This is a genomic window from Streptomyces echinoruber (genome assembly GCF_014651135.1).
In the GTDB taxonomy this organism is placed as follows: Bacteria; Actinomycetota; Actinomycetes; order Streptomycetales; family Streptomycetaceae; genus Streptomyces; species Streptomyces echinoruber.
The window spans coordinates 5,719-121,061 of sequence record NZ_BMWH01000011.1; the positions used below are offsets into that span (position 1 = coordinate 5,719).

General features: G+C 73.0%; 86 protein-coding genes and 1 pseudogene (1 of these 87 running past the window's edge). 35 read left to right on the forward strand and 52 right to left on the reverse strand.

The features are described 5' to 3' along the window. Positions 1–24 precede the first annotated feature (24 nt). The gene (purH, locus tag IE225_RS14860; protein WP_190057977.1) at positions 25–1,611 is read right to left on the reverse strand and encodes a bifunctional phosphoribosylaminoimidazolecarboxamide formyltransferase/IMP cyclohydrolase; all 1,587 of its coding nucleotides are present in this window, start codon (positions 1,609–1,611) and stop codon (positions 25–27) included. Next, positions 1,608–2,246, reverse strand: a complete 639-nt coding sequence (purN, locus tag IE225_RS14865; protein ID WP_190057978.1) for a phosphoribosylglycinamide formyltransferase — start codon at positions 2,244–2,246, stop codon at positions 1,608–1,610. The genes purH and purN overlap by 4 nt, the downstream gene beginning before the upstream one ends. Positions 2,247–2,599: 353 nt before the next feature. On the opposite strand from purN, the gene IE225_RS14870 reads away from it, so the two are divergent. After that, on the forward strand, positions 2,600–3,409 hold the full coding sequence (locus IE225_RS14870) for a hypothetical protein (RefSeq protein WP_190057979.1): 810 nt from the start codon (positions 2,600–2,602) through the stop codon (positions 3,407–3,409). 177 nt (positions 3,410–3,586) lie between these two features. On the opposite strand, the gene IE225_RS14875 is transcribed toward IE225_RS14870, so the two are convergent. After that, positions 3,587–5,449, reverse strand: coding sequence for a cell division protein PerM (locus IE225_RS14875; protein ID WP_229879570.1), 1,863 nt, complete (start codon positions 5,447–5,449; stop codon positions 3,587–3,589). 96 nt (positions 5,450–5,545) lie between these two features. Between IE225_RS14875 and IE225_RS14880 the strand changes: the two genes are divergently transcribed. Beyond that, positions 5,546–6,424, forward strand: coding sequence for a SigE family RNA polymerase sigma factor (locus IE225_RS14880; protein ID WP_373303192.1), 879 nt, complete (start codon positions 5,546–5,548; stop codon positions 6,422–6,424). A 328-nt stretch (positions 6,425–6,752) separates the two neighbouring features. Here the strand turns inward: IE225_RS14880 and sucD are convergent, their stop codons facing one another. From sucD to IE225_RS14915, 7 genes are all read right to left on the reverse strand, one after another. Continuing rightward, on the reverse strand, positions 6,753–7,640 hold the full coding sequence (gene sucD / locus IE225_RS14885) for a succinate--CoA ligase subunit alpha (RefSeq protein WP_190057980.1): 888 nt from the start codon (positions 7,638–7,640) through the stop codon (positions 6,753–6,755). 21 nt (positions 7,641–7,661) lie between these two features. Beyond that, complete coding sequence (gene sucC / locus IE225_RS14890) at positions 7,662–8,843, reverse strand: ADP-forming succinate--CoA ligase subunit beta (protein WP_190057981.1); 1,182 nt, start codon at positions 8,841–8,843, stop codon at positions 7,662–7,664. A gap of 558 nt (positions 8,844–9,401) precedes the next feature. Further along, positions 9,402–9,869: a hypothetical protein gene (locus tag IE225_RS14895; RefSeq protein ID WP_190057982.1), complete on the reverse strand. Its 468-nt coding sequence runs from the start codon at positions 9,867–9,869 to the stop codon at positions 9,402–9,404. A gap of 261 nt (positions 9,870–10,130) precedes the next feature. Continuing rightward, positions 10,131–11,456 carry a hypothetical protein gene (locus tag IE225_RS14900; protein WP_190057983.1) on the reverse strand — a complete coding sequence of 442 codons (1,326 nt, stop codon included), beginning with the start codon at positions 11,454–11,456 and terminating at the stop codon, positions 10,131–10,133. A 375-nt stretch (positions 11,457–11,831) separates the two neighbouring features. After that, positions 11,832–13,016 carry a VWA domain-containing protein gene (locus IE225_RS14905; protein ID WP_190057984.1) on the reverse strand — a complete coding sequence of 395 codons (1,185 nt, stop codon included), beginning with the start codon at positions 13,014–13,016 and terminating at the stop codon, positions 11,832–11,834. Further along, the gene (locus IE225_RS14910; protein ID WP_229879593.1) at positions 13,013–15,616 is read right to left on the reverse strand and encodes a DUF5682 family protein; all 2,604 of its coding nucleotides are present in this window, start codon (positions 15,614–15,616) and stop codon (positions 13,013–13,015) included. Before IE225_RS14910 ends, IE225_RS14905 begins: the two co-directional genes overlap by 4 nt. A gap of 258 nt (positions 15,617–15,874) precedes the next feature. Continuing rightward, entirely contained in the window at positions 15,875–17,023 is a 1,149-nt protein-coding gene (locus tag IE225_RS14915) for an ATP-binding protein (RefSeq protein ID WP_190058109.1), read from the reverse strand. A gap of 221 nt (positions 17,024–17,244) precedes the next feature. Between IE225_RS14915 and IE225_RS14920 the strand changes: the two genes are divergently transcribed. Next, positions 17,245–18,600 carry an SWIM zinc finger family protein gene (locus IE225_RS14920; RefSeq protein WP_190057985.1) on the forward strand — a complete coding sequence of 452 codons (1,356 nt, stop codon included), beginning with the start codon at positions 17,245–17,247 and terminating at the stop codon, positions 18,598–18,600. Positions 18,601–18,769: 169 nt separating this feature from the next. Next, the gene (locus tag IE225_RS14925) at positions 18,770–20,398 is read left to right on the forward strand and encodes a DUF5691 domain-containing protein (RefSeq protein ID WP_190057986.1); all 1,629 of its coding nucleotides are present in this window, start codon (positions 18,770–18,772) and stop codon (positions 20,396–20,398) included. Positions 20,399–20,733: 335 nt separating this feature from the next. On the opposite strand, the gene icmB is transcribed toward IE225_RS14925, so the two are convergent. Beyond that, positions 20,734–21,150, reverse strand: a complete 417-nt coding sequence (icmB, locus tag IE225_RS14930; RefSeq protein WP_190057987.1) for a coenzyme B12-dependent isobutyryl CoA mutase small subunit — start codon at positions 21,148–21,150, stop codon at positions 20,734–20,736. Positions 21,151–21,752: 602 nt separating this feature from the next. On the opposite strand from icmB, the gene IE225_RS14935 reads away from it, so the two are divergent. Together IE225_RS14935 and IE225_RS14940 are read left to right on the forward strand one after the other, a co-directional pair. Next, a complete protein-coding gene (locus IE225_RS14935; RefSeq protein WP_190057988.1) occupies positions 21,753–22,616 on the forward strand; it encodes an esterase/lipase family protein in 864 nt (287 codons plus the stop codon). A 247-nt stretch (positions 22,617–22,863) separates the two neighbouring features. After that, complete coding sequence (locus IE225_RS14940; protein ID WP_229879571.1) at positions 22,864–24,438, forward strand: M23 family metallopeptidase; 1,575 nt, start codon at positions 22,864–22,866, stop codon at positions 24,436–24,438. A gap of 132 nt (positions 24,439–24,570) precedes the next feature. Here IE225_RS14940 and pcrA read toward each other — a convergent pair whose 3' ends face one another. Next, complete coding sequence (gene pcrA / locus IE225_RS14945) at positions 24,571–27,066, reverse strand: DNA helicase PcrA (RefSeq protein WP_190057990.1); 2,496 nt, start codon at positions 27,064–27,066, stop codon at positions 24,571–24,573. Between the two features lie 466 nt (positions 27,067–27,532). Between pcrA and IE225_RS14950 the strand changes: the two genes are divergently transcribed. Then, positions 27,533–28,717: a C40 family peptidase gene (locus IE225_RS14950; protein WP_190057991.1), complete on the forward strand. Its 1,185-nt coding sequence runs from the start codon at positions 27,533–27,535 to the stop codon at positions 28,715–28,717. A 146-nt stretch (positions 28,718–28,863) separates the two neighbouring features. On the opposite strand, the gene IE225_RS14955 is transcribed toward IE225_RS14950, so the two are convergent. After that, positions 28,864–29,217, reverse strand: a complete 354-nt coding sequence (locus IE225_RS14955; protein WP_190057992.1) for a hypothetical protein — start codon at positions 29,215–29,217, stop codon at positions 28,864–28,866. A gap of 489 nt (positions 29,218–29,706) precedes the next feature. Between IE225_RS14955 and IE225_RS14960 the strand changes: the two genes are divergently transcribed. Beyond that, complete coding sequence (locus tag IE225_RS14960; protein WP_190057993.1) at positions 29,707–30,810, forward strand: C40 family peptidase; 1,104 nt, start codon at positions 29,707–29,709, stop codon at positions 30,808–30,810. 189 nt (positions 30,811–30,999) lie between these two features. Here the strand turns inward: IE225_RS14960 and IE225_RS14965 are convergent, their stop codons facing one another. Further along, positions 31,000–31,797 (reverse strand): LuxR C-terminal-related transcriptional regulator, encoded by a 798-nt coding sequence (locus tag IE225_RS14965; protein ID WP_190057994.1) that lies wholly within the window; start codon positions 31,795–31,797, stop codon positions 31,000–31,002. Beyond that, positions 31,794–33,086 (reverse strand): ATP-binding protein, encoded by a 1,293-nt coding sequence (locus IE225_RS14970; RefSeq protein ID WP_190057995.1) that lies wholly within the window; start codon positions 33,084–33,086, stop codon positions 31,794–31,796. Before IE225_RS14970 ends, IE225_RS14965 begins: the two co-directional genes overlap by 4 nt. 225 nt (positions 33,087–33,311) lie before the next feature. Here IE225_RS14970 and IE225_RS14975 point away from each other — a divergent pair, with 225 nt between their 5' ends. Next, positions 33,312–34,892, forward strand: coding sequence for a PspC domain-containing protein (locus tag IE225_RS14975; protein ID WP_190057996.1), 1,581 nt, complete (start codon positions 33,312–33,314; stop codon positions 34,890–34,892). Beyond that, positions 34,879–35,133: a hypothetical protein gene (locus tag IE225_RS14980; protein ID WP_190057997.1), complete on the forward strand. Its 255-nt coding sequence runs from the start codon at positions 34,879–34,881 to the stop codon at positions 35,131–35,133. Before IE225_RS14975 ends, IE225_RS14980 begins: the two co-directional genes overlap by 14 nt. A gap of 82 nt (positions 35,134–35,215) precedes the next feature. On the opposite strand, the gene IE225_RS14985 is transcribed toward IE225_RS14980, so the two are convergent. Further along, positions 35,216–35,743 (reverse strand): DoxX family membrane protein, encoded by a 528-nt coding sequence (locus tag IE225_RS14985; protein ID WP_190057998.1) that lies wholly within the window; start codon positions 35,741–35,743, stop codon positions 35,216–35,218. Positions 35,744–36,052: 309 nt separating this feature from the next. Then, entirely contained in the window at positions 36,053–37,330 is a 1,278-nt protein-coding gene (locus IE225_RS14990; protein ID WP_190057999.1) for a hypothetical protein, read from the reverse strand. Between the two features lie 161 nt (positions 37,331–37,491). Between IE225_RS14990 and IE225_RS14995 the strand changes: the two genes are divergently transcribed. Continuing rightward, on the forward strand, positions 37,492–38,376 hold the full coding sequence (locus IE225_RS14995; protein ID WP_190058000.1) for a DUF4429 domain-containing protein: 885 nt from the start codon (positions 37,492–37,494) through the stop codon (positions 38,374–38,376). Positions 38,377–38,642: 266 nt separating this feature from the next. Here IE225_RS14995 and IE225_RS15000 read toward each other — a convergent pair whose 3' ends face one another. Beyond that, positions 38,643–39,434 carry a class II aldolase/adducin family protein gene (locus tag IE225_RS15000; protein ID WP_190058001.1) on the reverse strand — a complete coding sequence of 264 codons (792 nt, stop codon included), beginning with the start codon at positions 39,432–39,434 and terminating at the stop codon, positions 38,643–38,645. Between the two features lie 151 nt (positions 39,435–39,585). On the opposite strand from IE225_RS15000, the gene IE225_RS15005 reads away from it, so the two are divergent. Further along, complete coding sequence (locus tag IE225_RS15005) at positions 39,586–40,065, forward strand: pyridoxamine 5'-phosphate oxidase family protein (protein WP_190058002.1); 480 nt, start codon at positions 39,586–39,588, stop codon at positions 40,063–40,065. Positions 40,066–40,245: 180 nt separating this feature from the next. On the opposite strand, the gene guaA is transcribed toward IE225_RS15005, so the two are convergent. Next, the gene (guaA, locus tag IE225_RS15010) at positions 40,246–41,832 is read right to left on the reverse strand and encodes a glutamine-hydrolyzing GMP synthase (RefSeq protein WP_190058003.1); all 1,587 of its coding nucleotides are present in this window, start codon (positions 41,830–41,832) and stop codon (positions 40,246–40,248) included. Between the two features lie 534 nt (positions 41,833–42,366). Here guaA and IE225_RS15015 point away from each other — a divergent pair. After that, entirely contained in the window at positions 42,367–42,696 is a 330-nt protein-coding gene (locus IE225_RS15015; RefSeq protein WP_268249997.1) for a chorismate mutase, read from the forward strand. 463 nt (positions 42,697–43,159) lie between these two features. Here IE225_RS15015 and IE225_RS15020 read toward each other — a convergent pair whose 3' ends face one another. Together IE225_RS15020 and IE225_RS15025 are read right to left on the reverse strand one after the other, a co-directional pair. Next, positions 43,160–43,777: an SMI1/KNR4 family protein gene (locus IE225_RS15020; protein ID WP_190058005.1), complete on the reverse strand. Its 618-nt coding sequence runs from the start codon at positions 43,775–43,777 to the stop codon at positions 43,160–43,162. Between the two features lie 46 nt (positions 43,778–43,823). Next, complete coding sequence (locus IE225_RS15025; protein WP_190058006.1) at positions 43,824–43,994, reverse strand: hypothetical protein; 171 nt, start codon at positions 43,992–43,994, stop codon at positions 43,824–43,826. 242 nt (positions 43,995–44,236) lie between these two features. On the opposite strand from IE225_RS15025, the gene IE225_RS15030 reads away from it, so the two are divergent. Continuing rightward, the gene (locus IE225_RS15030) at positions 44,237–45,256 is read left to right on the forward strand and encodes an LAETG motif-containing sortase-dependent surface protein (RefSeq protein WP_190058007.1); all 1,020 of its coding nucleotides are present in this window, start codon (positions 44,237–44,239) and stop codon (positions 45,254–45,256) included. Between the two features lie 190 nt (positions 45,257–45,446). Here the strand turns inward: IE225_RS15030 and IE225_RS15035 are convergent, their stop codons facing one another. The 3 genes from IE225_RS15035 to IE225_RS15045 form a co-directional block, all read right to left on the reverse strand. Next, the gene (locus tag IE225_RS15035; protein ID WP_190058008.1) at positions 45,447–47,267 is read right to left on the reverse strand and encodes a GMC family oxidoreductase; all 1,821 of its coding nucleotides are present in this window, start codon (positions 47,265–47,267) and stop codon (positions 45,447–45,449) included. Positions 47,268–47,426: 159 nt separating this feature from the next. After that, the gene (locus IE225_RS15040) at positions 47,427–49,040 is read right to left on the reverse strand and encodes a succinic semialdehyde dehydrogenase (RefSeq protein WP_190058009.1); all 1,614 of its coding nucleotides are present in this window, start codon (positions 49,038–49,040) and stop codon (positions 47,427–47,429) included. A 124-nt stretch (positions 49,041–49,164) separates the two neighbouring features. Further along, on the reverse strand, positions 49,165–50,262 hold the full coding sequence (locus IE225_RS15045) for a serine/threonine-protein kinase (protein WP_190058010.1): 1,098 nt from the start codon (positions 50,260–50,262) through the stop codon (positions 49,165–49,167). A 343-nt stretch (positions 50,263–50,605) separates the two neighbouring features. On the opposite strand from IE225_RS15045, the gene IE225_RS33750 reads away from it, so the two are divergent. Together IE225_RS33750 and IE225_RS15055 are read left to right on the forward strand one after the other, a co-directional pair. Next, on the forward strand, positions 50,606–52,642 hold the full coding sequence (locus tag IE225_RS33750; protein ID WP_268249998.1) for a glycosyltransferase family 2 protein: 2,037 nt from the start codon (positions 50,606–50,608) through the stop codon (positions 52,640–52,642). 48 nt (positions 52,643–52,690) lie between these two features. Continuing rightward, positions 52,691–52,873, forward strand: a pseudogene (locus IE225_RS15055) (site-specific integrase); the annotation flags it as partial. A gap of 640 nt (positions 52,874–53,513) precedes the next feature. Here the strand turns inward: IE225_RS15055 and IE225_RS15060 are convergent. The 3 genes from IE225_RS15060 to IE225_RS15070 all read right to left on the reverse strand — a co-directional run bounded on the left by IE225_RS15060 (position 53,514) and on the right by IE225_RS15070 (position 65,705). Further along, positions 53,514–60,494 (reverse strand): RHS repeat-associated core domain-containing protein, encoded by a 6,981-nt coding sequence (locus IE225_RS15060; RefSeq protein ID WP_190058011.1) that lies wholly within the window; start codon positions 60,492–60,494, stop codon positions 53,514–53,516. Positions 60,495–60,576: 82 nt separating this feature from the next. Continuing rightward, positions 60,577–64,119 carry a LamG-like jellyroll fold domain-containing protein gene (locus tag IE225_RS15065; RefSeq protein WP_229879575.1) on the reverse strand — a complete coding sequence of 1,181 codons (3,543 nt, stop codon included), beginning with the start codon at positions 64,117–64,119 and terminating at the stop codon, positions 60,577–60,579. A gap of 107 nt (positions 64,120–64,226) precedes the next feature. Then, the gene (locus tag IE225_RS15070) at positions 64,227–65,705 is read right to left on the reverse strand and encodes an integrin alpha (RefSeq protein ID WP_229879576.1); all 1,479 of its coding nucleotides are present in this window, start codon (positions 65,703–65,705) and stop codon (positions 64,227–64,229) included. 519 nt (positions 65,706–66,224) lie between these two features. On the opposite strand from IE225_RS15070, the gene IE225_RS15075 reads away from it, so the two are divergent. Beyond that, positions 66,225–68,228, forward strand: coding sequence for a glycosyltransferase family 2 protein (locus tag IE225_RS15075; protein WP_190058013.1), 2,004 nt, complete (start codon positions 66,225–66,227; stop codon positions 68,226–68,228). Positions 68,229–68,234: 6 nt separating this feature from the next. Here IE225_RS15075 and IE225_RS15080 read toward each other — a convergent pair whose 3' ends face one another. The 5 genes from IE225_RS15080 to IE225_RS15100 all read right to left on the reverse strand — a co-directional run bounded on the left by IE225_RS15080 (position 68,235) and on the right by IE225_RS15100 (position 78,269). Further along, positions 68,235–70,016 carry a serine/threonine-protein kinase gene (locus IE225_RS15080; protein WP_190058014.1) on the reverse strand — a complete coding sequence of 594 codons (1,782 nt, stop codon included), beginning with the start codon at positions 70,014–70,016 and terminating at the stop codon, positions 68,235–68,237. 54 nt (positions 70,017–70,070) lie between these two features. Continuing rightward, positions 70,071–71,276, reverse strand: coding sequence for a serine/threonine-protein kinase (locus tag IE225_RS15085; protein WP_190058015.1), 1,206 nt, complete (start codon positions 71,274–71,276; stop codon positions 70,071–70,073). A 124-nt stretch (positions 71,277–71,400) separates the two neighbouring features. After that, positions 71,401–73,161: a serine/threonine-protein kinase gene (locus tag IE225_RS15090; RefSeq protein ID WP_190058112.1), complete on the reverse strand. Its 1,761-nt coding sequence runs from the start codon at positions 73,159–73,161 to the stop codon at positions 71,401–71,403. A 153-nt stretch (positions 73,162–73,314) separates the two neighbouring features. Beyond that, the gene (locus IE225_RS15095) at positions 73,315–76,002 is read right to left on the reverse strand and encodes a serine/threonine kinase C-terminal domain-containing protein (RefSeq protein WP_190058016.1); all 2,688 of its coding nucleotides are present in this window, start codon (positions 76,000–76,002) and stop codon (positions 73,315–73,317) included. 221 nt (positions 76,003–76,223) lie between these two features. Continuing rightward, positions 76,224–78,269 (reverse strand): serine/threonine-protein kinase, encoded by a 2,046-nt coding sequence (locus IE225_RS15100; RefSeq protein WP_190058113.1) that lies wholly within the window; start codon positions 78,267–78,269, stop codon positions 76,224–76,226. Between the two features lie 167 nt (positions 78,270–78,436). Here IE225_RS15100 and IE225_RS15105 point away from each other — a divergent pair, with 167 nt between their 5' ends. Next, on the forward strand, positions 78,437–79,801 hold the full coding sequence (locus tag IE225_RS15105; protein ID WP_190058017.1) for a serine hydrolase domain-containing protein: 1,365 nt from the start codon (positions 78,437–78,439) through the stop codon (positions 79,799–79,801). A 279-nt stretch (positions 79,802–80,080) separates the two neighbouring features. On the opposite strand, the gene IE225_RS15110 is transcribed toward IE225_RS15105, so the two are convergent. After that, entirely contained in the window at positions 80,081–81,787 is a 1,707-nt protein-coding gene (locus tag IE225_RS15110) for a glycerol-3-phosphate dehydrogenase/oxidase (RefSeq protein ID WP_190058018.1), read from the reverse strand. Between the two features lie 358 nt (positions 81,788–82,145). Between IE225_RS15110 and IE225_RS15115 the strand changes: the two genes are divergently transcribed. After that, positions 82,146–83,354, forward strand: coding sequence for a nucleotide sugar dehydrogenase (locus tag IE225_RS15115; RefSeq protein ID WP_190058019.1), 1,209 nt, complete (start codon positions 82,146–82,148; stop codon positions 83,352–83,354). 661 nt (positions 83,355–84,015) lie between these two features. Here the strand turns inward: IE225_RS15115 and IE225_RS15120 are convergent. The 4 genes from IE225_RS15120 to IE225_RS15135 all read right to left on the reverse strand — a co-directional run bounded on the left by IE225_RS15120 (position 84,016) and on the right by IE225_RS15135 (position 89,111). Further along, entirely contained in the window at positions 84,016–85,140 is a 1,125-nt protein-coding gene (locus IE225_RS15120) for a GuaB3 family IMP dehydrogenase-related protein (RefSeq protein ID WP_190058020.1), read from the reverse strand. A gap of 358 nt (positions 85,141–85,498) precedes the next feature. After that, on the reverse strand, positions 85,499–87,007 hold the full coding sequence (gene guaB / locus IE225_RS15125) for an IMP dehydrogenase (protein ID WP_190058021.1): 1,509 nt from the start codon (positions 87,005–87,007) through the stop codon (positions 85,499–85,501). 213 nt (positions 87,008–87,220) lie between these two features. Further along, on the reverse strand, positions 87,221–87,808 hold the full coding sequence (locus IE225_RS15130; protein WP_190058022.1) for a sigma-70 family RNA polymerase sigma factor: 588 nt from the start codon (positions 87,806–87,808) through the stop codon (positions 87,221–87,223). Positions 87,809–88,499: 691 nt separating this feature from the next. Continuing rightward, positions 88,500–89,111 carry a response regulator transcription factor gene (locus IE225_RS15135; RefSeq protein WP_003948568.1) on the reverse strand — a complete coding sequence of 204 codons (612 nt, stop codon included), beginning with the start codon at positions 89,109–89,111 and terminating at the stop codon, positions 88,500–88,502. Between the two features lie 380 nt (positions 89,112–89,491). On the opposite strand from IE225_RS15135, the gene IE225_RS15140 reads away from it, so the two are divergent. Continuing rightward, positions 89,492–89,821, forward strand: coding sequence for a WhiB family transcriptional regulator (locus IE225_RS15140; protein ID WP_190058023.1), 330 nt, complete (start codon positions 89,492–89,494; stop codon positions 89,819–89,821). Between the two features lie 251 nt (positions 89,822–90,072). Here the strand turns inward: IE225_RS15140 and IE225_RS15145 are convergent, their stop codons facing one another. After that, entirely contained in the window at positions 90,073–91,035 is a 963-nt protein-coding gene (locus IE225_RS15145; RefSeq protein WP_229879577.1) for a LysR family transcriptional regulator, read from the reverse strand. 80 nt (positions 91,036–91,115) lie between these two features. Between IE225_RS15145 and IE225_RS15150 the strand changes: the two genes are divergently transcribed. The 7 genes from IE225_RS15150 to IE225_RS15180 all read left to right on the forward strand — a co-directional run bounded on the left by IE225_RS15150 (position 91,116) and on the right by IE225_RS15180 (position 96,433). Beyond that, a complete protein-coding gene (locus IE225_RS15150; protein WP_190058024.1) occupies positions 91,116–91,784 on the forward strand; it encodes an MOSC domain-containing protein in 669 nt (222 codons plus the stop codon). A 287-nt stretch (positions 91,785–92,071) separates the two neighbouring features. Continuing rightward, on the forward strand, positions 92,072–92,845 hold the full coding sequence (locus tag IE225_RS15155; RefSeq protein WP_190058025.1) for an SDR family NAD(P)-dependent oxidoreductase: 774 nt from the start codon (positions 92,072–92,074) through the stop codon (positions 92,843–92,845). A gap of 235 nt (positions 92,846–93,080) precedes the next feature. Continuing rightward, positions 93,081–93,776, forward strand: coding sequence for an ester cyclase (locus IE225_RS15160; RefSeq protein ID WP_190058026.1), 696 nt, complete (start codon positions 93,081–93,083; stop codon positions 93,774–93,776). A 638-nt stretch (positions 93,777–94,414) separates the two neighbouring features. Continuing rightward, positions 94,415–94,837, forward strand: coding sequence for a DUF2690 domain-containing protein (locus tag IE225_RS15165; protein ID WP_190058027.1), 423 nt, complete (start codon positions 94,415–94,417; stop codon positions 94,835–94,837). 95 nt (positions 94,838–94,932) lie between these two features. Next, entirely contained in the window at positions 94,933–95,334 is a 402-nt protein-coding gene (locus IE225_RS15170) for a peptidoglycan-binding domain-containing protein (RefSeq protein WP_190058028.1), read from the forward strand. Positions 95,335–95,798: 464 nt separating this feature from the next. Further along, positions 95,799–95,927 carry a hypothetical protein gene (locus IE225_RS34015; protein WP_373303194.1) on the forward strand — a complete coding sequence of 43 codons (129 nt, stop codon included), beginning with the start codon at positions 95,799–95,801 and terminating at the stop codon, positions 95,925–95,927. Then, a complete protein-coding gene (locus tag IE225_RS15180) occupies positions 95,927–96,433 on the forward strand; it encodes a hypothetical protein (protein WP_229879578.1) in 507 nt (168 codons plus the stop codon). Before IE225_RS34015 ends, IE225_RS15180 begins: the two co-directional genes overlap by 1 nt. A 38-nt stretch (positions 96,434–96,471) precedes the next feature. On the opposite strand, the gene IE225_RS15185 is transcribed toward IE225_RS15180, so the two are convergent. Next, positions 96,472–96,729 carry a DUF397 domain-containing protein gene (locus tag IE225_RS15185; RefSeq protein ID WP_190058029.1) on the reverse strand — a complete coding sequence of 86 codons (258 nt, stop codon included), beginning with the start codon at positions 96,727–96,729 and terminating at the stop codon, positions 96,472–96,474. Beyond that, positions 96,726–97,568 (reverse strand): helix-turn-helix domain-containing protein, encoded by an 843-nt coding sequence (locus tag IE225_RS15190; RefSeq protein ID WP_229879579.1) that lies wholly within the window; start codon positions 97,566–97,568, stop codon positions 96,726–96,728. Before IE225_RS15190 ends, IE225_RS15185 begins: the two co-directional genes overlap by 4 nt. A gap of 266 nt (positions 97,569–97,834) precedes the next feature. On the opposite strand from IE225_RS15190, the gene IE225_RS15195 reads away from it, so the two are divergent. Continuing rightward, entirely contained in the window at positions 97,835–98,896 is a 1,062-nt protein-coding gene (locus IE225_RS15195; protein WP_190058031.1) for a hypothetical protein, read from the forward strand. Between the two features lie 237 nt (positions 98,897–99,133). After that, positions 99,134–99,661 (forward strand): hypothetical protein, encoded by a 528-nt coding sequence (locus tag IE225_RS15200; protein WP_190058032.1) that lies wholly within the window; start codon positions 99,134–99,136, stop codon positions 99,659–99,661. A gap of 303 nt (positions 99,662–99,964) precedes the next feature. On the opposite strand, the gene IE225_RS15205 is transcribed toward IE225_RS15200, so the two are convergent. After that, entirely contained in the window at positions 99,965–100,132 is a 168-nt protein-coding gene (locus tag IE225_RS15205) for a hypothetical protein (protein ID WP_190058033.1), read from the reverse strand. After that, positions 100,129–100,569 (reverse strand): hypothetical protein, encoded by a 441-nt coding sequence (locus IE225_RS15210; protein WP_190058034.1) that lies wholly within the window; start codon positions 100,567–100,569, stop codon positions 100,129–100,131. The genes IE225_RS15205 and IE225_RS15210 overlap by 4 nt, the downstream gene beginning before the upstream one ends. A 319-nt stretch (positions 100,570–100,888) precedes the next feature. Between IE225_RS15210 and IE225_RS15215 the strand changes: the two genes are divergently transcribed. From IE225_RS15215 to IE225_RS15230, 4 genes are all read left to right on the forward strand, one after another. Further along, the gene (locus IE225_RS15215; protein WP_229879581.1) at positions 100,889–101,290 is read left to right on the forward strand and encodes a hypothetical protein; all 402 of its coding nucleotides are present in this window, start codon (positions 100,889–100,891) and stop codon (positions 101,288–101,290) included. Between the two features lie 368 nt (positions 101,291–101,658). Continuing rightward, a complete protein-coding gene (locus tag IE225_RS15220) occupies positions 101,659–102,063 on the forward strand; it encodes an ATP-binding protein (RefSeq protein ID WP_229879582.1) in 405 nt (134 codons plus the stop codon). Positions 102,064–102,245: 182 nt separating this feature from the next. Next, a complete protein-coding gene (locus IE225_RS15225) occupies positions 102,246–102,680 on the forward strand; it encodes a helix-turn-helix domain-containing protein (protein WP_190058035.1) in 435 nt (144 codons plus the stop codon). Positions 102,681–102,683: 3 nt separating this feature from the next. Further along, positions 102,684–103,241 carry a PIN domain-containing protein gene (locus IE225_RS15230; RefSeq protein ID WP_190058036.1) on the forward strand — a complete coding sequence of 186 codons (558 nt, stop codon included), beginning with the start codon at positions 102,684–102,686 and terminating at the stop codon, positions 103,239–103,241. Between the two features lie 328 nt (positions 103,242–103,569). On the opposite strand, the gene groL is transcribed toward IE225_RS15230, so the two are convergent. The 4 genes from groL to IE225_RS15250 form a co-directional block, all read right to left on the reverse strand. Continuing rightward, complete coding sequence (gene groL / locus IE225_RS15235) at positions 103,570–105,195, reverse strand: chaperonin GroEL (protein WP_190058037.1); 1,626 nt, start codon at positions 105,193–105,195, stop codon at positions 103,570–103,572. A 117-nt stretch (positions 105,196–105,312) separates the two neighbouring features. Further along, entirely contained in the window at positions 105,313–105,621 is a 309-nt protein-coding gene (gene groES / locus IE225_RS15240; RefSeq protein ID WP_009190181.1) for a co-chaperone GroES, read from the reverse strand. A gap of 483 nt (positions 105,622–106,104) precedes the next feature. Beyond that, positions 106,105–106,902 (reverse strand): polysaccharide deacetylase family protein, encoded by a 798-nt coding sequence (locus tag IE225_RS15245; RefSeq protein WP_190058115.1) that lies wholly within the window; start codon positions 106,900–106,902, stop codon positions 106,105–106,107. Positions 106,903–106,964: 62 nt separating this feature from the next. Next, complete coding sequence (locus tag IE225_RS15250) at positions 106,965–107,927, reverse strand: polysaccharide deacetylase family protein (protein ID WP_190058038.1); 963 nt, start codon at positions 107,925–107,927, stop codon at positions 106,965–106,967. 90 nt (positions 107,928–108,017) lie between these two features. Between IE225_RS15250 and IE225_RS15255 the strand changes: the two genes are divergently transcribed. Next, positions 108,018–109,199 carry a class I SAM-dependent methyltransferase gene (locus IE225_RS15255; protein WP_373303195.1) on the forward strand — a complete coding sequence of 394 codons (1,182 nt, stop codon included), beginning with the start codon at positions 108,018–108,020 and terminating at the stop codon, positions 109,197–109,199. A gap of 160 nt (positions 109,200–109,359) precedes the next feature. On the opposite strand, the gene IE225_RS15260 is transcribed toward IE225_RS15255, so the two are convergent. The 6 genes from IE225_RS15260 to tsaB all read right to left on the reverse strand — a co-directional run bounded on the left by IE225_RS15260 (position 109,360) and on the right by tsaB (position 114,766). After that, positions 109,360–110,757 (reverse strand): FG-GAP and VCBS repeat-containing protein, encoded by a 1,398-nt coding sequence (locus tag IE225_RS15260; protein ID WP_229879584.1) that lies wholly within the window; start codon positions 110,755–110,757, stop codon positions 109,360–109,362. A 267-nt stretch (positions 110,758–111,024) separates the two neighbouring features. Next, positions 111,025–112,074 carry a LacI family DNA-binding transcriptional regulator gene (locus IE225_RS15265; RefSeq protein WP_190058040.1) on the reverse strand — a complete coding sequence of 350 codons (1,050 nt, stop codon included), beginning with the start codon at positions 112,072–112,074 and terminating at the stop codon, positions 111,025–111,027. A gap of 91 nt (positions 112,075–112,165) precedes the next feature. Continuing rightward, positions 112,166–112,417, reverse strand: coding sequence for a hypothetical protein (locus IE225_RS15270; protein WP_190058041.1), 252 nt, complete (start codon positions 112,415–112,417; stop codon positions 112,166–112,168). Between the two features lie 48 nt (positions 112,418–112,465). Further along, positions 112,466–113,527, reverse strand: coding sequence for a tRNA (adenosine(37)-N6)-threonylcarbamoyltransferase complex transferase subunit TsaD (tsaD, locus tag IE225_RS15275; protein WP_190058042.1), 1,062 nt, complete (start codon positions 113,525–113,527; stop codon positions 112,466–112,468). After that, positions 113,520–114,083, reverse strand: a complete 564-nt coding sequence (rimI, locus tag IE225_RS15280; RefSeq protein WP_190058117.1) for a ribosomal protein S18-alanine N-acetyltransferase — start codon at positions 114,081–114,083, stop codon at positions 113,520–113,522. Before rimI ends, tsaD begins: the two co-directional genes overlap by 8 nt. A gap of 29 nt (positions 114,084–114,112) precedes the next feature. Further along, on the reverse strand, positions 114,113–114,766 hold the full coding sequence (gene tsaB / locus IE225_RS15285; RefSeq protein ID WP_190058043.1) for a tRNA (adenosine(37)-N6)-threonylcarbamoyltransferase complex dimerization subunit type 1 TsaB: 654 nt from the start codon (positions 114,764–114,766) through the stop codon (positions 114,113–114,115). 108 nt (positions 114,767–114,874) lie between these two features. Here tsaB and IE225_RS15290 point away from each other — a divergent pair, with 108 nt between their 5' ends. After that, on the forward strand, positions 114,875–115,343 hold the 5' portion of the coding sequence (locus tag IE225_RS15290; protein WP_190058044.1) for a hypothetical protein. It continues 95 nt past the right edge of the window; only the first 469 of its 564 coding nucleotides appear in the window; it begins with the start codon at positions 114,875–114,877; the stop codon falls past the right edge of the window.

The following is a 115,343-nucleotide window of genomic DNA, read 5'->3' on the forward strand; positions in this document are numbered from 1 at the left end:
AGACCGGTGGCGTCAGTCGTGGCGTCAGTGGAAGAAGTGCCGCGTCCCCGTGAAGTACATCGTCACACCCGCCTTGCCCACCGCCTCCACGACCTGCTCGTCGCGGATGGAGCCGCCGGGCTGGACGATGGCCCGCACCCCGGCCGCGATGAGGATCTCGGGGCCGTCGGGGAAGGGGAAGAAGGCGTCGGAGGCGGCGTAGGAGCCGCGGGCGCGCTCCGCGCCGGCCCGCTCGACGGCCAGGCGGCAGGAGTCGACGCGGTTGACCTGGCCCATGCCGACGCCGACGGAGGCGCCGTCCTTGGCGAGCAGGATGGCGTTGGACTTGACGGCGCGGCAGGCCTTCCAGGCGAAGGCGAGCTGGGCCAGCTCCTCGGGCGGCAGGGCCTCGCCGGCGGCCAGGGTCCAGGTCGCGGGGTCGTCACCGGCGGCCTGGAGGCGGTCGGCGACCTGCAGCAGGGCGCCGCCGTCGACGGGCTTCAGCTCGGTGGTGCCCGCGGGGGCTCCGGGGCAGCGCAGCACGCGGATGTTCTTCTTCTTGGTGAGGATCTCCAGCGCGCCGTCCTCGTAGCCGGGCGCGACGACGACCTCGGTGAAGATCTCGGCGACCTGCTCGGCCATCTCGCGGCTGACCGGGCGGTTGACGGCGATGACGCCGCCGTAGGCGGAGACGGGGTCGCAGGCGTGCGCCTTGCGGTGCGCCTCGGCGACGTCGGCGCCGATCGCGATGCCGCACGGGTTGGCGTGCTTGATGATCGCCACGCAGGGCTCGTCGTGGTCGTAGGCGGCGCGGCGGGCGGCGTCGGTGTCGACGTAGTTGTTGTACGACATCTCCTTGCCGTGCAGCTGCTCGGCCTCCGCCAGGCCGCCTCCCGCGGCGGAGCCGCCGATCGACGCCGTCGAGGTGTAGAGGGCGGCGGGCTGGTGGGGGTTCTCGCCGTAGCGCAGGGTGTGCTTGCGCTGCCAGGTGGCGCCGAGGAAGTCGGGGAACTGCGAGTCGTCGAGGGGGGCGTAGGAGGAGGCGAACCAGGAGGCGACCGCCACGTCGTAGGCCGCCGTGTGCTGGAAGGCCTCCGCGGCCAGGCGGCGGCGGGTGGCCAGGTCGAAGCCGCCGTCCTCGACCGCGGCGAGGACCTCCGGGTAGCGGGCGGGGTCGGTGACGACGGCGACGGAGGGGTGGTTCTTGGCGGCGGCGCGGACCATGGACGGGCCGCCGATGTCGATCTGCTCGACGCACTCGTCGGGCGTGGCGCCGGAGGCGACGGTCTCGCGGAACGGGTAGAGGTTGACCACCACCAGGTCGAACGGCTCCACGCCGAGGTCGGCGAGCTGCTGCCGGTGGGTGTCCAGGCGCAGGTCGGCGAGGATGCCGGCGTGGACGCGCGGGTGCAGGGTCTTCACCCGGCCGTCGAGGCACTCGGGGAAGCCGGTGAGGTCCTCGACCTTGGTGACGGGCACGCCGGCGGCGGCGATCCGCGCGGCGGTGGAGCCGGTGGAGACGAGGGCGACGCCCGCCTCGTGCAGGCCGCGGGCCAGCTCCTCCAGCCCGGTCTTGTCGTAGACGCTGACGAGCGCCCGGCGGATCGGCCGCTTGTTGCTCTCGGCGGTCACTGGATAACTACCTTTCGTCCCTCGATGCGGTAGCCGTGGCGGGCGAGCCGTCCCACGACGTCGACGAGCAGCCTTCGCTCGACTTCCTTGATGCGCTCGTGCAGCGAGCCTTCGTCGTCCTCGTCCCGGACCTCCACCACGCCCTGCGCGATGATCGGCCCGGTGTCGACGCCGTCGTCGACGAAGTGGACGGTGCAGCCGGTGACCTTGACGCCGTAGGCGAGGGCGTCGCGCACTCCGTGGGCGCCGGGGAAGCTGGGCAGCAGGGCGGGGTGGGTGTTGACGATCCGCCCGCCGAACCGGGCCAGGAACTCCTTGCCCAGGATCTTCATGAAACCGGCGGAGACGACGAGGTCCGGCTCGTGGGCGGCGACGGCCTCGGTGAGCGCCGCGTCCCACTCCTCACGGGTGGCGTAGTCCTTCACCCGGCGGACGAAGACCGGCAGTCCGGCGCGCTCGGCGCGCGCGAGCCCCTCGATGCCGTCGCGGTCGGCGCCGACGGCCACGATCTTCGCGCCGTAGGCGGCGGGTCCGGCCTCGGCGACGGCGTCGATGAGCGCCTGCAGGTTCGTGCCGGATCCGGAGACCAGCACCACGAGGCGCCTGACGCGCTCGGCCTCGGGCATGGCGGCCACGGTGGGGCCCTTTCTCGGGGTGGTGTGTGCGGTGGCCGGCCCCGACGGGACGGCCGGTTTGTGCGGTCGTACGAATGCTTCGTGCCCCGGGATACGGGGAAGCCTACGAAGCGGCCGACCGTCAGCAACGATACCGGCACATCGGACGGCCCTCTCGGGACGGGGGCCCGGCCGGAAGGTAGCGTCTGGCGGGAGAACGGCTCGGGAACGCGGTCGGGCGTCACCGGGAACCCGGTCGGCGTGCCGCACGTTCACGAGTCGTCACCAACCGATCGATCCGGCCACACCCGGCCGATCGATCCGGCCACCACCGCCCACTCGTTTCACGTCACCCAGGGGAAGACGCTCACTTGATGCCGGACCGCAGCCTGCGACTCCTCCCGCTCCCCCCGCAGCCGAGGCAGGGAGGGACGCGCGGCGCCGTGCTGCTGCGGGAGCGCCCCGCCCCTCCGCCCGAGGCGCCTCCGGGCCGGGAGGACGGACGGCGGGACGACGCTCCCCGGGAGGACAACCCGTTCGCGCCGCCCCCCGAGGGCGCCCCGGACCAGCCGTGGCGGCCGCGCCGCCCGGCCGGCGGCGGGCACGGCGGACACGGCGGCCCGCAGGACCCGGGGGACGGCTCCCCCGGCGCCGGAGGCCCCTCCCCCTGGAGCAACCGCTGGAGCGACCGTCAGCCCGGCCGCTCCCCCGGCGGCTTCGGCGAGCTGCCGCGGCGCCCCGAGCACCCGGGCGGCGGCGGTCCCGGCACCGGCCTGCGCTGGGACCCCACCGACCCCGCCCAGCGCCGCGCACACTACGCGCTGCTGGCCGGCATGTGGGCGTTCTTCCTCGTCCTGTTCGGCTGGACGTACGTCTCCCTGCTGCTCGGCGCCCTCGCCCTGTACTGGGGCGGCAGCTCCCTGCGCGCCAAGCCCCGCACCCCGGCGCCCTCCCCCGACGCCCCGGCCACCGCTCCGCCGCAGCGGCCCCAGACCACGGCCGCCGTGAGCGGCCTGGTGACCGCGTCGCTGGCGCTGCTCCTGGTCGGCGTGACCTTCGTCGCGCAGCTCGTCTACCGGGACTACTACACGTGCGTGCGGGACGCGCCGACCAACGAGGCGAAGCAGTCGTGCAGCCGGTACCTGCCGGAGGAGCTGCGCGGGTTCCTGCGCGTGGAGGGCTGACCGAGGGGCGGGCCTGCCGTCCGGCGTTGCGGGCGGCATTGCGGGACGTTGCGGGCCGCCTCGCGGTTCGGCGCTGCGGTGCGGCACTGCGGTGCGGCACTGCGGTGCGGCACTGCGGTGCGGCTCGGTACTGCGGTTCGGTGTTGCGGGCCGGTCCCGCGAGCAGCCGGGTCTCCTTCAGGCAGTGGTCGGCGGCTGCGGGGCCGGGTGCGGGTTCGGGTCCGTGTCTGGGGCCTGGGCCTGGGCCGGGCGCGGGTTCCGGCCCGGGGCCGGGCCGGGATCGGGGCCGGGGTCGGGGTCCGGGTCCGGGGGGAGCGCCTCGTACGGCTCGTCCGACGGGTCGGCGCGGCGGGCGGACGCCGGCGGGGACACGGCGGTGCGCCGCCTGCGCCGGCCCGCGAGGACGAGGGTGGCCGCGTCGGGCACGGGTTCGCCGGGCGCCCGCGGTGGGCGGCGCCCCAGGAACGGCAGCGGCAGGCGGCCGGGTCGCTGGCCCGTTCGGGCACCGTCGGCCGGGGACGGCCCGGCCGGATCCCGGGCGTCGGAGCGCGGTGCGCGGGCGAGGGACGGGTGGGCGTCGGACCACGGGCCGTCGGCGGGGCGGGCGCCCGCCCCATGGTTGGCGGGGCGGGTGCCGTCGGCCGTCCCCGCCCGGTGTCCCCGGCCCCGCCACGCGCGGACGGCCAGCGCCACCGGGACGGCCGTCGGAGTGAGCCAGACCAGTGCCGCCGCGCCCGTCTGCCACCACACCGGCCCGAACCGGGCCAGGGTCGCCACCCCCAGCGGACCGCCCGCCAGCGCGGCCAGCAGGGCGAGGGAGGCCGCGCACAGCGCCGCCGCCAGCAGGGCCGCGCCCGCCGTCCGCCCCGGTGACCAGGGCCGCGCCCCCGCGCGACCGGGCCGTCGTACGACCGCCGCCGCACCGCCCGCGTCCCCGCCGCACGGGCGTCCCCCGGCCGCCCCCGCCGCTCCCGTGTGCCAGCCCACGGTCATCCCCGCCGCCACCGGGACCACTCCGGCCGCCCAGTGCCACGACGTGCCCGGGCCGGCGTCCGGGACCGCCGCCAGCAGCGGGAACGGCGGCAGCAGGGGCGCCGGGTGGGAGGCGAACGTGGTCACGAGGTGGCCGCTGCCCAGCAGGAAGCCCGGGCCGGTCGCGTAGGAGACGGCCCACACCGCGGCGTTGGGCAGCAGGGCGAGGCACAGCAGCAGGACGGCGAAGCGGCCCGACCAGCCCTCGGTCAGCCGGGTGAGGGAGGCGTGGGCCGCGCCGCCGTGCCCGGCCAGGGACACCCCGACCAGCAGGGCCCCGCCGCCCAGCAGTACGGCCGTACCGGCGCCCGCCGCCCGCGCGGCGCACGCCGTCCGGGTGCGCGCCGCCGGGCCGAGCGGCAGCCGCCGCGGCCCGCCCGGCAGCCGGGCGAGCAGCCCGTCCAGGACGTCGCCCGGGCGGCCGTACGCCGTCCACACCCCCAGCGCCGCCGCCACCCCCACCACCGCCGGCAGGCGGCCGAGCACCCCCGCCCACGCGGGGCGCAGTGCGTCGCCGGAGGTGGAGAACGCGGCCGCGGCGCCGACGGCGAGGTAGCCGGCGACGACGCCCGTCCACGCCGTGCGGGCCCGCACCGGCGGCGGGGCGGCCGCCGGGTCGCCGCCGTGCCCGGCGTGGGCGTCGGTCGCGTCGCGGGCCGCCCGGTGCACCAGCCACAGCGGCAGCGCGAGCAGCAGCAGCGGGGTGACGCCGACGGGCGCGGGGACGCCGGTGAGCGTGTCGGTGCGCACCAGTTCCACGCCGTGCGCCAGCAGCCACAGCACGGCGGCGACGTGCAGGACCCCGGCGGGGCCGCTGTCGGGGTACGGGGAGCTGATCCACAGCAGGACCACGAGCACGGCGAGCGCGCCCAGGCCCAGCCCGGCGGCGACCGCGCCTCCGGCGAGGCCGGCGGCCAGCCCGGGCGAGCGGTCCCGAACCCGGGTGAGCAGGCGCGACAACAGCGACAGCGGGGTGCGGCGAGCGGTCATCGGGAGCACGCCCGCCATGCTCCCAACATCACACGCTTTTCCGTCGTAACAGGCGAAGTACCGCTGTGTCGCTCAAGATGCGCTTATGTGCTTTTTCTTGCGAAGGGGCGATCGGTGACGGGAAAGACGACGGCCGGTCAGGGGTCCGCGGGCGAGCCCGGCCTGACGCACCGGCAGCAGCATCCCGAGCCCCTGACGCCCGCTCAGGCGTTCGACGCCCTCTACGCCTTCTGCGCCCCCGCCCTCGTACGCCAGACCTACCTCCTCACCGGCCGGCGCGAGGCCGCCCTCAAGGCGGTGGAGCGGGCCTTCCAGCTCGCCTGGCAGCGCTGGCCGGAGGTGGCGCGCGACCCCGACCCGGCCGGCTGGGTGCGGGCGGCGACGCACGAGTACGCCCTGTCGCCCTGGCGGCGGTTCCGGTTCCGCCGCCCCGACGCGCCGGCCCGCGCCGAGGACCGCCGGCTGCTGACCAGCCTGCTCCGGCTGCCTCCGCCGTACCGCCGCACACTCCTGCTCCACGACGGCATCGGCCTCGGCCTGCCGGAGACCGCCGCCGAGACGGAGGCGAGCACCCCGGCGACCCTGCACCGGCTGCTGCACGCCCGGGAGGCTCTCGCCGCGCGCGTGCCGGACCTGGCGGACCCCGCTCTCCTCCAGCGGCGCCTGACCGCCCTGGCCTCCAACGCCCTGGCGGCCACCGCCCGGTCCGGCATCCCGCGGCCGCCCGCCGTACGGGCCCGCGGTGAGCACCGCGCGCGGGTGTGGACCCGGGCCGCCGTCGCCGGCACGGCCGCCGTCGTCGGCGCCACGGCCCTGACCCTGCGGACGGCCCCCACGCACTACGAACCGCCGGTCGCCCCCGGACGGGCGGTGTCCGGGGTGCCCGCGGAGGGGGCGGCCGGATCGCTGTCCCGCGAGCAGCTCCGGCTGCGGGACAAGCTGCGGGAGGAGGCGGCGAACGGGCCGGAACGGCTGATTCCGCAGGCGCGGTGAACGGCGACCGGGTGCGCCCGTACGGCGCGGTTTCCGGGGGCCGTGTACGGCGCGGCGCGGTTCCCGGAAGCCGCGTACGGCACCGGGGCGCCCGGAGGGTGCGACGGCCCAGGCCGCCCGGCGGCCGCGTACGGCACGGGCGGGCACCGCGGCCTCGGGGCGTGTGCGGAAGGGCCCGTCTCCGCCCGGGGCCGCACGCGGGAAGGGCCCGCCCCCGATCCGGGTCCGCACACGGAAGGGCCCGCCCGCGCCCCGGGTCCGCACACGGGAAGGGCCCGCCCCCCGGTCCGGGGACGGGCCCTTGCCGTGCTCGGCTCGGTGCCGTGGCTCACGCGCCGGCGAGGATCTCCCGCGCCAGCTTCGCCGTCTCGGTCGGCGTCTTGCCGACCTTGACGCCCGCGGCCTCCAGCGCCTCCTTCTTCGCCTGGGCGGTGCCCGACGAACCGGAGACGATGGCGCCCGCGTGACCCATGGTCTTGCCCTCGGGCGCGGTGAAGCCGGCGACGTAGCCGACGACCGGCTTGGTCACGTGCTCCTTGATGAAGGCCGCGGCCCGCTCCTCGGCGTCGCCGCCGATCTCACCGATCATCACGATGAGGTCGGTCTCCGGGTCCTCCTGGAAGGCCTTGAGGCAGTCGATGTGCGTGGTGCCGATGATCGGGTCGCCACCGATGCCGACGCAGGTGGAGAAGCCGATGTCGCGCAGCTCGTACATCATCTGGTACGTCAGCGTGCCGGACTTCGACACCAGGCCGATGCGGCCCGGCTTGGTGATGTCGGCCGGGATGATGCCCGCGTTGGACTGGCCCGGGGTGATCAGGCCGGGGCAGTTCGGGCCGATGATGCGGGTCTTGTTGCCCTTCTTGCCGGCGTACGCCCAGAAGGCGGCCGTGTCGTGCACGGCGATGCCCTCGGTGATGACGACGGCGAGCGGGATCTCGGCGTCGATGGCCTCGACGACCGCGTCCTTGGTGAACTTCTCCGGGACGAAGATGACCGTGACGTCCGCGCCGGTCTTCTCGATGGCCTCCTTGACGGTGCCGAAGACCGGTACCTCGGTGCCGTCGAAGTCGACGACCTGGCCCGCCTTGCGCGGGTTGACGCCGCCGACGATGTTCGTGCCGGACGCCAGCATGCGGCGGGTGTGCTTCTGGCCCTCCGAGCCGGTCATGCCCTGGACGATGACCTTGGATTCCTTGGTGAGGAAGATAGCCATGGGTGTGTGTGACCTCGTCCCTTACTTCGCGGCAGCAGCCAGCTCGGCGGCCTTGTCGGCCGCGCCGTCCATGGTGTCCACCTGCTGCACGAGCGGGTGGTTGGCGTCCGTCAGGATCTTGCGGCCCAGCTCGGCGTTGTTGCCGTCGAGGCGCACGACCAGCGGCTTGTCGACCTCTTCGCCCTTGCTCTTGAGGAGCTCCAGGGCCTGCACGATGCCGTTGGCGACGGCGTCGCACGCGGTGATGCCGCCGAAGACGTTGACGAAGACGGACTTGACGTCCGGGTCACCCAGGATGATCTCCAGGCCGTTCGCCATGACCTCGGCCGAGGCACCGCCGCCGATGTCGAGGAAGTTCGCGGGCTTGACACCCTTGTGCTTCTCACCGGCGTAGGCGACGACGTCCAGGGTCGACATGACCAGGCCGGCGCCGTTGCCGATGATGCCGACCTCGCCGTCGAGCTTGACGTAGTTGAGGTTCTTCTCCTTGGCCGCGGCCTCGAGGGGGTTGGCCGCCGCCTTGTCGTGGAGCGCCTCGAACTCGGGGTGGCGGAACTCGGCGTTGTCGTCCAGGGACACCTTGCCGTCGAGGGCGATGACGTCACCGGAGGCGACCTTGGCGAGCGGGTTCACCTCGACCAGGAGGGCGTCCTCCTCGACGAAGACCTCCCACAGCTTGACGAGGACGTCGGCGACCTTGTCGGCGACCTCGGCCGGGAACTTCGCCGCGGCCACGATCTCCTGCGCCTTGGCCTTGTCCACACCGTCGATGGCGTCGACCGGGATCTTGGCGACGGCCTCCGGACGGGTGGCGGCCACCTCCTCGATCTCCATGCCGCCCTCGACGGAGGCGATGGAGAGGAACGTGCGGTTGGCGCGGTCGAGGAGGAAGGAGACGTAGTACTCCTCGACGATCTCCGGAGCGGTCTCGGCGATCATCACCTTGTGGACCGTGTGGCCCTTGATGTCCATGCCGAGAATGTCCGTCGCGCGGGCGACGGCCTCGTCCGGGCTCGCGGCCAGCTTGACACCGCCGGCCTTGCCACGGCCACCGACCTTCACCTGCGCCTTGACGACCGACTTGCCGCCGAGCCGCTCGGTGATCTCGCGCGCCGCCTCAGGCGTGTCGATGACTTCACCGGCCAGCACCGGTACACCGTGCTTGGCGAAGAGGTCCCTCGCCTGGTATTCGAACAGGTCCACGCGCGTCCGTCCCTATCAGTGGTCTCGCGGTTCGTTGTCTGCGTCTGCGTGTTCTGCGTCTGCGTGGGCGTGCCGCGAAGGGCAACGTGACGACCGCATGTGTCACACGGGAAGCGCACACGGTGTCCGAGCGCGCGGCATGTCCGTCTCGCAGGTTATCTCCGCTCGCAGGGCCGCTCTAAATCGCAGATCACACCTGAGCGGTGATACCCGTCACATGATTCTGCCCCTTGCCGCGCAAGGGGGACCCCACCGGGTTGGGGTTGACCCGGCGGGGTCCCTGGAGCACCCCCTCGGGCCCGTGGTACGGGCCCGGCCCCTGGGGAGTGCCGGGCCGGGCGATCCCCACCCCATCGGGGAACTCCGGCCCTGTTCCGCGAGGTGTCCGCACGGGTGGGCCGACGGCTTTCGGCCACCCGCGCCGACCGCCCCGCGGAGTCCGTGCGGTGAGCTCCGGCACCCCGGCGGTGAGCTCCGGCGCCCGGGCGGTGAGCGCCGGGCGCGGCACGTGCGGGCGCCGGGCGGGGCGGGCGTCAGGCGCGGTACGGGCGGCGGGCGTCAGGCGCGGTACGGGTGGGCGGCAGGCGTGGTACGGGCGCCGGTGAGGGCCTGTTCCGCCTCCGGCGCGAAGGCGGCGGGCGAGCCGAAGAGGTGGCCGATCACGTCCCGGGGCGCGGGCGGGGCGGCGGCGAAGGCCGCGCGGGCCGCCCGGCCGACGGCGGCGGACTTCGTCCTGGCCAGCGCGGTGGCCAGACGGGCGGCCCGGGCGCCGTTGACGGCCTCGGCGGCACGGATCCTGCGGACCCGGGGGGTCTCCTGCCGTGCCGTGTCGCGCGCGGCCCGGGCGGTGCGGCCCGGCGTGGCACCGGCGGCGCCGACGGCGGTGCCCGCGGCCCTCGCGGTGGCGTAGGGGGCGATGACGTACGGAACGGTGGCGTACGGGGCGGTGGTGCCGGCCGTGGAGGTGGCGTACGGGGCGGTGGCGTCGACGGCTATGGCGGCGAAGCCGTGGGTGTTCTGGTTCATGCGTGCGTCAGGTCCCTCAGGAGGTTCGGGAAGGCTTGGGGTCGGGGCACGGTCCGGCGCCGCGTCCGCACGCGCTCCGGGAGGGCCGGCCGGTGCGTGACCGGCGGGCCCCGAGGGGGTGCGGAAGGGGATGCGACTCCGGCGGCGTCCGCCCGGCGGCTCCCGGGTGAAGGCGTGCGGGGAGCGCGGTCCGGACGGCGGACGGGCAGACCTGTGTCCGCCCCCGTGCGGCAGGTCTGCGGCGGGGAGGAGAGGCCGGACCTAGCCGGGGAAGACGGGGATGTCCCGGTGCCTGTCCCGGGTCCCGGCCGCGTCCACGGACGCGGTGGCGCCGGGCAGCAGTCGCAGCGGCAGCCGGTCGCTCGGGGTGACGGCCTGTGCGTCGCCGTGGCGCGAGGAACCGCCGTCCACGGCCGACCGGCCGTTCAGCGCACCGTCCGCGTCACCGGTGGGCGCGCGGTGGGCGGGGGACTGCGCGGCGTGCGGGGCATCGTGCACGCCGGTACGGGAGGACGGGGCGACCTCGGTGAAGACGCCGGCGGCGGGGCCGCGGCGGGTGGGGGCGGTCGCCTCGGTGGGGGTCTTGGTCTGCTGCGGGGCGGCGACCGCGGCGGAGGCGGGCGCCGTGGCCGGAAGATCCGGCCGGTCGGGCACCGGGGTGACCGGCGCGGGCAGCGTGCGGCCGGGCAGGACCGGCAGGCCGGGGAGGCCCGGCTGGTCGGGCACCGTCGGCAGCGGCAGGGTCGACGTGCCCGGGTCCGTCGGCAGCGAGGGCAGCGGCGGGAGGGACGGCTGCCCCTGGGTCAGCCCCGTGGTCACCGTCACGACCAGGTCTCCGACGGGCCGTACGACGGTGTCGGTCACCGTCCGCACCAGGCCGTCGGTGAGGCCGGTGAGCGAGTCGGTGAGCGAGTCGGTGAAGGGGGTGAGCGGGGACGCGGCGGAGCCGTCCGGGGAGGTGGTCCGGGTGCTGCCGTCCGGGGCCTGGCCCGGGGTCCGGCCCGGAGTCTGCGCGGACCGGGCCGGACGGGTCGGGAGGGCCGGGGCCGAGGCGGACGGGGCTGTCGCGGACGGGACCGAAGCCGACGGGGCCGAAGCCGACGGGGCCGGAGCCGACGGGGACGACGAGGCCGGGGCCGAGGCGGCCGGGCCGGTACGCGGCCGGCGCTCCGGGAGCACCGTCACCATGGCGTCCCCGCGCCGGCCGGCGGCACCGGCATGCCCGATCCGATCGACGCGCTTCGTGTGCCCGGTGTGTCCGGCGTGTCCGGCCCGACCGGCGTGTTCCGCCTGCCGCGCCGGGTGCTCGGACCCGGTCGGCCGGTCCACCGCGCAGTCGTACCGCGGCGGCAGCAGATGCCCCACCGCACACGCCGTCGACTCCCGTACGGCGTTCGCCGGAACGGGCGGGACCCGCTCGGCGGAAGCCGTCGGCGCCGTGTTCTCCGCCGCGTGCGCCCGCTCCCCGGTGAGGACACCGAGGACCATCAAACCGCCGACCAGCAAAGCCAGTTGGAGCACACGCCGCCCGGCCGCCGTGCGCATCGCGCGCAGTGCGGCACCGGGAAGAGCGGCTGGCCAGGTCAACGGACGGAGGGCCCTCCCGTGCGGCGGGACGAAGGACGAACCGGTGGAACCGGCACGGCCGGTGAGAACCGGCATCACGGACGCGGTACACGGTGCGCGCGATCGGAGCGTGGCGCACCGGAGGAGCCCGTCGATGGTCGCACGGGAAACCCGCGGTAGCGCAACCCCCGTGTTACCGATGGGTACTCATGTCCGATTTTCCGACCACCGCCTGTCGACAAGTCGTCAACAACGCGACCGATCCGTCCCGCCGCCACCGCCCTGTCTCGCCGCCGCCTCGTCGCCGCCGTCCCGCCTTGCCGCGACCGCCCCGTCCCGCCGCGACCACCCCGTCGCCGTGGCCGTCCCGCCGCGACCGCCTCGCCGCGGTGCCCGTCACGCCGTGTCCGGCAGGGGCAGCGGCCGCTTCTCGATCGCCGCCGCCATCACCTCCGGGAACAGGTCGGGCGTACAGGCGAACGCTGGTGCGCCGAGCGCGGCCAGCGCCGCCGCGTGCTCGCGGTCGTACGCCGGCGCCCCCTCGTCGGACAGCGCGAGCAGCGCGACGAACTGCACTCCCGACGCCTTCATCGCCGCCACCCGCCTGAGCATCTCGTTGCGGATGCCGCCCTCGTAGAGGTCGCTGATGAGCACGACCACCGTCTCCGTGGGGCGGGTGATCTGCGCCTGGCAGTAGGCGAGGGCCCGGTTGATGTCGGTGCCGCCGCCGAGCTGGGTGCCGAAGAGGACGTCGACCGGGTCGGTGAGCTGGTCGGTGAGGTCGACGACGGCCGTGTCGAAGACGACCAGCCGTGTGCTGATGGACCGCATCGACGCCAGCACCGCGCCGAAGACGGACGCGTACACCACGGACGCGGCCATCGACCCCGACTGGTCGATGCAGAGGATGACGTCCTTCTTCACGGACTGCGACGCGCGCCCGTAGCCGATGAGCCGCTCCGGCACGACCGTGCGGTACTCGGGCAGGTAGTGCTTGAGGTTGGCCGCGATCGTGCGGTTCCAGTCGATGTCGTGGTGGCGCGGCCGGGTGACGCGCGCGCTGCGGTCGAGGGCCCCGGTGAGGGTGGCCCGGGTGCGGGTGGCGAGCCGCTTCTCCAGGTCCTCGACGACCTTGCGCACGACGGCCCGCGCCGTCTCCTTCGTCGTCTCCGGCATCGCCTTGTTCAGCGACAGCAGGGTGCCCACCAGGTGCACGTCGGCCTCGACGGCCTCGAGCATCTCCGGTTCCAGCAGCAGCGTGGCCAGCCCGAGCCGGTCGATCGCGTCCCGCTGCATGACCTGGACGACGGAGGACGGGAAGTACGTCCGTATGTCGCCGAGCCAGCGGGCCACGGAGGGCGCGGAGGCCCCGAGCCCCGCCGCGCGCTCCTTCTTCCCCGACGGGCCGTCGCCCCCCTTCCCGTAGAGCGCGGCGAGCGCCGCGTCCATGGCGGCGTCCCGCCCGGCGAGCGCGCAGCCGGTGCCGTCGGCGGCGTCCCCGCCGAGCACCAGCCGCCAGCGGCGCAGCCGCTCCTGTGCCGCGTCCGTCGCGTCCGTCGCCTCCGGCGCCTCCGGCGTCATCGGCCCACCCCCGCAAGGTCCTTGTCGTGGTCGTCGTGGTGCTCGTGGTCGTCGTGGTCGTCGTGGTGGCGGTGGTCGTTGCGGTGACCGTGGTCGTCGTGGTGGCCGTGGTGGCCGTCGCTGGGCGCGGCGTGCTCGTCCAGTCCCAGCAGCAGCCGCACCACCGGCAGCACCGCGTCCGCGCGCGCGGTGTCGATCTCCGGCGCGAAACCGGGAAGGCCCGCGCCCGTCGCCGGGGCCGCGCGCCGCTCCGGCCCGCGCCGGACGAGTTCACCGAGCGTGCGGCGCACCCCCGGTTCGTACGCCGAGAAGGTGCGCCGCAGCAGCGGCAGCACGTCGGTGAACGCCTCCGCCGGCACCCCGGTCAGCCAGGAGTCGACCAGGGCCAGCAGCCGTTCGTCGTGGACGAGGAGCATGCCGCCGCTCCCACCGCCGACGAAACCCTCGATCCACGCGGCCGCGTCCGCCGGCGGCGTGCCCGGCGACAGCGCCAGCCCCATGAGCCGGGCGGCGTCCTCGTGCGCCAGTTCCCCGTCGTCCAGGAGGAGCCGTACCGACCGCCCGCGAATGACGCCGGGCACGGTGTCCCGGCCGCCGAGGGTGCGCAGCACCCCGTACCAGCGTCCGCGCAGGTGGGTGTGGCCGGGGGCCGGGGCGTCGCCGAGCAGGGCCACCGCCGTGTGCACCGCGTCCACGTGGCGCCGCATCTCCGCGGCGGCGTCCGCGTCGAGCGCGGCGCAGGCCGGGGGCAGGCCGACGAAGACGCGTTCGGCCAGGCCCGCGGCGACCTCGGCCAGGGCCTCGGTGTCGGTGCCGCGCACGTCTCCGTAGCGCAGGGAGCGCACCAGGGCGGGCAGCGCCTGGGCGAGGTGCCCGACGTCCGTGTCGAGCGCCGCGCGGTCGGCCAGGACCCGCATCACCGTCGGCAGCGCGTCCGGCAGGCCGGCGAGCAGGCAGTGCTCGGCGAGCGCGGTGACCTCGGCGAGGGCCTGTGCGGCGACGGCGTCGGCCTCGGCCCGGGCGGTGGCGGCGGCCGCCACGGTCGTCCCCCACACCCCGGCCTCGGCGACCCGCACGGACAGCTCCGGCTCCCAGCGCAGCCGCCACGTCTCCCGGAACGTGCCCGTGCTGCCCCGCGAGGCGGCCGGCTCGCCCCACGGCACGCGCAGCAGCCGCAGCCGGTGCAGCAGCCGGCTGCGCTCGGCGTCGGTCTCCTTGCGCAGGTCCAGCTCCAGCTCCCGCTCCGCCGCCTCCGGTTTCAGCCGCAGCCGCCGCTGGACGCGGGCCAGGTCGCGCTGCAGCGGCACCGCGGGCGCCGCCTCGGGCACCTCGCCCAGCACGTCCCCGACGACCAGCCGGTCCCGCACCAGCTCCAGCGGCACGTCCGATCCGTCGCACATCACCGCGCGCACGGCGTCGGTGGTCTCGCTCAGGCCGGCCAGGGGGCGGCCGCGCAGCGCCGCGAGCGTCCGCGCGAGCCGCACCGCCTCGATGACGTGCGCCGAGGAGACGATCCGGTCCTCCGCCCGCAGCAGCTCGGCCACCCGGGTCAGCCACCGCTCGACCGGCCGGTCCGGTGCCGTGAACAGGTGCGCGTACCACCCCGGGGACTCGATGCCCGCCCCGTATCCACCGGCCCGGGCCAGCCTGCGGTGCGTCCACGGCACCCAGGTCATGTCCGTCTTGACCTTGGGCAGTCCCTTCAGCAGCGCCCGGTCGGCGGAGACGGCGGCCTTCCGGCGCAGCGCGGGCACGTGCCACGCCCCGCACACCACGGCCACGTCCTTGCCGAACTCCCGCTGCGCCGCCCGGATCTGCAGCCGCATGTACGCCTCGCGCACCAGGTCCCGCGCGTGCCCGCCGTCCCCGTACGCCTCCCGCAGCGCTCCCATCGCCTCCTCGAGCGCCGCGAACGGGGCGAACGGGTCCCCCTCGCCGGCCCCCCGGTGCTCAACGACGTCCTCCCACCAGCGCTCCGGGTCGTCGTAGCCGGCCGTCTCGGCGAGCACGGCCAAGGGATCGAGGCGGACGTCGGGCAGGGCGCCGGGGTCCGCTTCGTCCGGACCGTCCGAGGCGCCCGGGCCGTCCGAGGCGCTTGGTGCGCCGGAGGCGCCTGGCGTGTCCGGCGCCACGCCGCCACCGGAACCGGGGCCGGGGCCGGGGCCGTCACCGCCGACGGCCACCTCTCCCCCCGTTCCGTCCCCTTCCTGTCGCTCCTCTCCCGCCCGTCGTTCCCTCCGTTCCCGTCGTTCTTGTCGTTCCTCTCGGGGCTGCTCCTCCGCACTGCTCTCCCACGCCAGCGTGTGTGCCGCCGGGAGATCGATGAAGCGGGCCGGGACACCGTGGTCGAGGGCCCAGCGGAGGGCGATCCACTCCGGGGAGAACCCGGCGAGCGGCCAGAACGCGGAGCGGCCGGGTTCGTCGACGGCGTGGGCGAGCAGGGCGACCGGGGGCCGCATGTCCGGGTCGGCGGCGAGCGGGATCAGCGGGTCGGCCTCGGGCGGGCCCTCGATGAGGACGGCGCGCGGCCGCGCCGCCTCCAGCGCGGCCCGCACCGCCCGCGCCGACCCCGGCCCGTGGTGGCGCACGCCGAGCAGCAGCGGCCCGGCGCCGGCCGCGCCGCCCGCCTTCCCGCCGGCGCCGGTCGCGCCACCACCGTGGTGTCCGCCGACGCCGGCCGCGCCGCCCCCGTTTCCGTTTCCGTCAGCGTCCGTCACGTGCTCCCCCTCCCTCGTCACCGGTGCGCCGGGGCCGCCGGCTGCCGCCGCCCCCGCCGTTCCGCCCGGCCGTGTGCCGCCGCGCACCAGGTGCCGCCGTCGCGCGCTTCCCGCCCCACATCGAGGTGTTGTCCGAGGTGCTCACGCGCTCACCTCCCGGCAGGCCCGGTAGAAGTCGGCCCAGCCGTCGCGCTCGCGCACCACCGTCTCCAGGTACTCCTGCCAGATGACGCGGTCGGCCGCCGGGTCGCGCACGACGGCGCCGACGATGCCGGCGGCGACGTCGCCCGGCCGCAGCACGCCGTCGCCGAAGTGGGCGGCCAGGGCGAGCCCGTTGGTGACGACGGAGATGGCCTCGGCGGTGGAGAGCGTGCCGCTGGGCGACTTGACCTTCGTGCGGCCGTCGGAGGTGACGCCGTCGCGCAGTTCCCGGAAGACGGTGACGACGCGGCGGATCTCGTCGATGCCGTCGGGCGCGGCGGGCAGGTCGAGGGAGCGGCCGAGCTGGTCGACGCGGCGCGTGACGATGTCGACCTCGGCGTCGGTGGACGCCGGCAGCGGCAGCACCACCGTGTTGAAGCGGCGGCGCAGGGCGCTGGAGAGGTCGTTGACGCCGCGGTCGCGGTCGTTGGCGGTGGCGATCAGGTTGAAGCCGCGGACCGCCTGCACCTCCTCGCCCAGCTCCGGTATCGGCAGGGTCTTCTCCGACAGGATCGTGATGAGCGTGTCCTGCACGTCGGCCGGGATGCGTGTGAGCTCCTCGACACGGGCGGTCATGCCCTCGGCCATGGCCCGCATGACGGGGCTGGGCACCAGGGCGTCGCGGCTGGGGCCGTGGGCGAGCAGCTGCGCGTAGTTCCAGCCGTAGCGGATCGCCTCCTCCGGGGTGCCGGCCGTGCCCTGCACCAGCAGCGTGGAGTCGCCGCTGACCGCGGCGGCCAGGTGTTCGGAGACCCAGGTCTTGGCGGTGCCGGGCACGCCGAGCAGGAGCAGGGCCCGGTCGGTGGCGAGCGTGGTGACGGCGACCTCGATGATGCGGCGCGGGCCCACGTACTTCGGGGTGATCACCGTGCCGTCGGGCAGGGTGCCGCCGAGCAGGTACGTGGCGACGGCCCACGGCGACAGCTTCCAGCGGGCCGGGCGCGGACGGTCGTCCTGCGCGGCCAGCGCCGCGAGCTCGTCCGCGAAGGCGTCCTCGGCGTGCGGCCGCAGCGCCTCCGGCCCGGAGCCCGCGCCCGCGCCCGCGGACCGCTCGCCGCTCGGGCCGGCGGACGTCGGATCGGCGGGCATCGAGTCGGTGGACGTCGAGTCGGTGGACGTCGAGTCGGTGGACGTCGGATCGGTGGACGTCGGGTCGATGGACACGGACGGCGCAGACATGGCTGACTCCCCCTCCAGCTCGGCCGGTTCGGATCTGCCACCAACCGTGCACCACACCACTGACAATCGTTCTGACCTGCAAAAACGCGCGCGCCGAGCTGATTGTCAGTGGCGGGACCTACCGTCGGGGCATGACTGATCAGGGGGTGCGCTGGACCGCCGACCAGGTGCTGGCACTGGCACCGGACGACGCGTCGCGCAAAGCGGGCGGCAGACTCGCCGCGGCCGGTCCGTGGTCGGAGACGGGCAGCTCCGGCGAGGGGGCCGTGTGGGGACGGTGCAAGGGCAGCGGCAGCAGGCCGTACCAGACGGTGGTGGACCTGGCGGGCGCCGGCGGGCCGGCGTACCGGTGCAGTTGCCCGAGCCGCAAGTTCCCGTGCAAGCACGCGCTCGGCCTGCTGCTGCTGTGGGCGGGCGGGGAGGCCGCGGTGCCGGAGGGCTCGCCGCCGGAGTGGGCCGGGCAGTGGCTCGCGGGCCGGCGCCGGCGCGCGGAGGAGAAGCGGACGGAAGCGGCGGCGGGCGCGCCGTCCAGGCCCGGTGACGCGGAGGCGGCCCGGCGCCGGGCGGAGCGCCGCGCCGAGCGGATCACCGCGGGCGCCACGGAGCTGGAGCAGCGCCTGGCCGACCTGCTGCGCGGCGGCCTGGCCGCGGCCGAGCAGGCCGGGTACGGGCTGTGGGAGGAGACGGCGGCCCGCATGGTCGACGCCCAGGCACCCGGGCTGGCCGCCCGGGTGCGGGAACTGGGGGCGGTGGCGGTGTCCGGCCCCGGCTGGCCGGCGCGCCTGCTGGAGGAGTGCGCCCTGCTGCACCTCCTCGACCAGGGCTGGCTGCGCCGCGAGCGGCTCCCGGAGGGCCTCGCTGCCACGGTCCGCTCCCGCGTCGGCCTGCCGGCCTCCCCGGACGGCCCGCCGGTGCGCGACCGGTGGCTGGTGCTGGCCCAGTACGACACGGTGGACCCGAAACTCACGACCCGCCGCATATGGCTGCACGGCACCGCCTCGGGCCGTACCGCGCTGCTCCTGTCCTACGGCGCCGCCGGCCGCGCCCCGGAGCTCGCCCTGCCGGTCGGCCTCGCCGTCGACGCCGAGGTGACGCCGTACCCGGGCGCCGGGCAGCCGCGCGCGGCCCTGGGCGAGCGGTTCGCGCCGCCCGCCCCCTCGGACGCGCGGCCGCCGGGCGTGACGACGGCGCAGGCCGCCGCCCGCTACGGCCGCGCGCTGCGGGACGACCCGTGGCTGGACACGGTGCCGGTCACCCTCGACCGGGTGGTGCCGGTCCCGGACGGCGACTCCTGGCAGCTGGCGGACGCCGACGGCGCCACGGCGCTGCCCCTCGCGCCGGCGGCCCGCTCCCGTCCGGGCCTGTGGCGCCTGGTCGCCCTGTCCGGCGGGCATCCCGTCACGGTCTTCGGCGAGTGCGGCCACCGCGGCTTCCACCCGCTGACGGCCTGGCCGGAGGGATCCGGGGAGGCGGTGGCGCTGTGCTGAGCGGTCACTCCACGTCACCGGATCGCCGCCACCGAACACGGAAAGTATCCGTTATGTCCCTTAATCGCATCCATCTCACCCGTTCCATGCATGTGATGCGCCTCACGGGTCACCCGGTGCGCGTGACCCTCCGACCACTCCCAGGCACGGCGCGACGGAAGGGGACCACATGAAGACGACCTCCGCTCCCGCGGACACGACCGCAGCCGGCGCCTGGGAAGAGCTGGTCACCGCGGCCCTGCTCGGCACGGACCGGCGGACACCCGCCGGCTGCCCGCCCGGTCCGAAGGCCCCGGCGGCGCTGCTGGACACGGCGGCCGTGCAGACCGTACGGCGACGGGCCGGCCTGCGCCCGGCCGCGGCCGCGCCGCGCCCCGAGCCGGCTCCCCCCGACCCGCGCCCGCCGCTGCCCGCCGCGGCCGCCCGCAGGCTCGCGACGCTCCTGTCCGACCGGCCGGGCACCACCGGTGGGCGCCGGGGCACCGCGCCGGACCTGATGGAGCTGCTGCCCCAGTGGCTGCAGGCCGCCAACGCGCGCGGTTACGCGGCGCCCCCGCACCTGCTGCCCGCCCTGTTGGACGCCGCCCGGGGCCGCACCGACCTGCGGCCCGCCGCGCTGGAGTTCGCCGGCCCCCGGGCGCTGTGGCTGGCCCGCCTCAACCCGGACTGGCGGTTCGCCCTGCGCGCGGTCCCCGGCGGCGGCGCGTCGCTGCCCGACCCGGACGACGCGGACCGGATACGGCGGCTGTGGCAGGAGGGCCTGTTCGCCGAGCGGGTGGCGCTGCTGGCCGCCCTGCGCGCCCGCCGTCCGGCGGCCGCGCGCGAGCTGCTGGGAACGACGTGGGCGACGGAGCGCGCCGAGGACCGGCTGATGTTCCTCGACACGCTGCGCACCGGCCTCGGCCCGGACGACGAGCCGTTCCTGGAGCAGGCGCTGGCCGACCGCAGCCGCACCGTGCGGGCCACCGCGGCCGAGCTGCTGTCGGCGCTGCCCGGCTCCGCGCTCGCCGCGCGCATGGCGGCGCGGGCCGCCGCCTGCGTCGCGCTGGACCGTACGCGCGAGACGCCCACGCTCGTCGTCGAGGCGCCGCACGAGTGCGACGCGGGCATGGAGCGCGACGGCGTCGTCCCGAAGGCCCCGGCCGGCCGGGGGGAGCGGTCGTGGTGGTTCGGTCAGCTGGTGGAGGCGGCGCCGCTCGCCACCTGGTCCGCGCGGCTGGGCGGGCTGGCACCGCGGGAGATCGTCGCGCTGCCGGTGGCGGACGACTGGCAGGGCGAACTGCACGCCGCCTGGTGCCGTGCGGCGGTACGGCAGCGGGACGCGGTCTGGGCGCGGGCGCTCCTCGGGGAGCCCGCGGCACCGGAGGCCGGCGGTCCGGGCGCGGTGTCCCTGGCCGAGCGCGCCCGGCTGCTCGGCACGCTGGACGCCGCCGAGCGGGCCGACTGGGTGGCCGGGTTCATCGCGGCGCACGGACTGTCCGAGGCGTTCCAGCTGCTCGGCGTGTGCGCCGTGCCGTGGACCGCCTCGCTCGGGCGGGCGGTGGTGGACGCGCTCAACATCGCGCGGGACGCGGGGAGCTACCCATGGAGTTTCAGTGGAGTGATGGGGCTGGCCGAGCGCTGTCTGGACCCTGCTCAGGCCCGGCGGCTGGACGCGCTGCTCGCGGTGCCCGACGAGTCGGAGGACGCGGCTCCGGGCGCCGGTGGGTACTGGGCGGAGGCGTTCCAGCGGCTGGTCACGACGTTGCGGCTGCGAGCGGCGATGCTGGAGGAACTGGGTCCGCCGCCGGCGGGCTGAGCCCGGCCCCGGGCCGGCATCCGGCTCGCCCGGAGCCGTGCTCCGGCGCGTCGCGCCGTCTCGCACGCCCCGGCGGTCACGCGCCGGGCGGGTCGCGTCCGGAGCCGGACGGACCGCGCCGGCCCGCCCGGCTCCGGGAAGGCGCCCCTGCCCCGGCTCACCCGGCACGAACGGCGGCCGCGTCACTGACGACACCGCCGGCACGGGCATCGGCCACGTCGCCGAGGACACCGCCGGCACGAACGGCGGCCGCGTCATCGAGGACACCGCCGGCACGAACGGCGGCCGCGTCGCCGAGGACACCGCCGGCACGGGCGGCGGCTTCGCCGACGGCGCTAGGCCTGCGCAGGCTGCCGCACGTTCTCCCGCACCCAGTCCACGATCGACTGCGTCGGCGTCCCGGGCGTGAAGATCTCCGCGACGCCCTTCTCCTTCAGGCCCGGAATGTCCGCCTCGGGGATGATGCCGCCGCCGAAGACGACGATGTCCTCGGCGTCGCGCTCCTTGAGCAGGTCGATGACCGCGGCGAACAGCGTGTTGTGGGCGCCGGAGAGGATGGACAGGCCGATCGCGTCGGCGTCCTCCTGGATCGCGGTGTCGACGATCTGCTCCGGCGTCTGGTGCAGCCCCGTGTAGATGACCTCCATACCGGCGTCGCGCAGCGCCCGCGCGATCACCTTGGCCCCGCGATCGTGGCCGTCGAGTCCCGGCTTGGCGACCACCACGCGGATCGGACCGGCTGCCACACCCATCACTGCCTCCATGAAGCGACTACATCCATCCGTACCGACAAGTACCGCACATTCCGTCGCCCACCGCACCGGGCGCGCGCCTGCGGCACGGACGCCCCGCGCCGCACCGCCCGGGGAAGTGAACGAACGTTATCGCCAGCATCCCGCAACCGGCGGTTTCACGGTGCGGACAGAGGGGGAAATCACACGGTGGGACACGTTCGCCGCGCATCGTTCCGCGTCCCTGCGACCCGACCGTCGTCCACCCCGGCGGCGCCGCAGCCGCAGGGGGAACGAGCACACCGGGAGCCGCAACGAGGTCGTCGCACCACCGCGCCACCCGCGCGACGCGATGAGGCGACACTTCGGCGGGGGTACGAAGAGCACACAGGTCAGGTACGGCACGACAGCGAGGAGCCTCGTCGCCACAGCCACACCGGCAGGGAGCCCCGCCGCGTCACCGGCGCCACAGCAGTCGCGGCTGCCACTCGAGCCGCAGGCGCCGCTCGCCGCACCCGGTCCACGCCGCTTCCTCTGCCGCCGTCGACCGTCCGCGTCGCGGTCTCCCACAAGGGCACACGGGGGCCGAGGCCGTCCTCCCGTGCGCCGCGAGGAGGTCGGCCATGAAGGTCATCGGGGCCCCGTTGCCCCTTCTCCCGTTCTGCCAGCGCCTGCTGCCGAGCAGGCTGGCGGGTCTCTCCCTGGCCCTGCTGAAGGCGACCGCCCTGGAACTCGCCATCCTCGCCGGCCACCTCCTGCTCTATCCCTACGGCATCACCCCGGAGCGCCGGGCCCCCGCCGACCCCCCGCCGCCCGGGGGCGGCGCCGCCCAACTGCCCACCGAGGCCAAACCCCCGGTGGTCCTGCTGCACGGCTTCATCGACAACCGCTCGGTCTTCGTGCTGCTGCGCCGCAATCTCGCCCAGCACGGCCGCCGGCGCATGGAGTCCCTCAACTACTCGCCGCTGACCTGCGACATCCGCACCGCGGCCGAGCTGCTCGGCCGGCACATCGAGGAGATCTGCGAACGCACCGGCAGCGAGCGGGTCGACGTCGTCGGGCACAGCCTCGGCGGGCTGATCGCGCGCTACTACGTGCAGCGGCTCGGCGGCGACGCCCGCGTGCGCACCCTGGTGACGCTGGGCACGCCGCACTCCGGCACGCGCGTCGCGCCGCTGGCCGACGCGCACCCCATCGTGCGCCAGATGCGCCCCGGCTCACCCGTGATCGAGGAGCTGGCCGCGCCCGCACCCGGCTGCCGCACCCATTTCGTCAGTTTCTGGAGCGATCTGGACCATTTGATGGTCCCGTTGGAGACGGCCCGCGTCGACCACCCCGACCTGAGCGCGGAGAACATCCAGGTGACCGGAATCGGCCACCTCGCCCTGCCCGTGCACCCGGCGGTCGCCGCCGGGATACGGCAGGCCCTCGACACGGCACTCCCCGGCGAACCGACGGCCCCGGCGGGCGGGCTGACCGTGGCGTGACGGCGAGTTGAGCCGGACCCGCTCAACGTCCGCCCCGCGCGCCCGATTTGCGGCGCCGCACCGCCGACCGGGTTCGAACGCCCGTCGAAAACAACGCCAAAGCGGCGCCCGTCGTCCCCCGAAACACGGCCGAATGCCCCTTTCCGGCGGGCGCGAAACCTGGAGAAGATTGTCGCGCCCGCGTACCGCCGGGTACAGTCGCCGCACTGCTCTGGCAGCCCCTGTTGTCGAGGCGAAAGAGAAGTTGGTGGACGATCGTCACCCGTCGGGGACCGCGACAACCCCGGCTCCGGCTTCCCAGGACGCCTCGGCGCACTACGCGCCGTACGGCGGCCAGGGCGCCGCGTACGGTGACTTCACCACGTACGGCGGCTACGACGCCACCGCTTTTCCCGCGCAGTCCACCGCCGCCGGCCACACCGGCACCGGCTACACCGCCGACCCTCTCTCCGCCGATCCCCTCTCCGGCGACCCGACGGGCACCGGCGCCGCCTCGTACGGCACCGGGCAGTGGTGCACCGACACCACCCACCACCCCCTCGCCCACGACGCGTACGCCGCCCACCACCACGCCGCCTACGACACCACGTCCTGGACGGCCACCGGCACCGGGCAATGGGACACGCAGGCCTGGCTCCAGCCCGAGCAGACCGGCGCCGACCACACCCAGCAGTGGGACTGGGGCACGGTCGCCTTCGACACCGGCGCGTACGACGCCACGCAGTGGAACACCGCCGGCGCGGGCGAGCATCCCGCCGGGCACCCGGCCGAACCGTTCGGCCAGCAGGCGACCGCGACCTTCGCCCAGGTGCCCGACCCGCACGCCACCGCCGCCTTCGAACCGGTCCCCGACGCCACCGCCGCCTTCGAGCAGGTCTCCTACGACGCGCAGGCAGCCACCGGCGAGGACGGGTACCAGGGCGAGGACGGGTACGGATACGGGGACGAGAACGGAGACGGGGACGAGGACGGCGGCGAGTCGGCCGCGACGGGTGAACTGCCCGCCGTCGCCCCGCTGCTGGACGACCAGGAGGAGGTCACCGTCCCGCCCGCCCCGGGTGCGCGGGCGGCCTCCCGCGCCGCGGGCCGCTCCCGGCGCCGTACGCCGCCCAAGCGGTCGGCGCTGCTGACGGTGGCCGTGCCCTCGGTCTGCGTGATGGGTGTCGCGGGGATCGCCGCCGCCTCGGTCGGCACGCTCTCCGACGACGGCAAGGAGACCTCGGCGGCCGCGTCGGACGCGCAGACCGTGCAGCCATCCACCGCCAACAACAAGCTGGACACCCAGCTCGCCAGTCTCTCCGCGGGCGCCGACGACTTCGCCGACCGGGCCAGCCGCACCCAGGAGCGCATCGACCTCAAGGCGCAGCAGGAGGCCGAGAAGAGGAAGGCGGCGGAGGAGGCGGCCCGCAGGGAGCGGCTGCGCCCCAAGTTCGCCCTCCCGGTCGCCCAGCACGGCCTGAGTGCCTACTTCGGCCAGGCCGGCATCAACTGGATGTCCGTGCACACCGGCATCGACTTCCCCGTCTCCTACGGCACGACGGTGATGGCCGCGACCGACGGCACGGTGCGCACCCAGTGGAACAGCGCCTACGGCAACATGATGATCGTGACGGCGAAGGACGGCACGGAGACGTGGTACTGCCACCTCTCCACCTACATCGTGCCCTCCGGTACGACCGTGAAGGCCGGCCAGCCGATCGCGCACTCCGGCAACTCCGGCAACTCCACCGGGCCGCACCTGCACTTCGAGGTGCGGCCGGGCGGCGGCGCGCCCATCGACCCGCTGCCGTGGCTGCGCAGCCACGACCTGGACCCGTCCTGAGCCGACGCGACGCCCGGGCCCGGACAACCCCAGGGGCCGGGACGGTCCGAGCCGCCGGGAACGCCGCCGAAGCCCCGGGCCCACGGCCCCGAACCGGGGCTTGATCCGACCGTCCCGAGCCGGGGCCGCCGTTCAGAGCTTCTCGACCGGCGCGTACCGCAGCAGCAGCCGCTTCGGCTTCTCGTCGCCGAAGTCGATCGTCGCCTCGGCGTTCGCGCCCGTGCCCTTCACCGCGACGACCGTGCCCAGCCCGAACTGGTCGTGCGTGACCCGGTCGCCGACGGCCAGGGACACCACCGGCTTCTCCGTCGCCCTGCGGGTGGCGAACCCGGACGCCCCGGAGGCCGAGGAGCGCGACCGCGACGACGACAGCGAGGCCGCCACCCCCGACATCGGGCCGGAGGCCGCGGGGGCCGAGGCGCCGGTGCGTTTCCAGTCGACGTGGACTGGCGGGATCTCCTCCAGGAAGCGGGAGGGCGGGTTGTACGACGGCTGTCCCCACGCGCTGCGCATCACCGACCGCGTCAGGTACAGCCGTTCCCGGGCGCGCGTGATGCCGACGTAGGCCAGGCGGCGCTCCTCCTCCAGCTCCTTGGTCTGGCCGAGGGCGCGCAGGTGCGGGAAGACGCCGTCCTCCATGCCGGTGAGGAACACCACCGGGAACTCCAGGCCCTTGGCGGTGTGCAGGGTCATCAGTGTGATGACGCCGTCGCCCTCCTCGTCGGGGATCTCGTCGGAGTCGGCGACCAGGGCGACCTGTTCGAGGAACTCGGCCAGCGTGCCTCCCGGGGCGGTGGCCCCTGATGTCGCCGCCTCCTCACCGCGGGCCTGCTCGAACTCCAGGGCGACGGCGGCGAGTTCCTGCAGGTTCTCGATGCGGGTCTCGTCCTGCGGGTCGGTGGAGTTCTGCAACTCGGCGAGATAGCCGGTGCGTTCGAGGACGGCCTCCAGGACCGTGGCCGGCCCGGCGCCGGACTCGACGATCGTGCGCAGCTCCTCCATCAGCGCGTTGAAGCGCTTGACGGCGTTGGCGGAGCGCGCGGCCATGCCGTACGCCTCGTCGACGCGCTTGAGCGCCTGGGCGAAGCTGATCCTCTCCCGCTGGGCGAGGGCGTCGATCATCGCCTCGGCGCGTTCGCCGATGCCGCGCTTGGGCACGTTGAGGATGCGGCGCAGCGGCACCGAGTCCTCCGGGTTGGCCAGCACCCGCAGGTAGGCCAGGATGTCCCGGACCTCCTTGCGCTCGTAGAAGCGGACGCCGCCGACGACCTTGTAGGGCAGGCCGACGCGGATGAAGACCTCTTCGAAGACGCGGGACTGGGCGTTGGTGCGGTAGAAGACGGCGACGTCGCCGGCCTTGGCCAGGCCCGCGTCGGTGAGGCGGTCTATCTCGTCGGCGACGAACTGCGCCTCGTCGTGCTCGGTGTCGGCGACGTAGCCGACGATCCGCTCGCCCGGGCCGGCGTTGGTCCACAGGTTCTTCGGGCGGCGGGACTCGTTGCGCTCGATGACCGCGTTGGCGGCGCTCAGGATCGTCTGCGTGGAGCGGTAGTTCTGCTCCAGCAGGATCGTCGTGGCGTCCGGGTAGTCCTCCTCGAACTGGAGGATGTTGCGGATGGTCGCGCCGCGGAAGGCGTAGATCGACTGGTCGGCGTCGCCCACCACGCACAGTTCGGCGGACGGCGGGCCGTCCCCGCCGGATGGGGTGTCCGCGCCGGGCGCGCCGGTGCCGACGAGTTCGCGGACGAGGGCGTACTGGGCGTGGTTGGTGTCCTGGTACTCGTCGACCAGGACGTGCCGGAAGCGGCGGCGGTAGTGCTCGGCGACGTCGGGGAACGCGCGCAGCAGGTTCACCGTCGTCATGATCAGGTCGTCGAAGTCGAGGGCGTTGGCCTCGCGCAGCCGCGACTGGTAGAGGGCGTAGGCCTGGGCGAGGGTCTTCTCGAAACCGTCGGCGGCCTGCGCGGCGAAGTCCTCCTCGTCGATCAGCTCGTTCTTGAGGTTGCTGACCTTGGCGCTGAAGGACTTGGGCGGAAAGCGCTTGGGGTCGAGGTCCAGGTCGCGGCAGACCAGGGCCATCAGGCGCCTGGAGTCGGCGGCGTCGTAGATCGAGAAGGACGAGGTCAGGCCGAGCCTCCTGGCCTCGCGGCGCAGGATGCGCACGCATGCGCTGTGGAACGTCATCACCCACATCGCGTTCACGCGCGGGCCGACGAGCTGCTCGACGCGCTCCTTCATCTCGGCGGCGGCCTTGTTGGTGAAGGTGATCGCGAGGATCTGACCGGGGTGCACGCCGCGCTCGGCGAGCAGGTAGGCGATGCGGTGGGTCAGCACGCGCGTCTTGCCGGAACCGGCGCCGGCGACGATGAGCAGCGGGGAGCCGGAGTGCACGACGGCGGCGCGCTGGTTGTCGTTCAGCCCCTGAAGCAGCGCGGCGGTGTCCACGACGGGGCGCGGGGCGCCGTCGCGGTAGTACGCCTCCCGGTCCGGCGGCACGTCGAACCGCCCGCCGAACAGGTCGTCCGGAAGCGGCTCCGGCGCCTGTTCGTCCTCGGGCGGCGGTTCCTCCTCGTGGGCCGGCGGGGCCTGGAGGCTGGCCAGGAAGCTGTCGTCAAAGAGGCTGCTCATCGCTCTCCGAGTCTAGGGCGCCGCACCGACAGCCCGCCGCCGCACCGGAAACTCGGCCCCCTCGCTCCGGGAACTCGGCCTCTTTGCTCTCTTCACTCCGGGAACTCGGCCCCTTTGCCCCAGGGAACGCCCGCTCGCCCCCGAGAGCGTCCACTCGCCCCCGGAAACGCCCGTACACTCCCAGGAAGCACCCGCCCACCCCGGGAACGCCTGCTCACGGAGGTCACCGCCCCGGTCACCCACCGCGCTGCGGCGCGGGCACGCACGGCCAACGTATCGGACATACCACCCAGCAACCTTCACACCCGCCACACAAGTTGGCTACCGTGCGTTCAGGGCCGCCCGACGCGCCGGCGAGGACCACCGGGCCGTGCGGCTCCGCCGCCCGAACCCTCCCCGGAGCGGGAATGACCCGGGAAACCCCCACCGCCGACCCGTAAGGCGCACAGGGAAGGAGTCGCCTCTTTTGGCGTCGCACCGCAAGTCGCCGACGGAAGCGCGCACCGCAGGGCCGCGCACCCCCGCCCTGGCCACGGCCGACCTCACGTCCGTGGCCCTGCTCTCCCAGCAGGCCGCGGCCGTTCCCGGCCCCGGAGAGCACAACCGTCCGGCGCCGCAGCCGAGTCAGGAGGAGGTCGAGCGCAAGCTCGACGACTTCTACCGCCGGGCCGAGTCGGCCGCCGAGGGCTCCACCGCCGTGAAGGAGCGCCCCGCCAAGCCGCGCCGCCGGATCGACACCCTCCTCGACGAGGTGGCCCGGCGCGCGCAGAAGTCCGACGCCGTGCCCGAGATCCCGCCGGGCTACTACGACCAGGCCCAGCTCATGCGTCGGCTGGCCGCCCGGCAGCGGAACGTGGTCGGCGATCCGGCCGCGCGGCGGGCGGCCCTGAGACGGCGGCAGACGACCGTCACCGAACCCCTTCCGGCGTCGGCGTCGGTATCTGCCTCGGCGCCGCCCGTCCCACAGCACGACGTCAAGGCCGTCAAGGCCGCCGTCCAGCACAAGCTCGCCGTCGCGCGGGAACTGCTGGCCCGGCGCACCGCGCACCAGGCGACGCGCTGGGCGGAGGCGGTGAGCGCGGCGGGAGCGGTGAGCGCGGAGCACGCCGTGGCGGCCGCGGCCCCCGAGACCGCCCCGCACACGCCCGCGACGCCGTACCCGCACCCGTCCCCGGCGCCCTCGGCACCCCCGGCGCCGCCGGTGGCCGCACCCCCGGTGGCCGTGTCCGCGCCGCCGACGTCCGCGCCGCCGGTGGCCGTGTCTGCGCCGCCGGCGTCCTCCTCCTCGTACGCCTCCAAGGCGCAGAAGGCGCTCGCCTTCGCCCGCGCGCAGCTCGGCAAACCGTGCGTGTGGGGCGCGTCGGGCCCCGGTTCGTACGACTGCTCCGGGCTGACCCGGGCCGCCTGGAAGGCCGCCGGCGTCGCGTTGCCGCGGACCGCCCGCGAGCAGGCCGCCGCCGGCACCGAGGTGCCGCTCTCCGAGGCGCAGCCCGGCGACCTCGTCGTCTTCCGCGACGACGCGAGCCATATCGGGCTGTACACCGGCGACGGCCTGGTGATCCACGCGCCGAGGCCCGGCCGGTGCGTCTGCGAGGAGCCGGTGACGGAGGTCGACGGGTCGGCCGTCCGGCGCGTGGTGCGGCCGGCCTGACGACGGCGGGGCGAGGCGGGCGCCGACCGCGCGGCGCCCGCGGTGAACGTCACTTCCGCGGCCCCGCGGTGAACGTCACTTCCGCGGTCCCGCGGTGGACGTCACCTCCGCGGCGCCCGCGGCGAACGTCAGGTCCACGGTGAACGTCAGGTCCACAGCACCGCGATGAAGATGTTCGCCGTGGTCAGCAGGCCCACCAGACCGAAGAGGCCCTTGTCCACCTTCTCCTCGTCCCGCTTCACGTAGACCAGCACCAGGATCACGATCAGCAGGGCCAGCTTCAGGCCGATCTTGACGTTGTTGACGTGGTGGTCCCCCGCCTGGTTGAGGCCGACCAGAACGGCGCCGGTGACCAGCATCGTCAGCGCGCCGTGCAGCATCCCGGGGACGAAGCGCGCCGTGCCCCGGCCCATCGCCTTCATCTGGGTGAGGAAGCCGCCGAGGAGCGCGGCTATGCCGACGATGTGCAGGCCGACGAAGAGGTGGATGAGTGCGTCCATGGAGCCGGAGCCTAACCAGGAGCCACCGGGCCTTCGGACACCGGGCCGCACACTCCCGCCCGGGCCCGCGACACCCGCACGGGCCCGCAGGCCCGCAGGTGCGCGGCTCCTAGCACTCGGCCGCTCCGCCGCGCGGCGGAACCGCCCTTTCGGTCACCGCCGTACGCGAAGTCGGCGAACATGTGCAGGACTTCCGCCCCTTACGGTCACCGGTGATCCACTCACGCCACTTCCGCACAACACGTAACCGTCCCGTCACTGTCGGCTCTAGCGTCCCTTCCCAGGTGACCGGCTCTCCACCGCCGCCCGACAGGGCACCGCCGGTCACCACCGCCGAAAGGTCCGGCGGCGGCCCGTCCCCCGTGCGAGCCGCCGCCGGACGCGCGTCCCGCCCCCGCGGGGCGCCTGGGAGTCGTACGCGCCGTACGAGCCGTGCAAGCCGCACGAGCCGTACGAGCCGTACGAGAACGAAAGGACGTGACGGCCCGGGTGGCAGCGCACCGCAGACCCCGACCGCGCCCGTTCGGCGGCGCCGCCGCCCGCACCGCCGCCGCCGTCGGGCTCGCGGGCGCGGCGACCGCCACGGCCCTCGGCGGCACCGGCCACGCCGCACCGCGGCCGGGCCCGGAGCAGGTCAGGGCGAAGGTGGACCGGCTCTACCGGGAGGCGGAGGCCGCCACCGAGAAGTACGACGGCACGAAAGAGAAGGCGGACCGGGCGCGGCGCCGGCTCGACGCACTGCGCGACGAGGCGGCCCGCCGCACCGACCGGCTGAACGCGGCGCGGGAGGCGCTGGGAGCGGTGGCAGCGGCGCAGTACCGCAGCGGCGGCATGGGCCCGGCCCTGCAACTCGCGCTCTCCGGCGATCCGGACCGCTACCTGGAGGGCGTCGGGTTCGCCGAGCGGGTGGGTGCGCGGCAGGCGGCGGCCGTGGCGCGGGTACGGAAGCAGCTCGGCGAGCTGGAGCGGCTGCGCGGCGCCGCGCGTGTCGAGGTGGCGTCGCTGCGCACCCGGCAGGCCGAGCTGCGGCGCCGGAAGCAGGAGATCACCGGCAGGCTGGCCGAGGCCCGGCGCCTGCTGGCCGGGCTGTCCCCGTCGGAACGCGAGCGGGTCGCGGACGGCACCGGCGGCGCGACCGCGGCCCACGCCGCGCGGTCCGGTCCCGGCGGCGCGGCGCGCGACGTCCTCGGACCGGCGGGAGGCAACGCCCTCGGCCCGGCGGGCGGCGGTGCCGCGGCCCCGAACTCCCGCGCGGCGGCGGCCGTCGCCTACGCCTACGGCAAGCTCGGCAGCCCGTACGTGTGGGGCGCGACCGGCCCGAACGCCTTCGACTGCTCGGGCCTGGTGCAGGCCGCGTACCGCGCCGCGGGCGTCTCGCTGCCGCGCACCACCTACGCGCAGTTCGGCGCGGGCCGCCGGGTCTCCCGCTCCGAACTGCTCCCCGGCGACCTGGTGTTCTTCTACTCCGGGATCAGTCACGTCGGCCTGTACGTCGGCAACGGGCTGATGATCCACGCCCCCAACCCGTCGGCGCCGGTCCGCCTGGCCCCCGTCGACCAGATGCCGTTCGCGGGGGCGACGCGGGTGATGTGAAGTCCCGCGGGCCGCGCACAGCGGCCCCCGCGGGTCGCACGCAACGACCTTCGCAGGCCGCGCGCAACAGTTTCCACGGGCCCCGCATCGTCTCCGCAGGCCGTGCGCAACGGCCTCCGCGGACGCCGCGTGACACGCCCTCACGGGTTCACGTCCGGCGGCGGCCGTCCGGCGGCGGCCCCAGGCCGTTCACACCAGCCGTCGGGCCGTCGCCCACCTCGTCAGCTCGTGCCGGTTGGACAGCTGCAGCTTGCGCAGGACCGCCGAGACGTGGGACTCGACCGTCTTGACGGAGATGAACAGCTGCTTGGCGATCTCCTTGTAGGCGTAGCCGCGGGCGATCAGGCGCAGCACCTCGCGCTCGCGCTGGGTGAGCCGGTCGAGGTCCTCGTCGACGGGCGGGGCGTCGGTGGACGCGAACGCGTCGAGGACGAACCCGGCCAGGCGCGGCGAGAAGACGGCGTCGCCCTCCTGCACGCGGAAGATGGAGTCGACCAGATCGGCCCCGGTGATCGTCTTGGTGACGTAGCCGCGCGCGCCGCCGCGGATCACGCCGATCACGTCCTCGGCGGCGTCGGAGACGGACAGCGCGAGGAAGCGCACCGGCCGCTCCGCGTCGGCCATCAGCCCGGCGCACCGGCGCAGCACCTCCACCCCGCCGCCGCCCGGCAGGTGGACGTCGAGGAGGACCACCTCGGGCCGGGTCGCGGTGATCACGGAGACCGCCTGGTCGACGTCGGCGGCCTCCCCGACGACCTCGACGCCGGTCTCCTCGGTGCGGCCGATCTCGGCCTGGACGCCCGTGCGGAACATGCGGTGGTCGTCGACGAGGACCACGCGCACGTGCCGCCCGCCCGCGCCACCGACGCCCCCCGCGGCCCCCACGGCCCTCGAGGACTCCGCGGACTCGGCGGACTCGGCGGCCCGCGCCGCCTGCGGCGTGCCGTGCGTGCCGTGCGTGCCGTTTTCCCCGGTCGCCTCGCTCATGACGTGTTCTCCGCCCTCTCCATCTCCAGCTCGACCTCCGTGCCGCCGTCCGGCACGCGGCGCAGCCGCGCCGTGCCGCCGTTGCGCTCCATCCGGCCGATGATCGATTCTCTGACACCCATCCGGTCGGCGGGTATCGAATCGAGGTCGAAGCCGGGCCCGCGGTCCCGGACGGACACGAAGACCGTCCTGCCCTCGACCTCGGCGTAGACCTGCACGGCGCCGCCCTCGCCACCGTACTTGGCGGCGTTCACCATCGCCTCGCGCGCGGCCTGCATCTGCGCCCCGGTCCGCTCGTCGAGCGGGCAGTCGCCGACCACCACGACCTCGATGGGGACGCCGTGCTTGTCCTCGACCTCGGCGGCGTTGCGCCGGACGGCCTCGGCGAGGGTGGTGGGCTCGTCGGCCTCGTCCTTGCCGGTGCCCTCCGGTTTGTACAGCCAGGCGCGCAGGTCGCGCTCCTGGGCGCGGGCGAGGCGGCGCACCTCGCCCGGGTTGTCGGCGTTGCGCTGGATCAGGGTGAGGGTGTGCAGCACCGAGTCGTGCACGTGGGCGGCGACCTCGGCGCGCTCCTGGGCGCGGATGCGCATGAGGCGCTCCTCGGAGAGGTCCTGCGTCATCCGCACCAGGTACGGGCCGGCGAGCAGCGTGACGCCGACGAGGACGGCGAGGGCGGCCTGCAGGACCGAGCCGAGGTGGGCGGCGGAGCCCTGCAGGACGAACATGCCGGAGACGCCGGCCGTCACCAGCAGCACACCGGCGAGGGTGCGGGCCAGTGTGAGCGTACGGCGGCGCCGGCCGACCTCGACCCAGCGGGCCCGGCGGGCGTTGTCCGCCTGCCGCCACACCAGGGCGACGCCCGCGCCCACCAGCACCAGGGGCAGCAGGTAGGCCTTGGCGCCGCTGCCGAGGTTGACGTTGCCGACGAAGACCATGGCCAGGACGACCATGACCAGCAGCGCGACGATCTGCCCCCGGTCCGGTCTGCGGGCGACCAGTCTGCGGCGGCCGTCCGGCGAGACCTCCGCGGTGACGAGGGAGGGGGGTCTCTGGTCGCCGACCCCGCCGACACCGAGGGGGACGAAGAACCAGAACGCCGCGTACAGCAGCGCGCCCAGGCCGTCGGCCAGGAACAGCCCCACGAAGACCAGCCGCACCCACGCCACCGGCAGCCCGAGGTGCCCGGCCAGCCCCCGCGCCACCCCGCCCAGCCAGCGTCCGTCGCTGCTGCGGTAGAGCTTGCGCGGCGGCCGCGGGTCCTCGAGTGGCGCTGTGGCGGCTTCCGGCATGCCATCGATGGTCACACGCCCCGCCCGCCCGGGGCATCAGGGTCGGCCCCCGAGACGCCCCTGATCTTCCGGTTTCCGTGCGGGAGCGGGGCCGTACCGCGCCGGCCGGAGGGTTCCGGGCACCGCCGGTCGAACACTTCCCGGGGCCCGGGTCGGGGCGATATCAGGGTTCGGCCAGGGTCGTCCCGACTGCCGTCGCGCCGCCGCGCCCGCCACCATGGAGCCATGACCGATCACCAGCACGCCGCGCCGGGTCCCGGACCCGGGTCCGGCCCGCGTCCCGCACCGCCGGGGCCCGGGCCGCGGGGCGCCGCGCCCGGCACGGACGGCCCGGCCGGCCCGGCCGCGGGTGCGCGTCCGGGTGCGTGGGAGGGAACGCGGGGGGAGAAGGAGAGGAGAGGTGCGCCGGGGAGCGGAGGGGAAAGCGTGAGCGCGGCGACCGGGGCACAGGACACCGCCGACGCGGCCGGCGCCCACCGGTTCTCCGAGCCGTCCTCTCAGTCCTCCGAGGCGTCCCCCCGGTCCTCCGAGCCTCCCCCGCTCCACCGCTTCCGCCGCGACCGGCGGCACAAGATGCTCGGCGGGGTGTGCGCGGGGCTCGGGCGGCAGTGCGACATGGACCCGGTGATCTTCCGGATCACCCTCGCGGTGCTGGCCGCGACCGGCGGTCTGGGCCTCATCTTCTACGGCTTCGCGTGGCTCTTCGTGCCGTACGACGACGAGGACGAGAACGAGGTGCGCAAGCTGCTCACCGGCCGCGTCGACGGGCAGGCGCTCGCGGCGGTGCTGTTCGCCCTGGTCGGCTGCGGCGTCTTCCTGTCGATGCTGAAGAACGCCAGTGTGCTGACGTTCGCCGCGGTGCTCTCGCTGCTCCTCGCGGGCGCCGGCTACTGGTCGCAGCACCGGGGCGCGCCGGACCCGGACCCGCTGGCGGCGCAGGCGGTCGCCGACGCCCCGCCGGAACCGCAGGCTCCGCCGCCGGCGGCGTACCCCTCCTGGTGGCGGGACCCGATCGTCAAGGACGGCACCCATGTCGGCGGCACCGGGTACCTGTGGGGTCCCCGGGACTCCCACGACCGGGACATCGCGGCGGCCGTCAACATCAGCCGCGGCGCCTACCGCACCACGCCGGACCACATACGCGCCGCGCGGGACGTCCGGCCCGCCAGGCCGCGCGGCCCGCGCTGGATCGGCGGCTGGGTGTTCCTGCTGGCCCTGGCCGCGGGCGCCCTGGGCACCGGCCTGACCTGGGACGGCCACGCGCTCGGCACCAGCCTGCAGGCCGGCCTGGCCGCCGCGCTCCTGGTCCTGGGTCTGGGCATAGCCGTCAGCTCGTTCCTCGGGCGGACGGGGGCGGGCTCGGTGTTCCTCGCGGTGGTGACCGCGGGCCTGCTCGCCGGGGCGGCGGTGCTGCCGAAGGACATCGGCACGCACTGGTCGCACACGCGGTGGCAGCCCCACTCGGTCGCGCAGGTACGGGAGAAATACGACCTCGGTGCCGGGGTCGCCACCCTGGACCTGACCCGGGTGCACCCGGGTCGCGGGCGGACGGTGTCCTCCGGCGCCGACGTCGGGGTGGGCCGGCTGCGGGTGGTCGTGCCGCGGGACGCGGCCGTGCGGCTGACCATCGACGTGGGCGTCGGCGACATCCAGTTGCCGGGCGACGGGAGCAAGGACGTGGACGTGGCGCCGGGCAAGCACCAGCAGCTCACGCTGCCCCCCGTGAGCGGCCGGGGCGGCGGCACCCTCGCCCTGAGTCTCGACGTCGGGGCCGGCCAGGTGGAGGTGAGCCGTGCTGCGGCATGAGTTCCAGCCCGGACGACTCGTCGCGGGGGTGTTCCTCGCCTCGGCGGGCGTCGTCTACGCCGGTGACGCGGGCGGCGCCTGGCAGGCCCCGTGGTTCGCGGTGATCCCGCTCGTCGTCGGCGGCCTCTTCCTGGCCGGCGCGGTGGCCGCCGTGTCGGGGGCGATACGCAGGCGGCACCGGCCGGCGGCCGGTGCCGCGACCGACCACACGGACCCGGCCGACGCCGGCACGGGGCACTGAGCGCAAACCGGCCGCGCCCGGATGGCCTGCCTCACGGGTGGGCTCGCCTCACAGGTGGGCTCGCCTCACGGGTGGGACCGCCTCACGGGTGGGACCGCCGCCCCCGTCGCCGTGCCCGCCACGCGGCGTCGACGGACAGCAGCGGTGCTCCGGCGAGGACGAGGGGCAGCCAGGCCATGAGGTAGGGAAGGTCGTTGCCGTAGTAGTACGGGCTCGACGCCCAGCTCACCGTCAGGAACAGGCTGAGGGAGATCAGCGCGCCGCCGAGGGCGGCGAGGCGGGCCAGCAGGCCGAGGAGGGTGCCGATGCCGACGGCGAGTTCGCCGAGGGCGATGGCCGTGCCGAAGCCGACCGGGTTCTTCAGGGCGAGGTCGACCAGGGCGGGCACGGCGGAGGAGTCGCGGACCGAGCGCATGGTCTCGCCGATCGAGCCCGCGCCGGAGGACTTGAGGAAGGAGCCGGCGGTGAGCTTGTCCAGACCGGCGTAGACGAAGGTGACCCCGAGGAAGATCCGCAGGGGGAGGAGGGCGTAGCGGGTGGCGGTCTCCCGCCAGTCCCGGCGGCCCTCGGCAGAGGAGATGTACCTGCCGGTCCTTGTGTCATGGGTCATCGCTGCCGCCGCCTCTCCCACGCCGATATTGAGGTCTCAACAAAACATACGAGGGGGGAAGAGGCACCGTTCAACCGCGAGAGGACGATTTCCGCCGATTCTCCCGCCGGTTCTCCCGCCGGTTCTCCGGCTTCGCCCCTTCGGTCACCGCTGCCCCGGGGGACTGCCGCCCGGAGGAGCCACTGCCTGGAGGGACCGCCGCCCGGGAGGACCGGCACCCCGAGGACCCGCTGCGCGACGGCTCACCGACAACCGGTCGACGGCCGGTCGACGGCCGGCCGGTGCTCAGTCGACGGCCAATCCTCACTGTCAGTCGGTCACGTCGATCGCGTACCGGTTGGTCTCCACACCGGCCGCCGTGACGACCTGCACCTCCACGCGGCCCGGCTCGACGTCGGCCGGCACGGGGACGGTGAGGACGGTGTCGGTGGGGTTGCTGAAGCCGCCGGTGACGGGGACGAGGGGGACGTGCACGTGGACGGTGCCGATGCGGACGACCATGCGGGCGAGACGGTCGGCGCCCTGGGCGCCGGGCGGGACGAAGCCGGCGCCGCGGATCTCGATGTCGTCGCCGGTGCGGATCGGCGCGTCCAGGTCGCCGGCCTCGCGGGCCCGTACGACGGAGAGGATCACGGGGCGGCCGCCCTCGGCGTACTTGGCGGCGAGGTAGGTCGCCGCGGAGACCAGCACCACGACGGCCAACCCCCACGGCAGGTCGGGCAGCTGGTCGGGGCGGCGGGCCAGCCGGACGGCGGCGAAGACGAGGGCGACGAAGCCGACGGCGACGTACTGGATGTCGGCGAAGGCGCCGCGCCCGGAGTCGTCGGTGAGCAGGTCGGCGGCGCGCGGCCGGTCGGCGCGGACCTTCTGCAGCCGCTGCCCGAGCACCCGCAGCCCGACCACGCGGCGCACCAGCACCGCGATCCCGCAGACCACGGCGAGCACGGTCACCACGCCGGCCCCGCGGGCGAGGTCCAGCCCGGCGATCAGGCGGTCCCGTTCGCCGGGTGCGGAGGCGGCGGCCAGCCGTCCGGCCAGCACCAGCACCGCGTAGGCCACGAACAGCACCCAGGCGGCGGCCACGGCGCGGGAGGTGGACAGCCGGTTGTCCTCGCCGATGACCGGGGCGAGCACGCCGCCGCGCGCCCGGTGGAACCAGGACGCGGCCGTCAGCGCGACCGCGACCACCAGCGCGGCGAGCAGCCCGGCGGTGCGGGCCGCCGTCCAGCCCGCGCCGACCGCGGTCAGCGCCTGCGCCGGCAGCAGGAGCAGCACGCCCGCCCACACGGCGCCGGCGGTGCGGCGCCACAGGCGGGCCAGCCAGGCCTCGCCCTCGGCGCGGCCGCGCTCGGCGACGTGGTGGGCGCACTGGGCGAGTTCGGCCGACACCCACTGCCGGGAGGCCGACGGCGAGTGCGCCACGGCCGCGGGCAGGCCCTGCCCGGCGGCGAACTCGTCCCGTTTGCGCAGGAATTCGGTGACCGCTCGCCGGTGGCCCTCGCGTGCCCCGTGCGGGCAGTCCCCGCAGGTGCAGCCCCCCGTGTGGGCGCCCGCCCGCACGCCCTGACTCGCCTCCTGCACCGCCACGCCGATGCCCGCCTTCCCCACGAGGACCCACTGGGACCCACTGCAACTCCCGTGTGACGAGAGCGAATTGTGCCCTACGAAACGCGGTCCGTGTCCGGCAGGTCCGGTCAGGACGGGTGATGTGCGAGGCGCCGTGTTGACCCGGCTGGGAGAATTCCCTTATGGCCGAGATCGTCCAGCGCGACGGGAGGTGGGCCTTCGACGGCACGACGGTGCGGATCACGCCGGGTCTGCACCGTTCCGTGGCGCTGTTCCGGCAGACGTACGGGGAGATCGCCGTGCCGCTCGAGGCCGTCGCGGGTGTGGTCCACGAGCCCGGACGCAGGCACAGCCGGCTGAGGCTGCGGCTGCGGGAGGGCGCCGATCCCCTCCTGCAGGCGACCGGCGGCCGGCTGCCCGACGCGGCCGATCCCTACCGGCTGCGGGTGGAGGCCGACCGGGCCGGGGTCGCGGAGTACGTCGCCGAGGAGATCCGCACCGCCCTGCTGCTGGACCAGGTGCCCCAGGAGCCCACCGACGCCTATCTGCTGCCGGGCCCGCCGGTGCCGGTGTCGGTCCGTTCCAGCGACGGCACGGTGTCCTTCGACGGCACCCGGGTGCGCATCGACTGGTCCGACGGCTCCGACCGGGTCAAGCGCGCCACCGGCCCGCGCATCATCGACGTCGCCGACCTGGTGCGGGTGGAGTGGCTGCCCCACTCCGGTTACGAGGAGGGCCACCTGCGCTTCCTCACCCGCGAGACGGTCTTCTCCCAACTGCCGCCGGAGAAGGACCCGTACGCCCTCGACCTGTGGGGCAGCGCCCGCCGCGACCTGCTCACGGCGCTGGTGGCGGCCGCCGTCACCGCCCGCCTGCCGCACCCCTCCGCGCGCGACAGCGCCCTTCTCCCCCGCCACCGGCGCGAGGCCGCGGCCGCGCCGCCCCCGGCCGACCACCACGACGTCCTGCTGCGCCGGCTGCGCGAGCTGGGCGAGCTGCACCGCGACGGGGTGCTCACGGACGAGGAGTTCGCGCGTACGAAGGCGGCGGTGCTGCGCGGGTTCTGACCCGGCCGCGCGGCGCTCCGCAACCCGGTGCGGTGCCCGGGCGCTCCGGCCGGCCGCGCCACGTCCTCCGGGCGCTCCGGCCACCTCCTCCGGCCGGCTCCGGTCCGCGCCGTCCGGGCACTCCGGCGCGGACGCTCCACCCCACGCCATCCGGCCGCTCCGGTCCGCGCCGTCCGGGCACTCCGGCGCGGACGCTCCACCCCACGCCATCCGGCCGCTCCGGTCCGCGCCGTCCGGGCGCTCCGGTCCGTGCCGTCCGGGGAGGATCAGCTCAGCAGGTCCGGCTCGGTGCGGCTGATGTCCTGCCACAGCGGCTGGTAGTTGATCCACGCCACCAGGTCCCCGCCGAGCTGCTCCCGGGTGGCCACGGCCAGGCGGTGGTCGATGGGGATCGGCCGGCCCGCGGCCTTCGCGGTGAGCTGCACCTGGCAGGAGCGCTCCATCGACACGAACCACCAGGCCGCCGCGTCCACCGAGTCGCCCACGGTCAGCAGCCCGTGGTTGCGCAGCACCAGCGCCTTGCGGGAGCCGAGCGCGGCGGCGATGCGGCGGGCCTCCTCGGCGTCGACGGCGACACCGGTGTAGCTGTCGTAGACGGCGTGGTCCTCGTAGAAGGCGCAGCTCTCCTGGGTGATCGGTTCCAGCGGCTCGCCGAGGGCGGCCAGGGCGCGGCCGTGCACGGAGTGGCAGTGGGCCACGGCGACGACGTCGGGTCGGGCGGCGTGCACCTGGGCGTGCACGGTGAAGGCGGCCTGGTTGACGTGGTAGCGGCCCTCGACGACCTGCCCGTCCCGGTTGGCCAGGACGAGGTCGCTGACGGTGACGTGGCGGAAGGGCAGGCCGAAGGGGTTGACCCAGAAGCAGTCGGTGAACTCCGGGTCGCGAGCGGTGATGTGCCCGGAGACGCCGTCCTCGAAGCCGAGCCGCCCGAAGATGCGCAGCGCGCCCGCCAGCCGCTCCTTGCGGTGCCGGCGCTCGTCCTCGACCGACGTGTGCATCGGCGGCATCGCGAACCGCAGCCGGTCGGTGGGGACGGGCTGCGGAGGGGTGGGATGCATGGGGTGGCCTCCAGCGGGTTCTCGTACGCGCGGGAAGGTACCGGCGGCGGTGCCCGGCCGGTAGTACCGCCCGGCGCAAAGATCCGACGGGTTTCGGATACCCACGGATAACCGACAGGAGATGTCCGGTATCGGCGGAAGACTCGCCGGCATGACCGACACGTTCACCTGGGCCGCGTTCGCGGCCGCCGAGTCCGCGTTCGCCCGCGCCGTCGAAGCCCGCTTCGCGGCCTTCCGGCACCACGTCCTCGCCACTCTCCGCCGGGACGGCTCCCCCCGCACCTCGGGTCTGGAGGCCGACTTCCGGGGCGGCGAGCTGTGGCTCGGCATGATGCACCACTCCCTCAAGGCCCTCGACCTGCGCCGCGATCCGCGCTTCGCCCTCCAGGCCAACCCGGGCGAGGGAACGGACCTGGCGGGCGGGGACGTGCGGATCAGCGGGCGGGCGTACGAGGTCGGGGAGGGCGCGGTCAAGGCCCGGTACGTGGCGGAGGCGGAACCGCCGCAGCCGTTCCACCTCTTCCGCACCGAGCTGACGGAGGTCGTGCGGACCCGCGTCGAGGACGACACGTACCTGGTCGTCGAGATCTGGAAGCCCGGTGAACCCCTGCGCACGATCAAACGCCGGTAGGACTCACCGAGGGACCCGCGGGCAGGACCCACCCGCGCGAAGCTCACCGCGGGCAGGAAGCACCCGCGCGAAGCCCACCGCAGGCAGGCCCGCCCGCGTGAAGCTCACCGCGGGCAGGGCTCACCCACGCGAAGCTCACCACGCGGGACCACCCGCGCGGGATGCACACCCGCGCGGGGCTCACTCCCACTCGATCGTCCCCGGCGGCTTGCTCGTGACGTCGAGGACGACCCGGTTGACGTCCCGCACCTCGTTGGTGATGCGGGTGGAGATCCGGGCGAGGACGTCGTACGGCAGCCGCGACCAGTCGGCGGTCATGGCGTCCTCGCTGGTCACCGGCCGCAGCACGATCGGGTGGCCGTAGGTGCGGCCGTCGCCCTGGACGCCCACCGAGCGCACGTCCGCGAGCAGCACCACCGGGCACTGCCAGATGTCCCGGTCGAGGCCGGCCGCGGTCAGCTCCTCGCGGGCGATGGCGTCGGCCTCGCGCAGCAGGTCCAGGCGCTCCTTGGTGACCTCGCCGACGATGCGGATGCCGAGGCCCGGCCCCGGGAACGGCTGGCGGTGGACGATCTCCTCCGGCAGGCCGAGCTCCTGCCCGACCATGCGGACCTCGTCCTTGAACAGCTTGCGCAGCGGCTCGATCAGCTTGAACTCGAGGTCCTCGGGCAGACCGCCGACGTTGTGGTGCGACTTGATGTTGGCGGCGCCGGTGCCGCCGCCGGACTCGACGACGTCCGGGTAGAGCGTGCCCTGCACCAGGAACTCGACGGGCTCGTCGTCCGGCGCCTCGGCGACGATCTCGGCCTGCGCCTGCTCGAAGACGCGGATGAACTCCCGGCCGATGATCTTCCGCTTCTCCTCGGGGTCGGTGACCCCCTTGAGCGCGGTGAGGAAGCGCTCCTCGGCGTCCACGACCTTCAGCTGCACGCCGGTCGCGGCCACGAAGTCCTTCTCGACCTGCTCGGTCTCCCCCTTGCGCATCAGGCCGTGGTCGACGTACACGCAGGTCAGCCGCTCTCCGATGGCCCGCTGCACGAGGGCGGCGGCCACCGCGGAGTCGACGCCGCCGGACAGGCCGCAGATCGCCCGCTTGGTGCCGACCTGCTCGCGGATCGCGGCGATCTGCTCCTCGATCACGTTGCCCGTGGTCCAGGAGGGGGTCAGGCCCGCGCCCCGGTACAGGAAGTGCTCCAGCACCTGCTGCCCGTACGTGGTGTGCATCACCTCGGGGTGGTACTGGACGCCGTACAGCTTCTTCTCGTCGTTCTCGAACGCCGCCACCGGGACGACGTCCGTCGACGCCGTGACGTCGAAGCCCTCCGGCGCGGCGGAGCAGGCGTCGCCGTGCGACATCCACACCGACTGCTCCGCCGGGGTGCCCTCGAAGAGGGTCGACGACGGCTTCGTCACGGTCAGCGGCGTACGGCCGTACTCGCGCGCACCCGTGTTGTCGACCGTGCCGCCCAGGGTCTGGGCCATGAGCTGGAAGCCGTAGCACATGCCGAAGACGGGCACGCCCGCCTCGAACAGGGAGCGGTCGACGGTCGGGGCGCCCTCCTCGTACACCGACGACGGGCCGCCGGAGAGGATGATCGCGGCCGGGTTCTTCGCGAGGATCTCCTCGACCGGCATGGTGCTCGGCACGATCTCGCTGTAGACCCGGGCCTCGCGGACGCGTCGGGCGATGAGCTGGGCGTACTGCGCGCCGAAGTCGACGACCAGGACGGTGTCGGGGGCGGCGGCAGCGGAGGTCGCTGATGACACGGGGTGCCTTCCGGCGGTCGGGCAAGGGTCTGTGTGCGGCCGATTCTACCGAGGCGGCCGCACGGGACGTCGCGCCGTCCTACACGGCCCCACCTACACGGCCCGCGCCCACGCGGCCCGTGCCCACGCGTCCCGTGCCCACGCGGACGGCGGCGGGCGCGGACGGCGCCCCTCCCCACCGTCCAGCACCGTCCCGCTCGTCACCCCGCCTGCCCCGGCGCCCCTCGCCGCTCCGCTCGCCACCCCGCCGGCCCCGGCGCCCCTCGCCGCCCCACCGCCTCACCGACCCTGCCGCCCCGCGCCGTCCCACCACCCCACCGGCCCCGGCTTCCCCCACCGTCTCACCATCCGGGCCGTGCTGGACACCGCCCGCCGCCGAGGCATACTTGGCCCCATGCTCATGCACCCGACCTTCCGCTTTACCTATGGCGACCGGCCCGCCGGCTGCCATGGTCGTGCTGCTTGAGCAACTGACAAGCGACTTCCCAGGCGCCCCGGGCCGACAAGGTCCGGGGCGCCTGGCGTTTCCGGACAGTGCCGTCCCGGGGCAGCCCCGTCCACGAGGAGCCCCAGAACATGACCGTGACCGTGACGGACAAGACCGGCGCGCGGACCGACGAGGCCGCCGAGGTGATCACCGACGCCCGGGAGCGGATCGACGCGCTCGACGACCGCATCATCGGGCTGGTGCAGGAGCGGATGGCCGTGTCCGCGGTGATCCAGCAGGCCCGGATCGCCTCCGGCGGGCGGCGGGTCAACCTCTCACGTGAGATGGAGATCCTCAGCCGCTACCGGGAGGCACTGGGCAAGCCGGGCACCGCGCTCGCCATGACGCTGCTCGAACTGTGCCGCGGCCGCATCTGAGGCCGGGCCCGTTCTCCCCCGTCCGGTGCGTGACCGCGGCGGCGCCCGGGTCGTTGAGGGGAGTGCCCGTGCCAGCCAGGGGCGGGCCCGGAAGAACCACGCGTGGATCACCGATCACTGGAGCGGTGAGGCGTACGGGTCGTGCCGTGCGCCGTGGGACCCCGCTCCAGGCGAGTGGCCGGACGGCAGGGGACAGCAGCCCGGTCACTCACCCAAGGGCCGGCCGGCTCCGGGGACGCCCGGGGCCGGCCGGCGGATACGTACGACGGACGGACCGTGCCCGGGTCAACTTCTTCCGTCCCTAGGGCCTCCGGTCCTGCCGGATCTCGAAGTTCATCGCATCCCTTCAGCTGAGGTGTTGCGACGACCACTGGAACCCGAGGTCTCCCGCAGGGCTCTTCGGCCGCCCGGGCCTTGCCAACGTGCTGCTCCTCCTGCTGTCTCCGGAGGATTCCGCACCTTCCTAGAGGCCGGCGAAGGGGTCCGTGGACTCACCCGTCCACGGGTCGATCCCCTCGTCCAGAAGCCGTTCCTCGTCTCTGAAATTCAGGAATCTCGCGGTGCCCCGGCCCCATAGCGTGGTCACACTGAGAGGGCACTCGGCGAACTCGGCCCGCAGAACGCGCAGGAGGAATTCCGCCATCCCACAGGCGTGGATGGCCCAGCCACCGTTCTGTCGCGCCCACACGGCCACCGGCCAGCGGTTCGGCTCGGGGCCCGAGGTCACCCAGCACAGCGCGTCCGCGCCGTTCGTCCGGCCCCACACGAGCATGTCCTGCAGCCGATGACGGGAAACGGCGGGGTCCTGCCAGACACTCATCCCGTCGTCCTGCAGGGCGTCCTCCGGCAGCCGCCCCACCGCCAACGGGGCCGTGGGGTTCCCGGGGCGCGGGACCGAGACGAAGAGACTGTCCTCGAATGATCCCGCGCCGAACGCGGCCACGAACTCCCGGTAGTCGTCCGGGAAGCCGGGCACACCGAGTTCGGCCGCCGCAGCCTCCCAATCGACCGTGTCCCCGGCATCCCCGCCCTCACGGAGCAGGGAGACCGTCTCCTGGAGCTGTCCCCATACGTCGTTCATGACGCGTCCTTCATTTCGCGGCCCACGACCGGGTCGATCCCCGTTCTCACGGTGTGGCTCCGGTCGGCACGGGTTTCCCGCTGTGGACAGCTGTGCCGATGTTGGACCAATTCTTGTTCTTGGTGCTGTAGATCATGTTCGGCACGATGTCGTCCAGGGTCAGGCCCGGACTGCCGTCCAGAGTGCCGTGCGCCGTGATCTCGTAGGCGACAGGCACCGTCCTCGAAGCCTGAAGCGCTCCGGGATCGGTGGACTGATGTGCCCCGGCTTGCATGGAGCGCTCCATTGCAATCATATGACTTGGATCACATAAAAAATCTGTGAAGCCAAGGGCAACCCTTCACAGGTCCCGCGGGTCACACCTGTCGACCCAAGGGCCACAACCGCGCCCCACACGCGGAGGCCTCCTTCAAAGCTCGTACTGCGACGCAGCAGTACGCCGGACTTCCCGAGGTCTTCATGAAGCTTCGCCGTGCTCTGGCCGCCGCCGCCATGACGGCTGCCATTGCCCCGCTCGCGCTGTCGGCGCCGGCTGCGTTCGCCGAGGAGTCGCCGAGTGACTCGCCGACCGCGTCGGTGTCGGAGTCGACGTCCGAGTCCGCGTCGGCGTCGAGCACCGAGACCACCGAGCCGACCAGCAGCGAGTCGGCGTCCACCACCCCGTCCGCCTCCGCGTCCGAGTCGGCCTCCGAGTCCGCGTCGCCCTCCGCCAGCACCTCGGCCTCCACCTCGCCCTCCGGCACGCCGTCGGAGTCGGCCGAGCCGACCGAGGAGCCCTCCGACTGCCCGGTCGACGAGGACGGTGTCGACCCCGAGTCCGCGCTGTCGCTGGAGGTCTCCGGCCTGCCCGGCAAGATCGTCGCGGGCAGTGGCTGGCACAACTTCACGCTGACCGCCGCCAATCACAGCGACAAGGCGCTGGGCGACGTCCAGTGGCTGGCGATCGTCGACAACTACTCCGAGAGCGACAACGAGAAGGACTGGCTGAGCACCTACGCCCAGCTCGAGTACTTCAACCCCCAGACCAAGGCCTGGGAGTCCCTCGCCGACGACATCGGCAACGGCGTGTACTTCGGTCAGACGGAGCTCGGCGCCAAGGAGACCGTCGACATCAAGCTGCGCGTCAACATCAGCGCCAAGGCGCCGGCCGGTGACGGCTACACCATCGGCCTGGGCGGCTACCTGGACGAGGAGAAGAACTGCGTCCACAGCTCCTTCGCCGTGTACGAGTTCACCGTCCTGCCGGCCGGCAGCAGCAACGACAACCCCGGTGAGGCCAAGCCGGGCAAGGGTGACAAGCCGGCCGGCGGCAAGCAGCCGCAGGGCGGCGCCGAGGAGATCCCGGCCACCGGCAGCCTCGCCGAGACCGGCTCCAGCTCCGCCCTGCCGATGATCGGCCTGGTCGGCGGCGTCGCCGTCGTCGCCGGTGCCGGTGCCGTGTTCGTCGTGCGTCGCCGCAAGGCGGGCTCGGAGGCGTAAAGGCGGTCGCGGAGGCGTGAGCGTCCGCGGCGGCACCGCCCGCCCATAGGGCACCTGCAAGACAGCGGAAGAGGGACCTGCGCTCAGGAGGGGGGCACAGGTCCCTCTTTCCGTGTCCGGCACCCGGCTCTACGGCTCTACGGCTCCCTAGGGTTCTCTGCGGCTTTCCACCGCTTGTTACGACTACGCGCTACCGCTTCTTCGGCGGCACCTCCGGTACCGCCACGAACGGCAGCCGCAGTGCGCCGAAGGCGTTCGCCGGGACCGCCGGCGCCTTCGGCTCCACCGGGGCGAGACGCACGTACGGCTCGCCCTGGGCCGGGCGCGGGTCGGGCTCGCCCTTGTTGGGCCACAGCGCCATGGCCCGCTCGGCCTGCGCGGTGATGGTCAGCGACGGGTTGACGCCCAGGTTGGCGGAGACGGCGGCGCCGTCCACGACGGAGATCCCGGGGTGGCCGTAGAGCCGGTGGTAGGGGTCGATCACGCCGGTCTCCCGGGAGGAGCCGATGGGGCAGCCGCCGAGGAAGTGCGCGGTGAGCGGGGTGCCCATCAGTTCGCCGACGTTGGAGCCGGGGAAGCCGTTGATGGACTCGGCCAGGGCGGAGGCGGCCTGGGAGGCGGCCCTGATCTGCTTGGGGTTGGGGGCGCCGTGCCCCTGGCGTGCGGTCAGCAGGCCCCGGCCGACGCCGGACGGCTTCAGGTACGTCGTCAGGGAGTTGTCCAGGGACTGCATCACCAGGCCGATGATGGTCCGCTCCGACCAGCGGCGCACGGAGAGGGAGCGGAGCAGGAGCAGCGGGTGGCGGGCGGCGTTGGCGAGCCAGGCCAGGAGCCTGGATTGGCCGTCGGCGTAGGGGACCTGGAGGATGGACAGGTTGCCCATCGCGTTGGAGCCCTTGCCGTAGCGGACGGGTTCGATGTGGGTGTCGGCGTCCGGGTGGATGGACGAGGTGATGGCGACCCCGCGCGTGAAGTCGACCCTCGGCGCGCCGGTGGCCTTGCGGTAGCGCCGGTCGTCGGTCTGGGCGCCCACCAGCGCCTCGGAGTTGGTGCGGGTCAGCTCGCCCAGCCGGTCGGACAGGTACGGCAGTTGGCCGCCCGCCTTCATGCGGTGCAGCAGGGTCTGGGTGCCGTAGGTGCCGGCGGCGAGGACGACGCGGCGGGCGGTGAAGAGGCGGCCCCTGCCCTTTCTGCGGTCGTCGGTGGGCAGGGTGGCGACGGCGAAGCCGCCGCGGGAGTCCTCGGTGACGGAGACGACCGTGGTCATGGGGTGGACGACGGCGCCGGCCTTCTCGGCGAGGTACAGGTAGTTCTCGTTGAGGGTGTTCTTCGCGCCGTGGCGGCAGCCCGTCATGCACTCGCCGCACTCGGTGCAGGCCCGGCGCGCGGGCCCGGCCCCGCCGAAGTACGGGTCCGGGACCTCCTGGCCCGGCCGCGCCCGCACGCTGCCGTCGGCGTCCTCGCCGTCACCGAAGAACACCCCGACCGGCGCCATGTGGAAGGTGTCGCCGACGCCCATCCGCTCCGCCGCGTCCTTCAGGTGCACGTCGGAGGGGGTCATTGTCGGGTTGAGCCGCACGCCGAGCATGCGGCGCGCCTGGTCGTAGTACGGCCGCAGCTCCTCCTGCCAGTCGGTGATGTCCCGCCACTGCGGGTCGTCGAAGAAGGCCTTCGGCGGTACGTAGAGGGTGTTGGCGTAGTTGAGGGAGCCGCCGCCCACGCCGGCGCCGGCCAGCACCATCACGTTGCCCAGCAGGTGGATGCGCTGGATGCCGTAGAGGCCGAGTTTCGGCGCCCACAGGTAGTTCTTCAGGTCCCAGGAGTTCCTGGGCAGGGTCTCGCGCGTGAAGCGGCGGCCGGCTTCCAGCACGCCGACGCGGTACCCCTTCTCGGTGAGGCGGAGGGCGGAGACGGATCCGCCGAATCCCGATCCGACCACGATGACGTCGTAGTCGTAGTCGTAGTCGTACCCGTCCTCGTCCCGGGTCTGGACGGACTTCTCCTGTGACACGTGCTCTCCTCGTTGAGAACGGGTGCGGTGCGACGTTCTTCGGTTGGACGCCGGCTTCCCTTCGCCGGGGGCTGTTCGCTGGGGGCTGCTCCCCGGGTGGCTGTTCGCCGGGTGACTGCTCCCGGATGACTGCTCGCCGCGGGACTGCTCGCCGGGCGACTAGCGGAAGCGGAACGCCTTCATCAGCTTCAGGCTCCGGGTCATGAACGCCGCGTACCCCGCGTCGTCCATGCCGAGGGCCGGTCCCATGGGCAGCAGCCGCTGGTGGGCGACGGTCTGCGCCTCGGTGTACTTGAGGATGCCCTCCGAGCCGTGCCGGCGGCCCAGGCCGGAGTCCTTCATGCCGCCCATCGGGGACTGCACGCTGCCGTAGGCGGAGGCGTAGCCCTCGTTGAGGTTGACGGTGCCGGTGCGCAGGCGGGCGGCGAGGGCGTGCCCGCGCCGGGCGTCGCGCGTCCACACGGACGCGTTGAGCCCGTACGGCGTGGCGTTGGCGCGCTCCACGGCCTCGTCGTCGTTCGCGAACCGGTAGACGGACACGACCGGCCCGAAGGTCTCCTCCGCGCACACGGCCATGGTCGGCCCGACGCCGTCGAGGACGGTCGGCTCGTAGAAGTAGGGGCCGATGTCGGGCCGGGCGACGCCGCCGGCGAGCACCTTCGCGCCCTTGGCGACGGCGTCCTCGACGTGTGCCTCGACGGCCTTGAGCTGCCGTTCACCGGCCAGGGAGCCCATGTCGGCGCCGTAGGCGAGGGCGGCGCCGAGGCGCAGCGCACGGGTGCGGGCGAGGAACCGCTCCAGGAAGGCGTCGGCGACGGACTCGTGCACGAACAGCCGCTCCACGGAGATGCACAGCTGCCCGGCGGAGGAGAAGCAGGCCCGCACCGCGCCGGCCGCGGCCTTGTCGAGGTCGGCGTCGTCGAGGACCAGCAGGGGGTTCTTGCCGCCGAGTTCGAGGGAGACGCCGATCAGGCGGGCGGCGGCGCCCTGGGCGACCTCGCGGCCGGTGCGGGTGGAGCCGGTGAAGGAGACGTAGTCGGCGTGCCGGACCACCTCGGGTCCGACGACCGGTCCGTCGCCGAGCACGATCTGGAAGGCGTCGGCGGGCAGTCCGGCCTCGACCAGCAGGTCGCGGGCCCACATCGCGGTCAGGCAGGTCTCCGTGTCCGGTTTCATCACGACCGCGTTGCCGGCGACGAACGCGGGCAGGGCGTCGCCGACGGAGAGTTCCAGCGGGTAGTTCCAGGGGGCGATCTGGCCGACGACCCCGCGCGGGTGGCGCAGCTCGGTGACCTTCGTCAGGCCCGGTACGGCGCCGGCGTGCCGCTTCGGCCTCAGGTAGGCGGCGGCGCGGCGGCCGTAGTGGCGGGCGGCGACCGCGACGGCCTGCACCTCCTCGTGCGCGTGCAGCCGCGCCTTGCCGGTCTCCAGCTGGACCAGGTCCAGCACCTCCGCCTGCCGGTCCAGCAGCAGGTCGTGGAAGCGCAGCAGGACGGCGGCGCGCTGCCGTACCGGGGTCCGCTCCCACACGGTCTGTGCCGCGCGGGCCCGTTCGAAGGCGGCGGCGACGTCCTCGGGGGTGGACTCGGGCACGTCGGCCAGCTTCTCCCCGGTGAACGGCGTGTGCACGGCCGTACGACCGGACCCGGTCACCCCCTTGGTCAGGTGCGCGACGAGCTGCGGCGTGACCACGTCGGCGGCGGTACGGGCGCCCTCGGGGGCGGGGGCGAGCGGGTTGGTGCCGGTCTTCTGCGGCGCCTGCGTGTCCGTCATGACGCGCAGGGTAGGCCGTGCCGGTGGCTTTGTGTACCCGTCGGTAACGCGGTTTCACGGACCGCTCACACGCCGCCAGTGAACGCTGGCAGCGAAGCCGCTGATCAGGGCATTGGCCGCGCTGCTACAGGCCGAGCAGGGAGAGGAGGGTACGGAGGGGGGTACGGGGTCGCGGCGGGGCGGGCGAAGCCGGCTCGACGGGCCGCACGTCGCCGACGCCCGGCCCTACGTCGTCACCGCCCGGCCCTACGTCGTCACCGCCCGGCCGGGTGGCCGCGGGCCCGGGTGCGGACGAAGGCGCCACCCGCCGCCCGGCTGCTTCGACGGCCACCCCCTGCCCGGCTGCCCCTTGCCCGGCTGCTCCTTGCCCGGCTGTTCCTTGCGCGGCCGCCGGTCCGGCCGCCTCCTCCCCGACCGCCACCGGTCCGACTGTCTCCTCCCCCGCCACCCCCGCCACCCCCGCCAGCACCGCCGCGGCCTCCGCCGGGTCGGGGCGCCGCTCGGGGTCGGATGCGAGCAGCCGACCGACGAGGGCGCCGAGCGGTTCGCCGGCGTCCGGCGCCTCGGCACCGCGACCGGGCGGCCGCCCCCGCAGGGCGGTGTGCAGCAGCGCCCCCAGTGACCACAGGTCGGACTCCGGCCCGGCCACCCTGGTCCCGGAGGACCCGGAGGCCCCGGACAGCCGCTCCGGCGCGAGGAAACCGCCGTCCCGCGCGGGCGGTCCGGAGGCGATGCCGAAGTCGGTGACGACGACGCGCCCGGTGCCGGACTCGATCAGCACGTTCTCCGGCCGCAGGTCCCGGTGCACGATCCCCACGGCGTGCGCGGCCCGCAGGGCCCCGAGCACGGCGAGCCCGACACGGGCGGCCTCGGCGGGATCGAGGGTCCCGCGGCGCAGCACGTCGCGCAGGGACTCCCCGGGCACGTACTCCGTCACGATCCACGGCATCCCGTCCTCGACGACGACGTCGTGGATCCGCACCGCGCAGGGATGCCCGACCCGGGCGGCGGCCCGAGCCTCGTGCTCCAGTCGGTGCGCGGCCCGCCGGTACTCCTCGTCCTCCGGCCTCCCGGGCAGACGCGGTTCCCGGACGGCGACCTCCCGCCCGTCCTCCTCGTCGTACGCCCGCCACACGGCGCCCGTCTCCCCGACCCGCCGCCGCAGCCGGTACCGGCCGCCGATGAGCCGACCGCCGGACGCCTGTTCCCCACCGCCACTCATGCACCATGACTACCCTGTGGAACGCGCCCTTGTCGATGCGACAACGCTCCAGTGGCCAAAGGAAGTTGACAGGTCGCAGACACGACCTCCCCCGACGGCGGAACCCGGCCCGCCACCGCCCTGCCCGCTCGCGGCCACCGACGACCACGACCACGACCACCGGCAAAAGTCCCTTACCGAGCCGTCGTCACGAATCCGGCGAACTCACTCCGCACACACAGCCGATTCATACCTAAAGCCCGGATACGTCATGGTATCTTCACATCCCGTTCGGCATCTCGCCCGCAAGTGGGGCACTCGCAGGACCGGGGCGTGCACGGAGATCCGCACCGGACGTGCCCCCGTGACCCCCTGGAGAAAGACGACGATGCTCGGCCCGACGGTTTCGGTGATTGTCGCCGCCTACAACGCGATGCCCTATCTGACGCGGTGCATCACGTCGGTGGCCGAACAGACCATCGGCCGGGACGCGTTGGAGGTCATCGCCGTCGACGACGGCTCGACCGACGGCACCGCGGCGGAGCTGGAGCGACTGGCGAAGGAGTATCCGGGACTGCTGCGGGTGGTGCGGCAGGAGAACTCCGGCGGACCGGCCGCGCCCCGCAACAAGGGACTCGACCTGGCGCGCGGCACGTACGTCTTCTTCCTGGACGCGGACGACTACTTGGGCCCCGAGGCGCTGGAGCGCATGGTCGCCGCGGCGGAGGGGAACGGCACCGACGTCGTCCTCGGCAAGATGGTCGGTGTCGGCGGGCGGCAGGCGCCGACGTCGATGTTCCGGCGCAACCAGCCGAAGACCGACGTGTTCTCGTCCCGCGTGTACTGGACGCTCAGCCCGATGAAGCTGTTCCGCCGCGAACTGGTGGAACGGCACGGGCTGCGCTTCCCCACCGACCTGGCCACCGGCGAGGACCAGCCGTTCGTCGCGGCGGCGTACCTGCACGCGTCGGGCATCTCGGTGGTGGCCGACTACGACTGCGTGTTCTGGGTGATGCGGGAGGACGAGAACAACCTCACGCGCCGCACCTCGGGCGCCGAGCCCCGCCTGCGCTACCTCGCCCGCATGGTGGAGTTCCTCGTCGAGAACGTCCCGGCCGGACCGAACCGCGACCACCTGGCGCTCCGTTACCTGACGGTCGAGGTGCGCACCCTCGTCCGCAGTCACCTGCCGCTGGAGCCGCGCGAGTCGCAGCACAAGACGCTCGCCCGGCTGGCCGAGATCATCGACCCGCTGTGGCACGAGGGCATGAACGACCGGCTCGTGGCGATGGCCCGGCTGCGGCTGCACCTGATCCGGCACCGGATGCTGGACGAGGTTCTCGAACTCGCCCGTTTCGAGGAGGAGTCCGAGCGGAGCGACGTCGCCACCCCGGTCCTTGTGGAGGGCGGCCGCGCCTACGCCCGCTACCCCTTCTTCCGCGACCCCGCCCGCGCCGTCCCCGACGCCTGCTACGACGTCACCGACCAGCTCGGCACCCGCCACCACGTCCACCGCGCCGAACTGCGCGGCACCACCCTGCACCTGGCCGGCCACGCCTACCTCCACCGCGTCGAAACCCGCGACGTCACCACCCACCTCCTGCTGCGCGAACGCAACCGCGGCACCGAATACCGCCTCCCCGTCACCCACACCCCCACCCCCCACCTCGGCACCGACGAAGACCACGGCCGCTACACCTACGACCACGCCGGCTTCGACGCCACCGTCGACCTCGCCACCGCCGCCAACGGCACCCCCCTGCCCGACGGCCTGTGGGACATCTCCCTCACCATCGGCACCCAGGGCATCACCCGCGAAGTCCGCATCGGCAGCAAACGCGCCGAACACCTCCCCGGCACCCCCACCACCCACCTCCTCACCGGACTCGGCGACCAGCCACGAGCCGTCACCCTCTACACCACCAAGCCCCACGGCAACTACACCCTCGACATCGGCGAGAACAAACACCCCGTACGCCGCCACCTCACCCTCGACACCCCACGCTGGTCCGCCGGCGAACCGACCGTCCTGGTCATCGAAGGGCACAACACCCTCGCCACCTACCCCGAGAACGCCCTGACCGCCGTCCTCACCGGCCCCGACGCCACCACCGTCTCCTTCCCCGCCGTACCCGTCGCCCGCACCGACGCCTTCGCGCTCCACATCGACCTGCGGCACCTCACCCCCGGACTGTGGCGCGGCGAACTCCGCCTCGGCCCCTGGAGCGTGCCCCTGCCACCCCTCCCCCAGGACGCCCCGCCCACCAAGTGGCGCCACCACGGCCGACACTGGTACGCCAAACCCGAAACCAACAGGAATGGCAAGCAGTTGACGGTACGCATCGGACGGGTGCAGCCCGTCAGGGGTCTGTTGCGCCGCCTCAAGGCCCTCAAGGGCTGAGACTGCAAACCATGCGCCACTCAGGCCGAACCCGTGGCGTCCGCCAGGCAGGGCGTCGAGCTCGTCGTGGTCAAGGAGCTTCTCGGCCACACCCACATCGGCGTCACCACCACCGTCTACGCCCACGTCCGACTCCGCCTCCAGCGCCAAGCCATCGACACACTGGGCCACGCCCTCGGCCAGACCGACGACGAACCTGACGCCCCATCCGCCGTAGCAGCCGTCCGCTGACGTTGCCGTCAAACGGCTTGGGGCCCCGCCGATTTCGGCGGGGCCCCAAGCCGTTTGACCACCCCAGGAGAAATCTCTATTTTGCCTTCAAATCCCTTGCAGATAAATCCCGATACCGCCTGGACCCGAGAAACTGGGCCACCAACATATCGGATCCGACCGCACAGGCTCACACCCCCCCCCGAAAATTGACATCAGACGAATTACCGCAACGGGATCACCTTAAGAATCATGAAGATCCCGCGTTGACTTCACCCCAAAGCATGCAACGACCGAACTGAATTCTAGATCCAGGAATAGCTGGAAATAATATCCACCTCGATGTCGGTCATCGATAAACCCTAGCGCAAGCTCGGCGCCGTCATAGGAACGAAGCGCATCAAGTGCTTCCGCGAATCCAAGCGAAGGCTGGCCAGAGCGTCGGATTCCACGCCCTCGCCTCTCATAAATTGAGACGAGACGTTGGGTTGCGACACCCTCAGGCCAAATTTCGTAATCGACGCCCGATTCGAGGGCGGTCCGGGAGAGAAGCCGCACTTCATCAGCCCCGGCGAGGAGTTGCGCAAGGCGACTTCTTTCCACGGAACTCTCCAATGAATCTGCGAGCTAGAATGATCTCGTATGATCTCCGAGGAGCGGGTTACCTACCACCGCCTGGCATAAACCATGGCCCCCGGTTGATACTGATCTCTGCACCGTTGATCACCCCACGCAACGCATGCTCCCCCTCCTCATACACTTCATACTCGGTCCCGTGAATTTGAACGTCACTCCCTGCCGGGACACTGGAGTGAGGAATCCGCATCACGATCCCTCCCGGACCAAGCTCCTCGGCCGCGTCAAGAGCTACGCCCTCATAGTCGTGGGTCCATGAAGTGAATTCACTGTCAGTGTTGCCGCCTGCATGCCTGCCCGGGTCAGAGTGACCACCGTGCGGTACAGCGCGCCCTTCCAGGGCATCGTCATATTTCGGATGTCCATTCGGAACTCCCCGATACAGGTAGCCATCTCCTTCATCACAATTGTGAACAAGGATCGGCGCGGCCCCCGCCAGCACATAGTACGTGTGCAGAGCACTGACGGTGAGGTTGTGGACGGTGGCGTCCGGGCTCGTCCACCGCTCGACCGCTGTGATCTGGACCCGCGTGCCGGCGCTCGTGCGGAGCCACTCGCCCGACTTCAGGTGCGTCGCCTCGATCCACGCGTCGAGTTCCGGCACCCAGAAGGGGTGTCCGTCCGTCGCGGTGACGGACGCGGTCTTCCGGCCCTTCTTGCCGTCGGCGTCGATCGTGACCTTGACGAGGTGCTTGAGTCCCTTGCCCTTGATCTCGGCGGTGACCGTCTCGACCTTGGTCTTGCCCGTTTCGGGGTCGGTCGCCAGGACCTTGTCGCCTATGTCGACGTCCGCGATCCGCTTCGACGTCCCGTCGGCCATGAGCACCCGCGTATCGGGGGTAAAGCTGTTGCACGCCTTGGCCGCCCGCTCGGCTGCCTCCGCGGCCTTCCTGCTTCGCCGCCAGTCCTTGAAGCCCTCCCACAGCTTCTTGCCCAGCCCGACGATCCGCTTGCCCAGGGCGATCGCCTTGTCGACGCGGTACCAGTACTTCGAGACCAGCCGTGCCGCCGGGCCGCCGCCGATGAGCGACGAGACCACGTTCACCGCGGTCGCCCCGCAGGAGCCCAGGCTTCCCGTGGTGAAGCAGTCCAGGGCGTCCGTGATGCCGAGTTCGTCGGCGATGATCTTGGCGAGTTCCTTGGCGATGGCGATGGCGCGCTTCTTGGCCGCGTCCTCCTTGGCCCGGGCCTCGTCGGCCTTGGCCTTGGCGGCCGTGTAGGTGCCGCTGCCGGCGGTGCCGCTCCCGCCACCGCCTCCGCCACCGCCGGACTTCTTGGTGCCGTCGTGGCTGGAGCCGTCGTACTTGTCGGAGCCGGGGTCGTTCTCCGGCTTGTAGGTGCCGTAGGTGCCGTTGCTGCCGGAGCAGAAGTGGACGGGGCCGCAGCTCTCCAGGCCCGTCGGATCGCTCTCGCTGACAGGGCTGTTGTTGGCGTACGCGTAGCCGTTGATCTGCTGCGGGTCGTTGTAGTCGATGATCGGGTCGGCCGAGAGGAAGCGGCCTGTGTCCGCGTCGTACTCCCGGGCCCCGAGCGTGGTCAGGCCCGTGGATTTCTGGATGGTGCCGCCGACGAAGCCCTTGTCGTTGACCCAGCCGGACGAGGAGGAGGCGGACTCGTCGCGCGGGTTGCCGAAGGGGTCCATGCGCCGGCGGGTGGTCTGGCCGGTCTTGGCGTCGACGGCGATCTCCGCCGTGCCCTGGTGGTCGGCGGCCAGGAAGTGGACGCCGTCCGCCTCCCGCATGGCGACCGTGAGGCCGCCGAAGGTGTAGTACCGGGTCGCCGTCACCTTGGACGTGGCCTTGTCCAGGTGGAGCTCCATGCCGGGGAGGTAGAACGTCTTCTCGCCGGGCGCGTCCCGCAGGATGCGGTCCCCCGAGACGGCGTCGTAGGTGTACGACGTCACCGTTCCGTCGGCGTTCGTCACCTTGGTGAGCTCGCCCTGTTTGTCCCATTCCAGGGTCTGGGTGTCGCCGTCCAGGACGCGGGTGCGGGTGTTGCCCGACGCGTCGTAGGTGTACGTGTTCTGGGAGGTGACCTGCGGCGTGGTGCCGGTGGCCTCGGTCTTCTGCACCACCGACGCCACCGTGTGGGGCCCGGAGTCCGTGCCGTTCGGCCCGGAGCCCTTGCCGTAGGTGTAGGTGCGGCTCGAGGTCGCCGCGCCGTTCAGGCCGTGTCGCACCTCGCTGGTGCGGTTGCCGAGCGCGTCGTAGCCGTACTCGGTCCAGTAGGGGGAGACGCCGCCGACCGTCGTGGACGACGGTCCCGAGGAGCAGGCGGTCTCCGTGGCACCCGTGCCCGACGCCCCGCCGGCCTGGGCCGACGAGGTCCAGGCCGTCGTCAGGCGCCGCAGGCCGTCGTAGGCGAAGCACTGGACGTCCTTGGTGCCGCCGCTGGGGGTGTCGGCGATCGAGAGGACGTTGCCGGCCGCGTCATAGGTGTAGTGCGCGTCGTAGGCGGCGCCGGCGGCTCCCTCCACGTCCACACGGGAGTTGGTCAGCCGGTCGGTGCCCCGTTCGAAGGAGTTGGTGATCCACGTCTTGCGGGAGGAGGTGTCGCCGGTGGACAGCTCGACCTGCTCCAGGTTCGACGTCGGCGAGTACGTCGCGTCGGTCACGTAGCTGCCGCCGCCGAGTGACGTCTTGAGACCGACCGGGCGCTGCAGTTCGTCGTACGTGTACGTCAGCGCCTCCGCCGGCAGGTCACCCGCCGCCGGCAGGCCCTGCCCCTGGACCGTGGCGTCCCGGTTGTACTGGGCGGTGAACTCGTAGGTGCCGCCCAGTTGCGGTTCGGCGGTCTTGGAGAGGTAGTACTTCGTCGAGGTCGGCTTGTAGTCGTTGTCGGCGTCGAGGACCGGGTAGGTCACGGACGCGTAGACGGCGCCGTCCTTGTAGGTGTAGGTGCCGTACAGCTCGCCCTTGGCGACCGTGTCGTACTTGGTCACCGACAGCTTGGTGCCGGTGTCCGGCTCGCCCTGCCAGGTGGACACGGCACGGCCGAGTTCGTCGTACTTCGTCGACGTCTTGTTGCCGCGGTTGTCCGTCACGGACGTCCGGCGGTCCAGCGCGTCGTACGTGTACGTCGAGGTGCCGGTGTCCGGGTCGACCGCCTTCACCTGGCGGCCCAGCTGGTCGTAGGTGTAGGTCCACGTGTTGCCCGCGGTGTCGGTGACCTTCGACAGCTGTCCGGCCGGCGTGTAGCCGTACGAGGTGGTGACGGGGTCGCCGCCGGCCGGGTACTCGATGCGGGTCGTCACCCGGTCCCGGGCGTCGCTGACGACCGTGGTCTTCACTCCGCCGGACGGCGGGGTGGTGGTGACCCGGTCGCCGCCGTAGGTGTACGTGGTGCGGTACTTCTCCGTGCCCTGCACCTCGAACACGGAGGCCGTGACCCGGCCGGCGCCGTCGTACCGCGTCACCGTCTGCGCGTCGAGGTCGGCGTCGACGGGCTGGAACAGCGTCGAGGAGGGTGCGCCGGAGACGTAGTAGGTGTCGTTGACCTTCACGACGCGGCCCGAGCCGTCGTAGAGGGTGTCCGCGACCATGCGGCCGCCGCCGGGGCCCTCGGTCTGCTCCTGCCGGGGCCTGAGCAGGCCGTCGTACAGGGACCACTCGCTGCTGTACGACGTGCCGTCGCTCTCGATCTTCTGGGTGCGGACCGCGGTAGGACCGTCGTCGTCCCGGACCAGGTACTCGTACTTGAGGGACGGCGTGAGCCCGGAGGACTTCGGCCGGTCCGGGAGCCAGACCGACACCAGCCGCCCGAGACCGTCGTAGGCGAGGTCGGTCCGCTTTCCGTTCTGGTCGGTCTTCGCGCTGGGCAGGCCCCACTGCGGCGCGTACTCGGTCGACATGGTCCAGCCGAGCCGGTTGGTCACCGTGGACTTCGTCGCGAGGCCGTAGGTGTCCGTGTAGGTCGTGGAGGAGGTGTACGCGGTCGAGGAGGACGCGGTCTCCGCGTCCTTGACCACCAGCGGGCGGCCGTAGTCGTCGTACGTCGTCACCGCGGTCGTCTGGTACGTGGCCGTGGTGCCGTTGTGGGCGGACAGCCGTTTCACGGTGGTCACGTCGCCCTTGGTGGGGGCCGCGCCGAGCACCGTGGAGCCGTCGTAGTAGGTCAGGTCGTCGGAGATGACCTGGGTGGCGCGGTCGGGTGCGGTGGCGCAGTCGACCGCGACCTTCTCCACCCGGGACACGTACGTGTACAGGTGCAGGCTCGCGTTGTCCGCGTACTGCGTGCGGGTGCACTGGTTGTCGGCGACGCCGACCTCGCCGTCGTCGTCGACCTGGGTCTCCCGGCCGGTGGCGCTGTCGTACGTCGTCGTGGACCTGGTGTGCCGCCAGCCGCCGGCCGTGAGCGCCACGTAGGTGTCCGTCGAGCCCTTCTCGACGTAGCGTGCCTTACGAGTGCCCCAGTCCTCGGTCTGGGTCGCGGTCACCGCGGTCCACGGCAGGGTCACGGACTTCTGCGTGATGTCGGAGCCGTTGTAGGTGAGCGTCTCGAGTTCGAAGCCGGCCTTCCAGTCGGAGTCCTCGTAGGACACGCCGTTGGAGTCGGTCACCGTGGCGGAGCGGGTGGTGCCGTCCTTGTCCACGTCGCCGTCGAGCCCGCGGAAGAAGACGTGCTCGGTCCTGGTGTTGGAGGACGAGTTGGTGCCGTCGGACGTCTCCACTCGCACTCTGCCGTAGCCGCGCCAGTCGCCCCAGGTGCGGTATTCCGACTTGGTGATGCCGTCGGGCTTGGTCTTCCGCCAGCCGGCGTCGCCCAGGTAGGTGTAGGTGGTGACCTGGTCGGGGTTCCCGCCGGTCAGGTCGGTCTCGACGACCGACTGGACGACGTACTTGTGGAACCAGTCGGTGATCGGGTCCGCCGCGCCCGGCGGGTTCCACTTCACCGGGAAGCAGCGCACCTTGGAGGAGTCCTCGGCCGGGAGGCTGCTGGTGGTGCACTGGGGATCGGCGTAGTTGACGCTGAGCACACCGCCCGTCTCGTTCTTCACCGCGGCCAGGCGGAAGCGGTAGAACGGCTGGAGGTTGTCGCCGGTCTCGTCGACGCGGTTGGGCAGTTGCTTGCCGTACAGCTCGACGGAGGGGACGGAGACATCGGTGCCCACCTTGCCGGTGTGGCCGATACGGCTGAGCCACAGGGATTTGGAGCCGTCTCCGTTGTCGGTGAAGACGTGGGTGAGGTTCCATTCGTCGACCGGCGTGTACGTCGAGTCGCCGGTGCGGATCTGCGTGGTGACCTTCGTCAGTTTCTTGCGGGTCCAGAAGGTCGGCGAGTTCTGGCCGGGGCACTTGGTGTCCGCCTTGCAGTTCTGGTCCCACGGTACGTCGGGCCAGTCGGCGGCCGTGGAGTCCGTGAGGTCGGAGGCCTCGCAGTCGGTGAGGTCGCCGATGCAGCGCTCGGCGGTGGTGAAGACGACCTGGGCGGCCGGCTTGGTGGAGTACACCTTGCCCGCGCGCTGTCCGTAGTCGATGCGCTTGAGGTAGCCGCCGCGGATGTAGGGCTTGCCGTTCTCTGTGGTCTTCAGTCCCTGCGTGTAGTAGTTCGTCTCCTTGCCGTAGAAGTACGACATGGCGTTGCCGTGCGGGTCGACGACGTAGTCGAGGTTCCAGCGCCAGGCCTGGGTGCAGTAGGCGTCCGCGAAGCCGGCGTTGTAGCAGGGTTCGCCCGAGTCGTCGCCGTAGACGGGGACGGTCCAGGTGGAGTCGGTCTCCTCGTTGCCGCCGGCGTAGCCGGGCAGCCGGTTCAGTCCGAAGTAGTACTGGGTGCCGTCGGCGGTGGTGACCTTCCAGTACTCGCCGTTGTTGTCGCCGTTGGTGGTCCCGGTGAGGTGCTCGACCTTGGCGTTGTCGTCGTCGCTGATGCGCCACTCGCCGGTGCTGTCGTCCTTGACGATCTCGCCGGAGGTGCCGCCTGCCAGCGACAGCGTGGCGTTGTCGTACGCCCAGCACTCGTCGCCGTACGTGGCGTCGTGCCCGTCGTCGGCGCACGGCTTGTAGCTGCGTTCGATGAAGCCGGGCTCGTAGGTGAATCCCTGGCCGATCCACGAACCCTGGTTGTTCGTGGTCGCCGTCTGGCCGTCGATCGACTGGGAGTTGTAGCTCAGGCCCACAGCGGGCTGCAGGCCGCCCGGCACGGGCGGGGTGGTCATCGGGTACGACCACGTGAACGCGCCGGAGTTGGTGTCGACGCCCCACTCGGAGGACGGGGAGAGGCTGGTCGCCTTGTAGTCGCCGTTGTCACCGCCGCTGCTCGCGGTGGCGGCCAGGACGGTGCCGGAAGACGACGAACCGGAGTCCGCGGTGAGGAGCTGGGGGGTCGGCCCCGAGGTGTCGGGTGCCGCCGTCACCGTGGCCGTCAGCGTCTGCTTCTCGGCGTCGTTGCTGCTCTTGATGTACGTCGGTGTCGAGCAGCTCTTCTTCTGGGGCGTCGTGAGGACGCATGCGGGGTATTGGGCCAGCCGCAGTCGGGAGCCGTAGCCGCCTCCGAAGGCGCCGGCGAAGTCCGAGTAGTCCAGGGTGAGCCGGGCGGTGCCCTTCGCGGCCGCTCCGTCGGCACGGGCGACGGTGAACAGGACGCCGTCGATGCCGGCGGTCTCGGCCGCCTTGTGCCCGAGCATGCGGACGCGGACCGACTTCGCCGCCCCGGTGCCCGACGAGGCCTTCACTGTCAGCGGCATGCCGCCGGCTCTGGCCGCTTTCGCGGTGAGCCGGATCTCGGTGCTTGCGGCCTTCGGCCAGTGCGCCGCATCGGCCCGTTTGACCGCCGCCTTCCTCGCCTCGTCGGTCTTCTTGAAGGTTTTCGGCCTGGCGTTGGTGCCCCGGACCGGGTCGTCCAGATTGGTCTGGGTCTTCGGCCTGCTCAGACCGTCGTCGGCCCTTGCCGCGGGGGCGTACTGCGGGAGCAGGCCGATCGACAGGGCGAGCCCCAGCAGCAGTGCCGCGGGGCGGCGACCGGTTCGCCGGGCCGGTCTGGACGACCGGAACCATATGGGCGAGGACATGACATCTCCAGCGATGAGGCAAGGCGGTGGCGGAGGCTTGGATGGGGAGGGCGGCCACGGGCCGCCCTCCCGTTGCGGCGTGCTAGGCCGAGGTCTCGTCGATACTGGCGCCGGCCGGCAGCACCGAGACCAGCGCGACCAGGGAGGCGTCCAGCGGCCCCTGGTACATGCGCACCTCGTCGACGGCGCCGGAGAAGTACTCGCTCGCGGCGGTGCCGTCGCGTGTGCGGCCGACCTGCAGGCTGGTCGTGCTGAAGTCCCAGGTGTTGTCCCAGGGTGCCTTGGCCACCGCGGTGCCGTTGACGTAGAGGAGCACGTCGCCGAAGACCGCGTTGTACACCAGCGCGAGGTGGTCGCCGTCGCCCTGCGAACTCGGTGGGTCAGCGTTGTCGAGGAGGGAGGTGGTCACCGGGGCCGTGGCGTCCGCGCTCGTCACCACTAGCTGCCAACGCCCGCTGGAAGCTTGGTACTTGACACGGATCGCGCTTCCCTTGGTACCCGTCAGGGACAGCACCGTCTCATCGGTCGCCGGTTGCGCGGCGGCGAGCCGGGCGCGCGCGGTGAGCGTGAAGCTGTCCTGCGCGGAGAGCGGCCCCGCGGCCGCACGGGTCGCGTAGGCGTCCGTGCCGTTGAGGAGCAGGTGACCGTTGCCCCACAGTGGTGCGGCCGGGGGCGTGCAGTCCGGATCGGTCTCGGGGTCGCAGGAGTCGTCGGGCACGTAGATGGAGGCGCCTCCGCCCAAGGTCAGGCCGGTGCCGCCCGCCGTCTCCGGCGAGACCCCGGACGCCGCTTCGTCCAACTGCCAGTAGGCCAGCTGGTGGGGCTTGATGCCACCGAGCTCCTGGCCTTCGGTGGGCGGGATCACCCGGTCGTGGATCTTGACGTCGGCGACGCTGCCCTTGAGCGGGGTCGTGTACCCACCGAGGGAGAGCTTGCGGCCGACCTGCACAGCTCCGGTGGCGTTCCACCTGGTGTGGCGGGCCTGCACGTCGTCGGCGACGAGGACCCCGTTGACGTAGAGCATCATCTTGCCGACCTCGGCGTCGTACACCCCGATCAGATGAGTCCAGCTGCCGGCGACGGCCGCCGCGCCCGACACCTTCCAGGTACCGAGCGACTCCATGTCGCTGACGGGGATGCGGAAGGTCCACGACGCGGAGTCCGCGTCGTAGCCGAGTTCGAAACCGGGCTGGGCCGTGCCGTCCTGGCTCACCACGGTCATGTTCTCGGTGGGCACCGTCGGCAGCATCACCCAGGCACTCACGGAGAAGGTGCCGCTGGTGTCCACGGCCGCCTCGCCCGAGTCGAGGTAGGCGTTCGCGGTGCCGTCGAAGGAGGCCGCGGTGTCCGTGGAGCCCAGCGGTCCCTCGACGCCGAAGGTCACGCCGGATCCGGCGGTGGCGTCGGGCGCTCCGCTGCTGCCGGCCGCCTTGGTGGAGCCCCGGGCGTCGCCCAGCGTCCACGCGGCGACGGGCGCACGGCCGTCACTGACCAGGAAGACGTGGCTGGTCGGGGTCTTCTGCGGATTGCCCGCGCCGTCGACGGCCGTGACGTGCAGGACGTAGGTGCCCTCGCTCGGCGGCATCCAGGAGATGGTCGCCGGGCCGCCCGTGGACTCGGCGGGCACCGTCTTCTTCGTGTTGTCGGCGTGCGGGCCGGTGAAGTAGTAGGTGTACTTCGTCACGTCGGCGGAGGGCGAGTCCATGGTGAAGCTGCCATAGTCGCCGACGCCCGCGTGCCAGGTCTCGTCGTCCGGGTACCGGGCCGAGGTGACCGTCGCCGCCTTCGGCTTGGTGGTGTCGTAGATGAACTCGCAGCGGGTCTGGTCGCCGTCGGTGGACCAGGGACCGTACGACTGCTGGTCATAGCCTCGCACTGCCCAGGAGACGACGGTGTTCTGCGGAACGATGAAGCCGGCCTCGCCGTCACCCGAGATGTCGCTGCCGATGGTGTAGAAGAACGTGGCCACGCCGGTCTGGTCGCTCCACTCCGCGTCCACGGTGCTCTTCTTGGCCGTCGTCGCGTAGTGCGTGACCGTATTGCCGGAGCCGTCGGTCCACCACACCTTGAACTGCGCCTGCAGCGTCTCGGAGTTGGATCCGGTGTCACCGTGGTCGTAGTCCCGGATGACGGCGGACACCCGCGGCGCCTCGGTCACATAGTGCTCGGTGGCGTGGCCGTACTCGCACGTGTCGCCCGGCTTCATCTGCAGGTCGTCCTGGTCGGGCTGCAGGGGCGGCCGGTTGTAGGTGACCTCGAGATGCGCGTTGCCGCAGAAGCGCTTCCAGTAGGAGGTGTCGGACTCGCTGCCCGCCTTCAACCGGAAGGTGGTGGTGTCCCAGCCGTTGTCGGCGGCCTTCTGGACGGTGCCCGTCACGCCGAAGCGCACGTTCTGGTTGGTCGAGGTGCAGGAACCCGCGGTGTCCGTCGGGGACTTGGAGGCGATGGTCTCCTTCGACGACGGCTGGTTCGACCAGTTCGTCGACGAGCTGATCGCACTCGCGCCCGTGCTGTTGACCCGTGCGAGCTGCACCTCGCGTGCGGAGGAGCTGTAGGTGTGCACCAGCGTGACGGCGAACTCGGCGCTGACGATGTCCTTGCCCTTGAAGCCGCCGGTCGGAATCGCGAAGAACTGGCGCTTGACGTCGTCGGAGCTGGAGCAGCGGTACGACACGTCGGACGGGCAGCGGCCCACGCCCTCGTCGTCGTCGAACTTCCAGAACTCGGCGCTCGGGTAGTGCGAGGACACCATGGTCCAGCCGCTGCGGTTGGCGGTCTTGACCACCGGGTCGATGTACACGGGGTAGACCGTCTCGTCGTCGGTGAGCAGATCCACGTCGGGCTTGAGGGTCATGGTCTGCGACGAGAGGTCCACAGCGACGTCGGCGACCTGGGCACCGTCCGGTGGCGTCTGCGCGCTCTCCGCCTGCGCGGACGGCTGCGGGGAGGTCTCGGCATGGCTCGAGTCCCACATCACCGGCTGCGGCGCCTCGAAGACGATTCCGCCGGAACCGCTGTCGGTGGCGGTCAACCCGCCTTCGGCGGTCTCCCTCAACTTCAGGGACGTCGTTTCGACCGGAAGGCGGAGCTCGGTGAGTTCCGGATTCCGTGCCGCTTTCGCGTTCCTGACGACCAGGACGTGCGAGAACCCTTCCGCGCTCGCGGTGACGGCGAGGTCGACACCCGGCAGAACGTTCGCGTACGTGGCCGTGGAGCCCTCGACCTTGGGCTTGGGCAGCCGGTCCGGCCAGTCGAGGGACAGCGTACGGCCGTCCTTCTCGATCTCGGCGAACGTCGTGTCACCGCCGCCGGAGAACGACATGGCGGTGAGCGCGGCCCGGGGCGCGTAGGTGCCGTTCTTCTGCTCGACGAGGGTGGTGTCGATCTGCGTCCACTTGCCGTTCTTGCGGGTGCGAACGGGCTGCACGTACTGGGTGGTCGTGAAGGTGCCGTCGGGATTGGCGACGGTGGTGCTGTCCTCGTCACGCAGGTTGAGCACTTCCACCGGTCTGCCGGTCTTCTCGGCCCTGGCCTGCGCGGCGGACTCGGTGAGCACCGGGGTGTCGTCGGCCGTGGCCGTGCCGACCGCGGCAGGGGCCGGGTGCGCGGCGGGCAAGCCGCTCATTCCGGTCGCCAGGAGGGCGGCGAACACGGTGGCGATGGCGGCGGTACGGTGTCTTCCGCTCTTTCTCCGTCTCATCGGCCCTTGCTTCCCCCTTCTCGCGACGCCGCTCATCCCACGACTCCGAACGCCACGCCGTCATCGGGGAGACCGCCGGATCCGGGCTTGTACGTGGTCGTACCCGTACTGGTAGTTCCGTCGATGTCCGTCCACGGCATGACATAGAGTGCGCCCCTGGGGGTGTCGGGCGCCTTGCTGTAGGGAACCCCCAGATAGAGGCTGGTGGCCCCGGAGGTCATCGCGATTCCCGCGTAATCACGAGGCGCAGCCGTACCGGGCAGGACGCTCGAGCCCCGGGCCAAGATCTTGTCGTTCGTACCCACAGAGGCGTCCAGCGGCCGGAAGACCTGCACGACGCCCGCGTCCTGGACGGAGCCCACGTCCCGCCCCGGGATGCCGACGGCGAGCCGCACCGTTGCGGTGCTGGTGACGACGCTCGTGTTGGTGTTGGCGATGGTGACGCGCTGCCCGAAGAAGTCCCCCTGGCTCTCCACGCCGTCCACACCGTCGGTCTTCGCATCGATCCCTGCAATCAGTGAGTACGCACCAGAAGGCTGGATACGCACCACCGTCACGCTTCCCGCGTCCGTTACGCCGTCGATGTCCTCGCCCGGGGTACCGACAGCCAAAAGGGCATCGGAGTTGTACGTCTGGTCGCCGGGCCGGTAGCTCGTCATGGAGATCGAGGTGCCGAAAGCGTCTCCGGCTTCTGCAACGCCGGGAATCGCATCGCCCGTGGTCCCCTGGCCGATGCCGGCAAGCGGAGTGGGCAGACCGTTGGTGAGAGTGTGGCTGAAGACCGTGACGCCGCCGGCGAATTCTTCGTCGCCTATGGCCTCTCCTGGTCCGCCGACGGCGAAGTAACGGTTTGTACCAGCTATCGAGTAGCCGAAGCGGTCATGGGCTTCCACCACCCCGGGCACACCATCGTCCTTCTCGGAGACCGTAACCGTCGTCGTCCCCTGGACATAGGTGATGGCACCCGCATCCGTGTAGGTCTTGCCGTCCTCGGCCGTGACGTTCTCCCCCGGAGCACCGACTACGAGGTAGGGCGTTCCACTCGCCGTCTCACCCGCTCGCAGGGCGAAGCCGAACCAGTCGAAAGCTTCTGTCGTCGTATGAGAGTCGAGCCCAGCCTGGCTGTACCCCTCGATTCGGGAACCGGCGCCGATACCGGTGGGCGTACCGTGGATGACATAGACGGCTCCTGCGTCCACCAAATTGGCGCCGTCCTTGCTGATGTCCTCGTAGGGAGCGCCGACCACCAGGTCCGAGCACCCGTCTCCGTCCACGTCGTAGGACGTGCGGGAGAGACCGAAGCGGTCGCTCACCTCCGGCGCCGCGGGCATGCCGCTGGTGGCCTGCGAGATCTCGGAGACGCCCTTGCCGCCACCCAGGACGACGCGCACCAAGCCTGCGCCCCTGACCCCGTTCACCGTGGCTTCCGGATCCGCGATGACCGTGTCGACCAGCCCGTCACCGTTGAAGTCGGTCGCGGTTCCTCCGGTGCATGTGGCGGCGGCCGACACTTGAGGCAGTCCCCCCGGAACGGCCCCCACGGTCACTGCGCAAGCACCTGCGAGAGCGGCCAGCACCCCGGCCAGTCGTGCACGCGTAGGCACACCCCACCCCTGATCCCACCCCGACGAGCACACATAGCCCGTCACAAACGAAGAGTCAAAACCAAAGTGAGCGCAGAGTAAATACAAACCCGATAAGGATTGTCAACCATCAATCCAGGAGTTGGCCGCAGACAGCGAACGCCCCAGGACGCGCCCTCTGCACCTTCACGCGACACAGGCGCTCAATTCCGACACTCCACCCAGAAGAGGGCGACCTGTTCACATTCCGCGCAACCCCCTCGCCCACTCCAGGAACCTACGACAAGGAGTCACAACAGCGCCGCACCCGGTTCATGGTATCTTCACACTCCTTACCGGCACCTTACCCACGGGCAAACAGCGCCTGACGGACGATGTCGATCCATCGGTGGAAAGTCCGGCAGAAGACGGGGCGCGCCCTGCATCAGTATCGGGAGAAAGGCAAAAATGGCCGACCCCACCGTTTCGGTAATCATCGCCGCATACAATGCGATGCCTTACGTAACCCGGTGCATCAATTCCGTGATCGAACAGAGCATCGGCCGGAACGCTCTGGAAGTCATCGTGGTCAACGATGGCTCAACGGACGGAACTGCGGAGGAAGTTGACCGCATCGCCTCGACGCATGCCGATTTGATCCGCGTCATTCACCAGAAGAACTCGGGTGGCCCGTCCGCACCCCGTAATGTCGGCCTCACCCATGCCCGGGGGAAGTTCGTGTTCTTCCTGGATGCCGACGACTACCTGGGTCCCGAGGCGCTGGAGCGCATGGTCGGGATGGCGGAGGAGAACGGCACCGACATCGTTCTCGGCAAGATGGTGGGTGTCGGGGGGCGCGGACTGCCCATGTCCATGTTCAAAAGCAATCAGCCGAAGACCGATGTCTTCCACTCACGCGTCTACTGGGCTCTCAATCCGCTGAAACTGTTCCGCCGGGATTTCCTGGAGCGGCATGGCCTCCGTTTCCCGACGGGGCTGCCCATCGGAGAGGACCAGCCGTTCACGGCCATGGCTTACCTGCGCGCCTCGGGAATCTCCGTGGTCGCGGATTACGACTGCCTGTTCTGCACACTCCGGGAGGACGGGGGCAACACCACCGTACGCACGAAGGGCGCCGAGCCCCGACTGCGGTTCCTCCCCCACATGATCGACCTGCTCCTGGAACACGTGCCGCCCGGTCCCGACCGCGATCACCTCGCGCACCGGCACCTGACCGTGGAGGTGCAGCAGCTCCTCGGTCATCTTGCACGCGAGCCCCGGCCCCAGCAGGAGAAGCACCTCGCCCGGCTGGCCGAGATCATCGATCCGCTGTGGCACGAGGGCATGAACGACCGGCTCTCCGCCATGGCGCGGCTGCGGCTGCATCTCGTACGGCACCGGATGCTGGACGAGGTTCTCGAACTCGTCGAGTTCGAGCGTGAATTGGCGCACAGCAAGGTCGCCACTCCGGTCCTTGTGGAGGGTGGTCGCGCCTACGCCCGCTACCCCTTCTTCCGCGACCCCGCCCGCGCCGTCCCCGACGCCTGCTACGACGTCACCGACCAGCTCGGTGTCCGCCACCACGTCCACCGCGCCGAACTGCGCGGCACCACCCTGCACCTGGCCGGCCACGCCTACCTCCACCGCGTCGAAACCCGCGACGTCACCACCCACCTCCTGCTGCGCGAACGCAACCGCGGCACCGAATACCGCCTCCCCGTCACCCACACCCCCACCCCCCACCTCGGCACCGACGAAGACCAGGGCCGCTACACCTACGACCACGCCGGCTTCGACGCCACCGTCGACCTCGCCACCGCCGCCAACGGCACCCCCCTGCCCGACGGCCTGTGGGACATCTCCCTCACCATCGGCACCCAGGGCATCACCCGCGAAGTCCGCATCGGCAGCAAACGCGCCGAACACCTCCCCAACACCCCCACCACCCACCTCCTCACCGGACTCGGCGACCAGCCACGAGCCGTCACCCTCTACACCACCAAGCCCCACGGCAACTACACCCTCGACATCGGCGAGAACAAACACCCCGTACGCCGCCACCTCACCCTCGACACCCCACGCTGGTCCGCCGGCGAGCCAAGCGAGTTGGTCGTCAAGGGGCGCTGCACCCTCGCCGCCTGGCCGCAGGACGCGCTCGTCGCCGTCCTCACCGCCGGCGACGGAACGGCCGACGAGGTCTTCCCGGCCGTGCCCGTCGCCCACACCGACGCCTTCACCGTGCACATCGACCTGCGTCGCCTTACAGCCGGGCTGTGGCGCGGCGAACTCCGCCTCGGCCCCTGGAGCATGCCCCTGCCACCCCTCCCCCAGGACGCCCCGCCCACCAAGTGGCGCCACCGCGGCCTGCGTTGGTACGCCAAGCCCGAAACCAACGGGAACGGCAAGCAGTTGGCGGTACGGGTCGGGCGGGTCCGGCTGGTCAGGGGCGCGGTGCGACGCCTCGCACGCTGAGCCGGGTCACAGCTTGTCGACGTCGAGGAGGGAGATCGCGGTGCGCGCCACTTCGCGGCCGCGGTCGGTGAAGTCGCCCTTGCCGGGGTAGCCGATGGTCAGTTTGTACATGTCGCCGCCGGCGGTGCGGTAGTAGAGGATCTGCACCTCCCGCGGGCGCGGGTTGTCGCTGTCGTCGGTGGTGTAGACGATGGTGTTCCGCGCGGCCTTGCGGCCGTGGAAGGTGGTCGTCCTGGGAGACGTGCGCGGGTGGGCCGGCATGTCGAGGTTGTAGTTTCCGGACTGCTTGTAGTCGCCGTCGTCGGCGTACATCTGGGCGGCCGCGGAGTCCTTGATCGTGCCGGTGGTGTCCTCGGCCTTCTTGTTCAGGGACAGGCTGATCCAGATGCCGCCGCTCCAATCGGTGTACGTCACCCAGTGGCCCTGGTCGTACTTGCGGTCGGGAACGGTCCGCTGGTAGTGCGCGGGCACCGCGAGCGTGGCCGCGACGTCCTTCTCGTGGTGCGTGGTCCAGCCGTCCGGCAGCGGGCCCGCGAACGGGTCCGCCAGCACCAGGTACACCGCCGCCGCCACCGCGACGACCGCCGCGCCGAGTGCCGTCCACGCCCGGCGGCCGAGCCGGAAGCGCCGGGGAGCGGGACCGCCGGGGAGCGGCAGACCCTGCGTGGGCACAGGAACGGGCGGGTGTGCGGCCGCCTCCAGCAGGCGGCGCACCTCGGCGGCGTCCGGGCGGTGCGCCGGGTCCTTGCGCAGCAGGCCGTTGATGGCCTCGTCCAGCGGCCCGGTCGCCGCGGCCGGGGGCGCGGGCGTGGCGTTGAGCACCGACTGCAGGGTGGCGGGGGTGTTGCTGCGGCGGAACGGCGACACGCCCTCCGTCGCCGCGTACAGCACCACGCCCAGGGACCACAGGTCGCTCGCCGGGCCGGGGCGCCGGCCCAGCACCCGCTCCGGGGCGATGTACTCGGGGGAGCCGACGAAGCCGCCGGTGTCGGTCAGATTCGTCTCGCCCTCGATCTGCGCGATGCCGAAGTCGGTGAGGACGACGCGGTCGTGCCGGCCCAGCAGCACGTTGTCCGGCTTCACGTCGCGGTGCAGGACGCCCGCCGCGTGCGCCGCCTCCAGCGCGCCCAGCACCTGCAGGCCGATCCGGGCCGCCTCGGGCGCGCCGAGCGTGCCCTCCTGCAGCACGTCGCCGAGGGAACGGCCGTGCACCAGCTCCATCACGATCCACGGCCGTCCGTCCACCACCGCGACGTCGTGCACGTTCACCACCGCCGGGTGGTCGAGCCGGGCCGCGGCGCGCGCCTCGCGGCGCATCCGCTCGAAGAGGTTGTCGCGTTCCCGGTCGGGGAGGTGGTCGGGGACGCGGGGTTCCTTGACGGCGACCTCGCGGTCCACCACCTCGTCCTTCGCCCGCCACACCGTGCCCATGCCGCCGTGGCCGAGGCGGGCGATCAGCCGGTAGCGGCCGGCGATGAGCCGCCCGGCCCCGGGGTCGGACACAGGGTCGGGCACAGGGGCGGGCACAGGGTCGGGCACGGTGGGGGACGCGGGCTGCGGCGGTACGGCGGACGCGCCGGGCGGGGACTGCTGCGGCACGGCGGACACGCCGGGTGCCGCAGGCGCCGCGGGTGCCGCGGGCGTCTCGGCTGCCGCAGGTGTCGCGTACGGATTTCCCGGGACGGGCGCCGCGGACGCGGGCGGGCGCTGCGGCTGTGCCTGGGGCGGTCGCAGCACGAAACTCGTGGGCTCTTCGGCTCCGTTGCGGGCTCCCCCGTTGTTGCTCATGGAGTCATCCATATCGCGCCGACCGCTCCCGGATCCACCGGGAACGGCAACCGGTCACCGACCCGTGACGCGGCCCTGCCCCACCGCCCCTTTCTCCACCGCCCCTTTCGCGGGCGGGTGCGACAGCGGGCGGAAGCTGGTCGGTGGCGCCGGGGTCGGCGTCGTCGCCGGCGCGCTCGCCGACGTCCGTACGCTCGGCCGCGGCGCCGGGGTCGTGGGGGTGCCGCCGCCCGCGCCGTCCCGGTGCACCAGCAGCGCCACCGCGGACACGCCGACTCCGGCCATCGCGGTGACCAGCAGCGCCGCCACCAGCACCGCCCGCGCGGAGGGCCGCAGCGGCAGCGCCGGTACGGGGGTGAGCCGGGCCGGTGTCCGTGCCGATGTCCGGGCCGGCGGCTGCGGCACCCGGCCGGTGTCGAGGAAGGCGCGCAGCAGTTCCTCGGCCTCCGCGGCGCCGAGCCGCCGTTCGGGGTCGCGCTCCAGCAGGCCCCGGACGACCGGCAGCAGCGGCCCGGTCTGTACGGGCGGCCTGATCTCGTCGGTGACCACGGCGTGCAGCACGCCGCCCAGCGAGTCCCGGTGGAACGGCGACCGGCCGCTCAGCGCCGTGCACAGCAGGGCGCCCAGGGACCACAGGTCGGAGGCGGGGCCGCCGCCCGCGCCGGACATCCGCTCGGGCGCGGTGTACTCGGGCGAGCCGACGAAGCCGCCGCGCTCGGTGAGCGTGGTCGCGCCCTCGACCCGGGCCACGCCGAAGTCGGTCAGGACGACCCGGCCGTCGTCGTCGAGCAGCACGTTGGACGGCTTCACGTCGCGGTGCAGCACACCGGCGGCGTGCGCGGTGCGCAGCGCGCCGAGCAGGGCGAGTCCGATGCGGGCGGCCTCGCGGACGTCGACGGGGCCGCGGTCGGCGACGCGGTCGGCGAGCGAGCCGCCCTCGACGAGTTCCATGACGAGGTACGGGCGGTCGCCGTCCTCCACGACGTCGTGCACGACGACGATGTGCGGGTGGCGTAATCGGGCGACCGCACGGGCCTCGCGCAGGGTGCGCTCCCGCTGCCGCCGCGCCTCACCGGCGGGAAGGGTGTCGTCCTGCAGCAGCTCCTTGACCGCGACCGGCCGCCCCAGCAGCAGGTCGGTCGCCCGCCACACCACGCCCATGCCGCCGCGTCCGAGGCGCGCCTCCAGCCGGTAGCGGCCCGCGACGAGGCGGGCGGCGCCGCCCGGAGCCGCCTCCGCGCTCTCCCCCTCGGTCCCCATGCGGCCATCATGCCCCACCGGACGCCTCCCCTCCGGGGCGGAGATCCGGCCAAGCCTGCGGTGTCCGGGGCGCGTCGGCGGTTGGGCCGCGTCGGCGGTTGGGCCGCGTCGGCGGTTACGGCGGTTACGGCGCCTTCGGCTGCCAGCTCTGCAGCACCGCCCGGAACTGCTTGCTGGTCGTCGCCCAGTCCCCGGCCGGGGAGGAGATGTAGAGGGCGTACTCGGTGCCGTCGCGCGCGATGTACGTCTCCTCCATGGCGCGGCGCGGTCCGGGGTAGGGCGTGTCCTTGCGCAGCGCGGTCCAGGTGTAGTCCCACAGCGAGCCGGCGCGGTCGCGGTAGACGTTCTTCTCCAGGGTGATCCGCCGGTAGTCGACCAGCCGGTGCAGCTGCTCCTCCAAGTCGAGCTGGTGCTGATGGGGGTCGGCGTAGTCGGGCGAGGTGTCGACGGCGATGCGCACGAAGTGCCGGCCGCCGTCGGGCGTGTAGTCGACCTGCTGGAGGTCGCCCTGGTCCCGGTAGGGCCGCCGCTTCCAGCCCGGGGGCAGGGAGAGGCCAAAACCCAGCGGGTCGGTGATGTGCTGCCAGGAGGCGGGCACCGCGCCCTGGCCACGGGGTGTGCTCTCGCCGCCCGCGGCGGCGGCCGTCCGGCTGGGGGTCGGGCCGGGCGAGGCCGCGGTCGTACCGCCGTTGTGCCCGGGCGCGGCCGTACCGCCGTTCGGGCCGCCCCACTGCTGCACGGCCAGGGCGGTGACGCCGCCGGCGAGAGCGGCCAGCACGACCGCGGCGGCGAGCGTGCGCCGCCGGCGCCGGGGCGGCGCGGCCGACCGGTGCGCGCCGACGGTGGCGGACCCGGTCGCCGGCCGCCGCGGCCCGACGGCGGTGGGGCCGGTCTCCGCGGGGTCCGGGAACGAGGCGGAGTCCGGGGCCGGGGCGGAGTCCGGGGCCGGGGCGGGATCCGGGGAGTAGTACGACGCCGGGGCCGGCGCCGGCCGCCCGGTGGCGTGCGTCCCCGTCCCGTCGTACCGGCCGTGGCTCCGGGTGGGGACGTAGGCCTGGGCCGCGTCGGGGCGCCGGCCCTCGGCGGCCTCCGCGAGCATGCGCTCGGCCTCGGCGGCGTCGGGGCGCTGGGCGGGGTCCTTGCGCAGCAGCGCGGTGATGACGGGCGCGAGCGGCCCGGCGTGGCGCGGCTCGGCCGCCTCCTCCTCCACGACGGCCTGCAGGGTGGCCAGCGGCGAGGTGCGGCGGAACGGCGAGAGGCCCTCCACCGCGGTGTACAGGGTGGCGCCGAGCGCCCACAGGTCGGAGGCGGGGCCCGGGTCGTGGCCGCGGACGCGCTCCGGCGCCAGGAAGTCGACGGAGCCGACGACCTCACCGGTGCGGGTGATGGTGGTGTCGCCGTCGATCTGCGCGATGCCGAAGTCGGTGAGCAGGACCCGGCCGTCGTGCGCGAGCAGGACGTTGCCGGGCTTGACGTCGCGGTGCAGCACGCCGGCCGTGTGCGCGGCGCGCAGGGCGCGCAGCACCCACAGGCCGATGCGGGCCGCCTCGGTGGGTTCCACGCGGCCGCGCTCCTTGACCGCGTCGGCCAGCGAACCGCCCTCGACCAGCTCCATCACGATCCACGGGCGGCCGTCGTGCTCCAGCACGTCGTGCACGGTGACCACGGCGGAGTGGTTGATGCGCGCGGCGGCCCGGGCCTCGGCCCGGGTGCGGGCGAGCAGCAGTTCCCGTTCGCTCTCGGACACGTAGAGCGCGGCGGTGAGTTCCTTGACGGCGACCGCCCGGTGCAGCAGTTCGTCGTGGGCTCGCCACACCCGCCCCATGCCGCCGCTGCCTATGGGGTCGACGAGCCGGTAGCGGCCCGCGACGACCAGGCCCTGCATCTGATTCACGTTGCCCCGCAATGTTCTTGACGGGGCCAGATTAAGGACTGGACCCATTCCTGGGAACCGGCGGGGTGCCTTGGAGACCGCACTGTGACGGTTGTCGCTTCCCGGGACGGAAGGCAACCGAAGCGCCTCGCGGTCCGTCCTCCGTCAGCCGGTGTACCGATAACTCGCCTGCGCCTGTTCGTACAGCCGCGTCACCTCGTCGCGCTGCGCCTCCGGACCGCGTACCTGTACGACGTGGTAGCGGCCGTCGAGCAGGAGCGCGAGGTTGCGCACGTACAGGTCGGCGCCGGCGGCGTCGGTCCAGGTGAACTGCCCCTCGGCCATGGTCCGTCCGCCCACCTCGATGGTGCGCAGCCCGCTGGAGGTGGCCCAGGTGGAGTCGCGGTAGCCCTGCAGCTCGGGCTCCTTCTCCCGCTGGTACGCCATGGGGTCGCTGCCGTACTCGCCCGCGCCGTCCCGGCCCGGCACCACGATCAGCTCGAAGTCGCCGTGCCGGTACACCACTTCGCCGCGGTCGTTCTTCCCCGAGCGGTGCCAGCCCTTGGCGACGGCGATCCGGAACCCCTCGGGGTCCTTGCGCAGGGTGAAGCCGTCGGCGACGCCGGGGCCGGTGGTCTGCGTCTCGGCGGCCCCGGTGGACGCGGCCGGCCGCGACGGGGCGTTTCCGCCCGGCGAGGTCCGGTCGGGGCGGGGGGCGTTGCCGGCGCTCGCGCCGGAGGACCCAGGGACGGCACTCGCCTGGCCGGCGGCTCCCGTCCGGTCCTTGGAACCGGCGTCCTTGCCGCCGGCCTTCGGCAGGAACAGCATCGCATACGCCACCGCCGCCACCAGCGCCAGCAGGATGAGCAGCAGCAGCGTACGGCCCAGACTGCGCGGCGAGCGGCCCTCCTTCGCCCGCTTGTGCCGGCCGTGGTGCGCGGGCAGCCCGGCGCGCCGGCGCCGCACCAGCTCCCCGCGGCGCCGGACGACGGGCAGGCGGGCGGCGTCGGCGGGTGGGGCGGGGACGACGTGGACGCCGGCGTCGGGCTCGGGCGCGGACCGCACCAGGGAACGCAGCCAGCCCGCCAGTTCCTCGAAGTCGATGCGCTCGGTGGGGTCCTGACGCAGCAGCGACTCCACGACCGGCCGCAGCGGCCCGCACTCCTCGGCGTACGCGGGCGGCTCCGCGCACACCATCTGCACCAGCTCGGCCGTCGACTCCTCCGGGTAGGGCGCGTGCCCCTGCACCGCCCGGAACAGCAGCGCGCCCAGCGCCCACAGGTCGGTGGCGGGGCCGACCGGCGCGGCCAACTGCCAGTTCTCGTGCACCGGACCGGCCTGCTCCGGCGCCCAGCGCTCGGTCACCGGTCCGACGACCGCCATCCGCGCCTGCCGCGCCCGCTCGGCGGCCAGCGCGGTGGTCGGGCCGTGTCCGGCGGGGACACCGGCGGGCGGCTGGTCCCAGCGGGTGACGGACGCGCCGGCGTCGTGGAGGGCGTGGGCGTCGGCGGAGGCGTGGGTGTCGGCGGAGGCGTAGGCGTCGGCGGGGCCAGTGGTGTCCTCGGGGCCGCCCGTGGGCAGGGCCGGGCGGTGCGGGCCGGCGGCGCCGGCCGCGCCGCGCGGGGTGGCGCCGTGCCAGGAACCGGCGTCGACGCCGTAGGGGTGGGCGATCCGATCCGGCGGCGGGGTGTCGGAGGCGTGCGGCGGGCGGTGCGGGCCGGCGGCGGGGCCGGGCTCGGCGGGCGGGCGGGCGGCGGGCAGCGCCGTACCGCCGTGGTGCAGGGCGTCCTGCGCCTGCTGCACCCGGGCGGCGGCCCGGGCGCCGGCCCGGTAGGCGGCGATGGCGCCGGCCCGCGCGGCGCGGATGTCCGTGCCGTCCTGCGTGGCGCGCTGCGCGAGGGCGCCGCGGGGCCCGGCCTGCGGCGGTACGGCGGGTCCGGGTGCCGCCAGACCGCGCGCCCGCGCCTGGATCGCGGCCCGCCGCGCCGTCTCGGGGTCGGCCCCGCCGACGTGCGAACCGGAGAGGGTGGGCCCGTGCGAGCCGAAGGGACCGGTCCCGTGCGGGCCGGAGGATGCGGGGCCCTGCGGGCCGGCCGGGGCGCGGCCCTGGGCGCCGGGGCGGTCGCCGCCCGCGCCGCCGTGCGGGCGGGCGTCCACGGGGCCGCGGTCACCGGCCGCCGGCGCGCCGAACTCCCCGGAATCCGCGTCCTGCGCGCCGTCGCGTTCCGCGTCCCGCTGCCGCGGCACCGGGTCGTACCCGCACAGCGCCTCCTCGGCGGCGCCGGCCGCGAGACCGGTCAGCACCACCCGGCCGTCGTCGCAGACGAGGACGGTACGGGCGGTGATGTTGCGGTGCACCCAGCCGTGGGCGTGCACGGCGCGCAGCGCCATGAGGAGGTCGGAAGCCACCTCGGCCGCCCGGTACGGCGGCAGCGGCTTCTCGGCCAGCAGCGCCGCCAGCGGACGCGCGGCCACCAGCTCGCTGACGATCCACAGGGAACCGCCCTCGGCGAACACGTCGAAGACCTGGTCCAGCCGCGGGTGGTCGGGAATCGCGGCGGCGGCCCGGGCGGCCTCCACGGCCCGGCGCACCACCGGGTCGGCGGGCCGCCGGGCGGCCGCCCCGGTCCCGGACCGGTGTGCGGCACCGTCACGTGCCGTGAAGCCCTCGGGCAGCCCGTCGGCGTCCAGCACCTCCGCCTCGACCACCTCCGGCAGCGGCACCTGCCGGATGAAGACCTCCTGCCCGCTGTAGGTGTCGAAGGCCCGTGTCTCGGTGAGTTCGTACTCGTCGGACGGCGGCAGCGGCAGGCGGTAGCGGTCGGCGAGCACCCGTCCCGCATAGTCGTCCACGTTGCCTCCCCCGGCCGTCCGGTCGGTCAAGTCCGTTCGCCCTGCGCCCCGTTCCGGATGCGTTCGGTTCGCAACCACTCACGATACGTGCCGGAGGCAACCCGCACGGAGGGGATGACAGATCTCACCCCAGATCTCATGCCCACGCGGCACCCGGTCCCATGCCCGGCCGCGGCCCGGACATGTGTCCGTGCGCCGTCGAAACCCGCGGGCCCGCCGTCTCAGACCTTCGGTTCGAAGCTCTTCGTCAGCGTCCGCCAGGTGCTCCTGCGCAGCTCGGTGTCCCAGTTCGCCGCCTTCGCCGTGTACATCAGCGCGTACCCGTGGTGGTCGTCGACGACGAAACCGCGGTCTATGGTCCGGTACTCGGTCCCTCCGTCGACGTAGGTGAACTCCCAGTCCGCCGCGTTCCACCCGCGGTAGCCCACCTTCTCTATGCGGATCCGGTGGTACTGGGGGCGCACCATGTACCGCTCCTGGTTCCGCCAGTCGGCGACCGGGTCGTCCTTGGGCGTGGACGTCCAGGCGACGAGCAGCTTCTGCCCCTCGGGCCCGGTGAACCGCGCCCCCGCCGCGTCGGTGCTCTTGTACGCCCACCCCGCGGGCAGCCCGAGGGAGAAGCCGTGCCCGCTGCGGTAGGTGGAGACGACACCGCCGTCCTTGCCGCCGGAGCCGGTCTCCTTGCCGGCGGACGCCCCCGTGCCGGACGCGCCGGCCTCCGGGCCGGCGGTGGTGTCCGCCGCCGGCTCGGCGGAGGCGGCGTCCGGGTTGGCGGCGGCGCCCGTGCCGGCAGCGGCGGCGGTGGGGTCGTCGTCCCGCCGGGTGTCGGCGCCGGCCGTGACGGCGGCCCGCGACGCGCCGCCACCGGCGCCCTTGTTGTCCTTGCCGTCGTCGCCGCCGAGCGTGAGGACCAGCACGGTGCCGAGCACGGCGAGAACGGCGACCACCGCCACGATCACCAGCGTGCGCCGCGGTACGACGTCGGTGAGCGACGCCCGGGGCACCGGACGCTGCGGCAGGTCCGCCGGCGGCGGCACCACCGGCCAGCCCGAACTCGTCTGCCCCGGCCGGCCGTTCGGCCCGGCCGCGCCCTGCCGGCCGGGCACGGTGCCGGCGGCGGTGCCGCGCGTCCCGTTCGCCTCGGCCGGGGAGCCGGCCGCCGCGCTGCCGCCGGCCGCGGAGCGGGTGCGGGCGGCGGTGGCGGCCCCCGCGGCCACGGCGGCCTTGCGCACGGAGCGCAGCGCCCCGCGCAGCCGGTCGGCCGCCTCCTCGCCCCGCCTGGTCCCGGCGGAACCCGCCGACGCGTCCTTGGCGGAACGCCGGTCCGGCTGCGCCGGCAGCGGTACGACCTTCGTGGCGTCCGCCGGTTCCGCGGCGGCGCGCGTCGCCTCCGCGGGCGCGTTGACGACCGCGGTGAGCAGGGCCCGGGCACCGGCGTCGTCGAGCCGCTTGGCCGGGTCCTTGGTGAGCAGGCCGTAGATGACGTCCCGCAGCGGACCGGCGTTCTTCGGCTCCTCCAGCGGCTCGGTCATCACCGCGGTGAGCGTGGCGATGGCCGAGCCCTTGTCGTACGGCGGCGTGCCCTCCACCGCCGCGTACAGCAGCCCGCCCAGCGACCACAGGTCGGCCGCCGGTCCCGGCTTGTGCCCGCGGGCCCGCTCCGGTGCGATGTAGGAGGGGGCGCCGACGAGCATGCCGGTGGAGGTGATGGACGGGTCGCCCTCGACCTGCGCGATGCCGAAGTCGGTGAGCACGACCCGGCCGTCCTCGGCGATCAGCACGTTGGACGGCTTCACGTCGCGGTGCAGGATGCCCGCCCGGTGCGCCGACCGGAGCACGTCGAGGATGGCGAGCCCGACCTCCGCGGCGCGCTTCGGCTCCAGCGTGCCGTCCTCACGGATGACCTCCGCGAGCGACTTGCCCTCGATCAGCTCCATCACGATCCAGGGCCGGTCGTCCTCGTCGACCACGTCGAAGACCGTCACCGCGCCGGTGTTGCGGATCCGCGCGATCGCCTTGGCCTCGCGCAGCGTGCGCGTGATCAGACGGCGCTTCTCGTCCTCGTCGATGTTCGACGGGAACCGCAGCTCCTTGACGGCGACCGTCCGGCCCAGGGTTTCGTCCTCGGCGCGCCACACGGTGCCCATGCCGCCGCGGCCGAGCACCTCTCCCAACCGGTACCGTCCGGCGAGGAGACGTTCGCGACGCTCGCCCTGCTCCTGACGAGTGTCCTGACGAGATGTCCCCGCCCGCTCCGCCTCCGACATGCGTCCCCTCATACAACCCGCCCTGACAGAGGCTCCATTGTCTCTCACCCGACAAGTGCTCGACGCCCAGGGGGCCTCTGCAGGGCCCTGGCCCGCCACGGCCGGGCCCCGGGTGAGGCGACCATTCCGCTTACCGGGATGATGGGCGCCGACGAGGGAGGACCGCGATGCCGCCGTTTCGGACCCGCCTGGTCGTGCCGGTGTCCCTGGCGTTGCTCGGCCTGCTGGCGGCCGGGCACCTGGCCGGGACGGCGCCCGTTCCGTCGGCGGCCGGCGCGCCCGCCGGGGCGTCACGGGCCCGCACGGCGCCCGTCGCGAGCGCACCGGGGCTGCCCCCCGCCGCGCACCGGCCCGGGGTGGCCGGCCCGGCCGGTTTGGCACCACCGGCCGCGAGCGGCCTGCCCGCGCACCGGCCCCCGCACGACCCGGTCCCGGCTCCGACGGCCGGGAAGCGGCCGGCCACGGCCGCGACACCACCGCCACCGCCACCGGGCCCGGTCGCCTCCCCGCCGCCCGCGGTCCGGGGCGGCCCGGGCGCGCTGCTGCGCCTGCTGGTCACCCGCGACGGCGCCCCCGCCGCGGCCCTGCTGACCCGCGACGGCACCACGGTCCGCTACGCCGACGCCGGCAGGGGCATCGCCCGCGCCGACCACTTCCGCGCCGGCAGCGTCACGAAGACCTTCCTCGCGACGGTGGTCCTCCAACTGGCCGCGGAACACCGGCTGTCCCTGTCCGACACCGTGGAGCAGCACCTGCCCGGCCTGGTGCGCTCGGCCCACGCCGACGGGCGGGACATCACCCTGCGCGCCCTGCTCACCCACACCAGCGGGCTGGCCGACTTCACCGAGCTCACCGGAGGCCGCGTCGCCCTGACGCCCCAGCAGGCCGTACGGCTCGCCCTGCGCCTCCCTTCCGGCCGTCCCGGCCGCTACGCGTACTCCAACACCGACTACGTCCTGCTCGGCATGGTGGTCCGTCAGGTCACCGGCCACTCCTATGCCGCCGAGGTCCGGCGCCGCGTCATCACCCCCCTTCGTCTGACGGGCACGTCCTTCCCGGGCACCCGCCGCTCGCTGCCCCCGCCGCACGGCCGCGGCTACGCGGCCGACGGCTCCGACGTCACCGATCTCGACCCGCGCGTGGCCGGCGCGGCGGGTGAGATGGTGACCACGCTCACCGACCTGGACCGCTTCTACGCGGCCCTGCTCGGCGGACGGCTGCTGCCCCCGCGCCGGCTGCGCGAGATGCTCGACACCCGAGCCGCACACGGCGCGTACGGCATGGGCCTGTTCCCCGAAAAACTGCCCTGCGGAATCACGGTGTGGGGACACAACGGCCGGATCGCGGGCAGCTACGTGCGCACCGCAGCCACCGTGGACGGCCGGCGTGTCCTCACCTTCCGCGTGAACACGGACGGGGTGTCGGACCCGGTCCTCGAACGGGACCTTCTCTCGGCCGGGTTCTGCCCCCGCAGTTGGTCCAACGGACGGGCTCCGGCCGGAGATCCCGGACCGCGTCACTCGTTCGAGTGAAGTCCGGACAGTCCGGCAGCGGGTCGGCGGCGGGTCGAAGGTGGGCCGGACACGGACCGCGGGCCGGAAGCGGGCCGGACACGGACCGGCGACGGAACCGATGCGGGCCGAAGATGGACCGGACACGGACCGGCGGCAGGTCGAAGGCGGGTCGGCGGCAGGTCGAAGGCGGGTCGGCGGCAGGTCGAAGGCGGACCGGCGGCAGGCCCGATGCGGACCGGAGGTGGGGCGGCGGCAGGCCCGATGCGGACCGGAGCCGGCCGCGTCCCCGCCCGCGTCTCACAACGGCACGATGTCCGGCGCCCCCAGCCGTGCCGCGTCCGCCGTCAGGTCGTCCGGCTGGCGCTGGGACTCGCGCTCGGCCTCCACGCGCTTCTCGTAGTGCTGGATCTCGCGCTCGACCTGGTCCTTGTCCCAGCCGAGCACGGGCGCCATCAACTCGGCGGCTTCGCGGGCGCTCAGCGTGCCCCGGTCGAAGGTCTCGATGGAGATCCGGGTGCGGCGGGTGAGGACGTCGTCCAGGTGCCGCGCGCCCTCGTGCGAGGCGGCGTAGACGATTTCGGCGCGCAGGTAGTCGTCGGCGGCCTGCAGCGGCCGGCCCAGGGACGGGTTCTCGGCGATGAGGTTCAGCACCTCGTCGGCCAGGGAGCCGTACCGGTTCAGCAGGTGTTCGACGCGCACCACGTGCAGGCCCGTCTCGGCGGCGATGCGCGCCCGCGCGTTCCACAGGGCCCGGTAGCCCTCGGCGCCGAGCAGCGGGACGTCCTCCGTGACACACTCGGCGACGCGCTGGTCCAGGCCGTGCACGGCCTCGTCGACCGCGTCCTTGGCCATGACCCGGTACGTGGTGTACTTGCCGCCCGCCACGACCACGAGGCCGGGCACGGGGTGGGCGACGGTGTGCTCGCGCGACAGTTTGCTGGTGGCGTCGGACTCGCCGGCGAGCAGCGGCCGCAGGCCGGCGTAGACGCCCTCGACGTCGTCGCGGGTGAGGGGGACGGCGAGCACCGAGTTGACGTGCTCCAGCAGGTAGTCGATGTCCGCGCTGGACGCGGCCGGGTGGGCCTTGTCGAGGTCCCAGTCGGTGTCGGTGGTGCCGATGATCCAGTGCCGGCCCCAGGGGATGACGAAGAGCACCGACTTCTCGGTGCGCAGGATCAGGCCCGTCGAGGAGTTGACGCGGTCCCTGGGCACGACCAGGTGTATGCCCTTGGAGGCGCGCACGTGGAACCGGCCGCGCTCCCCCACCATGGCCTGCGTGTCGTCGGTCCACACGCCGGTGGCGTTGACGATCTGTTTGGCGCGGATCTCGTACTCGCCGCGCCCCTCGACGTCCTGCACCCGGGCGCCGACCACGCGCTCGCCCTCGCGCAGGAAACCGGTCACCCGCGCGCGGTTGGCGACCTTGGCGCCGTAGGCGGCCGCGGTGCGCACCAGGGTGGCGACGAAGCGGGCGTCGTCCACCTGTGCGTCGTAGTACTGCAGGGCGCCGACGAGGGCGTCCTTCCTCAGGCAGGGGGCGACGCGCAGGGCGTGACGGCGTGTCAGGTGGCGGTGGGCGGGCAGGCCCCGGCCGTGGCCGCGGGCCAGGGACATCACGTCGTAGAGCGCGACACCCGAACCGGCGTAGAACCGTTCCCAGGCGCGGTGCTGGAGTGGGTACAGGAACGGCACCGGTCTCACCAGGTGCGGGGCGATCCGCTCCAGGAGCAGGCCGCGCTCCTTCAGCGCCTCGCGGACGAGGGCGAAGTCCAGCATCTCCAGGTAGCGCAGTCCGCCGTGGATCAGCTTGCTGGACCTGCTGGAGGTGCCCGAGGCCCAGTCGCGGGCCTCGACCAGGCCGGTGGACAGGCCGCGCGTCACGGCGTCCAGCGCGGTGCCGGCGCCGACCACGCCGCCGCCGACGACCAGCACGTCCAGCTCACGCTCGGCCATTCCCGCGAGTGCCTCGGCGCGCTGCGCCGGCCCGAGTGTCGCTGTCCTCACCGCTGCCTCCCGCTGTCCGTCGCGTCGGCCGCATCCCGTCGGGCGTGGCCTGGTGCCGCACCTGTCGGGCGTGGCCCGGTGCCGCACCCGTCGCGCGTAGCCCGGTGCCGCACCCGTCGGGCGTAGCCCGGCCCCCCCCCCGTATCCCACTGCGTATCCCCCCTGCCCAAATTCTGACCGGCTTGCCCGACTTCAGCCACCAGTGGCCCCCAGCCTGTGGACATCACCCGGGAAACGCGAACGACCAATCCCACATATCGGTCATATTTACTCCTAGTCTGACATTGCGCTCGCGCGTTCTGTCCACAGCGGTTGCGCACCTGCCCCGCTTCGGCTACTGGGAAGGACGGCCCACGCCATGCCCGCAGATCTCGCCGTCATCGGACTCGGACCGCTCGGCCTGCCCCTGGCCCAGGCCGCCGTCGCCGCAGGCATTCCCACCCTCGGCTACGGGACCGGTCCCGAGTCCGGCTTCCTCAGCCCCGCGGAACTGCGCCGGATGCTCTCGGGGGGCTTCCGGCCGACCACCAGCCCGGACGGTCTCGGCCGGGTGCGCACCGCGGTCATCTGCGCGCCCACCCCGCGCGGCGCGGACGGCGGCCTCGACCTGAGCGGGGTGGAGGCCGCCGCCCGCACCCTGGCCGAACGGCTGCGCCCGCACACCACGGTGATCCTGGAATCGCCCGTGCACCCGGGCACCACCGAGGAATTCCTGTGCCCGCTTCTCGAGGAGGGCTCCGGGCTGCGGGCCGGCCGCGACTTCCACCTCGCCTACTCCCCCAGCCGCGTCGACCCCGGCAACCGCGTCTTCACCCCCGCCGGCACCCCCAAGGTGATCGGCGGCCTGACACCGGCCTGCACGGAGTCGGCCGCCGCCTTCTACGGACGGCTCACCGACAAGGTGGTCCGCGCGCGCGGACTGCGCGAGGCGGAGACCGTGCACCTGCTGGAGACCAACTACCGGCACGTGAACATCGCCCTGGTCAACGAGATGGCCGTCCTGTGCCACGATCTCGGCGTCGACCTGTGGGACGTGATCCGCTGCGCGGAGACCAAGCCGTTCGGCTTCCAGGCCTTCCGCCCCGGCCCCGGCGTCGGCGGCCACGCCGTCCCGCAGGACCTCACCGGCCACGCGGGCCGCGGGCTGCGCATGGTGGAACTGGCCCAGCAGGTCAACAGCGGCATGCCGCGCTACGTCGTGCAGCGCGCCGCCGCCCTCCTCAACGAGTACGGCAAGTCCGCCCGCGGCGCGCGCGTGCTGCTGCTCGGCGTCACCTACAAACCCGACTTCGCCGACCTGCAGGGCACCCCCGCACACGAGATCGCCGTCCGCCTGCTGGAGCTGGGCGCCGCCGTCAGCTACCACGACCCGCTGGTGCCGTCCTGGGCCGTCCTGGACCGGCCCGTGCCGCGCGTCGACTCCCTCTACGAGGCCGCCGCCGAGGCCGACCTCACGATCCTGCTGCAGCAGCACCGTACCTACGACCTGCAGGGCCTGTCGGTGAAGGCGCAGCTGCTGCTGGACACGCGGGGGGCCACACCGACGGGGGCGGCGCACCGGTTGTGAAGGGGGCGCGCGGGGGTGCGGAGACCAGGGACTGGTGGCGTAGGTGGGGTGGGCGCCGGTAGCTTGGTGGGCAGGTGGAGCCCCCGCAGGGGCTATGTTGCGGAGGGCTCCTGATCGATGACGGGTGTCCACCCCTACCCCTTATAGGGGTGGCCGCTCATCGACCGTAAATCCGCAAGATCCACCTCCTCCGGCACTTCACCAGCCGAAGCCGGATCCGATCCCAGCGAGTGGGCTTGCGGTGACGGCCCATGGGCGCCCCCTTCCGCGATGCCGCCCAGTAGCCCGGTGGACGGACCGTTGGAGTTCGGGCCGGGCCCCGAGGGCCGGGGCCCGGACCGTGTCCTGGGAAGGGGGCGCCCCAGGGGGCTGGGCCGCCGATCACGGACACTACCGCCGCACAACGCCCGTTCGGCCCCCGTTCGCCTTGAACGCAACCATGCGCCCCCTCCCCGCAACGCGCCCCCACGCAGGCGTCCCGGGCATGCGTCCCGGGCATGCGTCCCGGGCAAGCGCAAGGGCCGGTCACCCGTCCGAGGTGACCGGCCCTTGTACCGTGTGCCGTCGTGGGACTACCGCCGGTATCGGGACTACCGCCGGCCTGGGGCTACCGCCGGCGCTGGGACTACCGCCGGCGCTGGGACTACCGCCGGCGCTGGGACTACCGCCGGTGCTGGGAGTCCGCGACCGTGACCTCCACCCGCTGGAACTCCTTCAGCTCGCTGTAGCCGGTGGTGGCCATCGCCCGCCGCAGGGCGCCGAAGAAGTTCATGGAGCCGTCGGGGCTGTGGGACGGGCCGACGAGGATCTCCTCCAGCGTGCCGACCGTGCCGAGGGCGACCTTCATGCCGCGGGGCAGTTCCTCGTTGACGGCCTCCATGCCCCAGTGGTGGCCCCGGCCGGGCGCGTCCGTGGCGCGGGCCAGCGGGGAGCCCATCATGACCGCGTCGGCGCCGCAGGCGATGGCCTTGGGCAGGTCGCCGGACCAGCCGACGCCGCCGTCGGCGATCACGTGCACGTAGCGGCCGCCGGACTCGTCCATGTAGTCGCGGCGGGCGGCGGCCACGTCCGCGACCGCGGTCGCCATGGGGACCTGGATGCCCAGCACGTTGCGCGTGGTGTGCGCGGCGCCGCCGCCGAAGCCGACGAGCACGCCGGCCGCGCCGGTGCGCATCAGGTGCAGGGCGGCGGTGTAGGTGGCGCAGCCGCCGACGATGACGGGGACGTCGAGCTCGTAGATGAACTGCTTCAGGTTCAGCGGCTCGTGCGAGTGCGAGACGTGCTCGGCGGACACGGTCGTGCCGCGGATGACGAAGATGTCCACGCCCGCGTCCACGACGGCCTTGGAGAACTGGGCCGTGCGCTGCGGGGAGAGCGCGGCGGCCGTGACCACGCCGGAGTCGCGCACCTCCTTGATGCGCTGCCCGATCAGCTCCTCCTTGATGGGGGCGCGGTAGATCTCCTGCAGGCGCCGGGTGGCGTTCTCGGCGGGCAGCTCGGCGATCTCGTCGAGCAGCGGCTGCGGGTCCTCGTACCGCGTCCACAGACCCTCGAGGTTCAGCACGCCGAGGCCGCCGAGTTCGCCGATGCGGATGGCGGTGGCCGGGGAGACGACCGAGTCCATGGGGGCGGCCAGGAAGGGCAGCTCGAACCGGTAGGCGTCGATCTGCCAGGCGATCGAGACCTCCTTCGGGTCCCGCGTACGACGGCTCGGGACGACGGCGATGTCGTCGAACGCGTACGCCCGGCGGCCGCGCTTGCCGCGCCCGATCTCGATCTCTGTCACGTCTGTGGCCTTTCCGTCTGCGTTACAGCGTCTCCCAGTATCGCCGACGGGCGCCTTCCGGTGCCGCCGGCGGGCGCCTCCCGATGTCGCCAGTGGGCACTTCCCGATGCCGTCGCCGGGCGTCTTCCGGTGTCGCGGCGGGCGTCTCCCGGTGTAGCGGCGGGCGCCTCCCGGTGTGCACCGGCGGATACGTCGGCGGCGGCCCCGGAGTGTCCCGGNNATCTGCCCCGGAGTGTCCCGGGGCCGCCGCCGACGAGTGCTGCGTGTGGTCAGTGTGATCCGTGTGATCTATGTGATCCGTGTGATCTATGTGATCCGTGTGGTCCGTGTGGTCCGTGCGCGCGTACGTGCGTGCGCGTCACTTCCGGCCGCTGTAGTTCGGCGCCTCGACCGTCATCTGGATGTCGTGCGGGTGGCTCTCCTTCAGGCCCGCCGAGGTGATCCGCACGAACCGGCCCTTGGCCTTCAGCTCGGGGATCGTCTTGCCGCCGACGTAGAACATCGACTGGCGCAGGCCGCCGACGAGCTGGTGGACGACGGAGGACAGCGGGCCGCGGTAGGGCACCTGGCCCTCGACGCCCTCGGGGATGAGCTGCTCGTCGGAGGCGACGCCCTCCTGGAAGTAGCGGTCCTTGGAGAACGACTTGCGGTCGCCGCGCGACTGCATGGCGCCGAGCGAGCCCATGCCGCGGTAGGACTTGAACTGCTTGCCGTTGATGAACAGCAGCTCGCCCGGGGACTCCTCGCAGCCGGCGAGCAGCGAGCCCAGCATCACCGTGTCGGCGCCCGCGACGAGGGCCTTGGCGATGTCGCCGGAGTACTGCAGGCCGCCGTCGCCGATGACCGGGATGCCGGCCTCCTTGGCGGCCAGCGAGGCCTCGTAGATCGCCGTGACCTGCGGCACGCCGACGCCGGCGACGACGCGCGTGGTGCAGATGGAGCCGGGGCCGACGCCGACCTTGATGCCGTCGGCACCCGCGTCGACGAGGGCCTGGGCGCCCTCGCGGGTGGCGACGTTGCCGCCGATCACGTCGACGCGCGAGGAGTTCGACTTGATCTTGGCGACCATGTCGGCGACCAGGCGGGAGTGGCCGTGCGCGGTGTCGACGACGATGAAGTCGACGCCGGCCTCGATGAGGGCCTGGGCGCGCTCGAAGGCGTCGCCGGCGACGCCCACCGCGGCACCGACGATGAGGCGGCCCTCGGAGTCCTTGGCGGCGTTCGGGTACTTCTCCGCCTTGACGAAGTCCTTGACGGTGATCAGGCCCTTGAGGACGCCCTCGTCGTCGACGAGCGGCAGCTTCTCGATCTTGTGGCGGCGCAGCAGCTCCACGGCCTCGGTGCCGGAGATGCCGACCTTGCCGGTGACCAGCGGCATCGGCGTCATGACCTCGCGCACCCGGCGGGTGCGGTCGGTCTCGAAGGCCATGTCACGGTTGGTGACGATGCCGAGCAGCTTGCCGGCGGGGTCGGTGACGGGCACGCCGCTGATGCGGAACTTGCCGCACAGCGCGTCCGCCTCGGCGAGCGTGGCGTCGGGGTGGATCGTGATGGGGTCGGTGACCATGCCGGACTCGGACCGCTTCACCAGGTCGACCTGGTTGGCCTGGTCCTCGATGGACAGGTTGCGGTGCAGCACGCCCACGCCGCCCTGGCGGGCCATCGCGATCGCCATGCGGGACTCGGTCACCTTGTCCATGGCGGCCGACAGCAGCGGGATGTTGACCCGCACGTTCCGGGAGACGTACGAGGCGGTGTCGATCTCGTCGGGTGCCATGTCCGACGGGCCCGGCAGCAGCAGCACGTCGTCGTAGGTCAGCCCGAGTGCCGCGAATTTCTCGGGCAGTCCGTCGACGTTGGCAGTCATGACACCTTCCCCACATGGCCTTGATCGGTGCAGATGTCCATGCTAACGGCAAGCATGGCTCTCTCATTCCACGGTTCCGAGTGACCTTCGGCTTCGTATGTTCGTACGGAACCGGGTGATCGCCTGTTCATTTGAAGGCCGGATTCCCGCGGCGACCGGGGCCGCCCCCTGCCTCCCCCTCCTGGTCTCCCTGGCCTCTCCCCTCCTGCTCGCCTACTGCTCGGCCAGGGCCCGCAACCTGCTCAGTGCCCGGTGCTGGGCCACCCGGACGGCGCCCGGCGACATCCCGAGCATCTGGCCCGTCTCCTCGGCGGTGAGACCCACCGCGATCCGCAGCAGCAGCAGCTCGCGCTGGTGCTCCGGAAGGCTGGCCAGGAGTTTCTTGGCCCACTCCGCGTCGCTGCTGAGCAGCGCCCGCTCCTCCGGGCCGAGGGAGTCGTCGGGGCGCTCGGGCATCTCGTCGGACGGGACCGCGGTGGAGCCGGGGTGGCGCATCGCGGCCCGCTGCAGGTCGGCGACCTTGTGGGCGGCGATGGCGGAGACGAACGCCTCGAAGGGGCGGCCGGTGTCCTTGTAGCGCGGCAGGGCGAGCAGGACGGCGACGCAGACCTCCTGGGCGAGGTCCTCGACGAAGTGGCGGGCGTCGCCCGGGAGCCGGGACAGGCGGGTGCGGCAGTAGCGCAGCGCCAGGGGGTGGACGCGGGCGAGGAGGTCGTGGGTCGCCTGTTCGTCGCCGTTGACGGCGCGGTGGACGAGTGCGCCGATCGTCTCCTGGTGAAGAGCCCCCTCGTCTTCGCGCATCGGTCCATGGTGCCCCGGCGGCGTCCTGTCGGTGACACCGTGCTCGCCGTTGTGCACCGAAGCGTTATGAGCAGGCGCGCCGGCTGTCATCCCTTGCGCCCTCCTCTTCCGCTCGACCGACTCGTCCCCGGAGAACTCCACACCCTCAAGGATGCGGCATCCGCCGCGAAACGAGCAGCGGGCACCCGGCGGGCCGCCCCGTCCCCGGGGCCCGGCACGCGCCGGCCTCGCACGGACGGCGTACCGGAGCACGGGTTCACGGCGACGGCTGTGGCTACGGCCACGACTGCGGCTACGGCTACGGCTACGGCGCGGGTGTCTCGCGCGGGGACCGACCGCGGCGAGCGGGTAGGGGGCGGCACGGGCAGGAACGCGTCCCTGCCTCGGCCGTGTCCCGCCGTGCGGCGCCCCGCGACCACCGCGACCACCGCGGCACCCGCACGGTCGTCGTGTCGTGTCGTACGGTCCCGCGTCACACGCTGCACGTCACGTGAAGGCGTACGGCGCACGGCACACGATGCCCGGCATACGAGGCACGACGCACGACGCACGAATCCGGCCGCTGCGACGCGGCCACGCGTGTGCGCGGCGTCACCGCCTCCGCACGCGCTCTGCACGAGCCGGCGGCCGGGCCCCGCTCACCCGTGTCGGCGGGGCCCCCGGCCGGATGCGGCCCGTGGCGTCGGCCGGTCTAGCGGACCAGACCCCAGCGGAACCCGAGCGCCACCGCGTGCGCGCGGTCCGAGGCGCCGAGCTTCTTGAACAGCCGGCGGGCATGGGTCTTGACGGTGTCCTCGGAGAGGAACAGCTCGCGGCCGATCTCGGCGTTGGAGCGGCCGTGGCTCATGCCCTCCAGGACCTGGATCTCACGCGCGGTGAGCGTGGGCGCGGCGCCCATCTCGGCGGAGCGCAGCCGGCGCGGGGCGAGCCGCCAGGTCGGGTCGGCGAGGGCCTGGGTCACCGTCGCCCGCAGCTCCGCGCGGGAGGCGTCCTTGTGCAGGTAGCCCCGGGCGCCGGCGGCGACGGCGAGCGCCACGCCGTCGAGGTCCTCGGCGACGGTGAGCATGATGATGCGCGCGCCGGGGTCGGCGGACAGCAGCCGCCGGACGGTCTCCACGCCGCCCAGGCCGGGCATGCGCACGTCCATCAGGATGAGATCCGAGCGGTCGGCGCCCCAGCGGCGGAGGACTTCCTCGCCGTTGGCCGCCGTCGTCACGCGCTCGACGCCGGGCACGGTCGCGACCGCGCGGCGGAGCGCCTCTCGGGCAAGCGGGGAGTCGTCGCAGACGAGGACGGATGTCATGGCCGTCCTCCGCAGCTGATGAGCGTCACCTTGAGCCTCCAGGCTGGTACGAAATCGTCACCTGTGCGGTCGACCGTCTCGGACGCCCGCCCGAGCACTTGTCTCTTCAACCGCCTCGCCCTCTCAACGACGGTCACTCGAAAGAGTTACGGGGCTGTGTGCCATCTTCGGCACTCTACGTGAGGGCGCCCTCACCCCACAGACACGCTCGGCGGACTCTCAACTTTTCATCACAACCTATGCCCCGTTCGGACCCTTTTCTTCCCGTTTCACGGTGTCAGGAGCTAGATTCGCAATGAGTCATATTTTCATCTCCTTAGACCGGAGACAGACGGTCGTTGCACCGTTTTGCGCCCACGACGGCTACAAGGGGTCACGCAATGGCAGATTTCTCCCGCCTTCCCGGACCGAACGCGGACCTGTGGGACTGGCAGCTCCTGGCTGCCTGCCGTGGGGTCGACAGTTCGCTCTTCTTTCACCCGGAGGGTGAGCGCGGTGCGGCTCGAAGTGCTCGTGAGAACTCGGCCAAGGAGGTTTGCATGAGGTGCCCGGTCCGCGCGGAGTGCGCGGCGCACGCGCTCGCGGTGCGTGAGCCGTACGGCGTGTGGGGCGGGATGACCGAGGACGAGCGCGAGGAACTACTGGGACGGGCACGCAACCGGCTGGTGTCGGCTTCGGCGCACAGCGGGAGTGCCGCACCAAAGAACTGAAGGAACGTTTTTGCGAATCACCGGGCACGCACACGCGTGCCCTCTGGTTTGCGCCGCTCCCTGCACCACCCCCCTGAACCGCCGCCCCCCTGCACTGCCGTCTGCACTCCCGTCCGCGCCGTCCCCCTCCTCCTCACCGCTCCCTGTCCTCCTGTCCTCCCCTGTGCCGCCCCCTACGCCGTCCCTGTCCCCCTCTCCCCGCGCCGCGCCCCCCTTCGCCCTCTTCACCGCTCTCCCCAGCACCGCCCCCTTCACTGCTCCCCCCGCGCAGTCTCCCGCGCCCCTTTTCCCGCCACCCCCGGCGCCGCCCCGCGAGCCGCCCCCTGCGCCGCCCGCGTCAGCTGTTCGAGGGTCGCCGCCACCGCCGGCACCTGAGCGAGGTCGGGGAGGGTGAGGGCGACGATCTGCCGCCGTACCGCCGGTTCCAGCGCGACCACGCGCACCCGGCGGGGCCGTACGGACTCCACCGCGAGCTGGGGCAGGACGGCCACGCCGAGACCGGCGCCGACGAGCCCGACGACCGCCGGGTAGTCGTCGGTGGCGAAGTCGATGCGGGGGGTGAAGCCCGCGCCGGCGCACACCTCGACGAGCCGGCCGCGGCAGCGCGGGCAGCCCGCGATCCAGGGCTCGTCGGCGAGGTCGCCGATGGCGAGGGAGGCGCCGCGCGCCAGCCGGTGACGCTCGGGCAGCAGCGCGACGAGCCGGTCGGTCAGCAGCGGGCGGACGACGAGGTCGTCCCACTCCTCGGCGCCGGCCGTCCCCTCGTAGCGGAAGGCGAGCGCCAGGTCGCAGTCGCCCTCGCGGAGCATGGCCACGGAGCGGGGCGGTTCCGCCTCCTCCAGGGAGACCCGGGTGCCGGGGTGGGCGGCGCGCAGGGCGGCGAGCGCGGTGGGGACGAGGGTGGAGCTGCCGCTGGGGAAGGAGACCAGCCGCACCCGGCCGGCGCGCAGACCGGCGATGGCGGCGACCTCCTCCTCGGCGGCGGTGAGTCCGGCGAGGATGCCCGCGGCGTGCCGCACCAGGGCCTCGCCGGCCTGCGTGAGCCGTATCTCGCGGCCGGCCCGGACGACCAGCGGGGTGCCGACGGACGCCTCCAGCGCCTTCATCTGCTGGCTGACGGCGGGCTGGGTGCAGCCCAGTTCGCGGGCTGCCGCGGAGAAGGAGCCGGCGGTGGCGACGGCGCGCAGGACACGGAGATGACGGGCCTCTATCACCCTTCGAGCATAAGTAGGACTTGGAGGCAGCGCCGAATAATGCGTCGACACTTTGACCTTCCGTGGCCTAGCGTGCGGCCATGAAGCTTCTCTCTGTGAACGTGGGCCGGCCCGTCGCCGTGCCGTACACCGACCAGCCGGAGGGCGTCACCGGTATCGACAAGCGGCCGGTGCGGGGGCCGGTGCGGGTGGCGGCGCCCGGGCCGAAGGGGGTCGGCGGGAGCGGGCTGGCCGGGGACGCGGTGTGCGAGAAGCGCCACCACGGCGGGAACGACCAGGCCGTGTACGCCGTGGCCCGCGAGGAGCTCGACGACTGGGAGCGCGAGCTGGGCCGACCGCTCGCCAACGGCGTGTTCGGCGAGAACCTCACCACCGAAGGGGTGGACGTCTCCGGCGCGCTGATCGGCGAGCGGTGGCGGATCGGCCCGGAGGTGGTGCTGGAGGTCACCAGCGGGCGCATCCCGTGCCGCACCTTCCAAGGGCACCTGGGCGAGCGGGGCTGGGTGAAGCGGTTCACGCAGAAGGGGAAGCCGGGGGCGTACCTACGGGTGATCGTGCCGGGTGAGATACGGGCGGGCGACCGCGTCGAGATCGTGCACCGCCCGGACCACGACGTCACCGTCGCCCTGCAGTTCCGGGCGTCCACGACCGACCGCTCGCTGCTGCCGCGGCTGCTGGCGGCGGGCGAGGCGCTGCATCCGGAGGTCCTGGCGGACGCGCGGAAGTACGCGGAGACGTACGGGAACTGACGGGCACCGGTGTCGCCGCGGGCCGCGCCCGTGTGAGCCGACGGCACGGCACGGCGCACCGCGAGCGCGGGCGATCGGTGGGTCGGTCGGTCGTGCAGGGGTGCGGGAGGCGGCCGCACCGCACGGCACGGTCCTGCCCCGCACGCGGGGCGGGGCGGCACCGCGCGGGGGCGAGTCGGCACCGCGCGCGGGGCCGAGCGGTGCGCGTGGAGCGGGACCGGACGGTGCGCGTCGGGAGGGGACCGAACGGTGCGTGGGGCGTGTCCGCCGGTATCTACTCTTGGGCCATGACAACGGCTCTGATTACGGGATCGACGGCGGGTATCGGCGCCGCGTTCGCGCGGCGGCTGGCGGCCGACGGGCACGACCTGGTGCTGGTGGCGCGGGACACCAAGCGGCTCCGGGAGCAGGCCACCGACCTGCACGACCGGCACGGCGTCGAGGTGGAGGTGCTGACCGCGGACCTGGCGGCCGACGACGGCATCGAGGCGGTGGCCGACCGGCTGCGCGCCCGCAAAAAGCCCGTCGACCTGCTGGTCAACAACGCGGGCTTCGGCAACAAGGGCCGTTTCCTGGAGGTCCCGATGGCCGACGAGCTGCGGATGCTCAAGGTGCACTGCGAGGCGGTGCTGCGGCTGACGGCGGCGGCGGTGGAGCAGATGCGCGAGCGGGGCCGCGGGGGTGTCGTCAACGTCGCCTCGGTGGCGGCCTTCGTGCCGCGGGGCACGTACGGGGCGTCGAAGGCGTGGGTCGTGCAGTTCACGCAGGGTGCGGCGCGGGACCTGGCGGGCAGCGGCGTGCGGCTGATGGCGCTGTGCCCCGGGTTCGTGCGCACCGAGTTCCACCAGCGGGCCGGGATGCGCACGGACAACATCCCGAACTGGATGTGGCTGGACGCGGACAAGCTGGTCGCGGCGGCGCTGGCGGACTTCGCCCGGGGCCGGACGCTGTCGATTCCGGACCCGCGCTACAAGGCGCTGATGGGCCTGGTGAAGGTGGCGCCGCGGGGGCTGCTGGGCGGGATCACATCCAGGACCGGACGCAAGTACGGGCCGCAGTAGGCGGGGGGGCGGGCCGAGACGTCGCCGGCGGTGGCCCGACGGCAGCGCACCGGCGGCAGCGCCCCGACGGCAGCGCACCGGCGGCAGCGCCCCGGCGGCAGTGGCCCGGCAGCGGTGGTCCGGCAGGGGTGATGCCAGGAGGTGCAGCAGCGGTGGTGCCGGGAGGCGCGGTGGCGCTCCGGCGCGGAGAATGGTGCTGTTCGGAACCGGACCCAGGGGGGCCGGAGGCGGCATCATGACCTTCGTACAGCTCATCGACTGCAGGACGAACCGGTTCGACGACCTGAACCGGCTGATGGACGAGTGGGTCGCGCAGACCCGGGGGAAGCGGACGGCGACGCACGCGGTGGTCGGCAAGGACCTGTCGGACGCGTCGCATCTGGTGGAGATCGTGGAGTTCCCCTCCTACGAGGAGGCGATGCGCAACTCCAACCTCCCGGAGACCGAGCGGATCTTCCGGGAGATGGTGGCCCTCTGCGACGGCATGCCCACGTTCACCGACCTGGACGTGGTGCGGGACGAGCAGCTCAACTGCGCGGTCGCGCGCGGTTTCTTCGACGCGGTGGCCGCCGCCCCGGAGCCCGACCGGTTGCGGGAGTACCTCACCGACGACTACGTGGACCACGACCCGTCCTACCCGCAGGACGTCCAGGGGTTCGAGGCGGCCTGCGACGTGTTCGCCAACTGGCGGACCGCCTTCGACTTCACCTTCCGCATCGACGACCAGATCGCCCAGGAGGACCGGGTGTGCACGCGCTGGACGTGGGTCGGGCGGCACACGGGCGACTTCCTCGGCATCCCGGCGAGCGGCCAGGAGGTGTCCATGACCGGCATGACCTGGCACCGCTTCCGGGAGGGGAAGATCTGCGAAGGCTGGTGGCAGACCGACCGGGAAGGGGTGCTGGAACAGCTCGGGCTGACCACACGCTGACCTCACGCTGACCGCGCGCTGAGCGCCCGTACCGGGGCGGGCGCAGAAACCCTCCTCGGCAGAGGCGTGTGACATGAGGGAGGGGCGGCCATCAGGCAGCCGACCGCTCCTCCCTCACCACGTCAGCCGCACGCGGCCGTCCGCACGAACGCGGTCCACAAGGCACTCCGCCCACGCCGCACCGGCCGACGGCCCGTCAACTCACGCATAGTGATGAGGCTGCCGACCGAGCGTCAGACTGGCCGGAACGACTCTCTTTGGCCGGCCGCGGCTTCTGTAGCGTCTGCGGTGCGCCGTTGCCCGCCGGGCGGCTTCGGGCGAAGGGGGGAAGGACATGCCTGTGCATTTCCGCGCGTCACAGCCCCGGCGTCTGCTCTTCCGCCGACCGGCCGCCTCGGCAACCGGGCGATCGGCAGACAAGTGGCGTGCGACGGCCGCCGGCATCCCGAACGGGACCGTCCTCCCGGGTTCCGGCCGCGCGGCCGGCGGACTCGCCGACCACCGCACCACCCGCTTCCAGCGGCGTGAGCGAAACGCCGATGAGTGAGCCCGGGTCACGGCTCCGCGACCGGCACCAGTTCACCGAGCATCGAGCACCGCGCGCCGACCCTCGGCGCCGACCCTCGCAGGAGGACGCCTTGAAAGCGCACCGAGTGGTTTCCACCGCCGCCGCAGCAGCCCTGTCCTTGGCGGGGCTGGTCCTGGCGGCACCGAGCGCACACGCCGCGAGCTGCTACGCCGGCGGCTGCTACCTGAAGAACCCGAGCAGCACCGGCTGCAACAGCGACGCCGTCACCGCCCGTTCGAAGACGGCCTCGGACGGCACCGTCGTCGAGTTACGGTACAGCGCGACGTGTCGCGCGGCCTGGGCCCGTATCCGCAACTCGCACGTCGGAGCGGAAGCGTTCGTGGAGAACACCCAGAACCAGTACGACAGCGAGTTCGTCAGCACCGGCTCGGACGTGTACACCCTCATGGTCAACGACAAGGACATCCAAGCCCGCGCCTGTTACGCCAAGAACGGGGGCTCCGACTTCTCCGCGTGCACCGGCTGGTACTGACCGAGCATGCCCCGGCTCGTGCGGACGAGCCCTCCGCCCCTCACCGGGACCGATCCCCTCGGACACCCGGCGAACCTTCACGAGAGGAGACCCCCTTGGCTGGTCGCAGGCCCCTGTCGGCACTTCTGGCGGCCGTGGCCGTCATAGGCGGCGGCTTGGCAGCCGCCCCCGGCGCCGAGGCGAGCCCGGCTTCGGTCCAGGCCTACTCCTGCAACGTCCACATGTCCGGCGGCCTGTACTACGCCGGGCATTACAGCGGGAACAGCGTCGTTCCGTCGGCGACCTCCGTCACCAGCGCCGGCATCGAGGCGCAGTGCCTGCTGCGCTACATCGGGTACTACACGGACACCGTCGACGGCATCTTCGGTTCCCATTCCCAGGCGGCCATGAAGACCGCGCAGCGAACGATCAACGCCCTCTACGACCAGCACCTGACCGTGGACGGGTTCCCCGGCCCGAAGTCCTGGGTCTGGCTCCGCACCCTTCCCGGCGGCTGACCGAAGCCGAGCGCGCCCCTGCGGGCCCCGCCGTCCCCGCCGTCCTCGCCATCTCACCCGGCCGTTCGGGGCGTACGGGCGCGTGCCGCCGTCGTCCCGGGAGGACGGTGTGGGCCGTGGTGGCCGTCGGCCGGCCTCCGCCGTCCTGCACGACCGGGCTCGGCGACATACCGCGCTCGACGCTCCCAGGCGCGTACGCGCGCCTTTGAACCGCCGCAGTCTTGAGGTGCTCCCGTCCGGTCACCATGAGCCTCCGAGTATCCGCACTCGGCTTGACTCTGCCGGGGATCTTGGAGTTCCCCGGCGCGACGGCATGATCAACGGGCACGCTCGACTACCAGGCCAACGTCTGGGACCGGTACAACTGGGCCGCGGGCAAGTCGACGACGTTCCCCGGGGGTGTGGTGATACCGGACTCCGAGATGGGCCGTCTGCACAAGACGGGACTTGCCCGGGAATTCGACATGCGGGACAGCAGTTCCACCTGCACCTACGACCTGAACAGTGCCACGCCCGCAGCGGTGACCCCACCGGACCAGGGCCGCGAAGGCAACCGCGGGGACGTCTCCCGCGGCGACGAGGAGAACCGCTGATGATCCGACGTGGCTCCCCCATCGTTGCGGCACTGGCAGCCGCCCTCTTTCTCACCTCGTGCTCCGGCTCGGGCGGGAACGAGCACCGGGTCTCCGAGGGGCGGGACTGGCACTGGGACAAGGATGCGGGCGCGGCCGAGGCGGGCGCATTCATGAACGTGACGGTGCCCGAGGACGCCACCCAGACCAAGGGCGCCGTCCAGGTCAATCCGCGGGAGGACGTCTACCTCCTCTCCTTCGTCACCACCGAGAAGAACGCCGAAGGCATCGCGGCAGACCTGCACTCGAAAGAGCCCTTGAAGGCGAAGAAGAAGGACTTCGCCCCGGAAGGGGAGCGGTTCGGCCACCTCGGACTGCCCGAGCCCCAAACGCTCACCGGGACGCGTTGGGCCGGGGTGTGCCCGCCCTGCGTGAACGACGCCCGCCGCAAACGGGTGCAGTGGATCGAGATCTACGTCCAGCCGCTCAAGGCCGACCGGGCGAGGGTCTACCTGCAGGCGTTCTGAGGGGCGCCCGGGCCTCCCGGCCGCCCCCCGTCGTCGTCTCAGCCGCGCGCGGCCATCCGCACGAACGCGGCCCACGACTCGGGACCGACACGGACGACGGCGTCCTCCGGCCGCTTGGAGTCGCGGATCAGCATCGCCGTTCCGGCGCCGACGACCTCCACGCAGTCACCTCCGTTGCCCGCGCTGTAGCTGCTCTTCACCCAGGCGACCTCCACGCACTGACCGCCGCTGCCTGAGCTATAGCTGCTCTTGTACCAGCTCAGGCCGTCGGCGGGCTCGGGGCTGTTTGCCTTCATAGCTCTCCCAACAGCTTCTCGATGAAGGCCAACGACTCCCGGGGAGTGAGCGCCTGCGCTCGGAGAACGCCGTATGTCGCTTCCAGGGGACTGACCTTCTTGGGCGCGGTGTACAGGATGCTCGCCTCCTGCACCTCCATGTACCCAATCCTGCGCTGGTCTTCGAGGTGGATCAACGTAAATGGACCGCCCAGACCCGCATGCTCGTCGCGGTCCGTCGGCATCACCTGGATCTCCACGTTGCGTTCGTGCCCGTAGAGAAGCAACTGCTCAAGTTGGCCGCGGAGTACGTCGCGTCCTCCGACGGGCCGCCGAAGCACTTGTTCCTCGATGACGAAGCTCAGCAGCGGGGTGGGGCGCCGGGAGAACAGCTTCCGCCTCTCCATGCGTGCGGCTACGCGCTGCTCGATGGTCTCCGGATCCAGCAACGGCCGCCACAGGTCAAACACCGCACGCATGTACTCGTCGGACTGCAACAGGCCGTTCACCAGGTGCGTGTCGTAAGCGTGCAGTTCGGCAGCCTCGGCCTCCAAACTCACGAACCGCCGGAAGAACGACGGATACCGAGCCTTCGCCACCTCCTCCTTCATCGCCGTCAGCACTCCACACGCCCCGACCACCCGGTCCACCGCGTCGATCAGCTCCGGCTTCGGGATGCGCCGCCCCTGCTCCACCGCCGCGATCTGCGCCTCGCCGTACCCGACGTGCTCCCCCAACTGCGCCTGCGTCAGCCCGGCGGCCTCCCGCAGCAGTTTCATCTGGCGGCCGAAGCAGCGCAGGAACTGCCCGCTGGAGTCCGGCTCCACGCCGCCCGTACCCGAGTCCGCGCCCACGTCCACGCCGCCTCGCCCCCTTGCTGTCGGCCGACCGCTCTCCGTCTCCGTCATCGCAGAGTAGGACGGCCGCACGTCAACAACGGCAGATCAAGGGCAAGTTGGTTCGTACGGGTGAACGCCCCCGCGAAAAGCTTTCTTCACTCATCGCACCCACACGGACACATTCCGTGCGCTACGGTCGCCTCAGCACAGGACATGAAACGGCCCCCGCGACGGCTAGCACCCGTCTGCGAGGGCCTGAACCACCGTGGAAGTAGAGGGCTCCCACCGTGATTTACCGTCACCATATCGCGCCCCCGCGCGCCTTCACCCGGTTCTCCCACGACATCATCCGGCACCCCCGCCTGTCCTCCGACGCCGTGCGCCTGCTGACCTGGCAGCTCTCACTCCCCGAGGGCGCGCGCGAATCACTCTCCCGTACCGCCGAACGCGCCCGCATCGGCGCCTGCGCCTTCACCCGCGCCAAGCGGCAGCTCAAGGAGGAGGGCTTCGTGCACGAGCGGCGCGTACAGGGGCCCGGCGGTCACTGGGTGACCCAACAGCTCGTCTCCAGCGTGCCGTTGAGCGCGGCGGAGGCCGCGAAGATCCTCGCGCGGATGCCGGTGGGACCGGCGGACACGACCACCACCGCACGCATGTCGCCGCCGCAGGTCACACCGGGTCCCCGTCCTCCGGCCGTCGGTGAGCCGACCCCTCCGCCCACCGACGGCTCTCCAGGAAAAGACCGTGGGGAAAACACCTCCCACCGACCCCCCGTACCCCCCGAACTCCCCACGCCGGAGCCCCCGGCGCCCGCACCCGCCCCCGGGCAGGACACCCCGCCGAACCCCCTGCCGGACGTCCCACCGAGCCCCCTGCCGGACACCCCGCCGGACGCACCGCCCAACCGCCACCTCGACGCGGCCCGCGCCCTCGTCGACGCCTTCCCGCGTCTCTCCCCGGACCTGCGGCACATCCCCCGTGCCATGCACGCCGAGTTGACGCGGCTCACCGCCCGCTGGCTGGCCGCCGGTCACCCGCCCGCCGCCGTCCGCCTGCACGTCCTGCGCGGCCTGCCCGACGACGGCACGCCCGTCCGCCGCCCCGGCGGCCTCCTGCGCCACCTGCTGCGCGAGGTACCGCCACCGCCCGCCGCACCGACGCCGCCCGCACCGGCGGCGACGACCGCACCACCCCCACCACCCCAGGGCACCCGGCCCGCCCGGCAACAGACCGTCCCCCGCCTGTCCCCCCGCCTGGCAGGCGCCCGCGAGTGCGCGGGAAACCACCTGCAACCGATGCTGTTCCGGCCGCTCGGCGACGAAACACTCTGCCCACGCTGCACCGGCTGATTCCCCGCCCGGCTTCTGAGGCGCGCGGCCGACGGGGCCACGACTGCCACGCAGGACTGCCGACACATGAGGGCGAGAGACTGCCGGATTCCTGTGCATCCGCTGTACCGGCGTGACGTGGATCATGCCCCAGGATCCAGCCAACTCACCGCATGGTCAGGCGGACGGAGAGAACGGAGAGAAGAGTGACCGCAGGTTCCCTGTGACCACTCCTGCGACAGAAAGGCTCCACCGACGATGGCGCTTCTGGGCGAATACAGCTGCAAGGCCACTCCAGGCCGCCGGGTCGTGGAGGTCTACGACGCGGACGCTTACCTCGGCGACGCCGATGCCATGGCCACTGCCCGCAGGCAGGTGGTGGCCGGCAACGGCTACCACCTGTACCTGTGCAGCCTCCAGCCGGATATTGACGTGGACGTCACCATTCGCGTCTGGGACACCCCACCCGACCCGCCTGCCGATGCCGAGGGGCATGTGAGCATCAGTATCGAGTCCGAGACCGGCATCCTCGTCGTCAACCAACTCGGTCTCGGTCCTGCGGGAGAAATGCCCCTGCCCCGCCCCGGCGTCTACGAAGGCCACGCCTGGTGGCAGAACCGCCAAGCAGCGGCCGACTACTACGCCACCACCCTCGACCACCCCACCGACGACACCTTCGAAGAGCACCTCACCCAGGCCTGGAACAACTGCCCCGTCACCGAACGCTACGTCCTCGACCTGGCCTACACCCGCGCACCCGAACCCGTCGACGACGAAGACCTGTAAGACCGCGAGCCGGTCCACGCGCAGTCCGCAGGACAGGACGGTCACCGCTCCGACCGCGCCATCCCCGGCAACCGCCGACCGCGGAGGTCCGTGCCTCCCGATCGTCAGCCCTTGCCCGAGTCGCCGACAGGGGCGCCTTCCTCGGAGCGGACCTTCCGCCTGGCGATCTCGGCCTTGGTGGCCTCATAGGTCCTCAGCTGTTTACCCCCCGCCTTCTTCAGCAGGCCGGCGGGCTCCTCGCACGGCTCGGCACAGCCGATCAGGAAACAGTCCGGGCCGACAGAACACCTGTCGGCCCGGGCTTCACTGCTGGTGCTGCTTCGTCCTGCCTGCCTTCGACATCAGGAATTCCATGATGACGGCGGACACGAACGTGAACGCGTATTCCGCCCAGTCATTGGCGAGTACGAACTTGTTGACGAGGATGAGCATCACCGCCCAGGCGGCGAAAATGGCAGTTTTCAGCATCATCGATGCCTCTCGTTCTCTAACCGGCGAGGGCCGAGATGCAGGCGGTTGCTCCAGCGGCCACCGTGTTCCTGGCTATCTTCTCGGCCAGATCCTTGTTGAACCGTCCGACGATCAGGGCGCCGGCCCCGGCGACAGCGCCCTTGATGAGGCAATCCTTGGCTTTCTTGGGCTTTCTTGCTCATCTTGAGACCGCCGATGAGAAGTGCGCAGGACTCCTTGTCGCCGTAGTAGCACTTGCCGGCTGCGATGTCCTGCCAGGTGTCGATCTCCGGCGTCACCACGGAAACGGACGTTCCTCCGCCGGCACCGTCCCCCTGAGTTTCGGCATGCGCCGGAGTCACCCCCAGAGTCAGCACGCCGAGCAGCGCCGCTGAAACAACCTTGGTCTTCGCTTTTTCCCCTCGTTTTCGATTGTGGTCGCAAAGTGCCGTGAGCACTCGATGCACCGTGGTCAGTGGCGCAGTGACCGGAAAGGAATCTATGCGTACTCGCCAGTAACGTCAATCGCGGTTGATCAACATTTGAGGCGCGTCCTCGCTTCTTCGTGACGCGGCGCCAGTTCGCCGGGCTCGCCGTTCCGTTGGACGGTGACCAGTGCCAAGTCGGTGTCAGTCTCAGCCACGCCCCGGCTGCCAGGGCCGCATCATTCAGGCTGTCGCCGGCCTGCTGTCCCATCAACAGACTCCGGACCTGACGTCGGCACGGCAGACGTGAACAGCGAGCCCCACCGCCATCCTTGACGTCTCCCTACCTACCGTGCACGAGCTCGTCAGCAGGAAGGACCGACCGACGACGGCGCTTCTCGCCGAACACCACGTCACCGCCACCCCCGGCCGTCGCGTGCTGGAGGTCTACGACGCGGACGCCCACCTCGGTGACGAAGCAGCCCTGGACGCCGCAGAGACCCAGGTGGTGGCCGGCAACGGCTACCACCTGTACCTCCTCAGCCTGCAGCCGGACATGAAAGTCCAGGTGACGATCCGCATCTGGGACACACCACCGCCCCCGCCCGCCGAGGCCGAGGGCCACACCCGCGTCAGCCTCGAATCCGAGACGGGCATCCTGGTCGTCGGCCAACTCGACCGCGGCCCTGCCGACGAGATCACCCTGCCCCGCCCCGGCGTCTACGAAGGCCACGCCTGGTGGCAGAACCGCTAAGCAGCGGCCGACTACTACGCCATCACCCTCGACCACCCCACCGACGACACCTTCGAAGAGCACCTCACCCAGGCCTGGAACAACTGCCCCGTCACCGAACGCTACGTCCTCGACCTGGCCTACACCCGCGCACCCGAACCCGTCGACGACGAAGACCTGTAAGACCGCGACAAGCCCGACAGCCGGCGGCCGGACCTCTACAGAAGCCCACCGTAGGCGCGATTCGCCTGGTCAGAGCCCTGTCCGGGTGGGAACTTCGGGGCATGACCACCGCCTTCACCTCCCCCGCCTCCTCCACCTCCCTCACCCTCCGCTTCACCGCCACCCCGCGCGGTGCCCGCCTGGCCCGGCGGCTGGCCGCGCATTAGATGGACGCCTGGGGGTGGCCGTACGGCACCCCGGCCCACGACGCCGTGGAGCTGGTCGTGGCCGAACTGGCCGCGAACGCCGCGACCCACGGGCGGGTGCCGGGCCGGGACGCGGAGCTGCGGCTCGGGCGGGACGGCGAGGAGCGGATCCGGGTGGAGGTGAGTGACGTGCGCGGGGAGCGGCTGCCGGTGCCCGCGCCCGAGGGCCGGCTGCTCGCGGACGGCGGGCGCGGGCTGACCCTGGTGGCGGCGCTGGCCGAGGAGTGGGGCGTGGCCGGGCGGCCCGGCGCTCCCGGGAAGACGGTGTGGGCCGTGGTGGCTGTCGGCCGGCCCCCGACACCTTTCCGCGTCCGGTCCGAGGCCCCGCCTCCCGTCGGGCACCCGGGGGTGCGCCCACGGCCGTGACGCGAAGCCGCGGCCGGGCGAGGAAGCAGGCGGCTCGAGTGGAAGTGAGTACCACTCGCGGCGAGCGCTTGCCCGAAGCCCGCGGCGGTTCCTGTGGCGGCATCGACGTGCGGCGGCTTTCATATGTTGCGCCTGCTTCGATTATTTCGAATAATGGAGGTCAACATGGGGAGATGAGAACGATGACAGCGAAGGTTTCCCGGTCCCCGGCGCCGCACAGGCACAGCTCCGAGTCCGCCAACCGCGCGCTCGAGCCGTTGCGGGAGGCACTGGTCCGCCACCCAAAGGACACCGAAGTCACCGTCTCCGTGCGACTGCCACGCGAGGCGGCCGAGATGCTCGCCACGATCCTCGGTCACATGGCCGCAGGCCACGCGGTGTCGATCGTTCCCGACCATGCCGAGCTGACCACCCAGCAGGCCGCCGACATGCTGAACGTGTCACGCCCGTTCCTCATCGGCCTGCTGGAGGCAGGAGAGATCGAGTACCGCAAGGTCGGCACACACCGCCGGATCAAGGCGGCCTCCCTGCTGGCATACCAGCGTGAGGACGACCGCCGTCGGCGTGCCGCAGCCGACGAGCTCACCGCACTGAACCAGGACATGGGGCTGATCTGACCGATGGCGTTCACGGTCGTGTACGACGCGTGCGTCCTGTACCCCAGCACGCTGCGCGACCTGCTGATCCGCATAGCCGCGGCCGGGCTCGTCCAGGCCAAGTGGTCGGAGCGGATCCTGAACGAGGTGTTCGAAAACCTCGCCAGGAACCGCCCCGACCTGCGCCAGGAAAAGCTGGACCGCACGCGTGAACTCATGAAGCGGGCGGTGCGCGACTGCCTGGTCGTCGGCCATGAACCGCTCGAGTCGGTGTTCGAACTGCCCGACCCCGACGACCGGCATGTCCTCGCTGCGGCGGTCAAGGCGCGCGCACAACTCATCGTGACGCGCAACACCAAGGACTTCCCCTCGGAGGCCACCGCCCCCTGGGACGTTGAAGCCGTCCACCCGGACGACTTCGTCCTCGCTCAGCTCGACCTCGACAGGGGCCGGATCTTCGCCTGCGTCCAGCAGATCGCCGACAGTTGGCAGAATCCGCCCGGCGTGCCCGCCGACGTCCTGGACCGGCTGGAACGGGACGGACTGGTGAAGGCGACCGCCGCACTGCGCGCCGGCTACTGAGAACAGCATCCGGGACCGGCTCCCCGAGAGCCGTTCACCGGGCACCGCGCGGACCCAATCCACGTCTGCGGTGTCTCTCCCGGTCTCCGCCGCCCCACCCGGCGCTCCGGTGTGACCTGGCAAGGACGGGGAGGACCGTGACAGGTGCCATCCCGCCGGTGGTCTCCGGCGGCGGACCTCGGCATACGGAAGGCAGGCGAAAGACAAAAGACATGCGGAAGGCATGCGGAAGGCCCCGTTCCCCCGGCAACCGGGAGAACGGGGCCCTCTTCGCCTTCCGTGTCAGGCGCTCTGCGTCAGGCCCTCCGCGTCAGGCGGGCGGAGGCGCTCAGTGGGCGTGGCCGTGGCCGTGGCCCGCGGCGGCCGGGGCCTCCTCTTCCTTCTTCTCGACGACCAGGGTCTCGGTCGTCAGCAGCAGGGAGGCGATGGACGCGGCGTTCTCCAGGGCGGAGCGGGTGACCTTCACCGGGTCGATGACGCCGGCCTTGACCAGGTCGCCGTACTCGCCGGTGGCGGCGTTGTAGCCGTGGCCCTTCTCCAGCTCCTTGACCTTGGAGACGATGACGTAGCCCTCCAGGCCGGCGTTCTCGGCGATCCAGCGCAGCGGCTCGACGACGGCGTTGCGCACGACGGTGACGCCGGTGGCCTCGTCGCCGGTCTTGCCGAGGTTGCCCTCCAGGACCTTGGAGGCGTGCACCAGGGCGGAGCCGCCACCGGAGACGATGCCCTCCTCGACCGCGGCGCGGGTCGCGGAGATGGCGTCCTCCAGGCGGTGCTTCTTCTCCTTCAGCTCCACCTCGGTGGCGGCGCCGACCTTGATCACGCACACGCCGCCGGCCAGCTTGGCGAGGCGCTCCTGGAGCTTCTCGCGGTCCCAGTCGGAGTCGGTGGTCTCGATCTCGGCGCGGATCTGGGCGACGCGGGCCTCCACGTCCTCCTTCTTGCCGGCGCCGTCGACGATGGTGGTGTCGTCCTTGGTGACGGTGACGCGGCGGGCGGTGCCGAGGACGTCCAGGCCGACCTGGTCGAGCTTGAGGCCGACCTCCTCGGAGACGACGGTGGCGCCGGTGAGGATCGCCATGTCCTGCAGCATCGCCTTGCGGCGGTCGCCGAAGCCGGGGGCCTTGACGGCGACGGCCTGGAAGGTGCCGCGGATCTTGTTGACGACGAGGGTGGACAGGGCCTCGCCCTCGACGTCCTCGGCGATGATCAGCAGCGGCTTGGAGGAGTTGGCCTGGATGACCTTCTCCAGCAGCGGCAGCAGGTCGGCGATGGCGGAGATCTTGCCCTGGTGGATGAGGATGTACGGGTCCTCCAGGACGGCCTCCATGCGCTCCTGGTCCGTCACGAAGTACGGCGACAGGTAGCCCTTGTCGAAGGCCATGCCCTCGGTGAAGTCCAGCTCCAGGCCGAAGGTGTTGGACTCCTCGACGGTGATGACACCGTCCTTGCCGACCTTGTCCATCGCCTCGGCGATGAGCTCGCCGACCTGCTTGTCCTGGGCGGACAGCGCGGCGACGGCGGCGATGTCGGACTTCTCGTCGATCGGGCGGGCGATGGAGTGCAGCTCGTCCGACATGGCCTTGACGGCGGCGTCGATGCCCTTCTTCAGGGCGGCCGGGGAGGCGCCGGCGGCGACGTTGCGCAGCCCCTCGCGGACCATCGCCTGGGCGAGCACGGTGGCGGTGGTGGTGCCGTCACCGGCGATGTCGTTGGTCTTGGTGGCGACCTCCTTCACCAGCTGGGCGCCGAGGTTCTCGTAGGGGTCCTCGATCTCGACCTCGCGGGCGATGGTGACGCCGTCGTTGGTGATGGTGGGGGCGCCGAACTTCTTGTCGATGACGACGTTGCGGCCCTTGGGGCCGATGGTCACCTTGACGGTGTCGGCGAGCTTGTTGACGCCGCGCTCGAGGGCGCGACGGGCGTCCTCGTCGAACTTCAGGATCTTCGCCATGGGAGCGTGAGCCCTCTCGGAAATCAGGGAGGCTTGACGAAACTGCGCCCCGGGCGCCCGGCTTCTCATCGATCGCGGGGCCAGAGGCGCAGTGTCGGAGCGGGATAAGCGGGTGAACTACTTCTCGATGATCGCGAGCACGTCGCGGGCCGAGAGGACGAGGTACTCCTCGTTGTTGTACTTCACCTCGGTACCGCCGTACTTGCTGTAGAGCACGACGTCGCCGACCTTGACGTCGAGCGGAAGGCGGTTGCCGTCCTCGAAGCGGCCCGGGCCCACGGCCAGGACGACGCCCTCCTGGGGCTTCTCCTTGGCGGTGTCCGGAATGACCAGGCCCGAGGCCGTGGTCTGCTCGGCGTCCAGCGGCTGGACCACGATGCGGTCCTCGAGCGGCTTGATGGCAACCTTGGAGCTGGCGGTCGTCACGATCCGACCTCCCCCTTCGGAGATCTCACGGGGTCAACTGTCTGAGGTGGCGACCAGGTCGATCCGTCGTCGCGGGTGCCGGACCTGCCCGTCGCTTTTGTTGGCACTCTCCGGGTGGGAGTGCCAAAGCTGAGACTATGACCGTCGTTAGCACTCGGTCAAGCGGAGTGCCAATTACGGGGATCGCGGTGTCGCCGGGTCCGCTCGGAGGGGTTTGCCCAGGACACGGCGGCATCCGGACGGCGGCGCCGGGGCGGCGGCATCCGGGCGGTGGCACCCGCACGGCGGCATCGGGGCGGCGGCCCCCGGCCCGCGCGGCGTCCGTGTCGCCGTACGGTGCGGCGTCCGCGCCGGCGTACGGTGCGGCGTCCGCGCCGACGTACGGTGCGACGCCCGTGCTGCCGTACGATGCGACGCCCGCCGGCGCGCGGCACGGCACCCGTCGCCGGGTGCGCCCGGCGCCGTCGTCGGCGCCGTCGGCGTTCAGAGGTAGTCCTCCAGCCGTCCGACCGTCAGCCCCTGCCGCTGGATGCGGCGCAGCAGCCGGGCGGTGCGCTCCCGCAGCCCGTCACCGGCCGTCTCGTCGGGCGTGAGGGAGACGATGTCGCCGGGGAGGAGGCGGGCGGGGCCGTGGGTGAAACGCAGGTCGGTGCCGTCGGTGCAGGCGCGCCAGAGGACGAGGGCGGAGACGCCGCAGTCGGCGGCGGCGCGCAGGGTCGTGGTGTCGTACGTGCCGTAGGGCGGGCGGAAGAGGCGGGGGCGGACGCCGAAGCGGGCGTGGAGCTTGTCCCGCTGGCCGCAGATCTCGGCGCGCTGCCCGGCGTACGGCAGGCCGCGCAGCGCGGGGTGGTCCAGGGTGTGGTTCTGCACGCTCGCGCCGACCGCCCGCAGGCGCGCGAAGTACCCGTATCCGGGCCCGACGACGCTGTCGGTGAGGAACAGGCCGACCGGCAGCCGCAGGTCGCGCACCAGGTCCACGAACCGCGGGTCCCGTTCGGCGCCGTCGTCGTAGGTCAGGAAGACCACCCGGTCGCGGGTCGGCACGCGGTCCAGCACCGGCGGCAGCGGTCCCCGTTCCCTTCCCGCCCGCCCCGCCGGGTGCGGTGCCGTTCGCAGGGGCGCGGCCGGCCCGTAGCGCCGGTACGACGGTTCCGCGCCGCTCCCGTGCGAGGCCCGCGCCCCTTCCGCCGCCCTCCTGCCCAGCCGTTCGATGGGGTCCACGGAGGGGGCGCAGGCGGCGGCCAGTGCGGCGACCAGTGCGGTGAGCAGTGCGACGAGCAGGGGCACGAGCACGGCGCGCCGGGTCCCGGCGCGCCGGTCGTTCCCCCTCACGGGCAGTGCTCTCACAGATAGTCCTCCAGCCGGGCCACCGCGTAGCCCTCCGCCGTCACCTTGTCCAGGAAGCGGCGGATCACGTCGGGCATGGTGCCGTTCCACTCGGAGCGGCCGCGGAAGTGGGTGAGGACGATGTCGCCGGGGTGCAGGCCGCGGTCCCCCTCGCGGTAGTCCCAGTGGTCGACGAAGACCTCCTCGTTCCAGAGGGGCGCGTAGCGGATGCCGCAGGAGGCGGCGGCGCGCAGGGTGTCGCCGTTGTAGGTGCCGTAGGGCGGGCGGAAGAGGCGGGCGCTCCTGCCGAACTCCCGGCGCAGCACCCGCTGCATGCCGCAGATCTCGTCCCGCTGCTCCTCGTAGGACAGCTCGCGCAGGTTGGGGTGGTGGAGGGTGTGGTTGTCGAGGGTGACGCCGGCGGCCTGCATGCGGCGGAAGTAGCCGTAGTCGTTGCGGATCAGGTAGTCGCTGAGGAAGGCGGTGTAGGGGATGCGCAGGTCGCTCATCATGCGCAGGAAGGCGGGGTCCTTCTCGGCGCCGTCGTCGATGGTGAGGAAGACGACCTTGTCCTTGGTGGGGACGGTGGTGAAGACCGGGGGCAGGTGCCGCTCGTCCTGGCCGTCCACCTCGAAGCCGGGGCGGGGCCTGATCCGCGGTTTGTGCCGGGGCGGGGGCGGCGCGGCGAGCGGCACCCGTCGCAGCCCCCAGCGCCGGGCGGCCGCGGTGCGGGCCGCGGTGAGGGCGCGGACCTTGGCGGCGTAGGAGTCGAGGGCGCGGGCCGGGGGCGCCTGCAGGGGCTTCTTGGCGCTGTGCGCGCCGGGTTCCGGGTCGGACGGGGCGCAGCCGGAGGCGACGGCGGTGAGGAGGAGGGCGGCGAGGCCGGCCCGGAGGGGCATCCGCCGGCCCGCCCGCCGTGCGGCCCGCCACCACACCCCCCACCACGGCCCAGTTTTGTCATTTTGTACTACTAGTCGCATGGTGCCGGATCCTCGCAGTCCGCGGCCCGCCTGCCGCCCCGACACCGCGGCCCGCCGCACACCATCCACCGACTGGCCGACAATGACCCGGTGAACGACCCGCTCCGCGCCTTCGCCACCCTGCTCACCCCCGAGGGCCGCGCCCTCCTCGACGAGGTCCGCGGCACGCCCCCCGCCCGGGAACTCGCCGTCGCCACCCGGCTGCGCCGCACCCACCCGCCGGAGCTGGTCTCCGCGGCCCTCGCCCAGGCGCGGCTGCGGCAGCGCGCGGAGGCGAAATTCGGCGCGGCGGACGCGCGGCGGATGTTCTTCACCCCGAACGGCGTCGAGCAGTCGACCCGGGCGAGCGTGGCGGCGTACCGCGCCCGGGCCCTGAAGGCGCTCGGCGTGACCCGGGTCGCCGACCTGTGCTGCGGCATCGGCGGCGACGCGATCGCCCTGGCCCGCGCCGGCCTGCGCGTCCTGGCCGTCGACCGCGACCCGCTCACCGCGGCCGCCGCCCGCGCCAACGCCGCCGCGCTGGGCCTGTCCGACCTGATCGAGGTGCGCGAGGCGGACGTCACGGAGGTGGACGTGACGCCGTACGACGCCGTCTTCGCCGATCCCGCGCGGCGCGGCGGGCGGGGCCGGGTCTTCGACCCGGAGGCCTACTCACCGCCCCTGTCCTGGGCCGTGGAGACCGCCCGCACGGTCCCGCACGCCGCCCTGAAGGTCGCCCCCGGCATCCCGCACGAGGCCGTGCCCGGCGACGCCGCGGCGGAGTGGATCTCGGACGGGGGGGACGTGAAGGAGGCCGTCCTGTGGTTCGGCGCCGGCCGGCCCGGCGGCGTACGGGCCACCCTGCTGCCGGGTCCGCGGGTGCTGGAGGGCCGGGGGCTGCCCGACCCGCCGGTGCGTCCCCTCGGCCGCTACCTCTACGAACCCGACGGCGCCGTCGTGCGCGCCCACCTCGTCGCCGAGGTCGCCGAGGAACTCGACGGCGGCCTGATCGACGCGACCATCGCCTACGTCACCGCCGACACCGCCCGCCCCACCCCCTACGCCACCGGCTACGAGATCACCGACCACCTTCCCTTCAACGTCAAGAAGCTCAAGGCCCTGCTGCGCGAGCGGGAGGTCGGCGTCCTGACCGTCAAGAAGCGGGGCTCGGCGGTGGAACCGGAGGAACTGCGCCGCAAGGTCCTGCCCCGGCCGTACGGCGCACGGGCCGCGACGGTGTTCCTGACCCGCGTGGTCGGCGCGCCCGCCATGCTGCTCGGCCGGCCCCTGTGACCTCCGCCCGCCCCGGGCCGCTCGGACCGCCGGCTCCGGGCCCACTGCGCCTGCTCCGGACCGCCTGCTTCACGTCTTCAAGTTCTTCAAGCCCTTCGAGTCCTTCGAGCCCTTCGAGTCCTTCGAGTTCTTCGAGTCCTTCGGATTCTTCAAGTACCGCCTACTTCAGTACGGTTCCGAAGCCCGCCTTCGCGTACGGCGCCCCGATCCCCCGGGGGCCGAGGACGAGTGCCGCGTCGGTCACGATCCCGGCCGGACGGCCGCGCAGCGACCAGAGGGCGCCGTTCCGGTCGTCCTCGCCGGGCGCCGCGGCCGCGAGGTCGGCGTACCCGTTGCCGTTGACGTCGGCGAGCCGCACCTCGGCGCCGAAGACGTCGCCCGCCTCGGCGGTGCCGGGGACGCCGGCGGTGTTCTGGGTGAAGCCCTGGGCACCGGCGCCGGTGACACCGGAGCGGCCGCCGCGCAGCACCTCGACCATGCCTGCGTCCTTCGGGTTGTCGCCCAGCCACTCGCCGGGCACGCCGACGGCGATGTCGTCGATGCCGTCACCGGTGATGTCGCCGACGGCGACGGCGGCACCGAAGCGGTCGTTCGACTCGGTGGCGCCGGGCACGCCGGGCGTGTCCTGGGTGAGGGTCGTCCAGGCGGTGCGCGGGGTGACGCCGGAGGGGGAGCCGTAGGCGACGTCGACCCGTTCGTCGATGTCGACGCCGGCCACGACGTCGTCGCAGCCGTCCCCGTTGACGTCGCCCAGCGCGACGGCGAGGCCGCCGCCGGGCACGGGCGTGCCGGCCGGGGCCAGGCCCTGGGCGGAGCCGAGGTAGAGCTGGGAGCCGTAGTTGCCGTCGCCGCCGTACCCGGTCACCACGAGGTCGGCGTACCCGTCGCCGTTGACGTCGCCGGCGGCGCCGTCATAGACGTCCAGGTAGGCGAGCCGCTCGGCGGTGAGCGGGGCCGCGGCGGCCGGGGTGCCCGTGCGGTCGACCGGGCCGCTCCAGACGGTCGCCGTGGTGCCGCCCGGGTCGTCGCCGCCCGTCCCCCTCGGGGTGAACAGCGCGAGGTCCATCCTGCCGTCACCGTCGAAGTCGCCGGTCTGGGTGTTGCGACCGGGCACGGAGGTGCCGCCGGACAGGCCGTTGGGACCGCCCCAGACGACGACGGGCGCGCCGTTGCCGCCGGAGGCGACGACCAGGTCCGCGTACCCGTCGCCGTCCAGGTCGCCCCGCGACAGCTGCGCGCCGAACGTCTGGCCCGCGACCGGGCTGCCCGGAATGCCGGTGGTGGCGCGGCTGATGACGGTGCGCCGGGTGGTGGACAGGCCGTGCGGGCCGCCGTACATCACCGCCACGTACCCCGCCCTGCTCGCCCCGGCGACGGTGGCGCCGGGGGCGGCGACGGCGAGGTCGGCGTACCCGTCGCCGTTGAAGTCGTCGCGGGCGTCCGCGCGGACGCCCGCCGCGGCCGGGGCGGCGACGGCGTCGGGGACGGCCTGACCCAGCGCGGCGAGCGACACGGCGAGCGCGGCCGCCCACCGGGCGCGTGAAGAGACGGAAAACACCGAAGAACCCCCTGGCGACGAGAACATGTCACCGAGGGAGACTCGCCGTCGCCACGCAGGGTTGTACCGGGGCCGGCCCGGCCGCGGGGCGCCTTCCCGGAAAGCCCGGGGAGCCGGGGGAACCGGAGGTTCTCATGCCGGGTGCCTCCGAAATTTTTGGTCGTGCCCCCGGTGAACTTCGGAGGAGTGGGGGCGCGCCGCCGCGCCGGGTCAATACGTCGACTTCCGGCCACCCTCGGCCGGTGTCACACGGGCGGCGGCCCGGTGTCACACGGGCGGCGCGGCCGTGCTGCTGCGCACCACCAGGCTGGTGGCCAGCTCCACCCGCGTGGCCACACCGGTGCGGGACTCCTGGCGCCCCAGCTCCAACACGAGCCGGGCCGCCGCCTCGGCCATCTCGGTCAGCGGCTGCCGTACGGTCGTCAGCGGCGGCCCCACCCAGCGGGCCACCGGCAGGTCGTCGAACCCGACCACGCTCAGGTCCTCCGGAATGCGCAGTCCCAGCTCGCGCGCCGCCTCGTACAGGCCCAGCGCCTGCAGGTCGTTCCCGGCGAACACGGCCGTCGGCCGGTCGTCGCGGCGCAGCAGCTCCAGGCCGAGCCGGTAGCCGGCCTCGTGGTGGAAGTCCCCCGCCACGATCAGCGACGGATCCACCGGCAGCCCCGCCGTCTCCAGCGCCGCCCGGTAGCCGTCCACGCGGGCGCGGCTGCACATCATCCGCGACGGCCCGCTGATGGAGCCGATCCGGCGGTGGCCGAGATCGACCAGGTGCCGGGTGGCGGCGAGCCCGCCCTGCCAGTTGGTGGCGCCGATCGACGGCACGTCCGTGCCCGGGTCGCCCGCCGGGTCCATCACCACGAACGGGATGGAACGGCTGGTCAGCAGCGCCCGCTGCGACTCGTCCAGCCCGGACAGCACCAGCACCACGCCGTGCGGGCGGCGGGCGGCGACCTGGTCGGCCCAGGTCCGACCCGGGGTGAGCCGTCCCGCGCTCTCGCTGAGCACCACACTCAGTCCGGCCTCCCGGGCCACGTTCTCCACGCCCCGGATGACCTCCATCGCCCACGCGCTCTCCAGCTCGTGGAAGACCAGGTCGATCAGCGGCGACCGGGAGGCCTCCGCGCGCCGTCGCCGGTAGCCGTGCGACCGCAGCAGTTCCTCGACGCGGGTGCGGGTGGCCGGCGCGACATCGGCGCGGCCGTTGAGCACTTTCGAAACAGTCGGAGCCGACACGCCGGCCTCGCGGGCGATCTCGGCCAGCGTCGCGGTCTGGGTCGACCGCCGTGTCTGGGTGGCAGCGGAGTCCGGGGACGTCATGGCGGCGATCGTATCTCCGCGGCGCCGCCTGACGTAGCCCTTGACACGGGCCGGATCACCGGAAGGTTCGGCTCCACAGGCGAAACATTCGTCACTCCACGGACTCGAACCGCCACCGGTGCACCGCCCGGGTGACCAACTCCTCGTCCGGGTCGGGCAGTTCGGGAAGGTCGGCGGCGTAGGCGGCGTCCCACCAGGTGATGACGAGGACCCGGTCCTGCGGGGCGCGGAAGGTCTCCCGGCGCAGCGGCTCGGGCGTGAGCCGCTGCGCCCGGACCCAGGCCAGCAGCTCCTCCCCCCGGCCGGCGGCGGCCCGCGCCTCCCACATCAGCGCGACCGTCATCCGCCCTCCATCGGCGCGACCGTCATCCGCCCTCCCTCGGCGCGGCCGTCATCCGCCCTCTCCCGGCACGTGCGGCTCGGTCACCGGGAGGGAGGAGTCCGCCGACAGCTCCCAGTCGGACGCCGGGCGGCCCCGCGCGACCATCTCCGCCCCCAGCGCGGCGACCATCGCGCCGTTGTCGGTGCACAGCTTGGGACGCGGGACCCGCAGCCGGATGCCGGCCGCCGCGCACCGCTCCTCGGCCAGCGCGCGCAGCCGGGAGTTGGCGGCGACCCCGCCGCCGATCATCAGGTGGTCGACGCCCTCGTCCTTGCACGCGCGCACGGCCTTGCGCGTCAGCACGTCCACGACGGCCTCCTGGAAGGAGGCGGCGACGTCCCGGACCGGGACCTCCTCGCCCGCCGCGCGTTTGGCCTCGATCCAGCGGGCGACGGCGGTCTTCAGGCCGGAGAAGGAGAAGTCGTACGCCGGGTCGCGCGGGCCGGTCAGGCCGCGCGGGAAGGCGATCGCGTCCGGGTCGCCCTCGCGCGCGTACCGGTCGATGACGGGACCGCCGGGGAAGCCGAGGCCGAGCACGCGGGCGATCTTGTCGAAGGCCTCGCCGGCCGCGTCGTCGATGGTGGCGCCCATGGGGCGCACGTCGGAGGTGATGTCGCTGGACAGCAGCAGGGAGGAGTGGCCGCCGCTGACCAGCAGGGCCATGGTCGGCTCGGGCAGCGGGCCGTGTTCGAGCTGGTCGACGCAGATGTGGGAGGCGAGGTGGTTGACGCCGTAGAGGGGCTTGCCGAGGGCGTACGCGTACGTCTTGGCCGCCGAGACGCCGACCAGGAGGGCGCCGGCCAGGCCCGGGCCGGCCGTCACCGCGATGCCGTCGAGGTCCTTCGCGCTGACGCCCGCCTCCTTCAGCGCGCGTTCGATGGTCGGCACCATCGCCTCCAGGTGGGCGCGGGAGGCGACCTCCGGGACGACGCCGCCGAAGCGGGCGTGCTCGTCGACGCTGGAGGCGACGGCGTCGGCGAGCAGCGTGGTGCCCCGGACGATGCCGACGCCGGTCTCGTCGCAGGAGGTCTCGATGCCGAGGACGAGCGGTGCGTCCCGGTTCTCAGCCATGGGTCTCGGTTCCTTGTGCGTCGTTCGGGGAAGTCAGGGAAGCGGTCCCCGCGCCGGGGCCGCTCTCGGGTGCCGCGGTGAGGCCGCTCTCGGGTGCCGCGGCGAGGTCGCCGCCGGGTGCCGCGGTGCGGCGCATGACCAGGGCGTCGACGTTGCCGGGCTGGTAGTAGCCGCGCCGCAGGCCGATCGGTTCGAAGCCGAAGCGCTCGTACAGCTTCTGCGCGCGGACGTTGTCGACGCGGCACTCGAGCATCACCTCGGCGCACTCGAAGGCCGTCGCCGCGCGCAGCAGCTCGGTCAGCAGGCGCGAGCCGAGCCCGGTGCCCCAGTGGTCGCGGGCGACGGCGATGGTCTGCACGTCGCCCTGGTCCCCGGAGGCGGCCAGGCCGGCGTAGCCGACCAGCCTCCCGCCGCACTCGGCGACGGTGTAGTACCGGGTGGCCGACGGGCCGCGGGCGTGCGCCAGCTCGGACCAGAACATGCCGCGCGACCAGGCGTCCTCGGGGAACAGGTCCTTCTCCAGCGCGATCACCGGCTCGATGTCCCACCAGCGCATCTCGCGCAGACGGGGGGTCTCGGCTGCTGTCACTTGGGGGTGACCACCTTGTAGTTCTTCGGCACCTGGGCGTCGGGGCGGCGCAGGTACAGCGGCCGGGGCGCGGGCAGCTCCTCGCCGCGGGCGAGCCGCTCGGCGGCGAGGCAGGCCAGGGCGGCGGCCGAGACGTGCTCGGGTTCGTGGACGTCGGGGAAGGTCTCGGGGTACAGCAGCGCGCCCGCGCCGACCGCCGGCAGTCCGGCGACCTGATCGGCGATGTCGCCGGGGCGGTCGACGGCCGGGTCGGTGAGCCGGGTGCGCGCGTCGGCGTACCGGGCCCAGTAGACCTCCTTGCGGCGGGCGTCCGTCGCCACGACGAACGGTCCGGGCAGGTCGGCGGCGTAGGCGAGCGCGTCGAGCGTGCACACGCCGTGCACGGGGACGCCGAGCGCCAGGCCGAGAGTCTGCGCGGTCATCAGTCCGACGCGCAGCCCGGTGTAGGGGCCGGGACCGATGCCGACGGCGAGGTCCGTGACGGCGTCGAGCTTCAGCCCCGCGTCCGCGAGGACCCGGTCGACGGCCGGCAGCAGCAGCTCACCGTGCCGGCGCGCGTCCACCTGACTGGCCGAGGCGACGACTTCTCCGCCGTCGTGCAGAGCGACCGTGACGGCGGGAGTGGCGGTATCCAGAGCGAGCAAGAGCACGCAAACAGCCTACGGCTCCCACGCCCCGCGCACCGCCGCCCCGGGCGGACGGCCGGCGGCTGCTACCGTCACCGGGACGGCACCGCGACAGGCAGGGGTGAGCGACGGGTGGCAGGCAGCAGCTCGGGATGGGTGGCCGGGCTCACCGCGGCGGCCCTCGGAGCCGTCGGCTTCCTCGCCTGGCAGGCCAGGGGGAACGCGCCCACCGAGCTCACCGGCGGCAGGGCCGCCGCCCACGCGTCCGCGTCCCCGTCGCCGTCCGCCGCGGCCGTCCGCGAACCGGCGCGTTCCGCCGTGCCGCCCGACGGGTCCGGGACGGGTGCGCGCGTCGTGTACTCGGTGCACGACGCGCGGGTCTGGCTCGTCGACGCCGACGGCACGGTCCGCCGCAGCTTCCCGGTCACCCCGGGCACCGTCGACCCGCCCCCGGGCTCCTACTCCGTCACCTCCCGCTCCCGCGCGGTCACCGGCACCGACGGCACCGCCGTCGAGCACGTGGTGCGCTTCACCAGCGTCGGCGGCGTGACGATCGGCTTCAGCGCCGCCGTCGACGGCGCCACCCCCACCGCCGACCCGG

Coding starts and splice junctions, on each gene's coding strand:
- IE225_RS15105 (WP_190058017.1), top strand. CDS start 78,437: ATGCCGCCGTTTCGGACCCGCCTGGTCGTGCCGGTGTCCCTGGCGTTG.
- IE225_RS14975 (WP_190057996.1), top strand. CDS start 33,312: ATGACCGATCACCAGCACGCCGCGCCGGGTCCCGGACCCGGGTCCGGC.
- groL (WP_190058037.1), bottom strand. CDS start 105,195: ATGGCGAAGATCCTGAAGTTCGACGAGGACGCCCGTCGCGCCCTCGAG.
- IE225_RS14895 (WP_190057982.1), bottom strand. CDS start 9,869: ATGAACCAGAACACCCACGGCTTCGCCGCCATAGCCGTCGACGCCACC.
- IE225_RS15000 (WP_190058001.1), bottom strand. CDS start 39,434: ATGCATCCCACCCCTCCGCAGCCCGTCCCCACCGACCGGCTGCGGTTC.
- IE225_RS14935 (WP_190057988.1), top strand. CDS start 21,753: ATGAAGGTCATCGGGGCCCCGTTGCCCCTTCTCCCGTTCTGCCAGCGC.
- IE225_RS34015 (WP_373303194.1), top strand. CDS start 95,799: ATGCGGGACAGCAGTTCCACCTGCACCTACGACCTGAACAGTGCCACG.
- IE225_RS15140 (WP_190058023.1), top strand. CDS start 89,492: ATGGCAGATTTCTCCCGCCTTCCCGGACCGAACGCGGACCTGTGGGAC.
- rimI (WP_190058117.1), bottom strand. CDS start 114,083: ATGCGCTGGTGGGACATCGAGCCGGTGATCGCGCTGGAGAAGGACCTG.
- IE225_RS15220 (WP_229879582.1), top strand. CDS start 101,659: ATGGACGCCTGGGGGTGGCCGTACGGCACCCCGGCCCACGACGCCGTG.
- IE225_RS15270 (WP_190058041.1), bottom strand. CDS start 112,417: ATGACGGTCGCGCTGATGTGGGAGGCGCGGGCCGCCGCCGGCCGGGGG.
- IE225_RS15200 (WP_190058032.1), top strand. CDS start 99,134: ATGGCGCTTCTGGGCGAATACAGCTGCAAGGCCACTCCAGGCCGCCGG.
- IE225_RS14875 (WP_229879570.1), bottom strand. CDS start 5,449: ATGGCGGGCGTGCTCCCGATGACCGCTCGCCGCACCCCGCTGTCGCTG.
- IE225_RS15080 (WP_190058014.1), bottom strand. CDS start 70,016: ATGAGCAACAACGGGGGAGCCCGCAACGGAGCCGAAGAGCCCACGAGT.
- IE225_RS14920 (WP_190057985.1), top strand. CDS start 17,245: ATGACTGATCAGGGGGTGCGCTGGACCGCCGACCAGGTGCTGGCACTG.
- IE225_RS15030 (WP_190058007.1), top strand. CDS start 44,237: ATGAAGCTTCGCCGTGCTCTGGCCGCCGCCGCCATGACGGCTGCCATT.
- IE225_RS15150 (WP_190058024.1), top strand. CDS start 91,116: ATGAAGCTTCTCTCTGTGAACGTGGGCCGGCCCGTCGCCGTGCCGTAC.
- IE225_RS15020 (WP_190058005.1), bottom strand. CDS start 43,777: ATGAACGACGTATGGGGACAGCTCCAGGAGACGGTCTCCCTGCTCCGT.
- IE225_RS15225 (WP_190058035.1), top strand. CDS start 102,246: ATGACAGCGAAGGTTTCCCGGTCCCCGGCGCCGCACAGGCACAGCTCC.
- guaB (WP_190058021.1), bottom strand. CDS start 87,007: ATGACTGCCAACGTCGACGGACTGCCCGAGAAATTCGCGGCACTCGGG.
- pcrA (WP_190057990.1), bottom strand. CDS start 27,066: ATGAGCAGCCTCTTTGACGACAGCTTCCTGGCCAGCCTCCAGGCCCCG.
- IE225_RS15265 (WP_190058040.1), bottom strand. CDS start 112,074: ATGACGTCCCCGGACTCCGCTGCCACCCAGACACGGCGGTCGACCCAG.
- sucD (WP_190057980.1), bottom strand. CDS start 7,640: ATGGCTATCTTCCTCACCAAGGAATCCAAGGTCATCGTCCAGGGCATG.
- IE225_RS15115 (WP_190058019.1), top strand. CDS start 82,146: ATGCCCGCAGATCTCGCCGTCATCGGACTCGGACCGCTCGGCCTGCCC.
- IE225_RS15100 (WP_190058113.1), bottom strand. CDS start 78,269: ATGTCGGAGGCGGAGCGGGCGGGGACATCTCGTCAGGACACTCGTCAG.
- IE225_RS15085 (WP_190058015.1), bottom strand. CDS start 71,276: ATGGGGACCGAGGGGGAGAGCGCGGAGGCGGCTCCGGGCGGCGCCGCC.
- IE225_RS14925 (WP_190057986.1), top strand. CDS start 18,770: ATGAAGACGACCTCCGCTCCCGCGGACACGACCGCAGCCGGCGCCTGG.
- IE225_RS15180 (WP_229879578.1), top strand. CDS start 95,927: ATGATCCGACGTGGCTCCCCCATCGTTGCGGCACTGGCAGCCGCCCTC.
- IE225_RS15185 (WP_190058029.1), bottom strand. CDS start 96,729: ATGAAGGCAAACAGCCCCGAGCCCGCCGACGGCCTGAGCTGGTACAAG.
- IE225_RS14915 (WP_190058109.1), bottom strand. CDS start 17,023: ATGCCCGCCGATCCGACGTCCGCCGGCCCGAGCGGCGAGCGGTCCGCG.
- IE225_RS14970 (WP_190057995.1), bottom strand. CDS start 33,086: ATGCCGGAAGCCGCCACAGCGCCACTCGAGGACCCGCGGCCGCCGCGC.
- IE225_RS15060 (WP_190058011.1), bottom strand. CDS start 60,494: ATGTCCTCGCCCATATGGTTCCGGTCGTCCAGACCGGCCCGGCGAACC.
- IE225_RS14955 (WP_190057992.1), bottom strand. CDS start 29,217: ATGGACGCACTCATCCACCTCTTCGTCGGCCTGCACATCGTCGGCATA.
- IE225_RS15230 (WP_190058036.1), top strand. CDS start 102,684: ATGGCGTTCACGGTCGTGTACGACGCGTGCGTCCTGTACCCCAGCACG.
- IE225_RS15205 (WP_190058033.1), bottom strand. CDS start 100,132: ATGATGCTGAAAACTGCCATTTTCGCCGCCTGGGCGGTGATGCTCATC.
- icmB (WP_190057987.1), bottom strand. CDS start 21,150: ATGGGTGTGGCAGCCGGTCCGATCCGCGTGGTGGTCGCCAAGCCGGGA.
- IE225_RS14965 (WP_190057994.1), bottom strand. CDS start 31,797: ATGAGCGAGGCGACCGGGGAAAACGGCACGCACGGCACGCACGGCACG.
- IE225_RS15135 (WP_003948568.1), bottom strand. CDS start 89,111: ATGACATCCGTCCTCGTCTGCGACGACTCCCCGCTTGCCCGAGAGGCG.
- IE225_RS14995 (WP_190058000.1), top strand. CDS start 37,492: ATGGCCGAGATCGTCCAGCGCGACGGGAGGTGGGCCTTCGACGGCACG.
- IE225_RS14905 (WP_190057984.1), bottom strand. CDS start 13,016: ATGACGCCGGAGGCGCCGGAGGCGACGGACGCGACGGACGCGGCACAG.
- IE225_RS14870 (WP_190057979.1), top strand. CDS start 2,600: ATGCCGGACCGCAGCCTGCGACTCCTCCCGCTCCCCCCGCAGCCGAGG.
- IE225_RS15090 (WP_190058112.1), bottom strand. CDS start 73,161: ATGCAGGGCCTGGTCGTCGCGGGCCGCTACCGGCTCGTCGACCCCATA.
- IE225_RS14985 (WP_190057998.1), bottom strand. CDS start 35,743: ATGACCCATGACACAAGGACCGGCAGGTACATCTCCTCTGCCGAGGGC.
- IE225_RS15065 (WP_229879575.1), bottom strand. CDS start 64,119: ATGAGCGGCTTGCCCGCCGCGCACCCGGCCCCTGCCGCGGTCGGCACG.
- IE225_RS15250 (WP_190058038.1), bottom strand. CDS start 107,927: ATGCGACTAGTAGTACAAAATGACAAAACTGGGCCGTGGTGGGGGGTG.
- IE225_RS15040 (WP_190058009.1), bottom strand. CDS start 49,040: ATGACGGACACGCAGGCGCCGCAGAAGACCGGCACCAACCCGCTCGCC.
- IE225_RS15160 (WP_190058026.1), top strand. CDS start 93,081: ATGACCTTCGTACAGCTCATCGACTGCAGGACGAACCGGTTCGACGAC.
- tsaD (WP_190058042.1), bottom strand. CDS start 113,527: ATGGCTGAGAACCGGGACGCACCGCTCGTCCTCGGCATCGAGACCTCC.
- IE225_RS15045 (WP_190058010.1), bottom strand. CDS start 50,262: ATGAGTGGCGGTGGGGAACAGGCGTCCGGCGGTCGGCTCATCGGCGGC.
- IE225_RS15075 (WP_190058013.1), top strand. CDS start 66,225: ATGGCCGACCCCACCGTTTCGGTAATCATCGCCGCATACAATGCGATG.
- IE225_RS15155 (WP_190058025.1), top strand. CDS start 92,072: ATGACAACGGCTCTGATTACGGGATCGACGGCGGGTATCGGCGCCGCG.
- IE225_RS15130 (WP_190058022.1), bottom strand. CDS start 87,808: ATGCGCGAAGACGAGGGGGCTCTTCACCAGGAGACGATCGGCGCACTC.
- IE225_RS15005 (WP_190058002.1), top strand. CDS start 39,586: ATGACCGACACGTTCACCTGGGCCGCGTTCGCGGCCGCCGAGTCCGCG.